The sequence below is a fragment of the Bradyrhizobium sp. Leo78 genome, assembly GCF_059512425.1.
Genome location: NZ_JCAMOT010000009.1, coordinates 1 through 110,968, shown reverse-complemented (window position 1 = coordinate 110,968; position 110,968 = coordinate 1). Strand labels below are relative to the sequence as shown.

The 110,968-nt window shown below is 63.5% G+C and carries 107 protein-coding genes and 3 pseudogenes (1 of these 110 cut by a window edge); 74 read left to right on the top strand and 36 right to left on the bottom strand.

Features of this window, described 5'->3' with window-relative positions; all coding sequences use genetic code 11:
* Positions 1-1,271, bottom strand: the 5' portion of a protein-coding gene (locus AC5ZG1_RS14275; protein ID WP_496133229.1) for an IlvD/Edd family dehydratase. Its footprint begins 538 nt before the window's first position; only the first 1,271 of its 1,809 coding nucleotides appear in the window; the start codon lies at positions 1,269-1,271; its stop codon lies off the left edge, out of view.
* Positions 1,272-1,493: 222 nt separating this feature from the next.
* Between AC5ZG1_RS14275 and AC5ZG1_RS14270 the strand changes: the two genes are divergently transcribed.
* The 15 genes from AC5ZG1_RS14270 (at position 1,494) to AC5ZG1_RS14200 (ending at position 16,531) form a co-directional block, all read left to right on the top strand.
* Complete coding sequence (locus AC5ZG1_RS14270) at positions 1,494-2,555, top strand: ABC transporter ATP-binding protein (RefSeq protein WP_028164602.1); 1,062 nt, start codon at positions 1,494-1,496, stop codon at positions 2,553-2,555.
* A gap of 157 nt (positions 2,556-2,712) precedes the next feature.
* Positions 2,713-4,035 (top strand): ABC transporter substrate-binding protein, encoded by a 1,323-nt coding sequence (locus tag AC5ZG1_RS14265; RefSeq protein ID WP_028164603.1) that lies wholly within the window; start codon positions 2,713-2,715, stop codon positions 4,033-4,035.
* A gap of 114 nt (positions 4,036-4,149) precedes the next feature.
* Positions 4,150-5,109 carry a carbohydrate ABC transporter permease gene (locus AC5ZG1_RS14260; RefSeq protein WP_496133228.1) on the top strand — a complete coding sequence of 320 codons (960 nt, stop codon included), beginning with the start codon at positions 4,150-4,152 and terminating at the stop codon, positions 5,107-5,109.
* Entirely contained in the window at positions 5,102-6,010 is a 909-nt protein-coding gene (locus AC5ZG1_RS14255; protein ID WP_496133227.1) for a carbohydrate ABC transporter permease, read from the top strand. The genes AC5ZG1_RS14260 and AC5ZG1_RS14255 overlap by 8 nt, the downstream gene beginning before the upstream one ends.
* A 44-nt stretch (positions 6,011-6,054) precedes the next feature.
* Complete coding sequence (denD, locus tag AC5ZG1_RS14250; protein WP_028164606.1) at positions 6,055-7,041, top strand: D-erythronate dehydrogenase; 987 nt, start codon at positions 6,055-6,057, stop codon at positions 7,039-7,041.
* Positions 7,042-7,062: 21 nt separating this feature from the next.
* A complete protein-coding gene (locus AC5ZG1_RS14245) occupies positions 7,063-8,031 on the top strand; it encodes a sugar kinase (protein WP_496133226.1) in 969 nt (322 codons plus the stop codon).
* Positions 8,028-8,675 carry a bifunctional 4-hydroxy-2-oxoglutarate aldolase/2-dehydro-3-deoxy-phosphogluconate aldolase gene (gene eda, locus AC5ZG1_RS14240; protein WP_496133225.1) on the top strand — a complete coding sequence of 216 codons (648 nt, stop codon included), beginning with the start codon at positions 8,028-8,030 and terminating at the stop codon, positions 8,673-8,675. The genes AC5ZG1_RS14245 and eda overlap by 4 nt, the downstream gene beginning before the upstream one ends.
* Before the next feature lie 54 nt (positions 8,676-8,729).
* Entirely contained in the window at positions 8,730-9,896 is a 1,167-nt protein-coding gene (locus tag AC5ZG1_RS14235) for an acetyl-CoA acetyltransferase (RefSeq protein ID WP_496133224.1), read from the top strand.
* A 154-nt stretch (positions 9,897-10,050) separates the two neighbouring features.
* Positions 10,051-10,251, top strand: coding sequence for a hypothetical protein (locus tag AC5ZG1_RS14230; protein WP_027579670.1), 201 nt, complete (start codon positions 10,051-10,053; stop codon positions 10,249-10,251).
* A gap of 130 nt (positions 10,252-10,381) precedes the next feature.
* Complete coding sequence (locus tag AC5ZG1_RS14225; protein ID WP_456641786.1) at positions 10,382-11,581, top strand: CaiB/BaiF CoA transferase family protein; 1,200 nt, start codon at positions 10,382-10,384, stop codon at positions 11,579-11,581.
* Between the two features lie 11 nt (positions 11,582-11,592).
* The gene (locus AC5ZG1_RS14220) at positions 11,593-12,759 is read left to right on the top strand and encodes an acyl-CoA dehydrogenase family protein (RefSeq protein ID WP_130231085.1); all 1,167 of its coding nucleotides are present in this window, start codon (positions 11,593-11,595) and stop codon (positions 12,757-12,759) included.
* A 139-nt stretch (positions 12,760-12,898) separates the two neighbouring features.
* Positions 12,899-14,035 (top strand): thiolase family protein, encoded by a 1,137-nt coding sequence (locus tag AC5ZG1_RS14215; RefSeq protein WP_496133223.1) that lies wholly within the window; start codon positions 12,899-12,901, stop codon positions 14,033-14,035.
* Complete coding sequence (locus AC5ZG1_RS14210) at positions 14,032-14,391, top strand: Zn-ribbon domain-containing OB-fold protein (RefSeq protein ID WP_496133222.1); 360 nt, start codon at positions 14,032-14,034, stop codon at positions 14,389-14,391. Before AC5ZG1_RS14215 ends, AC5ZG1_RS14210 begins: the two co-directional genes overlap by 4 nt.
* A gap of 375 nt (positions 14,392-14,766) precedes the next feature.
* Positions 14,767-15,294, top strand: coding sequence for a carboxymuconolactone decarboxylase family protein (locus AC5ZG1_RS14205; RefSeq protein WP_464346163.1), 528 nt, complete (start codon positions 14,767-14,769; stop codon positions 15,292-15,294).
* Positions 15,295-15,427: 133 nt separating this feature from the next.
* On the top strand, positions 15,428-16,531 hold the full coding sequence (locus AC5ZG1_RS14200) for an ISAs1 family transposase (RefSeq protein ID WP_130224974.1): 1,104 nt from the start codon (positions 15,428-15,430) through the stop codon (positions 16,529-16,531).
* Between the two features lie 174 nt (positions 16,532-16,705).
* On the opposite strand, the gene glsA is transcribed toward AC5ZG1_RS14200, so the two are convergent.
* The 4 genes from glsA to AC5ZG1_RS14180 form a co-directional block, all read right to left on the bottom strand.
* A complete protein-coding gene (gene glsA / locus AC5ZG1_RS14195; protein ID WP_496133221.1) occupies positions 16,706-18,559 on the bottom strand; it encodes a glutaminase A in 1,854 nt (617 codons plus the stop codon).
* Between the two features lie 22 nt (positions 18,560-18,581).
* Positions 18,582-20,657: a TRAP transporter permease gene (locus AC5ZG1_RS14190; RefSeq protein ID WP_496133220.1), complete on the bottom strand. Its 2,076-nt coding sequence runs from the start codon at positions 20,655-20,657 to the stop codon at positions 18,582-18,584.
* Positions 20,658-20,704: 47 nt separating this feature from the next.
* Positions 20,705-21,850 (bottom strand): TAXI family TRAP transporter solute-binding subunit, encoded by a 1,146-nt coding sequence (locus AC5ZG1_RS14185; RefSeq protein ID WP_496133219.1) that lies wholly within the window; start codon positions 21,848-21,850, stop codon positions 20,705-20,707.
* Between the two features lie 156 nt (positions 21,851-22,006).
* Positions 22,007-22,228, bottom strand: a complete 222-nt coding sequence (locus tag AC5ZG1_RS14180; protein WP_028164618.1) for an acyl-CoA carboxylase biotin carboxyl carrier protein subunit — start codon at positions 22,226-22,228, stop codon at positions 22,007-22,009.
* Between the two features lie 133 nt (positions 22,229-22,361).
* Between AC5ZG1_RS14180 and AC5ZG1_RS14175 the strand changes: the two genes are divergently transcribed.
* Complete coding sequence (locus AC5ZG1_RS14175; protein WP_496133218.1) at positions 22,362-23,336, top strand: IclR family transcriptional regulator; 975 nt, start codon at positions 22,362-22,364, stop codon at positions 23,334-23,336.
* Positions 23,266-24,825: an acyl-CoA carboxylase subunit beta gene (locus AC5ZG1_RS14170; RefSeq protein ID WP_496133217.1), complete on the top strand. Its 1,560-nt coding sequence runs from the start codon at positions 23,266-23,268 to the stop codon at positions 24,823-24,825. Before AC5ZG1_RS14175 ends, AC5ZG1_RS14170 begins: the two co-directional genes overlap by 71 nt.
* A 152-nt stretch (positions 24,826-24,977) precedes the next feature.
* On the opposite strand, the gene AC5ZG1_RS14165 is transcribed toward AC5ZG1_RS14170, so the two are convergent.
* Positions 24,978-26,150: a patatin-like phospholipase family protein gene (locus AC5ZG1_RS14165; protein ID WP_496133216.1), complete on the bottom strand. Its 1,173-nt coding sequence runs from the start codon at positions 26,148-26,150 to the stop codon at positions 24,978-24,980.
* 163 nt (positions 26,151-26,313) lie between these two features.
* Between AC5ZG1_RS14165 and AC5ZG1_RS14160 the strand changes: the two genes are divergently transcribed.
* The 3 genes from AC5ZG1_RS14160 (at position 26,314) to AC5ZG1_RS14150 (ending at position 29,605) form a co-directional block, all read left to right on the top strand.
* Positions 26,314-27,093: an acetoacetate decarboxylase gene (locus AC5ZG1_RS14160; protein ID WP_496133215.1), complete on the top strand. Its 780-nt coding sequence runs from the start codon at positions 26,314-26,316 to the stop codon at positions 27,091-27,093.
* Positions 27,094-27,225: 132 nt separating this feature from the next.
* Positions 27,226-28,245 carry a transporter gene (locus AC5ZG1_RS14155; protein ID WP_496133214.1) on the top strand — a complete coding sequence of 340 codons (1,020 nt, stop codon included), beginning with the start codon at positions 27,226-27,228 and terminating at the stop codon, positions 28,243-28,245.
* Positions 28,246-28,264: 19 nt separating this feature from the next.
* The gene (locus AC5ZG1_RS14150; RefSeq protein WP_496133213.1) at positions 28,265-29,605 is read left to right on the top strand and encodes a carbohydrate porin; all 1,341 of its coding nucleotides are present in this window, start codon (positions 28,265-28,267) and stop codon (positions 29,603-29,605) included.
* 132 nt (positions 29,606-29,737) lie between these two features.
* On the opposite strand, the gene AC5ZG1_RS14145 is transcribed toward AC5ZG1_RS14150, so the two are convergent.
* The 3 genes from AC5ZG1_RS14145 to AC5ZG1_RS14135 form a co-directional block, all read right to left on the bottom strand.
* A complete protein-coding gene (locus AC5ZG1_RS14145) occupies positions 29,738-31,030 on the bottom strand; it encodes an MFS transporter (protein ID WP_456641775.1) in 1,293 nt (430 codons plus the stop codon).
* Between the two features lie 113 nt (positions 31,031-31,143).
* On the bottom strand, positions 31,144-32,340 hold the full coding sequence (locus tag AC5ZG1_RS14140) for an acetyl-CoA C-acyltransferase (RefSeq protein WP_496133212.1): 1,197 nt from the start codon (positions 32,338-32,340) through the stop codon (positions 31,144-31,146).
* A 209-nt stretch (positions 32,341-32,549) separates the two neighbouring features.
* Positions 32,550-33,320: an enoyl-CoA hydratase gene (locus AC5ZG1_RS14135; protein WP_456641774.1), complete on the bottom strand. Its 771-nt coding sequence runs from the start codon at positions 33,318-33,320 to the stop codon at positions 32,550-32,552.
* Between the two features lie 144 nt (positions 33,321-33,464).
* Here AC5ZG1_RS14135 and AC5ZG1_RS14130 point away from each other — a divergent pair, with 144 nt between their 5' ends.
* Positions 33,465-34,001, top strand: a complete 537-nt coding sequence (locus AC5ZG1_RS14130) for a PaaI family thioesterase (protein WP_028164628.1) — start codon at positions 33,465-33,467, stop codon at positions 33,999-34,001.
* A gap of 60 nt (positions 34,002-34,061) precedes the next feature.
* Positions 34,062-34,676: a TetR/AcrR family transcriptional regulator gene (locus tag AC5ZG1_RS14125; RefSeq protein ID WP_496133211.1), complete on the top strand. Its 615-nt coding sequence runs from the start codon at positions 34,062-34,064 to the stop codon at positions 34,674-34,676.
* Positions 34,677-34,791: 115 nt separating this feature from the next.
* Here AC5ZG1_RS14125 and AC5ZG1_RS14120 read toward each other — a convergent pair whose 3' ends face one another.
* Positions 34,792-35,754, bottom strand: a complete 963-nt coding sequence (locus tag AC5ZG1_RS14120; RefSeq protein ID WP_051396802.1) for a LysR family transcriptional regulator — start codon at positions 35,752-35,754, stop codon at positions 34,792-34,794.
* Between the two features lie 175 nt (positions 35,755-35,929).
* On the opposite strand from AC5ZG1_RS14120, the gene AC5ZG1_RS14115 reads away from it, so the two are divergent.
* The 8 genes and pseudogenes from AC5ZG1_RS14115 to AC5ZG1_RS14080 all read left to right on the top strand — a co-directional run bounded on the left by AC5ZG1_RS14115 (position 35,930) and on the right by AC5ZG1_RS14080 (position 45,362).
* Positions 35,930-37,426, top strand: coding sequence for a CoA-acylating methylmalonate-semialdehyde dehydrogenase (locus AC5ZG1_RS14115; RefSeq protein WP_028164629.1), 1,497 nt, complete (start codon positions 35,930-35,932; stop codon positions 37,424-37,426).
* A gap of 119 nt (positions 37,427-37,545) precedes the next feature.
* Positions 37,546-38,691: an isobutyryl-CoA dehydrogenase gene (locus tag AC5ZG1_RS14110; RefSeq protein ID WP_496133210.1), complete on the top strand. Its 1,146-nt coding sequence runs from the start codon at positions 37,546-37,548 to the stop codon at positions 38,689-38,691.
* Positions 38,688-39,764, top strand: a complete 1,077-nt coding sequence (locus AC5ZG1_RS14105) for an enoyl-CoA hydratase/isomerase family protein (RefSeq protein ID WP_496133209.1) — start codon at positions 38,688-38,690, stop codon at positions 39,762-39,764. Before AC5ZG1_RS14110 ends, AC5ZG1_RS14105 begins: the two co-directional genes overlap by 4 nt.
* Before the next feature lie 10 nt (positions 39,765-39,774).
* Positions 39,775-40,677: pseudogene (gene mmsB / locus AC5ZG1_RS14100) on the top strand (3-hydroxyisobutyrate dehydrogenase); the annotation flags it as partial.
* A gap of 51 nt (positions 40,678-40,728) precedes the next feature.
* Positions 40,729-42,462, top strand: coding sequence for an AMP-binding protein (locus AC5ZG1_RS14095; protein WP_496133208.1), 1,734 nt, complete (start codon positions 40,729-40,731; stop codon positions 42,460-42,462).
* Between the two features lie 4 nt (positions 42,463-42,466).
* The gene (locus tag AC5ZG1_RS14090; protein WP_496133207.1) at positions 42,467-42,943 is read left to right on the top strand and encodes a MaoC family dehydratase; all 477 of its coding nucleotides are present in this window, start codon (positions 42,467-42,469) and stop codon (positions 42,941-42,943) included.
* 119 nt (positions 42,944-43,062) lie between these two features.
* A complete protein-coding gene (locus tag AC5ZG1_RS14085) occupies positions 43,063-43,980 on the top strand; it encodes an SDR family NAD(P)-dependent oxidoreductase (RefSeq protein ID WP_496133206.1) in 918 nt (305 codons plus the stop codon).
* Positions 43,981-44,132: 152 nt separating this feature from the next.
* The gene (locus AC5ZG1_RS14080; protein ID WP_496133205.1) at positions 44,133-45,362 is read left to right on the top strand and encodes a BaiN/RdsA family NAD(P)/FAD-dependent oxidoreductase; all 1,230 of its coding nucleotides are present in this window, start codon (positions 44,133-44,135) and stop codon (positions 45,360-45,362) included.
* A 552-nt stretch (positions 45,363-45,914) separates the two neighbouring features.
* On the opposite strand, the gene AC5ZG1_RS14075 is transcribed toward AC5ZG1_RS14080, so the two are convergent.
* The 4 genes from AC5ZG1_RS14075 to AC5ZG1_RS14060 all read right to left on the bottom strand — a co-directional run bounded on the left by AC5ZG1_RS14075 (position 45,915) and on the right by AC5ZG1_RS14060 (position 50,020).
* Positions 45,915-46,310: a hypothetical protein gene (locus tag AC5ZG1_RS14075; RefSeq protein WP_456641764.1), complete on the bottom strand. Its 396-nt coding sequence runs from the start codon at positions 46,308-46,310 to the stop codon at positions 45,915-45,917.
* A gap of 303 nt (positions 46,311-46,613) precedes the next feature.
* Positions 46,614-47,693, bottom strand: a complete 1,080-nt coding sequence (locus tag AC5ZG1_RS14070; protein WP_496133204.1) for a D-TA family PLP-dependent enzyme — start codon at positions 47,691-47,693, stop codon at positions 46,614-46,616.
* Positions 47,694-47,696: 3 nt separating this feature from the next.
* The gene (locus AC5ZG1_RS14065; protein ID WP_130226282.1) at positions 47,697-49,508 is read right to left on the bottom strand and encodes an ABC-F family ATP-binding cassette domain-containing protein; all 1,812 of its coding nucleotides are present in this window, start codon (positions 49,506-49,508) and stop codon (positions 47,697-47,699) included.
* On the bottom strand, positions 49,508-50,020 hold the full coding sequence (locus AC5ZG1_RS14060; protein ID WP_456641761.1) for a YaiI/YqxD family protein: 513 nt from the start codon (positions 50,018-50,020) through the stop codon (positions 49,508-49,510). Before AC5ZG1_RS14060 ends, AC5ZG1_RS14065 begins: the two co-directional genes overlap by 1 nt.
* 116 nt (positions 50,021-50,136) lie before the next feature.
* Between AC5ZG1_RS14060 and AC5ZG1_RS14055 the strand changes: the two genes are divergently transcribed.
* Positions 50,137-50,934 carry a hypothetical protein gene (locus tag AC5ZG1_RS14055; protein ID WP_496133203.1) on the top strand — a complete coding sequence of 266 codons (798 nt, stop codon included), beginning with the start codon at positions 50,137-50,139 and terminating at the stop codon, positions 50,932-50,934.
* Positions 50,935-51,082: 148 nt separating this feature from the next.
* On the opposite strand, the gene AC5ZG1_RS14050 is transcribed toward AC5ZG1_RS14055, so the two are convergent.
* Positions 51,083-53,458, bottom strand: a complete 2,376-nt coding sequence (locus tag AC5ZG1_RS14050; RefSeq protein ID WP_496133202.1) for a xanthine dehydrogenase family protein molybdopterin-binding subunit — start codon at positions 53,456-53,458, stop codon at positions 51,083-51,085.
* A 196-nt stretch (positions 53,459-53,654) separates the two neighbouring features.
* Between AC5ZG1_RS14050 and AC5ZG1_RS14045 the strand changes: the two genes are divergently transcribed.
* Positions 53,655-54,710 carry a Ppx/GppA phosphatase family protein gene (locus AC5ZG1_RS14045; RefSeq protein ID WP_130226279.1) on the top strand — a complete coding sequence of 352 codons (1,056 nt, stop codon included), beginning with the start codon at positions 53,655-53,657 and terminating at the stop codon, positions 54,708-54,710.
* A 75-nt stretch (positions 54,711-54,785) separates the two neighbouring features.
* On the top strand, positions 54,786-55,484 hold the full coding sequence (locus tag AC5ZG1_RS14040) for an RlmE family RNA methyltransferase (protein ID WP_496133201.1): 699 nt from the start codon (positions 54,786-54,788) through the stop codon (positions 55,482-55,484).
* A gap of 9 nt (positions 55,485-55,493) precedes the next feature.
* Here AC5ZG1_RS14040 and AC5ZG1_RS14035 read toward each other — a convergent pair whose 3' ends face one another.
* The gene (locus AC5ZG1_RS14035) at positions 55,494-56,261 is read right to left on the bottom strand and encodes a COG4705 family protein (protein WP_496133200.1); all 768 of its coding nucleotides are present in this window, start codon (positions 56,259-56,261) and stop codon (positions 55,494-55,496) included.
* A 464-nt stretch (positions 56,262-56,725) separates the two neighbouring features.
* Here AC5ZG1_RS14035 and AC5ZG1_RS14030 point away from each other — a divergent pair, with 464 nt between their 5' ends.
* Together AC5ZG1_RS14030 and AC5ZG1_RS14025 are read left to right on the top strand one after the other, a co-directional pair.
* Positions 56,726-57,391, top strand: coding sequence for a response regulator transcription factor (locus tag AC5ZG1_RS14030; protein WP_496133328.1), 666 nt, complete (start codon positions 56,726-56,728; stop codon positions 57,389-57,391).
* Positions 57,385-58,674, top strand: a complete 1,290-nt coding sequence (locus AC5ZG1_RS14025; RefSeq protein WP_496133199.1) for a sensor histidine kinase — start codon at positions 57,385-57,387, stop codon at positions 58,672-58,674. Before AC5ZG1_RS14030 ends, AC5ZG1_RS14025 begins: the two co-directional genes overlap by 7 nt.
* A gap of 9 nt (positions 58,675-58,683) precedes the next feature.
* On the opposite strand, the gene feoB is transcribed toward AC5ZG1_RS14025, so the two are convergent.
* The 3 genes from feoB to AC5ZG1_RS14010 all read right to left on the bottom strand — a co-directional run bounded on the left by feoB (position 58,684) and on the right by AC5ZG1_RS14010 (position 62,419).
* Positions 58,684-60,555, bottom strand: a complete 1,872-nt coding sequence (gene feoB, locus AC5ZG1_RS14020; protein WP_456641753.1) for a ferrous iron transporter B — start codon at positions 60,553-60,555, stop codon at positions 58,684-58,686.
* 19 nt (positions 60,556-60,574) lie between these two features.
* Positions 60,575-60,850 (bottom strand): FeoA family protein, encoded by a 276-nt coding sequence (locus AC5ZG1_RS14015; RefSeq protein WP_456641752.1) that lies wholly within the window; start codon positions 60,848-60,850, stop codon positions 60,575-60,577.
* Positions 60,851-60,943: 93 nt separating this feature from the next.
* A complete protein-coding gene (locus AC5ZG1_RS14010; protein WP_456641751.1) occupies positions 60,944-62,419 on the bottom strand; it encodes an MFS transporter in 1,476 nt (491 codons plus the stop codon).
* 344 nt (positions 62,420-62,763) lie between these two features.
* On the opposite strand from AC5ZG1_RS14010, the gene guaB reads away from it, so the two are divergent.
* The 3 genes from guaB to AC5ZG1_RS13995 all read left to right on the top strand — a co-directional run bounded on the left by guaB (position 62,764) and on the right by AC5ZG1_RS13995 (position 65,913).
* Positions 62,764-64,260, top strand: coding sequence for an IMP dehydrogenase (gene guaB, locus AC5ZG1_RS14005; RefSeq protein WP_130226271.1), 1,497 nt, complete (start codon positions 62,764-62,766; stop codon positions 64,258-64,260).
* 123 nt (positions 64,261-64,383) lie between these two features.
* Complete coding sequence (curA, locus tag AC5ZG1_RS14000) at positions 64,384-65,406, top strand: NADPH-dependent curcumin/dihydrocurcumin reductase (RefSeq protein ID WP_130226270.1); 1,023 nt, start codon at positions 64,384-64,386, stop codon at positions 65,404-65,406.
* Positions 65,407-65,652: 246 nt separating this feature from the next.
* Positions 65,653-65,913, top strand: coding sequence for a hypothetical protein (locus AC5ZG1_RS13995; RefSeq protein WP_456641750.1), 261 nt, complete (start codon positions 65,653-65,655; stop codon positions 65,911-65,913).
* A gap of 193 nt (positions 65,914-66,106) precedes the next feature.
* Here AC5ZG1_RS13995 and AC5ZG1_RS13990 read toward each other — a convergent pair whose 3' ends face one another.
* Both AC5ZG1_RS13990 and AC5ZG1_RS13985 read right to left on the bottom strand, forming a co-directional pair.
* Complete coding sequence (locus AC5ZG1_RS13990) at positions 66,107-66,349, bottom strand: hypothetical protein (protein WP_028164650.1); 243 nt, start codon at positions 66,347-66,349, stop codon at positions 66,107-66,109.
* Between the two features lie 43 nt (positions 66,350-66,392).
* The gene (locus AC5ZG1_RS13985; protein WP_496133198.1) at positions 66,393-67,232 is read right to left on the bottom strand and encodes a metallophosphoesterase family protein; all 840 of its coding nucleotides are present in this window, start codon (positions 67,230-67,232) and stop codon (positions 66,393-66,395) included.
* Between the two features lie 124 nt (positions 67,233-67,356).
* Between AC5ZG1_RS13985 and AC5ZG1_RS13980 the strand changes: the two genes are divergently transcribed.
* The 4 genes from AC5ZG1_RS13980 to AC5ZG1_RS13965 all read left to right on the top strand — a co-directional run bounded on the left by AC5ZG1_RS13980 (position 67,357) and on the right by AC5ZG1_RS13965 (position 72,066).
* Complete coding sequence (locus AC5ZG1_RS13980) at positions 67,357-67,740, top strand: MAPEG family protein (RefSeq protein WP_130226267.1); 384 nt, start codon at positions 67,357-67,359, stop codon at positions 67,738-67,740.
* 9 nt (positions 67,741-67,749) lie between these two features.
* On the top strand, positions 67,750-69,051 hold the full coding sequence (locus AC5ZG1_RS13975) for an RsmB/NOP family class I SAM-dependent RNA methyltransferase (RefSeq protein ID WP_496133197.1): 1,302 nt from the start codon (positions 67,750-67,752) through the stop codon (positions 69,049-69,051).
* Between the two features lie 148 nt (positions 69,052-69,199).
* A complete protein-coding gene (guaA, locus tag AC5ZG1_RS13970; RefSeq protein ID WP_496133327.1) occupies positions 69,200-70,798 on the top strand; it encodes a glutamine-hydrolyzing GMP synthase in 1,599 nt (532 codons plus the stop codon).
* Entirely contained in the window at positions 70,795-72,066 is a 1,272-nt protein-coding gene (locus tag AC5ZG1_RS13965; protein ID WP_496133326.1) for an Hsp70 family protein, read from the top strand. Before guaA ends, AC5ZG1_RS13965 begins: the two co-directional genes overlap by 4 nt.
* A gap of 186 nt (positions 72,067-72,252) precedes the next feature.
* Here AC5ZG1_RS13965 and AC5ZG1_RS13960 read toward each other — a convergent pair.
* The 3 genes and pseudogenes from AC5ZG1_RS13960 to AC5ZG1_RS13950 all read right to left on the bottom strand — a co-directional run.
* Positions 72,253-72,396 (bottom strand): annotated as a pseudogene (locus AC5ZG1_RS13960) (helix-turn-helix transcriptional regulator); the annotation flags it as partial.
* Between the two features lie 125 nt (positions 72,397-72,521).
* Positions 72,522-73,427, bottom strand: a complete 906-nt coding sequence (locus tag AC5ZG1_RS13955; protein WP_496133196.1) for an alpha/beta fold hydrolase — start codon at positions 73,425-73,427, stop codon at positions 72,522-72,524.
* Positions 73,424-73,846: a helix-turn-helix domain-containing protein gene (locus AC5ZG1_RS13950; protein ID WP_496133195.1), complete on the bottom strand. Its 423-nt coding sequence runs from the start codon at positions 73,844-73,846 to the stop codon at positions 73,424-73,426. The genes AC5ZG1_RS13955 and AC5ZG1_RS13950 overlap by 4 nt, the downstream gene beginning before the upstream one ends.
* A gap of 65 nt (positions 73,847-73,911) precedes the next feature.
* On the opposite strand from AC5ZG1_RS13950, the gene AC5ZG1_RS13945 reads away from it, so the two are divergent.
* Positions 73,912-74,283, top strand: a complete 372-nt coding sequence (locus AC5ZG1_RS13945) for a GatB/YqeY domain-containing protein (protein ID WP_496133194.1) — start codon at positions 73,912-73,914, stop codon at positions 74,281-74,283.
* A 472-nt stretch (positions 74,284-74,755) separates the two neighbouring features.
* Here the strand turns inward: AC5ZG1_RS13945 and AC5ZG1_RS13940 are convergent, their stop codons facing one another.
* Positions 74,756-75,355, bottom strand: coding sequence for an NADPH-dependent F420 reductase (locus AC5ZG1_RS13940; protein ID WP_028165973.1), 600 nt, complete (start codon positions 75,353-75,355; stop codon positions 74,756-74,758).
* Between the two features lie 16 nt (positions 75,356-75,371).
* Positions 75,372-76,106 carry an SDR family NAD(P)-dependent oxidoreductase gene (locus AC5ZG1_RS13935; RefSeq protein ID WP_496133193.1) on the bottom strand — a complete coding sequence of 245 codons (735 nt, stop codon included), beginning with the start codon at positions 76,104-76,106 and terminating at the stop codon, positions 75,372-75,374.
* Between the two features lie 288 nt (positions 76,107-76,394).
* On the opposite strand from AC5ZG1_RS13935, the gene AC5ZG1_RS13930 reads away from it, so the two are divergent.
* Both AC5ZG1_RS13930 and AC5ZG1_RS13925 read left to right on the top strand, forming a co-directional pair.
* The gene (locus AC5ZG1_RS13930; protein WP_496133192.1) at positions 76,395-77,291 is read left to right on the top strand and encodes a LysR family transcriptional regulator; all 897 of its coding nucleotides are present in this window, start codon (positions 76,395-76,397) and stop codon (positions 77,289-77,291) included.
* Positions 77,292-77,303: 12 nt separating this feature from the next.
* Positions 77,304-77,462: pseudogene (locus tag AC5ZG1_RS13925) on the top strand (HNH endonuclease); the annotation flags it as partial.
* Positions 77,463-77,549: 87 nt separating this feature from the next.
* Here the strand turns inward: AC5ZG1_RS13925 and AC5ZG1_RS13920 are convergent.
* Positions 77,550-78,323: an AraC family transcriptional regulator gene (locus tag AC5ZG1_RS13920; RefSeq protein ID WP_464348024.1), complete on the bottom strand. Its 774-nt coding sequence runs from the start codon at positions 78,321-78,323 to the stop codon at positions 77,550-77,552.
* Positions 78,324-78,417: 94 nt separating this feature from the next.
* Here AC5ZG1_RS13920 and AC5ZG1_RS13915 point away from each other — a divergent pair, with 94 nt between their 5' ends.
* The gene (locus AC5ZG1_RS13915) at positions 78,418-79,335 is read left to right on the top strand and encodes a DMT family transporter (RefSeq protein WP_496133191.1); all 918 of its coding nucleotides are present in this window, start codon (positions 78,418-78,420) and stop codon (positions 79,333-79,335) included.
* Between the two features lie 198 nt (positions 79,336-79,533).
* Here the strand turns inward: AC5ZG1_RS13915 and AC5ZG1_RS13910 are convergent, their stop codons facing one another.
* Positions 79,534-80,274, bottom strand: a complete 741-nt coding sequence (locus AC5ZG1_RS13910) for an SDR family NAD(P)-dependent oxidoreductase (RefSeq protein WP_496133190.1) — start codon at positions 80,272-80,274, stop codon at positions 79,534-79,536.
* Between the two features lie 88 nt (positions 80,275-80,362).
* Here AC5ZG1_RS13910 and AC5ZG1_RS13905 point away from each other — a divergent pair, with 88 nt between their 5' ends.
* Positions 80,363-81,022, top strand: a complete 660-nt coding sequence (locus AC5ZG1_RS13905) for a TetR/AcrR family transcriptional regulator (protein WP_165435113.1) — start codon at positions 80,363-80,365, stop codon at positions 81,020-81,022.
* A gap of 132 nt (positions 81,023-81,154) precedes the next feature.
* Here AC5ZG1_RS13905 and AC5ZG1_RS13900 read toward each other — a convergent pair whose 3' ends face one another.
* Positions 81,155-82,129: a LysR substrate-binding domain-containing protein gene (locus AC5ZG1_RS13900; protein WP_496133189.1), complete on the bottom strand. Its 975-nt coding sequence runs from the start codon at positions 82,127-82,129 to the stop codon at positions 81,155-81,157.
* An 87-nt stretch (positions 82,130-82,216) separates the two neighbouring features.
* Here AC5ZG1_RS13900 and AC5ZG1_RS13895 point away from each other — a divergent pair, with 87 nt between their 5' ends.
* The 4 genes from AC5ZG1_RS13895 to AC5ZG1_RS13880 all read left to right on the top strand — a co-directional run bounded on the left by AC5ZG1_RS13895 (position 82,217) and on the right by AC5ZG1_RS13880 (position 85,987).
* Positions 82,217-83,050, top strand: coding sequence for a class I SAM-dependent methyltransferase (locus tag AC5ZG1_RS13895; protein ID WP_130224785.1), 834 nt, complete (start codon positions 82,217-82,219; stop codon positions 83,048-83,050).
* Positions 83,051-83,058: 8 nt separating this feature from the next.
* A complete protein-coding gene (locus AC5ZG1_RS13890; protein WP_130224787.1) occupies positions 83,059-83,583 on the top strand; it encodes a DUF8737 domain-containing protein in 525 nt (174 codons plus the stop codon).
* The gene (locus tag AC5ZG1_RS13885) at positions 83,573-84,850 is read left to right on the top strand and encodes an MFS transporter (protein ID WP_496133188.1); all 1,278 of its coding nucleotides are present in this window, start codon (positions 83,573-83,575) and stop codon (positions 84,848-84,850) included. Before AC5ZG1_RS13890 ends, AC5ZG1_RS13885 begins: the two co-directional genes overlap by 11 nt.
* 768 nt (positions 84,851-85,618) lie before the next feature.
* Entirely contained in the window at positions 85,619-85,987 is a 369-nt protein-coding gene (locus AC5ZG1_RS13880) for a YciI family protein (protein ID WP_496133187.1), read from the top strand.
* Between the two features lie 67 nt (positions 85,988-86,054).
* Here the strand turns inward: AC5ZG1_RS13880 and AC5ZG1_RS13875 are convergent, their stop codons facing one another.
* A complete protein-coding gene (locus tag AC5ZG1_RS13875; RefSeq protein WP_496133186.1) occupies positions 86,055-86,831 on the bottom strand; it encodes a DUF3313 domain-containing protein in 777 nt (258 codons plus the stop codon).
* Between the two features lie 173 nt (positions 86,832-87,004).
* On the opposite strand from AC5ZG1_RS13875, the gene AC5ZG1_RS13870 reads away from it, so the two are divergent.
* From AC5ZG1_RS13870 to AC5ZG1_RS13835, 8 genes are all read left to right on the top strand, one after another.
* On the top strand, positions 87,005-87,580 hold the full coding sequence (locus AC5ZG1_RS13870) for a TetR/AcrR family transcriptional regulator (protein WP_035691054.1): 576 nt from the start codon (positions 87,005-87,007) through the stop codon (positions 87,578-87,580).
* A gap of 48 nt (positions 87,581-87,628) precedes the next feature.
* Positions 87,629-88,093: an RrF2 family transcriptional regulator gene (locus AC5ZG1_RS13865; RefSeq protein ID WP_208826825.1), complete on the top strand. Its 465-nt coding sequence runs from the start codon at positions 87,629-87,631 to the stop codon at positions 88,091-88,093.
* Positions 88,094-88,215: 122 nt separating this feature from the next.
* A complete protein-coding gene (locus AC5ZG1_RS13860) occupies positions 88,216-89,433 on the top strand; it encodes an MFS transporter (RefSeq protein WP_456641730.1) in 1,218 nt (405 codons plus the stop codon).
* A 23-nt stretch (positions 89,434-89,456) separates the two neighbouring features.
* On the top strand, positions 89,457-90,125 hold the full coding sequence (locus AC5ZG1_RS13855; RefSeq protein WP_456641729.1) for a methyltransferase: 669 nt from the start codon (positions 89,457-89,459) through the stop codon (positions 90,123-90,125).
* Between the two features lie 128 nt (positions 90,126-90,253).
* Positions 90,254-90,604 (top strand): Lin0512 family protein, encoded by a 351-nt coding sequence (locus tag AC5ZG1_RS13850; protein WP_130226787.1) that lies wholly within the window; start codon positions 90,254-90,256, stop codon positions 90,602-90,604.
* Positions 90,605-90,740: 136 nt separating this feature from the next.
* Positions 90,741-91,301, top strand: a complete 561-nt coding sequence (locus AC5ZG1_RS13845) for an MOSC domain-containing protein (RefSeq protein WP_456641727.1) — start codon at positions 90,741-90,743, stop codon at positions 91,299-91,301.
* Between the two features lie 19 nt (positions 91,302-91,320).
* Positions 91,321-92,100 carry a hypothetical protein gene (locus AC5ZG1_RS13840; protein WP_496133185.1) on the top strand — a complete coding sequence of 260 codons (780 nt, stop codon included), beginning with the start codon at positions 91,321-91,323 and terminating at the stop codon, positions 92,098-92,100.
* 256 nt (positions 92,101-92,356) lie between these two features.
* Positions 92,357-95,683 (top strand): DEAD/DEAH box helicase, encoded by a 3,327-nt coding sequence (locus AC5ZG1_RS13835; protein WP_496133184.1) that lies wholly within the window; start codon positions 92,357-92,359, stop codon positions 95,681-95,683.
* A gap of 59 nt (positions 95,684-95,742) precedes the next feature.
* Here AC5ZG1_RS13835 and AC5ZG1_RS13830 read toward each other — a convergent pair whose 3' ends face one another.
* Entirely contained in the window at positions 95,743-96,123 is a 381-nt protein-coding gene (locus AC5ZG1_RS13830) for a tautomerase family protein (protein WP_130226784.1), read from the bottom strand.
* Positions 96,124-96,269: 146 nt separating this feature from the next.
* Between AC5ZG1_RS13830 and AC5ZG1_RS13825 the strand changes: the two genes are divergently transcribed.
* The gene (locus AC5ZG1_RS13825) at positions 96,270-96,935 is read left to right on the top strand and encodes a DUF429 domain-containing protein (RefSeq protein WP_130226783.1); all 666 of its coding nucleotides are present in this window, start codon (positions 96,270-96,272) and stop codon (positions 96,933-96,935) included.
* A 13-nt stretch (positions 96,936-96,948) separates the two neighbouring features.
* Here AC5ZG1_RS13825 and AC5ZG1_RS13820 read toward each other — a convergent pair whose 3' ends face one another.
* From AC5ZG1_RS13820 to AC5ZG1_RS13810, 3 genes are read right to left on the bottom strand one after another with little or no spacing between them, the layout of a single operon-like run.
* Positions 96,949-97,119 (bottom strand): hypothetical protein, encoded by a 171-nt coding sequence (locus AC5ZG1_RS13820; protein ID WP_165421325.1) that lies wholly within the window; start codon positions 97,117-97,119, stop codon positions 96,949-96,951.
* A gap of 12 nt (positions 97,120-97,131) precedes the next feature.
* Positions 97,132-97,524, bottom strand: coding sequence for a hypothetical protein (locus AC5ZG1_RS13815; RefSeq protein WP_496133183.1), 393 nt, complete (start codon positions 97,522-97,524; stop codon positions 97,132-97,134).
* A 5-nt stretch (positions 97,525-97,529) separates the two neighbouring features.
* Complete coding sequence (locus tag AC5ZG1_RS13810) at positions 97,530-98,321, bottom strand: sterol desaturase family protein (RefSeq protein WP_496133182.1); 792 nt, start codon at positions 98,319-98,321, stop codon at positions 97,530-97,532.
* Between the two features lie 117 nt (positions 98,322-98,438).
* Between AC5ZG1_RS13810 and AC5ZG1_RS13805 the strand changes: the two genes are divergently transcribed.
* On the top strand, positions 98,439-98,762 hold the full coding sequence (locus tag AC5ZG1_RS13805; protein WP_496133181.1) for a DUF6166 domain-containing protein: 324 nt from the start codon (positions 98,439-98,441) through the stop codon (positions 98,760-98,762).
* Between the two features lie 26 nt (positions 98,763-98,788).
* Complete coding sequence (locus AC5ZG1_RS13800; protein WP_496133180.1) at positions 98,789-99,898, top strand: Zn-dependent alcohol dehydrogenase; 1,110 nt, start codon at positions 98,789-98,791, stop codon at positions 99,896-99,898.
* Here the strand turns inward: AC5ZG1_RS13800 and AC5ZG1_RS13795 are convergent, their stop codons facing one another.
* Positions 99,899-100,654, bottom strand: coding sequence for a GntR family transcriptional regulator (locus tag AC5ZG1_RS13795; protein ID WP_208826849.1), 756 nt, complete (start codon positions 100,652-100,654; stop codon positions 99,899-99,901). It abuts the gene before it with no gap.
* A gap of 559 nt (positions 100,655-101,213) precedes the next feature.
* Here AC5ZG1_RS13795 and AC5ZG1_RS13790 point away from each other — a divergent pair.
* The 5 genes from AC5ZG1_RS13790 to AC5ZG1_RS13770 all read left to right on the top strand — a co-directional run bounded on the left by AC5ZG1_RS13790 (position 101,214) and on the right by AC5ZG1_RS13770 (position 104,437).
* Positions 101,214-102,536 (top strand): dicarboxylate/amino acid:cation symporter, encoded by a 1,323-nt coding sequence (locus AC5ZG1_RS13790; protein ID WP_496133179.1) that lies wholly within the window; start codon positions 101,214-101,216, stop codon positions 102,534-102,536.
* Positions 102,537-102,685: 149 nt separating this feature from the next.
* Positions 102,686-103,009 (top strand): ArsR/SmtB family transcription factor, encoded by a 324-nt coding sequence (locus AC5ZG1_RS13785; protein ID WP_028166015.1) that lies wholly within the window; start codon positions 102,686-102,688, stop codon positions 103,007-103,009.
* Positions 103,006-103,437: an SRPBCC family protein gene (locus AC5ZG1_RS13780; RefSeq protein WP_496133178.1), complete on the top strand. Its 432-nt coding sequence runs from the start codon at positions 103,006-103,008 to the stop codon at positions 103,435-103,437. The genes AC5ZG1_RS13785 and AC5ZG1_RS13780 overlap by 4 nt, the downstream gene beginning before the upstream one ends.
* Before the next feature lie 18 nt (positions 103,438-103,455).
* On the top strand, positions 103,456-103,980 hold the full coding sequence (locus AC5ZG1_RS13775; protein ID WP_496133177.1) for a DUF1801 domain-containing protein: 525 nt from the start codon (positions 103,456-103,458) through the stop codon (positions 103,978-103,980).
* A 49-nt stretch (positions 103,981-104,029) separates the two neighbouring features.
* Complete coding sequence (locus AC5ZG1_RS13770) at positions 104,030-104,437, top strand: DUF1801 domain-containing protein (RefSeq protein WP_130226775.1); 408 nt, start codon at positions 104,030-104,032, stop codon at positions 104,435-104,437.
* Positions 104,438-104,455: 18 nt separating this feature from the next.
* Here the strand turns inward: AC5ZG1_RS13770 and AC5ZG1_RS13765 are convergent, their stop codons facing one another.
* On the bottom strand, positions 104,456-105,997 hold the full coding sequence (locus AC5ZG1_RS13765; protein ID WP_496133176.1) for a winged helix-turn-helix domain-containing protein: 1,542 nt from the start codon (positions 105,995-105,997) through the stop codon (positions 104,456-104,458).
* 157 nt (positions 105,998-106,154) lie between these two features.
* On the opposite strand from AC5ZG1_RS13765, the gene AC5ZG1_RS13760 reads away from it, so the two are divergent.
* From AC5ZG1_RS13760 to AC5ZG1_RS13730, 7 genes are all read left to right on the top strand, one after another.
* The gene (locus AC5ZG1_RS13760; protein ID WP_496133175.1) at positions 106,155-107,201 is read left to right on the top strand and encodes an alpha/beta fold hydrolase; all 1,047 of its coding nucleotides are present in this window, start codon (positions 106,155-106,157) and stop codon (positions 107,199-107,201) included.
* A gap of 26 nt (positions 107,202-107,227) precedes the next feature.
* Positions 107,228-107,731 (top strand): cytochrome P460 family protein, encoded by a 504-nt coding sequence (locus tag AC5ZG1_RS13755; RefSeq protein WP_496133174.1) that lies wholly within the window; start codon positions 107,228-107,230, stop codon positions 107,729-107,731.
* A 170-nt stretch (positions 107,732-107,901) separates the two neighbouring features.
* Positions 107,902-108,273, top strand: a complete 372-nt coding sequence (locus AC5ZG1_RS13750) for an ArsC family reductase (RefSeq protein ID WP_474418838.1) — start codon at positions 107,902-107,904, stop codon at positions 108,271-108,273.
* Between the two features lie 79 nt (positions 108,274-108,352).
* Positions 108,353-109,042 (top strand): RNA polymerase sigma factor, encoded by a 690-nt coding sequence (locus tag AC5ZG1_RS13745; RefSeq protein WP_496133173.1) that lies wholly within the window; start codon positions 108,353-108,355, stop codon positions 109,040-109,042.
* Between the two features lie 93 nt (positions 109,043-109,135).
* A complete protein-coding gene (locus tag AC5ZG1_RS13740; protein WP_496133172.1) occupies positions 109,136-109,654 on the top strand; it encodes a DUF4142 domain-containing protein in 519 nt (172 codons plus the stop codon).
* 19 nt (positions 109,655-109,673) lie between these two features.
* On the top strand, positions 109,674-110,006 hold the full coding sequence (locus tag AC5ZG1_RS13735) for a cupredoxin domain-containing protein (RefSeq protein WP_496133171.1): 333 nt from the start codon (positions 109,674-109,676) through the stop codon (positions 110,004-110,006).
* Between the two features lie 214 nt (positions 110,007-110,220).
* The coding region (locus AC5ZG1_RS13730; RefSeq protein WP_496133170.1) for a DUF427 domain-containing protein at positions 110,221-110,968 on the top strand (748 nt) is incomplete at its 3' end.

The window sequence follows — 110,968 nt, the reverse complement described above, 5'->3', positions numbered from 1 at the left end:
TCGAAGGCGTTCGGGTCCTTCGGGTTGACCAGATAGCGGTCGCGGAACTCCTTGGAGATCACGCTGGTCTTCATGATCGCGGAATCGAAGAGATTGCCGCGCAGTACCAGGAAGCCTGCGTCCTTCACCAGCGGCTTGTCGTAGGTCCAGATCACGTCCGCATCGGGCCGGGCTGCATCCTTGCAGTTCTCGCCCATGGTGCGGCCGTTGACCGTCACTGCATCTTCATGGATGCGTTTGTGCGTCATCAATTCGCGCACCACTGAGGGCACGCCGCCGGCGCGGTGATATTCCTCGCCGAGATAGAAGCCGGCCGGCTGCATGTTGACCAGCAGCGGCACGTCGTGGCCATATTTCTGCCAGTCGTCGATCGACAATTCGACGCCGACATGGCGGGCGAGTGCGTTGATGTGGATCGGCGCGTTGGTCGAACCGCCGATCGCCGAATTCACCACGATGCAGTTCTCGAACGCCTTGCGGGTGAGGATGTCGGAAGGCTTCAGGTCCTCCCAGACCATCTCGACGATGCGCTTGCCGGTCTCATAGGCGATCTGGCCGCGCTCGCGATAGGGCGCGGGGATCGCCGCGCATCCTGGCAGCGACATGCCGAGCGCTTCGGCCAGCGAGTTCATGGTCGAGGCGGTGCCCATCGTGTTGCAATGGCCGACCGACGGCGCCGAGGAGGCGACGACGTTCATGAACTCCTCATAATCGATCTCGCCGGCGGCGAGTTGCTCGCGCGCCTTCCAGACCACGGTGCCGGAACCTGAGCGCACGCCATTGTGCCAGCCATTCAGCATCGGCCCGCCCGACAGCACGATCGCCGGCAGGTTCACGGTCGCCGCCGCCATCAGGCAGGCGGGCGTGGTCTTGTCGCAGCCGGTGGTCAGCACCACGCCATCGAGCGGATAGCCGAAGAGAACTTCGACAAGGCCGAGATAGGCGAGATTGCGATCGAGCGCGGCGGTGGGCCGCTTCCCCGTCTCCTGAATTGGATGGGTCGGAAACTCCATCGCGATGCCGCCGGCTTCGCGGATGCCTTCGCGCACCCGATGCGCCAGTTCAAGATGATGGCGATTGCAGGGCGAGAGATCGTTGCCGGTCTGCGCAATGCCGATGATCGGTTTGCCGGACTGCAGTTCCTGCCGCGTCAGTCCATAATTGAGGTAGCGCTCGAGATAGAGCGCGGTCATGCCGGGATTGTGCGGGTTGTTGAACCATTCACTGGAGCGGAGCTTGCGTTTGATGACTGGCGTAACGGGCTTGTTCATTGTTTCTCCCCGAGCGCAAAAGGCATGCTGCACTGCACTCAGCCTTGTTTCATTGACGCGACTTTATGCACGTCGACCGACTGTTCGCAATTGATTGAGCGCCGCGATATTCAACTTTGATCCAACGACATGGCGAAAAAATTCTGCTAAGAGGCAACTCAACTTGAAGAGTGGGCAGGGGCCTTTGTGGTCCTAACCGCCGCTAGAATCGGAGGGAATTGAATGGCGTCGGTGCAGATTAGCGACGTGCGCAAGTCGTTCGGTGGGTTTGAAGTCCTGCACGGCGTGACTGTTCCGATCGAGGACGGTGCGTTCGTGGTGTTGGTCGGCCCCTCCGGCTGCGGCAAGTCGACATTGCTGCGCATGCTGGCGGGACTGGAGAACATCACCTCCGGGACGATCTCGATCGGCAATCGCGTCGTGAACAACGTGCAGCCGAAAGAGCGCGACATCGCGATGGTGTTCCAGAACTACGCGCTCTACCCGCATATGACCGTTGCCCAAAATATGGGCTTCTCGTTGAAATTGCGGAATGCGAACCAGCAGGACATCACCTCCCGGGTCAAGAAGGCCGCCGAAATCCTCGCATTGACGCCGCTCCTTGAGCGCTTCCCCCGTCAATTGTCGGGTGGTCAGCGCCAGCGCGTCGCAATGGGGCGCGCGATCGTCCGCGATCCCCAGGTGTTCCTGTTCGACGAGCCGCTGTCCAATCTCGACGCCAAGCTGCGCGTCGCCATGCGCACCGAGATCAAGGAACTGCACCAGCGGCTGAAGACCACGACGGTCTATGTCACCCACGACCAGATCGAGGCGATGACGATGGCCGACAAGATCGTCGTCATGCATGACGGCATCGTCGAGCAGATGGGATCGCCGCTCGAGCTCTATGACAAGCCCGACAACCAGTTCGTCGCCGGCTTCATCGGCTCGCCCGCAATGAACTTCCTCAACGGGCATCTGAAAGCCAACGGTCAGGTTTATGTCGAGACCGAGGAGGGCGCCCGGTTGCCGCTGGCGACCGCGCCGACCGCTTCCGACGGCAAGCCGGTGGTTTATGGCATCAGGCCCGAGCATCTCGACCTCGCCAGTGACGGCATCGAGGCCGAAGTCATCGTCGTCGAGCCCACCGGTTCGGAAACCCAGATCGTGGCGCGCATCGGCAAGCAGGACATCATTGCGGTGTTCCGCGAGCGACACGACGTCAAGCCCGGCGAAAGGATTCATTTGCGGCCGCGCGCGTCGTCCGCTCACCTGTTCGACAAGGACACCGGCCACCGTCTTTAGAGCATGATCCGGAAAAGTGGAGACCGGTTTTCCGAAGAAGATCATGCTCGAACAAAGAGCTAGAGCGGGATGACAATTCGAAGAAAAGTCATCGCGCTCTAGGCGGCCGGATTAACAAGCCCAAGCAAGACCATAAAATTAAGGGAGAAGACTTGAAATGAATAAGTTTACGACCGATCGCCGCTCGCTGCTCAAGGGCGGTGCGGGCCTTCTGGCAGCCGCCGCGACGATGTCGGGCGACGAACTGCTGGGCTATGCGAAGGCCTGGGCGCAGACTTCGCCGTGGAAGCCGGAGCCGGGGGCCAAGATCAACCTGTTGCGCTGGAAGCGGTTTGTTGAAGCCGAAGACGTCGCCTTCATGAAGATCGTCGACGCGTTCCAGAAGGCCAACAACGTCACCATCAACGTCTCCAACGAATCCTACGATGACATCCAGCCCAAGGCGTCGGTTGCCGCCAATACCGGGCAGGGCCTCGACATGGTCTGGGGTCTCTACTCGCTGCCGTTCCTGTTCCCGAGCAAATGCGTCGATGTTACCGACGTCGCCGACTATCTCGGCCAGAAATGCGGCGGCTGGACTGACTCCGGCAAGGCCTACGGCATGCTCAACGGCAAATGGATCGGCATTCCCGTTGCCGCCACCGGCGGCCTCGTCAACTACCGCGTCGCCGCGGCCGAGAAGGCCGGCCACAAGGAGTTCCCGAAGGATCTCGCCGGCTTTGCCGACCTCGTGAAGGGCATGAACAAGAACGGCACGCCGGCCGGCATGGCGCTGGGCCATGCTTCGGGCGACGCCAACGGCTGGCTGCACTGGGCGCTGTGGGCCCATGGCGGCAAGATGATCGACAAGAACAACAAGGTCGTCATCAACTCGCCCGAGACCGCCAAGTCGCTGGAGTACGTCAAGGGCCTCTATGAGAACTTCGTGCCGGGCACGGCCTCATGGAACGACAGCTCCAACAACAAGGCGTTCCTCGCCGGCCAGCTTCACCTCACCACGAACGGCATCTCGATCTATGTGACGGCGAAGAAGGAGAATCCGCAGATCGCGGAGGACATGAACCATGCGCATCTGCCGCCCGGCATCGACGGCAAGACGCGCGAGCTTCATCTCGGGTTCCCGATCCTGATCTTCACTTTCTCGAAGTATCCGCAGACCTGCAAGGCGTTCACCGCCTTCATGCTGGAGCCGGACCAGTTCAACCCCTGGATCGAAGCGGCGCAGGGTTATCTGTCCCACTTCCTCCTCGGCTACGACAAGAACCCGGTCTGGACCGCAGATCCGAAGACGACGCCTTACCGCAGCGTGGCGCAGAGCGCGTCGACGCCGGCCGGCGAGGCGCAGATGAGCGAGAACGCGGCGGCTGCGATCGCCGACTTCGTGCTCGTCGACATGTACGCGAACTACTGCACCGGACGCGAGGATACGAAGACCGCGATGGCTTCGGCCGAACGCGCGGCCAAGCGCATCTTCCGCTAAGCGAACGGCCGGCGCGGAGTGCCGCGCCGGCTTTGGATATGAAGGTGATCGGGGCGACGCTCGGCCGTGGGGGCACGGGCCGGGCGTTGCCTTCGATTTGGAGTTGGAGACGGAATGAGCACTGTCCAGACATCGATGCCGGTACAGGCTGCCGCTGCCGGCGAGCAGTCACTTTGGTCAAGACTGCGCGCCAGCCGTAACTGGGCGGCGCTGTGGTTCATGCTGCCGGCCGCGGCCTTCCTGATCCTGTTCCTGGCCTATCCGCTCGGGCTCGGCATCTGGATGAGCTTCACGGACGAACGCATCGGCCGTGCCGGCGTCTTCATCGGCCTGGAGAACTATCTATGGCTGTGGGACGACGCGATCTTCTGGCTGTCGGTCTTCAACACGATCCTCTACACGCTGATCGCCAGCGTCATCAAATTCGCGATCGGCCTCTACCTCGCGCTGCTCTTGAACCGGCACATGCCGTTCAAGGCCATGATCCGCTCGATCGTGCTGATTCCCTTTATCGTGCCGACGGTGTTGTCGGCGATCGCGTTCTGGTGGATCTATGACGCCCAGTTCTCGATCATCTCCTGGTCGCTGATCAAGCTCGGCCTGATCGACCACAACATCAACTTCCTCGGTGACAGCACCTGGGCCCGCGCCAGCGTCATCTTCGCCAATGTCTGGCGCGGCGTTCCGTTCGTGGCGATCACGCTATTGGCCGGCCTGCAGACGGTCTCGCCCTCGCTCTACGAGGCGGCGACGCTCGATGGCGCCACCAACTGGCAGCGCTTCCGCTACATCACCTATCCGCTGCTGACGCCGATCATCGCCGTGGTGATGACGTTCTCGGTGCTGTTCACCTTCACCGACTTCCAGCTCATCTGGGCTCTGACCCGCGGCGGGCCGGTCAATGCGACGCATCTGATGGCGACGCTGAGCTATCAGCGCGGCATCATCTCCGGACGGCTGGGCGAGGGTGCCGCGATTGCGACCGCGATGATCCCGTTCCTGCTCGCCGCGATCGCGATCTCCTGGTTCGGCATGCAGCGCCGCAAGTGGCAGCAAGGATCGAACAATGACTGATTCAACCCTGCAAACCAAAGCGCCGACGGCGACTGCGAGCGACGATTCCGAGGGCATGAGCTATCTGGAGTCGCTGCCGCGGCGCCTGATCACGCTCTATCTGCCGCTGTTCATCATCCTCGTGGTGCTGTTGTTCCCGTTCTACTGGATGGTGCTGACGTCGATCAAACCGGACGAGCAGCTGATCGACATGGAGAAGTTCAACCCGTTCTGGGTTGTCCATCCGACCTTCAAGCACATCAGCAAGCTGCTGTTCGAAACGCAGTATCCGAGGTGGCTCTGGAACACGATGTATGTGGCTGTCGGCGCCACATTCCTGTCGATCGCGGCCAGCGTGCTCGCGGCCTATGCGATCACGCGGCTGCGGTTCAAGGGCGCCGACACCGTCGGCATCCTGATCTTCTTCGCCTATCTGGTGCCGCCGTCGATCCTGTTCATCCCGCTGGCCTCGGTGATCCAGGCCTACGGCCTGTTCGACTCGCCGCTGTCGCTGATCCTGGTCTATCCGACCTTGCTCATTCCGTTCTCGACCTGGCTCCTGATGGGGTACTTCAAGACCATCCCCTATGAGCTCGAGGAATGCGCGCTGATCGACGGCGCCTCGCGCTGGCAGATCCTGGTCAAGATCATCGTGCCCCTGGCGATCCCAGGTCTGATCTCGGCCTTCATCTTCTCGTTCACGCTGTGCTGGAACGAGTTCATCTATGCGTTGACCTTCCTGCAATCGACGCCGAACAAGACGGTGCCGGTCGCGATCGTCAACGAGTTCGTCGACGGCGACATCTACAAGTGGGGATCGCTGATGGCTGGCGCGCTGGTCGGCTCACTGCCGCTCGTGATCCTTTACGCCTTCTTCGTCGAGCATTATGTGTCGGCCATGACGGGAGCCGTGAAGGAATAGCGCAGGCGCCCATCTAGCCCTGAAGAACACGAAGGAGTTGGGTCTTGCACGTTCTGATTCTCGGCGCCGCCGGTATGGTCGGCCGCAAATTGACCGACCGTCTGCTGCGCGACGGCCGCCTCGGCAAGCAGGACATCACCAGGATGACCCTGCAGGACGTCGTCGAGCCTGCAAAGCCGGCCAATGCCTCGATCCCGGTCACGGTTGTGGCGTCCGACTTCGCCGATGCCGGCGCCGCGGCGCCATTGATCGCCGAGCGGCCCGACGTGATCTTCCATCTCGCCGCGATCGTGTCCGGCGAGGCCGAGGCCGACTTCGACAAGGGCTATCGCATCAATCTCGACGGCACGCGCTACCTGATCGACGCCATCCGCGCGGTCGGCGGCGGCTACAAGCCGCGGCTGGTGTTCACGTCCTCGATCGCCGTGTTCGGCGCGCCGTTCCCGGAAAAGATCGGCGATGAATTCTTCCACACGCCGCTGACGAGCTACGGCACACAGAAATCGATCTGCGAGCTTCTGATCAACGACTATACCCGCAAGGGCCTCTTCGACGGCATCAGCATCCGCCTGCCGACGATCTGCGTCCGGCCGGGCCGGCCGAACAAGGCGGCGTCGGGCTTCTTCTCCAACATCATGCGCGAGCCGCTCGCCGGCGAGGAGGCGATCCTGCCGGTGTCCGAGGACGTGCGGCACTGGCATGCTTCACCGCGGTCGGCGGTCGGCTTCCTCGTGCATGCCGGGACCATGGACCTCAATGCCATCGGCCCGCGCCGCAACCTCAGCATGCCCGGGCTCTCCGCCACTGTCGGCGAGCAGATCGCAGCACTCGAGCGCGTCGCCGGCAAGAACGTCACGGCGCGGATCAAGCGGGTGCCGGATCCGACCATCATCGGCATCGTCTCCGGCTGGCCACGCGACTTCGTCACCGACCGCGCGCTGAAGCTCGGCTTCACCACGGCCGAGAAGACCTTCGACGACATCATCCGGATTCACATCGAGGACGAGCTCGGCGGCAAGTTTGCAGCCTAGCTTTCCCTTCGGAGTGCGGTCATGACGCGGGTAGCCTCTATCGGCGAATGCATGATCGAGTTGAGGCAGGCGCAAGGCGGACCCCAAAGCGGGACGACAGGCGGCCTCTACTCCCGGGGTTACGGCGGTGACACCCTCAACACCGCCGTCTATCTCGCGCGCCTCGGCGTCGACGTAGACTACGTCACCGCGCTCGGCGACGATGCGTTGAGCGAGGAGATGATCGCTGCCTGGAAGGCCGAGGGCGTCGGCACCAAGCGCGTCGCCCGGCTCGCTGGTAAATTGCCCGGCCTCTATCTGATCCAGACGGATGAGAAGGGCGAACGGAAATTCTTCCATTGGCGCGAGAACTCGGCCGCGCGCAAGCTGATGCATTTGCCGGAGACCGAGGATCTCCTCAATTCACTCGCGACCTACGACCTCGTCTATCTCTCCGCCATCACGCTCTCGATCTATGACGATTACGGGCGAGGGCGGTTGATGACGGCCTTGAAGCGTGCGCGCCTGCTTGGCACGCGCTTCGTCTTCGATACCAATTTCCGTGCCCGCGGCTGGCCTGACCTGAGCGAGGCGCGCAGCGCCTACAGCGCCGCGTTCGAGGCGGCCGACATCGTGCTCGCCTCGACCGAGGACCTGTTGTCGCTCTACCCCGGCGAGAGCCATGAGGCGCTGCTCGCGGGCATTCCGAGCCCGGAAGTGGTGCTGAAGTTGCCGGAGCCGGCCTGCGTGCTGCGCTTTGCCGGCGGATCGCGGGAAGTGAGGGCGGAGCCGGTGATCCAGCCGGTTATCGACACCACCGCCGCGGGCGATAGTTTCGCGGCCGCCTACCTTGCGGCCCGGCTTTCCGGCGCCGAGCCGCCGGAGGCCGCGCGGGCGGGCCACCGTCTGGCCGGCGTCGTGGTGTGCTATCCCGGCGCGATCATTCCGCGCTATGCCATGCCGCCGAAGAAAGTGCCGCGGCCGCCGAGTTCGCGCAGGGTTTCGCAATGACATCAGCCAAACAGGAAACGCTGGTCACGCTGTTCAGCCAGGCCAAGGTCATCCCCGTCCTCACGATCGAGCGGCGCGAGGATGCGGTGCCTCTGGCGCGCGCCCTGGTCGCCGGCGGGGTGTATGCCTTGGAGGTCACTTTGCGGACACCGGTCGCGATCGAGGCGGCAAAGGCGATCATGGCCGAGGTGCCGGACGCGATCGTCGGCATCGGCACGATCCTGAGCCCTGATGATCTGGCCCGAGCCGAGTCGCTCGGCGCCAAATTTGGGATCAGCCCAGGTGCGACGCCTGAGCTCCTGAAGGCGGCGGCGGCAAGCAGCCTGCCATTCGCGCCGGGGATCGCGACCGCATCCGAATTGATGCAGGCGCTGGCGCACGGCTTCGATCTCGCAAAATTCTTCCCTGCGGAATCGTCAGGCGGTATCAAGGCACTTCGGGGGCTGGCCGGGCCGTTCCCGAATGCGCGGTTCTGCCCGACCGGCGGCGTCGGGGAGGCCAATGCCGCCGCCTGGCTGGCGGAGCCCAATGTGGTCGCGGTCGGTGGGTCCTGGCTCTGCCCGCCCGCGGAGGTCAGGTCCAACAATTGGGCCGGCATAACCGCCATGTGCGACCGCACCCTGAAATCGCTGAAAGCCGGGTGAAGTCCGGTTACGGATCAGCTACAAGCGAACAGGAACATTTTTGGGAGAACGGCCATGACAGCCAGCATCGTGGGGTGGGCGCATACGCCCTTCGGCAAATTCGACGCGGAGACCGTTGAAAGCCTGGTAACACGCGTCGCCAACGAGGCGCTGACCGATGCCGGCATTTCGGCCGGCGACGTCGACGAGATCGTGCTGGGACATTTCAACGCAGGCTTCTCGCCGCAGGATTTCACGGCCTCGTTGGTGCTGCAAGCCGATCCGCAGTTCCGTTTCAAGCCGGCCACGCGCGTCGAGAACGCCTGCGCGACCGGTTCTGCCGCTGTGCACCAGGGAATCCGCGCCATCCAGACCGGCGCTAAATTCGTGCTGGTGGTCGGCGTCGAGCAGATGACGCGGACGCCGGGGCCGGAGATCGGCCGCAACCTGTTGAAGGCGTCCTATTTGCCGGAAGATGGCGACACCGTTGGCGGTTTTGCCGGCGTGTTCGGCAAGATCGCGCAGGCCTATTTCCAGAAATATGGCGACCAGTCCGATGCGCTGGCGCTGATCGCCGCCAAGAACCACAAGAACGGCGTCGCCAACCCTTACGCGCAGATGCGCAAGGATTTCGGCTTCGAGTTCTGCCGCGCCGAGAGCGACAAGAACCCGTTCGTCGCCGGCCCCTTGAAGCGCACCGACTGCTCGCTGGTGTCGGATGGCGCCGCCGCGCTGGTGCTGACGGATGCGGAGACCGCCAAGACCATGGGCAAGGCGGTGAACTTCCGCGCCACCGCCCATGCGCAGGACTTCCTGCCGATGTCCAAGCGCGACATCCTGCAGTTCGAGGGCTGCACGGTGGCCTGGCAGCGCGCGCTGGAGCAGGCCGGCGCCAGGCTGTCCGATCTCTCCTTTGTCGAGACCCATGACTGCTTCACCGTCGCCGAGTTGATCGAGTATGAAGCGATGGGCCTGACGCCGCGCGGGCAGGGCGCCCGTGCGATCAAGGAGGGCTGGACGCTGAAGGACGGCATGCTGCCGATCAATCCGTCCGGCGGGCTCAAGGCCAAGGGCCATCCGATCGGCGCCACCGGCGTCTCCATGCATGTGATGAGCGCGATGCAGCTCACGGGACAGGCGCCCGAGGGTATGCAGTTGAAGAATCCCGAGCTCGCCGGCATCTTCAACATGGGCGGCGCCGCGGTTGCGAATTACGTTTCGCTGCTGGAGCCGGCGAAGTAGGCTGTAGGCGAAGCGGGCTGCGTAGGGTGGGCAAAGCGAAGCGCGCCCACATCAAGCACTCCGCTCGTGACGGTGGGCACGCTTCGCTTTGCCCACCTACAATGCGACGAATTTGCCGCGGTATGCCGCGGCGCAGACTTTCGGAGCGTGTATCATGGGTAACGAAAGCTCGTTGTCGCTGGACGAACTCAACGACCGTATCGCGATTCTTGAAGACAACATCAGGCAACTTATCGAGCAGGCCGCCGCGGCATCCGGCGAGCAGAACGAGGCGCGCATTGCGGACCGCATCAGCCAGCAGAATGACGAGCTCGAGCGGCTGATGAAGGAGCGCGACGCGCGATCGACAAGATAATCCGCTACCCATCGCGCATACGCCCATACGCGCTGCGCGCCTTGATCTTGCGGACGCCCTGCCGTTACTAGGTCCCCGGAAGCGATAACGCGGCCGTGATTGGCTGCCTTTCTGAGAGGATGACGAGGCTATGGGACCGCTGGATGGCATCAAGGTCGTGGACATGACGACCGTGTTGATGGGGCCGTATGCGACCCAGACGCTCGGCGACTACGGTGCCGATGTCATCAAGGTGGAATCGCCCGACGGCGACGTTACGCGCCAGATCGGCCCGACGCGCCATACCGGCATGGGCCCGGTGTACCTCAACACCAACCGCAGCAAACGCTCGATCTGCCTCGACTTGAAGAAGCCGGCCGGCCGCGAGGCCGTGTTGCGCCTGATCGCCAAGGCTGACGTGCTCGTCTACAATGTGCGCCCGCAGGCGATGGCGCGATTGCAGCTCGGCTACGACGTCGTCTCCAAGATCAATCCGCGGCTGATCTATGCAGGTGTGTTCGGTTTCGGCCAGGACGGACCGTATGCCGCCAAGCCCGCCTATGACGACCTGATCCAGGGCGCGACCGCGCTGCCGGCGCTGATGGCGCAGACCTCGGACGGCGTGCCGCGCTACGTACCGAACGCGCTGGTCGATCGCATCGTGGGATTGACCGCGGTCGGCGCGATCTGCGCAAGCCTCGTGCATCGCGACAAGACCGGGCAGGGGCAGCGCGTCGACATCCCGATGTTCGAGACCATGGCCGGCTTCGTCATGGGCGATCATATGGGCGGCCTCACCTACGATCCGCCGCTCGACCGCGGCGGCTACAAGCGGCACCTGTCGCCGGACCGGCGTCCCTACAAGACGAGCGACGGCTATATTTGCGTGATCGTCTACAACGACAAGCAGTGGGACAATTTCTTCACCGCGATCGGGCGCGACGATCTGCGCGGGGATTCGCGATTTGCGACCTTCGCCGGCCGCGCCGCCAATATCGATTGCGTCTACGCCGAGCTTGCGCGCATCCTCAAGACCAAGACCACCGCGGAGTGGAACGAGATTCTCGAGAAGGCCGACGTGCCGGTCATGCCGATGCACGATCTCGAGACCCTGTTGCAGGACCCGCACATCGTTGCAACCGATGTGTTTCCGGTCATCGAGCATCCGACCGAAGGCCGTATCCGCAGCATGAAGGTCTCGGCGCGCTGGTCGGAGACGACAGCCGAGCCGAAGCGGCTGGCGCCGCGGCTCGGCGAGCACAGCGTGGAGGTCCTGCGGGAGGCTGGTTTCTCCGCAAGTGAGATCGCCGCCATGCTCCGGGACGGCGTCACCAAGACACTCGACAACTAGGACAGAGACAGATGGATTTTGCGCTCTCGGCCAATCAGGAATCCATCCGCGATGCTGTGGCAAAAATCTGTGCGCGCTTTGACGACGCCTATTGGCTGAAGAAGGACAAGGAGGGCGGCTACCCCGCCGACTTCCACCGTGCACTGGCCGAGGCGGGCTGGCTCGGCATCTGCATCCCCGAGGAATATGGCGGCTCCGGGCTCGGCATCACGGATGCTGCGATCATGATGCGCACGATCTCGGAGTCCGGCGCCGGCATGTCGGGCGCGTCAGCCGTGCACATGAACGTGTTCGGGCTCAATCCGGTGGTCGTGTTCGGCACCAAGGAGCAATGCCAGCGCATGCTGCCGCCGATCATCGATGGCCGCGACAAGTCCTGCTTTGCGGTGACCGAGCCGAACACCGGGCTCAACACCACCCAGCTCAAGACCCGCGCGGTGCGCAAGGGCGACAAATACATCGTCAACGGCCAGAAGGTCTGGATCTCGACCGCGCAGGTCGCCAACAAGATCCTGCTGCTGGCGCGCACGACGCCCCTGGAAGAAGTGCGGACGCCGACGCAGGGCCTGAGCCTGTTCTATACCGATTTCGACAAGAAGCGCGTCACCGTGCACGAGATTGAGAAGATGGGCCGCAAGCCCGTCGATTCCAATGAATTGTTCTTCGAGAATTTCGAGATTCCGATCGAGGATCGCCTCGGCGAGGAGGGCCGCGGCTTCGAATATATTCTGCACGGCATGAATCCGGAGCGCATCCTGATCGCGGCCGAAGCGGTCGGGCTGGGCAAGGTCGCGCTGTCGCGCGCGCAGGCCTATGCCAAGAGCCGCATCGTGTTCAACCGCCCGATCGGCATGAACCAGGCGATCCAGCATCCGCTCGCCAAATGCTGGATGGAGCTGGAGGCCGCGTGGCTGATGGTGCTGTCGGCCGGATGGCACTACGACCAGGGCCTGCCTTGCGGGCCCGCCGCCAATTCGGCGAAGTTCCTCGCCGCCGAAGCCGGCTTCCGTGCCTGCGAGCAGGCAGTGATGACCCATGGCGGCTTTGGCTATGCCAAGGAGTATCATGTCGAGCGTTACCTGCGGGAATCCCTGATCCCGCGCATCGCCCCGATCAGCCCGCAGCTCATCCTGAGTTTCATCGCCGAGAAGGTGCTCGGGCTGCCGAAGTCGTATTGAGGATGGCCGCGGTGATTCACCCTGTCATTCCGGGGCGACGCGAAGCGGCGAGCCCGGAATCCATCGGGCCGCATGCGAGGAGGCGCAATGGATTCCGGGCTCGCGTCTTCGACGCGCCCCGGAATGACGGAGGGCGACCATGAGCTTCATCACCGGCGTCGGGCTCACCTCGTTCGGCAAGCACGAAGGCTCATCCTCGCTCGATCTCATGAGCAAGGCGGCTGAGCTTGCAATTTCGGACGCCGGCGTGAGGCGATCGGAGATCGATGGCATCCTCTGCGGCTATTCCACGGTATCGCCCCACATCATGCTCGCGACCGTGTTCGCCGAGCATTTCGGCATCCGCCCGTCCTACGCCCATGCCGTGCAGGTCGGCGGTGCCACCGGGCTCGCGATGACCATGCTGGCGCATCATCTCGTCGATGCCGGCGTGGCGAAGCATGTGCTTGTGGTCGGCGGCGAGAACAGGCTGACCGGCCAGAGCCGCGACGCTTCGATCCAGGCGCTCGCCCAAGTCGGTCATCCCGATTACGAAGTGCCGCTGGGTCCGACCATCCCCGCCTATTACGGCCTCGTTGCTTCGCGCTACATGCACGAATACGGCGTCACCGAGGAAGACCTTGCTGAATTCGCGGTGCTGATGCGCAAGCACGCGCTGAGCCATCCCGGCGCGCAATTCCACGACCCGATCACGGTCGCTGACGTGATGGCGTCAAAGCCGGTGGCGAAGCCGCTGAAGTTGCTCGATTGCTGCCCGGTTTCCGACGGTGGCGCAGCGTTCGTGGTCAGCCGCGAGCGGACCAGCGACATCGGCGTGCGCATCCGCGGCTGTGCGCAGGCGCATACACATCAGCATGTCACCGCCGCGCCGGCTTTGAGTGAACTCGGCGCCGAGATCGCGATCGCCAAGGCCAAGGCGGTCTCCAGCGTTGCGATCTCCGATGTGCGCTATGCCGCGGTCTACGACAGCTTCACCATCACGCTTGCGATGCTGCTCGAAGATCTCGGCCTGGCCAAGCGCGGCGAGGCAGCCGCGCGCGTGCGTGCGGGTTACTTCAATCAGGACGGCGAGATGCCGCTCAACACCCATGGCGGTCTCCTGAGCTACGGCCATTGCGGCGTCGGCGGCGCGATGGCGCATCTGGTCGAGACGCATCTGCAGATGACCGGGCGAGCCGGCAACCATCAGGTCCGCGACGCCTCGATCGCGCTATTGCATGGCGATGGCGGCGTGCTGTCCTCGCATGTCAGCATGTTCCTGGAGCGGGTGCGATGAGCGGCAAGCTTGCAGACTGGACCAGCGGCGCGGAAGCGATCGTCTACCAATCCTGCACCGCTTGCGGCGCTGCGCAATATTTCCGCCGCAGCTTTTGCGCCGCCTGCGGCACGCCCGATCCGCAGGAAAAGCGCGCCAGCGGGACAGGGACGGTCTACGCGACCTCGCTGGTCTGCCGCGCCGCGGCGCCCGAGACGCGCGCGCATGTTCCCTACAACATCGTGCTGGTCGACACCGCCGAAGGTTTCCGCATGATGGCCCACGGCGAGAATGATCTTGCGATCGGCGACAAGGTGACCGCGCGGTTTGCGCAGTTCGCGGGCCGCGTGGTGCCGTATTTTGAAAAGGTTAGATGATCGCGGTCACCGCCAATAGAGCACAATGCTGGCGATGACGACCATTGCCGTCACCGCCAGCATTTGCGCGAGCGCCTCCGAGGCCGCCCTCCTGGTGGCTTCCTTCATGCCTGTCTCCCTAGACTTGGGCGTGACTCATCGTGGCGCGGAATCCGCGCAAGCGACGGCCTTTTAGATTGGTACTCTCGGAACACCCCGCGTCGGACATTCGCTCCGATTGAGTCCCCACTCGGCGAATATCGACGGTAGCAGGGTCGGTCAGCATTGCGGCGGCATTTTGACTCGGCTGTGTTGCTCCTGCGTCAAGCGGCGGATAGTGTTTTGAAACTTAACGGAACCGAAGCAAACCGAGAAAAAAGAACGAGACGGAAAAGAATGGCCCGCATCGAATACAGCGATCCCGCCAAGGCCAGCGATCGCACCCGTGAAATCCTCGACAAGAATCGCAACGCCAACATCTTCCGCATGATGGCGCATTCGCCCAGTTATTTTGAGCAATATTGCCGGCTCGGTGGCGCGATCCGACACAGAGGCGAGCTTGATCCTGTTGTCCGCGAGCTTGCGATCACCCGCACCGGCATCCTGTGCGAAGCTCCTTACGAAATCGTCGCGCATAAACGGATCGGCAAGAATGTCGGCGTCACCGACGAACAGAACGAAGCGTTGGAGAATTGGCAGTCCGCCACCTGCTTCAACGACGTGCAGCGCGCCGCGCTCGCTTTCACCGATGAGATCGTCAAGCTCAACAAGCCGACGGATGCCACCTTCAACGCGATCGCCTCGAAACTGACGCCAGCCGCGCTCGTCGAATTGCAGCTCTCGGTCGGCTTCTACATCATGACCTCGAAATTCCTCGAGACCTTCGAGATCGACCTGCAGCCGGTCACGGAAGTGGTGGGTTGATCGAGCTGCCGCCGCGCTCTTCTTCGCCTCGCCCCGCGCGCGGCAGGGGAATCGCATATGGATTTGCGGCCTCTATTGCGTTGTTTTGCAGGATGGATTCTGAGAGCGGCTCCCACAAGGCGGAGGGAGTCGTATGGGGAAGTTCAAGAAGGCTTTTCGGCGGTTGTCGGACCCACGTGCAGCGAATGCACGACACGACCTTCTGGAGGTACTGGTTATCGCCTTGGCGGCGGTCCTGTGCGGAGCAGAGACCTGCTCGGACATGGCGGAGTTCGGACAGGCCAAGGCAGACCTGCTTCGGCTGTTTCTGCGCCTGGAACATGGGATTCCCAGCCACGACACTTTCAGTCGCGTGTTCCGTTTGCTCGAGCCGGAAGCCTTCGAGGCAGCGTTCCGGCGCTTCATGGCGGCGTTTGCCAAGGCCAACCGGCTCAATCTCAGCGGGGTGGTCGCGATCGACGGCAAAGCGCTGCGAGGCGCCTTCGAGCGCGGTTCGCGCTACGAGCCTCTGCATCTGGTCAACGTCTTTGCGGTGGAAGCGCGCATGTCGCTGGCCCAGCAGAAGGCTCCCGGCCGCAACGAGACCAAGGGGGCGTTGGAGGTATTGGCGCTGCTGTCGCTCGAAGGCTGCGTCGTCACGGCCGATGCGCTGCATTGCCATCGTGCAATGGCCAAGACGGTGCTCGATCGCGGTGGCGACTACGTGCTGGCGATCAAGGCCAACCGTGGACCTCTGTTCAAGACTGTGGTCGCGCAGTTTGCCCGGTCCGGCGAGCGCAGGGCCGTCAAGACGGTCGAACCGTCCACCCACGACCGGCGCGAAGCGCGCCGGGCAACCATCATGCGCAATACCAGCCTGGCTGCCGTCCATGGCTTCCCGGGCGTCGTTGCGATCGGCCGCGTCACCTCGCGCAGGCAATTGCAGGGCAATCGCGCCGAGCCGCCGGTCGTGCGCTATTACGTGCTCTCCAAGTCCATGTCCGCCAGGCGGCTGCTGCAGGTCACGCGCAGTCATTGGACCATCGAGAACCAATTGCACTGGGTGCTTGACGTCCACTTCGACGAGGACGGCAACCGGGCCAGAATGGATAATGCTCCCGAGAACCTCGCCATCCTGCGCAGGCTCGCGCTCAACATCCTTCGGTCTTGTCCTGGTCCCACCTCCATACGTCGAAAAATCAAGCGCGCCGGCTGGGACGACAGCTTCCTCCTCACCTTGCTCGGCCATATGCGATAGCCCTGCCGCGCGCGGGGAGAGGCCGGATCGCATCGAAGATGCGATCCGGGTGAGGGGCTGCTTCCACGAATACAGCTATCACCATCTTCGCGGAAGCGGCCCCTCACCCTAACCCTCTCCCCGCGAAGAGCGGGAGAGGGAACTGGGAAGGCCCGCGCGCGGGGAGAAGGGACTCTACGTCGCCGTCAGCAGATCGACCTTCGCGTTTGCGACGATCAGCCGGTCGGCGAGCAGTTGCGCGAGGTTGCGCATGATCCGCTCGCCGGCGCGCGGATGCTGCTTGCGGAACCGTTCGAAGTCGCGCAGCGGGATTTCCCAGGCGGTCGCGGCCTGGTCCGCCAGCACGTCGGCGGAACGGATGGGCTCGATCAGCGCCATCTCGCTGAACGCCATGCCGGCGGTGAGCGTCGCCAGGCGGACGCCGTCGGGCAGGGTGACGTGCACGACACCGCTGCGCAGGAAGAACAGCGAGCCAGCGGGATCGCCGGCGGAGATGATCTTCTCGCCGGAGCGGTAGGTGTGGGTCGAAGCGAGCGACGCGAGGTCGGTCAGCTCTTCCGCGCTCAATCCGGCCAGCAGCGGCTGCTCGGACAATTCCGTGGTCTCGAAGAAATCGATCGAGCCGCCATAGCGGTAGACGATCTGGTCCTCCGCCCATTCGATTGCGGTATCGAGCAGGTAGAAGTCCCTGATGTTGCCGAGCTTGGCCGTCCACTCGCGCAGCGTCTTCCATTCCGTCGATGAGCGTTTGATTCCGGACAGGATCACGGTGACGCCGAGCGCGGCCAGTTCCTCGAAGGCCTCCGCCACCAGCCGCGCGCCGGCACGGGTGGTGGAGGTGACGCGGTGCAGGTCGAACACGACGAATTGCGGCCGCCGCTCCGAGGCCATCCGCCGCGACACGTAATCGACAGCGGAGAGCGACAGCGTGCCGACCAATTCTATGATCCGCACCTCCTCGTGATGCGCCGCGAGGATGTCGCGCTCATGCGGGCGGCGGACGCGGCGCGACGGGCTCTTGCCGATATTGTAATCGGCGATGATGCTGGTGCGCGCATCGTCGCTGCGGTTGAGCATATGCAGGTCGTAATGCGAGGACAGCGCTTCGCACACCTTGATGCCGCGCACGCTGTTGCCGTGCTTGTCGAGCTTGGGCGAATAGCTGCCGAGCCCGAGTCGGGCGGGCAGCGCGGCCAGAATGCCGCCGCCGACGCCGCTCTTGGCGGGGATGCCGACGCGATAGATCCATTCGCCGGCGAAATCGTACATGCCCGACGAGGTCATCACCGAGAGCGTGCGCGAGATCGCATACGGCGTCATCACCTGCTTGCCGGTCACCGGATTGATGCCGCGATTGGCAAGCGTTGCCGCCATGATCGCGATATCGCGCGCGGTCACCAGCACCGCGCATTGCCGGAAATAGACATCCAGCACGGAGGCGACGTTGTCCTTGATCACCGCATTGGTGCGCAGGAGATAGCCGATCGCCCGATTGCGGTCCCCGGTCGTGCTTTCGGAAAGATAGACGGCCTCGTCGAGCGCGAGCTCGCGCCCGGCGAAGCGGCCGAGCGCCTGCCGGATATAGTCGAAGGCGGCATCGCCCTTGGCCTCATGGATCAGCCCGGTGCAGGCGATGGCGCCGGCATTGACCATCGGGTTGAAGGGATGGTTCTCCGCATTCAGCCGGATCGAGTTGAAAGGATCGCCCGACGGCTCGACGCCGATCGCGCTTTCCACCCGCGCCGCCCCCAGCGTGTCCAGCGCCAGCGCGAACACGAAGGGTTTGGACATCGACTGGATGGTGAAGGGCACCTTGCTGTCGCCGACCTCGTAGACGTGACCGTCGAGGGTGGCGAGGCTGATGCCGAAATGGGCAGGGTCGGCCTTGCCGAGCTCGGGGATGTAATCGGCGACGGCGCCACCGGTCTCGGCGGCGAACTCGTCGCGGCATGACTGCAGGAACCGCAGCAGAGGCGGTCTTGAGCGGGTCCAGGCGGTGGCGCTGGAAGGAGGCGGCTCGGGTTTCATCGCCTCCTGTTGTGCAACGCAATCAGGGGGCGCGCAACTGGTTCGGTATGAGCGCCTGCCGCCGGACCAGCAGCAGCGCGATCAGGACCGTCGGCACCAGGATGCTAAGCCCGAGCAGCGTCACCTGCATCTGCGACAACGGGTTGATGCCGCCGCCGGGTGTCGCTACCACGAAGCCGCCGATCACGAGCAGCACCCGCAGCGGCCACTCCAGCGCGCCCGCGCGGCTGAGGTCGCCGACAAAGGCCTGATAGCCCTGGATGCCGCCGCAGATGAACAGCGTGCCGAAACCGGCAAGCGCCATCAGGCCGAGGCCGGCGAGATAGGGGGAAGGTCCCTGCAGCACCAGCGCCGGGTTCAGCACGAAGAAGAACGGGATGAAATAGATGATGCTGCCGACCCACATCGATTCCCACCCGGTTTTCATCGCCGGCGATCCGGCGATGCCGGCTGCGGCGAACGAAGCGATCGCGACCGGTGGGGTGATCGACGACAGCATGCCCCAGTAGAAGATGAACATGTGCACCGCCATCCGGTTCAGTCCGAGCTTCTCCAGCGCCGGCGCCACCAGGATGGCGAGGAAGATGTAACAGGCCGTGGTGGTCAGCCCGAGCCCCAGGATCAGGCTGGTGAGGGCGCACATCGCCAGCAGCAGGAAGGCGTTGTCGCCGGCAAGCGTCAGCAGGTCGTTGGCGAGGCTGGAGACCACGCCGGTCATCGAGAATGCGCCGATCAGCAGCCCGCAGCCGGCGAGAATGCCAACCAGCTCGACAAAGGTGCGGCCATTGACCTCGAGGAATTTTGCGATCGTGGCCCAGGTCCAGCGCGTGTCCTTGGAGAAGAATTGGTTCAACACCAGCAGCAGCGCAGTGGCGTAGAACGGGGCGTGGCTCTCGCGCTTGAAGTAGAGCAGCATCACGATCAGCAGCGCGATGACGAACACGTAGTACCAGCCCGACTTGAGGGTATCGATCACCCGCGGCAGCTCGGCCCGCGGAATGCCCCTCAGGCCATGACGCGCCGCATAGGAGTCCACCTGCACGAACAGGCCGATATAATAGAGCGCGGCGGGAATGATCGCGGCGACCGCGACCTCGGCGTAGCTGATGTTCAGGAACTGCGCGATCACGAAGGCGGTGGCGCCCATCACCGGCGGCGCCAGCACCGCGCCGGTCGAGGCGCAGGCCTCGATGGCGCCGGCATAGGAGGCGCGGAAGCCGCTGCGCTTCATCACCGGGATGGTCATGGTGCCGGCAGTGAGCACGTTGGAGATGATCGAGCCGGACATCATGCCGAGCAGTCCGCTCGCGAAGATGCAGACCTTCGCCGCCCCGCCGCGGAACGTGCCGCACAGCGCAAAGGCGATGTTGATGAAGAATTTTCCGGCACCCGTCATCATCAGTGCGGTGCCGAACACGAGGAAGCCGATTACGGTATCGGCAAAGGCCTGGATCGGAATCCCAAGCAGGCTCTCGCCCGAGAGCACATGATAGGCGGTGGCCTGGTCGAAGGTGAGTTCGGAGCCGCGAAACGGCCCGAGCCATTTGGCCTCGGCAAACAGCGGATAGACTGTGAAGGGGAACACGCTGAGCAAGAGGCTCCAGCCGCCGGTGCGGCGCAGGGCCTCCATCAGCATCGCCCACATCACGACGCCTGCAATCAGGACGTTCCGCGGTGCGCCGTCGGATTCCCAGCCGTACTGCGCGGCCTTGCGGATGTTGAGCATCAGCCAGATCGCCGCAGCAAACGTCAGCACGAACAGGAGAAGGTCGTACCAGGGAATCCGGTCGAGCGGCGCGGTCCCCGTTCCCGGAAAGATCAGGAACGTGAACGGCAGCATCAGCGCGATCAGCAGATAGAAATATTCGGTGTTGAGCTGGGTGTAGCCGATCAGGAAGCGCAGCGAAAATTGCTGGTTGATACAGAGCAGGATGGTGGCCGCGGTCGCGACCACCAGCGCCCAGCGCCAGCCGCCGCGCAGGCTGCGCACGCGCGTGACCTCGGCTTCCTGCATGTTGCCGGCGCCGGCATGGGGATCTTCGAACTCGATCCTCTTCGGCGGCGCGGCCACGGCGCTATCGAGCGGAGAAGCTGACATCAGGAGATCCCCACAATGGCGTTAGCTTGCAATGGAAGCTGGTGGCTTTATTCAAAGCCGTTCGACATGTTGGTCTTGGCAAGCGCTGCCGCGCGCGCTTTCATCCAGCCTTCCAGGAACGCCTTCTCGTCCGCGGGCGGATTGGACTTGCCATATTCCGTCCAGGCGGCGGTGAGCACGTCCTGGCGCTTGAACAGCGCGTTGTTGTGGGCCTCCTGCTGGTCGGTCCATTGGCCCGCTTCCTTCAGCGCCTTCACGGCGCCGGGATGCACGGGCACGACCCAGTTCTTGGTCTGCCTGTCGGCGGCAAGCCCGCTCGCGCCCGGAGCGGAATCCTTGTAGGCGTCGTAGTTGACGATCATCGCCTTGGTGATGGCGTAGACCTGGTCCGCCGGCACTGACGCATAGGCGACGAAGATCGGGTAGGGATAGGTGCCGAGTTCGATCGGCTTGTCCGGCGAGATGCCGGCGCCGCAGGTCGCGCGATGCGGGAAGAAGAACGAGCCGACCTTCTGCACCCGTTCCCATCCGGCTTTGTCATTGGTGGGAAGCGGTGGCCAGATCAGCCCGCGCGGAGAGGTCTCGGCTTCCTTCGCGGGTCCTGTGATGGTGGTGCCGAAGGCAGCGTCGGTGTCGTTGTTGATCAGGCCCTTCCACATCGCGCCGTAGCTTGCGAATTCGACGGCCTTGACGTCGCTCTGTTTGAGACCGCCGAAGGCGAGGATGGCGAGCGAGTTCTGGTTCAGCGCGGGCGAGCCGACCACGAAGCCGACGCGCTTGCCCTTGAGGTCCTTGATATCCTTGACACCGATATCGGCGGCGACGCCGAGCGAGCCGGCATTGCAGTCGACCGTGGACAACAGGAGTTGCAGTGGCTGCGGTCCCCATTCCTTGGCGCCGAACTCGAATACGCCTTCCTGCGCGAAATAGGTGCCGGAACCCATCGCCGACATCAGCGCGCGCTTGGCGCGGAGCGGCGCCAGCCGCGCCACGTCGTTGCCCGCAGGCAGCACGCGGAGGTCGGTGCCGTATTTGTCCTTCATCATCTTGCCGACACCGACCGCGATATTGAATCCCGCGGTGCCCGTGTCGTAGGCGGTCACCCCCATCGTCGGCGGCAGCTTGATATCTTCGGCGAGCGAAGGCCCTGATGCGAGTAGGGTGACGCCGAGCGCGAGCAGACGACGGATCATGATTCCTCCCTGATGTTTCGCTACGCGAAACTTGTTGTTTGCGAGGATCATTGCATCGCATCGCGATGATGGCAACGGCGCACCGTTGGCGCGCACTACCACCATCGTTGCATCACCGGACAGATTGTCGCGGATCGAGCCTTGAATGTGTGCGCGTCAGGTCTCGACGATGGCGACCGCCTGTCCTTCGGCGATCACGTCGTCGACGCTGACGAGGATCGACTTGACCGTGCCCGACGCGGTCGACGTCACCGGAATCTCCATCTTCATCGCCTCAACCAGCGCGACCTCGTCGCCATCTGCGATGCTGGCACCGGCCTCAACGGGTATTGCGCATACACGGCCGGCCACTTCGGTGATGATCTTGATATCTGGCATTCCACGCTCCCCATCCGTTTCGCGAAACGCATAGCGCTCTGCGAACGGCTTTTGTTGTGGCCGCACATTGCCTGAGGTAGCTTGTTCTGCAAGTGGAATTTTATTCCGTGTGGCGGAATGGAGCCTATAACAAATGGGAAGACGCTCAGAGCGGCTTAGCCGGCAAGGAATGCTCGCCAGCGATCTCGCAGGCGAGGGCGACGTGATCCAGGTCGTGTCGCGCGCGTTTGATGTCCTCAGATGTTTCGAAGGACACGAAGCGCGGCTCGGTAATCTTGAAATATCGAATCGTTGCGGCCTGCCGCGATCGACGGTGTCGCGGCTCACGCACACGCTGACGCGGATGGGCCAGCTCGTCTATCTGCCGCGGGACCAGAAATATCGGATAGGTCCTAGCGCGGTGGCGATGAGCACCGCGATGATGAAGGGCCTGCAGCTCCGCAACCTGATCCGTCAGCGTCTGCAGGACGTCGCCGAGCAATTGCCCGGCACCGTCGGCTTCGTCATCCCCGATCGGTTCCAGCTCGTCTATCTCGAATACGCGCGCTCGGCGAACGCTCTCGGCCTGCACGAGGTCACCGGCAGCCGGATCTCGATGGCGACCACCGCTGCGGGCCACGCCTATACGGCCGCGCTCGAGCCCGAGGTCGGCGATGCCCTGATCGCGGAGATGGAGCGCGAGATTCCCGAAGGCGCGAAGCTGCTCAAGCCGCGCATCGAGGGCAATCGTCGCCTCTTGCGCGAGCACGGCTATGTCGTCGCCTGCGGCCTCTGGAGCCCGCACATCAACGGCGTCGCGGTGCCGCTATGGTCGCCGCAATACCAGACCTATGTCGTGACCACGATCGGCCTGTTGTCGGCGATGTATGACGAGAAGCGGCTGCACAAGGAGGTCGGGCCGCAAATGGTGCAGCTCGGCGCCGCGCTCGCCAGCCTGCTCGAAGGCGCCGACGCCAGCATCTTCAATAACCGGCTCGAGCGAAAACCTGTTCCGGCAGCCGTGAACCATAACAAGATCGTAAAAGCGGAGGAAAGGAATGAACTGGAAGCCGGAACTCGACGAACTCGCCCGGCGCGAAGCGTTCGCGCGGGAGATGGGAGGCGTTGAGAAGGTCAAACGACAGCGCGATCAAGGCCGGCTCACCGTTCGCGAGCGCATCGACAAGATCGTCGATCAGAAATCCTTTCACGAGATCGGCGCCATATCCGGCATCGCCGAATATGACGAGAACAACGAGCTCAAGCAGCTGACGCCCGCGAACTGCGTGTTCGGCCGCGCCAAGGTGGACGGCCGTCCGGTGGTCGTGGTCGGCGACGATTTCACCGTGCGCGGCGGCTCGGCCGATGCGTCGATCTCCGCAAAGCCGCTGATGGCGGAGGAGATGGCGCACGATTTCAGGTTGCCGATCATCCGCATGATCGAAGGCTCCGGCGGCGGCGGCTCGGTCAAGACGATCGAGACGCGCGGCGCGGCCAACCTGCCCGGCGGCGTCGGCGGCACGCGCTGGTACTGGTACACGACCGCGAACCTCGCGCGCGTGCCGGTCGTCGGTCTCGGGCTCGGCTCGGTCGCAGGCCTTGGCGCGGCGCGACTTGCGGCCACGCATTATTCGGTGATGACGAAGAACTCCGCGATGTTCGTTGCGGGCCCGCCGGTGGTGAAGCGGCTCGGGCAGGACCTGACCAAGCAGGAACTCGGCGGCGCCGACATCCAGACCCGCGCCGGTGCGATCGATCAGGCAGTCGAGACCGAGGAGGAGGCGTTCGAGTGCGCGCGGCGCTTCCTCTCGTATCTGCCGCAATCGGTGTTCGAGCTGCCGCCGACCATTCCCTGCACCGACGATCCTGAACGATCAGAGGAATCGCTGACGAAGGCGGTGCCGCGCAATCGCCGGCAGGTCTACAAGATGCGCCCGATCATCGACGCTGTCGTCGACAAGGGCTCGTTCTTCGAGGTGAGCGCCAATTTCGGCAAGCCGATCATTGTCGGCCTGGCGCGGCTCGAGGGCAGGGCGGTGCTGCTGCTGGCGAGCGATCCCTTCCACTATGGCGGCTCGTGGACCGCGGAAGCCTGCCAGAAGGTGGTCCGCTGGGTCGATTTCGCCGAGACCTTCCATCTGCCGGTGGTCTACCTGATGGACTGCCCCGGCTTCATGATCGGGCTGGAGGCAGAGAAGAGCGCGACCATCCGCCATGGCGTGCGCGCGATGGCGGCGGTCAACCAGAGCACCGTTCCCTGGTGCACGATCATCGTGCGCAACGCCTTCGGCGTCGCCGGCGTTGTGCACCAGCCGGCGAACCGCTTCTCGATGCGCTACGCCTGGCCGTCGGCCTATTGGGGCTCGCTGCCGCTGGAGGGCGGCATCGAGGCCGCCTACCGTGCCGACATCGAGGCCGCGCCCGATCCGGCGGCAAAGCTGAAGGAGATCGAGGACCGTCTGAACAAGCTGCGCTCGCCATTCCGCTCGGCCGAAAAGTTCTGGGTGGAGGAGGTGATCGACCCCCGCAGGACGCGCTCGCTGCTGTGCGAATTCGCGCGTTTGGCTGAGCCGATCCGGACCGCGGGGCCGCCGAGCAGCATGTCGACAAGGCCGTAGTTGCTGCCTGACCCTCATGGTGAGGAGCGCGTAGCGCGTCTCGAACCATGAGGCCCCGATCTCACCCGCGGCCCATCCTTCGAGACGCCTGATGCGCAGGCTCCTCAGGATGAGGGGGGGGAATGCGTGGCGCCTGCGTCCTTTCGGCAGTCCTACGCCTCGCTCTCGCGGTGCACGTCGTGGACCACGATGCCCATGCCGGCGTCGGGCATCTTGATCCAGTCGCGCCGCATCAGCGTACGCTTGGTGTCCTCATGCCCGCTCATCCAGTGCTCGCGCATCGAGGTGCCCGAGAATTCGTGATCCTTGGCGTGGCCTTCATAGGCCTTCTGCTGATAGATCAGTTGCAGGATCGCGATGCTCGGCAGGGCGCTGTTGGAATCGCGGAGCTGGCGCTCTTCCTCCGATAGCTGCTCGTTCGGAATCTTCGACAGCGCCTTATAGAGGCGGGCGCGGAGATTGTGGGTCTTGCGATACATATCGGTGTTGTAGCGCGTGCGCGAGGAATACATGATGTCCTTGTGGCGGGCCATTACGTCGTGGATGTCGCGGGGCAGCACGCCGCGGGCCGAGAACAGGTCGACCTGGAATACCAGTGAATTGAGGCTGTCGACCTGATCGAGCAGATGCTGCAGCGGCGTGTTGGAGACGATGCCGCCATCCCAGAAATGGTCGGTGCCCACCTTTACCATCGGCAGCGCCGGGGGCAACGCGCCGCTCGCCATGATGTGCTCGGGAATGATCTCGTCATGCGCGTTATCGAAATAGATGAAATTGCCCGACAGCACGTTCACCGCGCCGACGGCAAAGCGCATCCTCTTGGAGTTGATGCGCTCGAAATCGACCAGCTCGAGCAGCGACTCGCGTAGCTGCGCCGTATCGTAATAGCTCGTGGCGGTCCTGGCGCCGGCTGGGCTGAACCATGGACTGGTGGTGTGGGGCGCGAAGAAGCCGGGCTGGCCCAGCACCGTCGTCATGAACGAGGAGGTGAAGTTGCGGGCCTTGCGGAAGATGTCGCCGTCCGGCGTGTAGTGCCAGATCTTGCGGCTGGTGATGCGGTCCCAGAATGTGTGCAGTCGCTCAAGCCGCCGCTCCGGCGGATTGCCGGCGATGATTGCCGAGTTGATCGCGCCGATCGAGACGCCGCAGATCCAGTCCGGCTCGATACCTGCTTCGTGCAGCGCCTGATAGACGCCGGCCTGGTAGGCGCCGAGCGCACCACCGCCTTGCAGCACCAGCGCGACACGGTCGCAGCGCTCCGGCCGCCAGCCGCGATGGGAGGTTGCAGTTTCTTGTTCGTCGAAATGTGGGCTACGCGCATCCATGTCCTTGCACTCCCTGCGCGCCAACGATTCCGTGTGCCCGTGACGCGCTGATGACAGCCGCCAAGGGGACATTCGGGTCACGCGGCTGAAGGAAATCCCTCATATCAATGTCAATGTCCGTCGCTAGCGTTCGGGCCATTAATTGCAAAACAGGGGATTTGCGATGCGCAGGGAAGAACTATTGCGGCTTCCGTCAATGCCTGCCGCGGGCCCGAGCTATCCCGCAGGACCCTACCGCTTCGTCAATCGCGAATTCCTGGTCATCACCTACGAGACCGATCCCGCGCTGATCCGTGCCGGGCTGCCTGAGCCGCTCGAGCCGATTGATCAGCCGATCGTGCACTACGAATGGATCAAGATGCCTGATAGTTCCGGCTTCGGCAGCTATACCGAGTCCGGTCTGGTGATCCCGGCGCGCTTGCACGGCGAAGAGGTCAATTTTGTTTCGCAGATGTACCTCGACGATGATCCGCCGATTGCGGCGGGCCGGGAGATCTGGGGCTTTCCGAAGAAATACGCCCATCCCAAGCTCGAGATCGTCAAGGACACGCTGACCGGCACGCTCGAATACGCCGGCCAGCTCGTCGCCATGGGCACCATGGGCTACAAGCATGAGAGCATGGCGGGCAATGGCGACATCACCCGCGCGACGCTGTCGAAGACGCAAGTTAATCTGAAGATGATCCCGGGGGTCGATGGCCGTCTCGAAGTCTGCCAGCTCGTCGCGATCAACCTGACCGACATCAACGTCAAGGGCTCATGGATCGGTCCCGGCCGGCTGCATCTGGTACCGCACGTCAATGCGCCGGTTGCGGATTTTCCGGTGCGGCGCGTGGTCGGCGCGCATCATTTCCTCGCCGATCTGACGCTGCCCTTCGGCCGCGTCGTGCACGATTACGACAAGGAAGCCGAGCTGGCCGCAACGGGTCTCGCGGCGGAGTAGACTGCGACATCAAACTGTAACAGAAGCGTAATTCAATCGTCGCGTGCCGGCGTGTGGGGAAGGTGCCCCGCACTGATATGTGCTGGCTTGCGCAGGGGTTGACGATGTCTCGCGTTGAGCTTCGGGCTGGTCATGTCGGCTGAACCAGCGAAAATTGTCAGCGTGCCGGCGGACGCCACTCCGGTGATCCCCGGCCTGGTGTGGGCGTTCCGTCTGCATGGCGACGGCACCGCTGAATCCTTGCCCATCGAAGCGCCGATCGAGTTCAGCCATGATGGCAGGCTCTGGCTGCATTTCAATCTGGCGGATGGTCGCAGCCGGCAATGGCTTGGCGGCCTGCAGTTTCCGATGCTGGCGCGCGATCTCTTGCTGTCGCATGACAATTTCCAGCAGCTCCACATCATCGACAACTGCGTCTATGGCGTGTTCTCCGATCTCGTGCGCGAGATCGACTCCCCAACGGAGGAAACCGGCTTCCTTCGCTTCGCGATGACCGAGCGTCTCCTGATCAGCGGCCGCCATCAGGCGCTGTGCGCGGTGGATGCCACGCGCCGCGTGCTCGAAGGCGGCCATCGTGTCGCGACGGTCGCGGCGCTGCTTGAGAAGATCATCGACGAGGTCGCCGACACCATGGACCGGATGGCCGACAAGATCGCCACCGAGATCGACGGCATCGAGGAACGGGTGCTGTCCGGCGAGACCAAGTCGGAGATGCGGGCCGGGCTCGGCCGGTTGCGGCGAACCTGTCTGCGGCTGCATCGTCAGCTTGCCGGCTTGCGTGTCCTGTTCCACCGGCTCGAGCAGAAGAGCCCCGAAAATCTCAGCCCGGCGCTAAGGCTGCATGCCGCAAAGCTCGCACAGCGGCTCGACGGTCTCGACCACGATATCACCGAGCTGCGCGAACGCAGCCGGCTGCTGGAGGAAGAGCTTCGCTTCAAGCTGGAGGAGGAGAGCAACCGGCATCTGCACGCGCTCTCTGTCGTGACCATGATGCTGCTGCCGCCGACGCTGGTTACCGGCATCTTCGGCATGAACACCAAGGGACTGCCGCTCACCGACGTCGACAGCGGCTTCCTGTGGGCCGCGGTGCTGTTGATCGCCGCCTCAGGCCTTGCCTATCTGATCATGCGTCGCCTGGGCATCGTCAAATAACGGGCTGCGGTATCATTGCATGTACCGAGTGCTCATCCGCGCGGTCACGGCATTCGCGGCGATCACTGCCCTTGCCCTCGCAGCCGCCCGCGCGGCAGATCAGCCCGACGGCGGCGACAAGGACCTGCGCGACAGGCTGGCCGATGCCGGCTACCAGTTCAGCCTGACCTATATCGGCGAGGGGCTCGCCAACGTCTCCGGCGGCACGCGTACCGGCGCGATCTATACCGGGCGTCTCGATCTCGGCACCACCATCGACCTTGAAAAGGTGATGGGCTGGACCGGCGCCACCTTCCACGCCAACGTGTTCCAGATCCATGGCGATGGCCTGTCGCGCAGCTATATCGGCAATCTGATGCTGGTCTCCGGCGTCGAGGCCTTGCCCTCGACGCGGCTCTATGAGCTCTGGATCGAGCAGCAACTGCTTGGCGGCAAGCTCGCCGTCCGCGTCGGCCAACAGGCCTCCGATGTCGAATTCATCGATAGCCAGTACGACGATATTTTCATCAACTCCGCGCTGGGCTGGCCCGGCATCACAGGCATCAACCTGCCGGCCGGCGGGCCGTCGCCGCCGCTTGCCGTGCCTGGTATTCGCATCAAGGCGGCGCTCTCGGACCGGATCACGGCCTATCTCGCACTGTTCGACGGCAGCGCGGCGTCGCCGGACGCGGACGACGCGCAGATCGCCAATGCCAACGGCCTTCTGTTCCGCGTCAACGATCCGTCGTGGTGGATCGGACAGCTCAAATACAAGTTCGAGATCGGCGAGAGCCGGCTGCCGGCGACGATCACCGGCGGTGGCTGGTATCACATGATGTCGTTTCCCGATCAGCGCTTTTCGGGTGACGGCCTGTCGCTCGCCGATCCGAATAGCTCGGGCAATCCGGCGTGGTGGCGCCGAAACCAGGGATTGTTCATGGTCTACGAGCAGCAATTGGCGCGCGCCGCATCGGGTTCGGACAAGGGCGTCGCATTCTTCATGCGGGCCTCGGTGAGCCCGTCCGATCGCAACCTGGTCAACGCCTATGTCGACGGAGGCTTCCTGTTCACCGGCTTCAGCGACGCCCATCCGAACGACAGGTTCGGCGTCGCTGCAACCTATGCCAGAATCTCCGACCGCGCCCGCGCTCTCGATCGCGACATCCAGTTCTTCACCGGAACGCCATACCCGATCCGCGACTACGAGGCGATCTTCGAGGTCACCTATCAGCATGAGGTCAGGCCCGGCTTCTATCTGCAGCCGGTGCTTCAATATATTGCGCATCCGGGCGGCGGCGCGGTCGATCCCTACGATCCCACGCAGACGCATCGCATCAAGGATGGTGTAATGGTCGGTGTACGTACGACCATCGCGTATTAGCTGCGTGATGAGTGACGACGTTACTCTGGAGGCGCGCCGCGACTTGTAGGGTGGGCAAAGCGGAGCGTGCCCACCACCCGCGTTCGGTGCAAGGAAAAGTGGGCACGCTGCGCTTTGCCCACCCCACGGGATCTAAGCGGCTGCCGCGACCGCTTTCAGCGCCGGCCGCCTGATCGCCAGCGCGATCGATGCAGCGACGAGGCAGAGCGCGCCGGCAATGAAGAAGGCGGGCAGGTAGCTTGCGTAGACCGTCCGCGACAGGCCGGCGCCAAAGGCGGCGGCACCGGCGCCGAGCTGATGTCCGGCAAAGATCCAGCCGAATACGAGATTGGCGCGCTCAACACCGAAGTTCTGCGCGGTCAGGCGCACGGTGGGCGGCACGGTAGCGATCCAGTCGAGCCCGTAGAACATCGCAAACAGCGACAGGCCGTAGAATGAGAAATCGGTGAACGGCAGGAAGATAAGCGACAGCCCGCGCAGGCCGTAATACCAGAACAGAAGCCAGCGGTTGTCATAGCGGTCCGACAGCCAGCCCGAGACGATGGTGCCGAAGAAATCGAAAATGCCCATCGCGGCGAGCAGGCTCGCAGCCTGCACCTGCGGAATGCCGAAATCGAGACACATCGGGATCAAGTGCACCTGGACCAGGCCATTGGTGGAGGCGCCGCAGATGAAGAAGGTCGCGAACAGGATCCAGAATACCGGCGACTTCGACGCGTCGCGCAGCGTGCCGAGCGCGACCGCCATGATCGGCGTGTTGCTCGGCGGCGGCGCGGGGAGTGGCTCCTTGCCGGTGTCGCCGAACGGGCGGAGGCCGACGTCGCTCGGCCGGTCGCGCATGACGAGCAGCACCAGGAAGGCGGACAGGCCGAGCACGACGCAGACCAGCGACAGCGCGATCCGCCAGCCGAAGCGCTCAGTGAGGGTTGCGATCAAGGGCAGAAAGACGAGTTGGCCGGTTGCGACACTCGCGGTCATGATGCCGATGACGAGGCCGCGCTGCGCGACGAACCAGCGCGCAGCGATCGTCGCGCCCAGCACCAGCGCCGTCATGCCGGTGCCGATTCCGATCACGACTCCCCACAGCAGCACCAACTGCCAGACCTGTGTCATCGCGAGCGAGGCAAGCAGGCCGGAAACCACGATGAGTTGGGCCACCAGGGTCACATTGCGCAAGCCGTAGCGATTCATCAGCGCCGCGGCAAAGGGCGCCATCAGACCGAACAGGATGAAACGGATCGAGAGCGCGGAGGAGATCTCCGCTGTGCTCCATCCGAACTCCTGCTGCAGCGGCACGATGAAGACGCCGGGCGCGCCGACGGTGCCGGCGGCAATTAGCGCGGCGAGGAAGGTGACGCCGACCATCACCCAGCCGTAATGGACATTGCGGCGGCCAAGGGCGGCCGCCAGCCAGTTCGAGATCATGCAGCCTCGGAAAATTCTAACTGGAAGGTTAGCTCGTCAGGCAGATACTGCCGCGAGGGAGGCATGACGTAAATGCCATACTTCCCTCGTTTCAGGACATTAGGGGGCGAAGGCTAATGCGCGACCCGCTCGACCGCGATCGCGGTAGCTTCGCCGCCGCCGATGCAGAGCGCGGCGACACCGCGCTTCAGGTTCTGCGCTTCCAGTGCATGCAGCAGCGTCACGATCAGCCGCGCGCCGGTGGCGCCGATCGGATGACCCAGCGCGCAGGCGCCGCCATTGATGTTGAGTTTTTCGCGGGGGATTGCGAGGTCGCGCTGCGCGGCCATTGCTACCACCGCGAACGCCTCGTTGATCTCGAACAGATCAACGTCGCCGACGCTCCAGCCGACTTTGTCGAGCAGTTTGCGGATCGCCGGGATCGGCGCCGTGGTGAACCATTGCGGCTCCTGGCTGTGGGTGGCATGGCCCTTGATCTCGGCCAGTACCGGCAGGCCGTCGCGATCGGCCAGCGAGCGCTTGGCGAGGATCAGCGCCGCGGCTCCGTCGGCATTGGCGGAGGAGGCGGCCGGCGTGATGGTGCCGTTGGCGCGGAATGCCGGCTTCAATCCGGGGATCTTGGCGGGATCCACTTTGAGCGGATGCTCGTCATTGGCGATCACGCGCGGGCCTGCCTTCTCCGTGATCGTGATCGACGCGATCTCGGCCTTGAACGCGCCGCCCTCGACCGCGTTGCGCGCCCGCGTGAGCGTCTCCATCGCGTAAGTGTCCTGGTCCTTGCGTGTGAACTGATAGGCCTCCGCGGTCGCCTCGCCGAAATCGCCCATCGAGCGTCCGGTCTCGTAGGCGTCCTCAAGTCCGTCCATCATCATGTGGTCGATGATGCGGTCATGGCCGGCGCGATAGCCGCCGCGCGCCTTGGCAAGCAGATACGGCGCGTTGCTCATGCTCTCCATGCCGCCGGACACCACGATCTCGGCCGAGCCGGCCTTGATGATGTCGTGCCCGAGCATGGTCGCCTTCATGCCGGAGCCGCAGACCTTGTTGACCGTGGTCGCCCCGGTTGCGTCGGGCAGTTTGGCGCCGCGCGCGGCCTGGCGGGCCGGCGCCTGGCCCTGGCCGGCCGGCAGCACATTGCCCATGAACACTTCATCGACGCGTTCAGGCGCGAGCTTTGCCCGCTCCAGCGCCGCACCGATCACATGGGAACCGAGCTTGTGCGCGCTGAACGGCGACAATTCGCCCATGAAACGGCCGAGCGGCGTACGGGCGGCGGAAAGGATAACGACGGGATCGGAGGCATTGGCCATGGCGGGCTCCCTGGAGGATTCTTTGGTCACATGATGGTAATCATATGATGCGCCGCAAAAATTGCAACGCCCGCCGGCATGAGAAATTGTCGTGCTTCATCCCCACCGCTGTCATCATCCGCGAAGGCGGATGATCCAGTAACCACAGAACGTCGTTTGGCGGGTACTGGATGCCCCGCCTTCACGGGGCATGACGGCGCGCTTTGCGGCTACCGCTTTCGCCCCAGAAACCCCTGCATCAGCCGCTGCGGCTCGCCGGTGAGGAACGATTTCCCGAACACGCCGACGCTCAGATTGACCGACTCCGTCAGCGGCAGTTCTTCCCATTGCCGCAGCAAATTCTTCTGGATGCGCAGCGCTTCGGGGCCGCATTCGAGCAGCGCCGCCACGGTGCGTTCGACCTCGGCGTCAAGCTCGCCTTGTTTCGCGACCTTGTCGACGAGGCCCCAGGCGAGCGCGGTGGGTGCGTCGATGTTCTCGGCGGTCATCACCAGCCAGCGCGCGCGGCTCCAGCCGATCAGGCGCGGCAGCAGCGCCGCATGGATCACCGAGGGGATGCCGACGCGCACCTCGGGCATGCCGAATTTGGCGTCATGCGCCGCGATCCGGAAATCGCAGGCTGCGGCCACTTCCAGCCCGCCGCCGAGACACCAGCCCGGCATTCGCGCGATGACCGGCGCCGGGAATCGGCGGACGGCCTCGCAGAGGTCGCGCAGTCGCGTAATGAAGATTTCCGCCGACTTCTGCTCGAGCTTGGCCATCTCCTTGATATCGGCCCCGCCGATCATGCTCTTCTCGCTCTGGCCGGCCAGGATCACCGCGCGAATATCGCGGTCATCGGCAAGCTTCTCGAACCCTTCGCGGACGCCATCGGTGACGGCCGAGCTCAGGATGTTCAGCGAGCCGGCGTTGCAGACGGTGAGGCGGACCACGCCGCGGGAATCGCGGTCGACGCCGCAATGGGGGTTGAGCATTTCCATGGCATCATCTCGGGCAGGGGAACATCCGGCCACTTCCCGGACAATGGCGGCGCTTGTCAAGCCGTCGCGCAACCGGTGTTGCGACGCAGCAGCGCGTGCAATAGAATGATGATTATCATCTAACGTCACTTGAAAGGAGTTGCCATGACCTTCGCCGATACTGTCGATCTGCTCTCGCCAACATCCCGCCGCGAGCGGGTGGTGCATTGGCAGGCGCCTGGGCCGATCGCGAAGGTCGCTGCCGCGATGACGGGGATGGAAGCGATGTGCGGGATCCGCGACGGCATCCTGCCGCCGCCGCCGTTCGCCAAACTGATCGGTTTCCGGATGGCTGTCGTCGAGCCCAGCCGGATCGTGATGGAACTCGATCCCGAGGAGAGCCTCGAGAACACCATCGGGCTCCTGCACGGCGCGACCGCCGCGGCATTGCTCGATACTGCCATGGGTTGCGCGATCTCGACCATGCTCCCCGCCGGCCAGACCTCCGTCACGCTCGACCTGAAGCTCACTTATCTGCGACCGCTGTCGGTGCGTTCAGGCACGATCCGGGCAGAGGGCAAGGTGATCAAGCTCGGCCGCCAAAACAGCTACACCGAAGGTTTCGTCCGCGACGGCGCCGGCAATCTTGCAGTGCACTCTACCGCGACCTTCGCCATGATCGGTGGCGCGAATTTGAAATAGCTGCAGCTTTCTTTACATCTTGATGCTATTATATGACCGGAAACATCCAATGAGACCCCCATGCGTTATTCGAAAGAGCACAAGGCGGAGACCCACGAGCGGATCGTGAAGCAGGCCTCGGTCAGACTGCGCGAACGCGGCGCCCATGGCATCGGCGTCGCCGATCTGATGAAGGAAGTCGGCCTGACTCATGGCGGCTTCTACGCCCATTTCGATTCCCGCGAGGCGCTGGTGATCGAGGCGTTCGGCTACGCCATGGACCGCGGCAACGAGCGTTGGCGCAAGATCGTTGAGGAGACGCCGCCGGAGAAGCGGCTGGCAACCATCGTCGATTCCTATCTGACGACGACGCACCGCGACGATCCCGGCCGCGGCTGCGCGGTTCCTTCGCTCGGCGCCGAGATCGCCCGCGAAAGCCCGAAGACCCGCAAGGCCTTCGCCGCCAAGCTGGAACGCATGATCGACATGATAGCCGACCAGATTCCGGACGTATCGCCGAAGGCCGCACGCAAGCAGGCGATGGCAACGCTTGCGACCATGATGGGAACCGTCGTGATGGCCCGCATCGCCGGCAATGGCGAGTTCTCCGACGAGATCCTCGCTTCGGGCCGCGAAGCCGTATTGTCTCGTGCCGCCAAGCCGGCGGCCAAGAAGCCGCGCGCCAAGGCGCATTGAAGCTTCCGCTGCGCCAACCTGGGTCGTCCCGGGCTTGACCCGGGACCCATAACCACAGGACTTGATGAGGCGCGAGGCTATAACGGCTTGCTCGCACCACAACACGTCCCTTTGGTTATGGGTCCCGGCTTTCGCCGGGACGACACCGTGTTGTCATGGCGGGCGCCTCGCTTCCGTTAAACAACGCCCGCTCATCCTCGACCGTCTCGTAGATGTAATCCGCCACCGCGCGGATGCGGGCGAGGTCCTTGCTGTCGGCATGCATCAGAAGCCAGAAGGTGCGTGATATCCGCACTTCCTCCGGCAGCACCGGTGACAATTCCGGATGCGCCGTCGCCATGAAATGCGGCAGCACGGCGATGCCGTAGCCGGCGATGGTCGCGTTGAGCTGCGCGATCAGATTGGCGCTGCGGAATTTGGCGGAAATCTTCGGCGAGACCTGCGGCAGGTAGTCGAGCTCGGGCGTGAACAAGAGTTCCTCGATGTAGCCGACGAAGCGATGCTGTTGCAGGTCAGCGCGCGAAGCGATGTCCGGCGCGCGCTCGAGATAGGCGGGCGCAGCGTAGAGGCCGAGGCTGTAGTCGAGCAGCTTGCGCCCGACGATGCGGCCTTCCTTCGGCATCGTCAGGCTGATCGCGATGTCAGCCTCGCGCTTCGACAGGCTGAACAATCGCGCCGTCGCCACCAGTTGCAGATCGACATCGGGATATCGATCGGTGAACTTCACCAGGCGCGAGGCTAGGAAGTGGCTGCCAAAACCGTCGGGCGCGCCGATCCGCACCGTCCCTGTCAAATGCGCGCGCGAGCCGCCGACCGCCTCCTGGTTGGCGACGATGGTCGATTCCATCGCCTCCGCGCTGTCGGCGACGCGCTGGCCGGCTTCGGTCAGGAGGTAGCCGGTCTTGCGGCGGTCGAACAACTTCGCCGAAAGGTGATGCTCCAGCCGGTCGACACGGCGGATCACCGTGGCATGATCCACGCCGAGTTGTTTTGCCGCAGCCGACACCGATCCGCCGCGCACGATGGCGAGCACGAAGCGAAAATCATCCCAGTCGATCGCGCCGCCTTGATCCAGCATTTCCGCACATCTATGGTGCAATTTATCGGACTTGAATCCCATAAAATGCGGGTCAATAGGGTTTGTAAAGCGATCTAGAGCGTTTTCGAGCGAAGTGGATACCGGTTCGCGTGAAGAAAACGTGTCGAAACTAAAGGTGCGGATCAGGCGTTCGGCCGGGACCAGGGAGGTTTTCATGCGTTCAATCGGACATTTCATCGGTGGCAAGGAGGTCAAGGGCACCTCGGGCCGGACGGCCGACGTCTTCGAGCCGATGACCGGCGATGTGCAGGCCAAGGTGGCGCTGGCCTCGAAGGCTGAGCTGCGCGCCGCGGTCGAGAATGCCAAGGCCGCGCAGCCCGAATGGGCGGCGACCAACCCGCAGCGGCGCGCCCGCGTGATGATGAAGTTCCTGGAACTGGTGCAGCGCGACTATGACAAGCTCGCCGAGCTCTTGGCGCGCGAGCACGGCAAGACCGTTCCCGATGCCAAGGGCGACATCCAGCGCGGTCTGGAAGTGGTCGAGTTCGCCTGCGGCATCCCGCATCTGATGAAGGGCGAATACACCGAAGGCGCCGGCCCGGGCATCGACATCTATTCGCTGCGCCAGCCGCTCGGGGTCGTTGCCGGCATTACGCCGTTCAATTTCCCGGCGATGATCCCGATGTGGAAGTTCGCGCCCGCGATCGCCTGCGGCAACGCGTTCATCCTGAAACCTTCGGAGCGCGATCCCGGCGTGCCGATGCGGCTTGCGGAACTGATGATCGAAGCCGGCCTGCCGCCGGGCATCCTCAATGTCGTCAACGGCGACAAGGAAGCGGTCGACGCCATCCTCGACGATCCCGATATCAAGGCGATCGGCTTCGTCGGCTCCTCGCCAATCGCGCAATATATCTACGAGCGCGCGGCGGCGACCGGCAAGCGCTGCCAGTGCTTCGGCGGCGCCAAGAACCACGCCATCGTGATGCCCGACGCCGACATGGACCAGGCGGTCGACGCGCTGATCGGCGCCGGCTACGGCTCGGCCGGTGAGCGCTGCATGGCCGTCTCGGTCGCCGTCCCCGTCGGCAAGACCACCGCCGACCGTCTGATGGAAAAGCTGATCCCGCGCGTGGAATCCTTAAAGATCGGCACCTCGATCGATCCGTCCGCCGATTACGGTCCGCTGGTGACGCGCGAGGCGGTCGAGAAGGTCAAGGGCTATATCGATATCGGCATCAAGGAAGGCGCAACGCTCGCGGTCGACGGCCGCGGCTTCAAGATGCAGGGCTATGAGAACGGCTTCTATCTCGGCGGCTCGCTGTTCGACAACGTCACCAAGGACATGCGGATCTACAAGGAAGAGATCTTCGGCCCCGTGCTGTCGGTGGTGCGCGCGCATGACTACAACGAAGCGCTGGCGCTGCCGTCCGACCACGACTACGGCAACGGGGTCGCCATCTTCACCCGCGACGGCGATGCGGCGCGCGATTTCGCCGCCAAGGTGAATGTCGGCATGGTCGGCATCAACGTGCCGATCCCGGTGCCGATCGCCTATTACACCTTCGGCGGCTGGAAGAAGTCCGGCTTCGGCGACCTCAACCAGCATGGTCCGGATTCGATCCGCTTCTACACCAAGACCAAGACGGTCACCTCGCGCTGGCCGTCGGGCGTCAAGGAAGGCGCGGAGTTCTCGATCCCGACGATGAAGTGACGGTGTAGCCTGGCCCGTCATTGCGAGCGCAGCGAAGCAATCCATGGCGCAGCAAGCGGAGGCGTGGATTGCTTCGTCGCTTCGCTCCTCGCAATGACGACAAGAATGAGCAGCCCACTATGCAGTTCGCTCTGAACGAGGACCAGGTCGCCATTCGTGACATGGCGCGGGCGTTTGCGGCGGAGAAGATCGCGCCGCATGCGCTGCGCTGGGACGAGGAGAAGCATTTTCCGGTCGACGTGATGCGGGAGGCGGCAGCCCTTGGCATGGGCGGCATCTACATCAAGGACGATGTCGGTGGCTCCGCGATGACGCGGTTCGACGCGGCGCTGATCTTCGAGGCGCTCGCGACCGGCTGTCCGACGACGTCGGCCTTCATCTCCATCCACAACATGGCGTCGTGGATGATCGATGCCTTCGGCAACGATACCCAGCGCCAGAAATGGCTGCCAAAGCTCTGCACGATGGAGCTGCTGGCGAGCTATTGCCTGACCGAGCCGGGCTCCGGCTCGGATGCCGCGGCGCTGCGCACCCGCGCGGTGCGCGACGGCGACCATTACGTGCTGAACGGCCAGAAGCAGTTCATCTCGGGCGCCGGCGGCGGCGATCTCTATGTCGTGATGGTCCGCACCGGCGGCGACGGCCCCGGCGGCATCTCGACATTGGTCATCCCCGCCGACACGCCGGGCCTCTCGCTCGGCGCCAACGAACGCAAGATGGGCTGGAATGCGCAGCCGACGCGCGCGGTGATCTTCGAGAACGCGCGCGTGCCGGTCGAGAACCGTTTGGGCGAAGAAGGCATCGGCTTCAAGATCGCGATGGCCGGCCTCGACGGCGGCCGGCTCAACATCGCGGCCTGCTCGCTCGGCGGCGCCCAGAGCGCGCTCGACAAGGCGCTCGCCTACATGAAGGACCGCAAGGCGTTCGGAAAGCGGCTCGAGGAATTCCAGGCGCTGCAGTTCCGCGTCGCCGACATGGCGACCGAACTCGAGGCAGCGCGCACCTTCCTGTGGCGCGCCGCCGCGGCGCTCGACCGTAGGGATCCCGAGGCGACCAAGCTCTGCGCGATGGCGAAGCGCTTCGGCACCGATGTCGGCTTCGAAGTCGCCAACCAGGCGCTGCAACTGCACGGCGGCTATGGTTATCTCAGCGAATATGGCGTCGAGAAAATCGTGCGCGATTTGCGCGTGCACCAGATCCTGGAAGGAACCAACGAGATCATGCGGCTGATCGTGGCGCGGAAGATGATCGAGGGAGCGCGATGACGGCTGCCGTGCAAGATGAAGGCGACCTGATCGTTCGCCGTGAAGGGGCGGCGGGCGTGATCCGGCTCAACCGTCCCAAGGCGATCAACGCCATGACGCTGGAGATGTCTGAAGGCATCGACGCGGCGCTGGACCGGTTCGAGTCCGATCCTACTGTTGCCGTGGTGCTGCTGGAAGGCGCCGGCGACCGCGGCCTCTGCGCCGGCGGCGACATCCGCGGGCTCTACGAGAGCTCCAAGGCGGGAGGCGATCTCGGCAAGCGGTTCTGGCGCCAGGAATACGTCATGAACGCCCGGATCGCGAAATATCCGAAGCCGTACGTGGCGTTCATGGATGGATTGGTGATGGGCGGCGGCGTCGGCCTGTCCGGCCACGCTTCGCACCGTGTCGTCACCGAGCGCACCAAGCTGGCGATGCCCGAAGTCGGTCTCGGCTTTTTTCCTGATGTCGGCGGCACCTGGCTGTTGTCGCGTTCGCCCGGCGAACTCGGTAGCTATTTTGGCCTGACCGGACAGACCATGAACGGGCCCGATGCGATCTATGCGAAGTTTGCAGACGCCGAGGTGCCGTCGTCGAAATTGCCTGAATTGCGCGAGGCGCTGACGAAAGTCCGCGCCGGCGTGACGCACGCCGAGATCAGGAAGCTGATCGACGGCTTTGCGACCGGCGAGACCTCAGATCCTGCTGCGGCGATGCAGCCCAGGATCGATGCCTGGTTCGCGCATGATCGCATGGAAGACATCATCGCATCGCTGCAGCAAGACGGCTCGGAATTCGCACTGTCGACCTTGAAGGTGCTGAACGAGAAGTCGCCGCGCGGCATGGTGGTGACGTTGAAGCTGTTGCGGCTGGCGCGGACATCGTCCTCGCTCGAGGAATGCCTGGTGCGGGAATATCGCGCCGCGCTCGCGGTGTTCGCTAGCGACGATTTCCGCGAGGGCGTGCGCGCCGCCGTGATCGACAAGGACCGCAATCCGAAATGGTCGCCGGCGCGGGTCGAGGATGTGACACCGGAAATGCTGGCGCCATACTTCGCCGAGATCGGCGCCGACGAGCTGACATTTAAACAATAGACGACAGGACGGGGAGGACATCCAGATGGCAACGATTGCATTCATTGGCCTTGGCAACATGGGCGGTCCGATGGCTGCCAACCTGGTGAAGGCCGGCCACAAGGTGGTGGCCTTCGACCTGGTGGCCGCGTCGCGCAATCAGGCTCAGAGCGATGGCGCCGCGATTGCTGAAAGCAGCGTCGCCGCGGTGAAGGGCGCTGACATCGTCATCACCATGCTGCCGGCCGGCAAGCATGTGCTGTCGGTGTGGAACGAGATCCTGCCCGCGGTGACCAAGGGTGCGCTTATCATCGACAGCTCGACCATCGATGTCGAAAGCGCGCGAGAGGCGCATGCGCTTGCGGCCAAGCACGGCGTTTTGTCGGTGGATGCGCCGGTCTCCGGCGGCACCGGCGGCGCCAAGGGAGCGACGCTCACCTTCATGTGCGGCGGCGAGGACGGGGCGTTCGCGGCGGCCAAGCCCGTGCTGGAGAACATGGGCAAGAAGATCGTGCATTGCGGCGGCGCCGGTGCAGGGCAGGCGGCCAAGATCTGCAACAACATGATCCTCGGCATTTCCATGATCGGCGTCGGCGAAGCCTTCGTGCTCGCGGAGAAGCTCGGGCTCTCGCATCAGGCGCTGTTCGACGTCGCCTCGACTTCGTCGGGCCAGTGCTGGGCGATCACGAGCTATTGCCCGGTGCCGGGCCCGGTTCCGACCTCACCGGCCAACAACGGCTACAAGCCCGGCTTCGCCGCGAACCTGATGGTGAAGGATCTGACGCTGGCGCAGGACGCCGCCAACACCGCCGGCGCGGTGACGCCGCTCGGCAAGCATGCGCAGGAGATCTATCAGGCGTTCGATGCAGCCGGTCACGGCGGGGTCGACTTTTCCGGAATTATCCAGCACGTTAGAGCACTCGCCGGAAAATAATGGTCGCTGGTTTCCCTTAGCGGCCGGATAAGGCGCGGAGGGAATGACCTGATGACCACCTTTCAGGAAGCGCGCGCGTTTCTGCTTCAGCACCGCACGGATTACGAGACCGCGGCATTGGGTTTTCGCTGGCCCGATCCGGTGCCCTTCAACTGGGCGCTGGACTGGTTCGATGCCGAGCTCGCGCAAAACCCTGACAGCCGCGACCGCGCGGCGCTGTGGATCGTCGATGCCGGCAGCGACCGCGAGACGAAACTGTCGTTCGCCACGCTGTCGCGCCGCTCCAATCAGGTCGCGAATTTCCTGCGCGCGCAAGGCTTGAGGCGCGGCGATCATTTGCTGCTTCTGCTCGGCAATGTCGTGCCGCTCTGGGAGACCATGCTGGCCGCGATGAAGCTCGGCGTCGTCGTGATTCCTGCAACCACGCTGCTGACGGCAGACGAATTGCGCGACCGGCTCGACCGCGGCAAGGCGAGGGCGGTGGTCGCAACGCAGGATCAGGTTGCGAAGTTCTCCGGCCTCGGCAGCGATAAACTCGTGCGCATCGTGGTCGGAGCGACATCGCAGCACGACGGCTGGCTGCCGTTCGAGCAGGCCGCGGATGCATCGGAAACCTTCACGCCCGATGGGCCGACCAAGGCCGACGACCCGATGCTGCTCTATTTCACGTCGGGAACCACGGCGAAGCCGAAGCTGGTGCGGCACAGCCAGCGCAGCTATCCGGTCGGTCATCTCTCGACCATGTACTGGATAGGCCTGCAGCCGGGCGACGTGCATCTCAACATCTCCTCGCCCGGCTGGGCCAAGCACGCCTGGAGCTGCTTTTTCGCGCCTTGGAATGCTGGCGCCACCGTGTTCGTGGTCAACCAGCCGCGCTTTGACGCCAAGTCACTGCTGTCAACGATCGGCCGCTGCGGCGTCACCACGCTGTGCGCGCCGCCGACGGTGTGGCGCCTGTTCATCCAGGAGAAGCTGTCGACCTTCAAGGTGTCGCTCCGCGAGGTCTGCGGCGCCGGCGAACCGCTCAACCCGGAAGTGATCGATCAGGTGCAGGCGGCATGGGGCCTGACCATTCGCGACGGCTATGGCCAGACCGAGACCACTGCGCTGGCCGGCAACTCGCCGGGCCAGAAGGTCAAGATCGGCTCGATGGGCCGGCCGCTGCCCGGCTATCGCGTCGCGATTACCGATCTCGACGGCAATCCGACCCGGGAGGGCGAGGTCACGCTGGTACTCGGTGCCGACAGGCCCGCTGGTCTGATGCAGGGCTATCAGGGCGATGACGGCAAGCTCTCCGGAGCCGACGGCGCGATCTATCGCAGCGGCGACGTCGTGTTCAGCGATGAGGACGGGTATTTGACCTTCGTCGGCCGCACCGACGACGTGTTCAAATCATCCGATTACCGCATCAGCCCGTTCGAACTGGAAAGCGTCCTGCTCGAGCATGAGGCGGTCGCGGAAGCTGCTGTCGTGCCGAGCCCCGATCCGATCCGTCTCGCAATCCCGAAGGCCTATGTGCTGCTGGTCTCGGGCGTCGAGCGCACGCCGGAAACGGCGTTGTCGATCTTTGGGCATCTGCACACCCGCCTGGCGCCGTTCAAGCGCATCCGCAAGATCGAGCTTGTCACCGAGCTGCCCAAGACCATCTCCGGAAAGATCCGCCGGGTGCAGTTGCGTCGGCTCGAACATGAGGATAATCGCGAGGACAGTTTGCGCGGCGTTGAGTTCCGCGAGGAAGAATTCCCGGAGCTGCAGAAGGTCCGCGCGACTGGATCGGAGAATTAGAAAAATGAACGAAGTCTGGAAGAAGCCGCCCGTGTCGCTGAAGACGTATCAGGGCATGGTCGGCAAGGAGATCGGCGTGTCGGCCTGGCACCTGGTCGATCAGCAGCGCATCGATACCTATGCCGACGTGATCGAGGATCACCAGTTCATCCATGTCGACCCTGAGCGCGCGAAGGACACCCCGTTCGGCACCACGATCGCCCACGGTTTCCTGACGATGTCGCTGCTCAGTATCATGTCCTACCAAGTGATGCCCGTCATCGAGGGCACCACGATGGGCGTCAATTACGGTTTCGACAAGCTGCGCTTCATCTCGCCGGTGCGCTCCGGCAAGCGCGTCCGCGGACGCTTCGTGCTCGCCGAGGCCAAGCTGCGCAAGCCGACCGAGCTGGCGTCGCGCACGAACGTTACGGTCGAGATCGAAGGCGAGGAAAAGCCGGCGCTGGTCGCCGACTGGCTCGGCCTGATCTACTTCGCCTGAGCCGCTCCTTTCAGCGTCATGGCCGGGCTTGACCCGGCCATCCATCGCTGCTCAAAACGCTTTGATTTTTGATGGATGCCCGGGTCAAACCCGGGCATGACAAATCGGGAACACACTTCATGACAATCAGGTTTGACGGACGCGTCGCCATCGTCACCGGCGCGGGCAATGGTCTCGGACGGGCACACGCGCTGGGGCTCGCGAGCCGTGGTGCCAAGGTGGTGGTCAATGATTTCGGCGGCGCGCGCGACGGTACCGGCGCCTCGCTGTCGCCGGCTGAAGCTGTGGTCGAGGAGATACGGAAAGCGGGCGGCACCGCGATCGCCGACGGCGCCGACGTCTCGAACTTCGAGCAGGTCACGGCGATGGTCGAGCGCGCGACCAAGGAGTGGGGCAGCGTCGATCTGCTTTGCGCCAATGCCGGCATCCTGCGCGACAAGTCGTTCGGCAAGCTCGAAGTCGCCGATTTCCAGAAGGTGTTGGATGTCCATCTCGTCGGCAGCTTCTACTGCTGCAAGGCGGTGTGGGCCGGCATGCGCGACCGCAATTACGGCCGCATCGTGCTGACGACATCGTCCTCAGGCCTCTACGGCAATTTCGGTCAGGCCAATTACGGTGCGGCCAAGGCCGGCATGGTCGGGCTGATGAACGTGCTCGCCGAGGAAGGCCGCAAGAACAACATCCGCGTCAACACCATCTCGCCGACGGCCGCGACCCGCATGACCGAGGAATTGCTGCCGCCGCAGGCGCTAGCGCTGATGAAACCGGAAGCGATTACGCCGGCGGTGGAATATATGCTGAGCGAGGATGCGCCGACCCGCACCATCATGGGCGCCGGCGCCGGCTCGTTTGCGGTGATCAAGATCCTGGAGACCGAGGGCATCAACCTGCCGCCCTCCGAATGGACCCCCGACGCCATCGCCGCGCATTTCGCTGAGATCAGCGACATGTCGAAAGCCAGGGCGTTGCAGGGCGCGTTCGAGCAGACGCAGAAATATGTCGCCCAGGCGGCAGCAAGAGCAGGGGTCAAGCTGTAACGCGACGTCGCGTCGCCGCACTCAACCGTCATGGCCGGGCTTGACCCGGCCATCCACTTCGTGAGGGCTGCGCAAGTTGTTCGTGGATGCCCGGGTCAAGGCCGGGCATGACGGCCGTTTTGCGGTACGAGAATCCTGCCTAAACTCAAGCCATGCCTTCCACTCCACACCAAGTTGCCGTCATCGGCGCCGGCCCCGCCGGCCTGATGGCGGCTGAGGTGCTGGCGCAGGCCGGCGCGCTGGTCACGATCTACGACGCGATGCCGTCGGCTGGCCGCAAATTCCTGATGGCCGGCCGCGGCGGCCTCAATCTCACCCACAGCGAGCCGCTGCCAAGATTCCTCGCGCGCTATCGCGAGGCGATGCCGCATCTTGAGGCCGCCATCGAAGCGTTCCCACCGCAAGCGTTGCGCGACTGGAGTGAGGCGCTGGGCCAGCCGACCTTTGTCGGCTCCAGCGGCCGTGTCTTCCCGAAAGCGTTCAAGGCCTCGCCGCTGCTGCGCGCCTGGCTGCGCCGGCTCGACGGCGCGGGTGTGCGGCTGTTGCTGCGGCATCGCTGGAGCGGGTGGGACAATGACGGCCGCCTGCTGTTTCAAACGCCGGAAGGAACGCGCGCCGTTGAAGCCCGCGCCACCATCCTGGCGCTCGGCGGCGCGAGCTGGCCGCGACTCGGATCTGATGGCGCATGGGTGGATGTGCTCACGGCAAAAGGCATAAAGATCTCGCCGTTACGTCCAGCCAATTCCGGCTTCACCGTCGCCTGGTCGGATATCTTCCGCGACCGCTTCGAAGGCCAGCCCCTTAAGAGCGTTGCGCTGAGCATCGGCGGACAGACGGTGCGTGGCGAAGCCATCGTAACCCGCACCGGCATCGAGGGCGGCGCCATCTATGCGCTATCGGCAGATCTGCGCGAGGCGATCCTCCGCGACGGCGAGGCAACGCTCGCTATCGCACTACGGCCCGATCTCTCGGTCGATGAACTCGCCGCAAAGCTATCAACGCCGAAGGGCAAGCAATCGTTCTCGAACTTCCTGCGCAAGACCGCAAATCTGTCGCCCGTCGCCATCGGCCTGCTGCAGGAAGCGGCGAAAGCATCAGGTGAGTCTTTGCCCTTGCAGCCTCCCGCCGATCTCGCGCGCCTCATCAACGCCGTACCCTTGCGCCTCTCCGGCACAGCACCCATCGCCCGCGCCATCTCCACCGCCGGTGGCATCGCCTTCGACGAGCTCGACGACAACTTCATGCTCCGCCGCTTGCCCGGCATCTTCGTCGCCGGCGAGATGCTCGACTGGGAAGCGCCCACCGGCGGCTATCTCTTGCAGGCGTCGTTTGCGACGGGCGCCGCCGCGGGGAAGGGCGCGTTGAACTGGCTCGATGCGTAGGATGGCTAGAGCACAGCGAAACCCATCATCTTAGTCCCGATGAGGAGTTGATGGGTTTTGCTGCACTCAGCCGAAGGCGCTGTACGACGTCCAGATTTTTTGCACTGCGCGGCACGGTTTGCACTGCCATCAGTTCGACGGCTGTGCTCTCCTTGGCTGCGCGACCTCTCGCTGGCCACTCAGCCCCCAGCCCCGGTCGGCGGAGAGGAAGCGCGCCCCGGCGTTGATCCCCACGATCGCGCCGGGGCACGATCGCGTTGGTCGCCTTGTGAGTTGAGCTGGAGTGGCAGCCATGGTGCAGAACCTCGTAGCCGGACTGGTCGTGGTGGCTTTGGTTATCATGGGCGTGCTTGCGTACGCCCAGAAACATGAAGGGTGCTTGCACGGGCACTCGCTCCAAACCTTCAAGCCCTGTGGATCAGTCAGTGCTGAAATGTAGCGACGCCGCGGCTGACCTCGCACGATATGGCGCCCGCGCCGCAGTCGGCGGTGCGGTCGAGCACCATCACTTAGTCAGCTACCTTTTTTGCTAAGCCTGGGCCAGGCCTATGCCTAAATCCCATTCGGCGTACAGGCCATCAGCAACTTGGCAGACTCGAGAAGCTGATGTTGGCTTGAGCCTTTGATTATCCGGCTTAGGTTCGGCAGTACAAAGACGATTTCGTCATCGTCTTGCATAGTATAGTGATTATCGTGCTCTTCTTCGGTGATGATGACGGCACGCCTCAGTGCCATGCCGGTTTCTCGATTAATCAGTTCCGTAGCCTCATCTACGGCCTGTTTCGTCGGAATGTTGCTGTCGGGGTCCCGGTCCAATATGTGTCCACGGTTGTTCCACACCTCAACGATCACTCTCGGAAGGTCGGTGTCGGGGTAGGAAAGAGTTGGCTGTGTGATGTCTCTATCTTCCGTGCCCCGAGCTGTCTTCACTTTCCTGATGACGGCCACGGTCAATTCCTCCCTAATGAAAAGCATTTTGCAGTAGGGCGCTACCCAGTCGTAGTAATTTATGCCTGCAAGCTAGCGTTGTACATGCGCCAGATTAGCGCGTGAACTAGACAGCGCCTCTGCCATATAGGCGCTGCGCCAAACTCGACGGAGGAATGTTTCGATCTCTGCCAGCAAGTGACGCGCCCCAGCCGACCGTCTGATGAGGAGAGAGGGATGTCTCGAATGAGCGCTGCCAGCTCGGTCGCCAAGTCGAGCCAGCGGGTAGGCGTATTGTGAGAGATTCAGATCACCATGCTGTAGCTAGCGCAGCTTTCCGCGCGCGGCGACCGGCAGCGTGCCGATGATCTCGTCGCCGCGCACCATCACCACCTCGTCCATCATGTTGACGACGACGCAGACGTGATTGGGTACGATGCGGACGACGTCGCCGACATTGGGACGCGTGTTGCTGCGGGAGAGATCGAGGAAGCCGTGCTCCTCGGCGAACTTCGCGATCTTGGCCTCGGGATGTTCGAGGATCAGCCCGTGGCCTTCGAGTCCGCCGGTGTCGGTGGTCAGCGTCTTCGAGCCGGCATCGAGGATGCCGCGCTCGGGGGCGGCGCGGCTCACCACCGTCGAATAGATGTGCAGCGCGCAGTCGTCCCAGGTGGCGACGCCGGCGGCGACCTGCATGCGGTCGTTGTAGATATAGGTGCCGAAGCGATGTTCGGTCGCGCCCTTCAGCTTGCCGAGATTTTTCAGGTTCGGTGTGCCGCCGGTGGATACGATGGTCGCGTCAAGCCCGTGGGCGCGCACGCCGGCCAGCGCCTCGTCGAAGAATTTCTGCGCGTCCGCCCAGCCGGTCTCGGTCGGATACAGCATGAATCCGGCAAACTGTAGCCCCTTGCCGCCGGCGATCTCGCGCGCCAATGCGACGGCATCTGCCGGAGTCTCGACGCCGGCGCGCTTGCGCCCCGTATCGCATTCGACCACGACCGACAGCGTGCGGTCCGACGCAGCCGCAGCCTTCGGCAGGTCGGCGACGACAACCGAATTGTCCGCCGCTACGGTGACGTTTGCTTTCCCCTGCAGCGCGCCCAGCCGGGCCATCTTCTCGTCGCCCAGCAAATTGTAGCTGATCAGGATGTCGGAGATCCCGGCCTCTGCCATGATCTCGGCCTCGCCGAGCTTCTGGCAGGTGATGCCCTTGGCACCGGCCGCGATCTGCATCTGCGCCAGCATCGGGTTCTTGTGGGTCTTGATATGCGGACGATGCGCCACGCCGGCCGCATCGCACGCCGCCTGGATTCGCGCGATGTTGCGTTCGACGCGGTCCATGTCGATGACGGCGCAAGGCGTGCCATAGTCGCGGGCGATTTTTGCGGCGAGGGGATTGGTCATGGATTATGCCTGTTCAATTTCTTCGCGCAGCACTTCGAGTTCGAGCCAGCGGTCTTCGGCGGCGGAAAGCTCCTGCTGCGCCTTGGCGATCGCGGCGGAGGCGTCGTCGAATGTCTTGCGATCCTTCGCGTAGAGGTTGGGATCGTCAAGCAGCTTCTGCTGCTTTGCGATTTCCGCGTGCAATTTCTCGATCGTCTTCGGCAATGTCTCCAGCGCGTGCTTCTCGTTGAAGCTCAGCCGCCGCTTTGGCGTAGCCGTCGGCGCCGCGGCCTTCGTTCCCTTTTTCTCCTCGACAACCGTCGTCTTCACTGCCTCGCGCTTCAGATCCGCGCCGCGCTGCGCCAGCATGTCGGTGTAGCCGCCCGCATATTCGATCCAGCGGCCATCGCCCTCGGGCACGATCACTGACGTCACCACGCGATCGAGGAAGTCGCGATCATGGCTGATCAGGATCACCGTGCCCTCGTAATCGCCGAGCATCTCCTCGAGCACGTCGAGGGTTTCGAGATCGAGATCGTTGGTCGGCTCGTCCAGCACCAGGAGGTTCGAGGGTTTTGCAAGTGCGCGAGCCAGCATCAGCCGGCCGCGCTCGCCGCCGGAGAGCACTTCCAGTGGTGTGCGGATCTGCTCCTGCGAGAACAGGAAGTCCTTCATGTAGCTGACGACATGCTTCGGCTTGCCGCCGACCATCACATGGTCGCCGCGACCGCCGGTCAGGGCTTCCGACAGCGTCGATTTCGGATCGAGGCTTTCGCGGTGCTGGTCGAGCGTTGCCATTTCAAGGTTCACGCCGAGCCGCACGCTACCGGCATCGGGTGCCTCCGCGCCGGTCAGCAGGTTGACCAGCGTGGTCTTGCCGGCGCCGTTCGGGCCGACGATGCCGACGCGGTCGCCGCGCTGGATGCGGATCGAGAAATCCTCCACGATGTTGCGCTCGCCGAATGCCTTGCCGATGCTCTTCGCCTCGATCACCAGCCGTCCGGATTTGTCTGCCTCGGCAGCAGCGAGATTGGCGCTGCCCGCGGTGCCGCGATAGTTCCGCCGCTGCGCGCGCAGCGTATGCAGATTGGCAAGCCGCTTGACGTTGCGCTTGCGTCGTCCGGAGACGCCGTAGCGCAGCCAGTGCTCCTCGTTGACGATCTTGCGGTCGAGCTTGTGCTGATCGCGCTCTTCCTCGGCCAGCACCTCGTCGCGCCAGGCCTCGAATGCGCCGAAGCCGCGGTCGATCTGCCTGATCTGGCCGCGGTCGAGCCAGGCGGTCGCGCGCGACAAATTGGTGAGAAAGCGGCGGTCGTGGCTGATCAGCACCAGCGCCGAGCGCCGGTTCTGCAATTCGCCTTCCAGCCATTCGATGGTCGGCAGATCGAGATGGTTGGTCGGCTCGTCCAGCAGCAGGATGTCGGGCGAGGGCGCTAGTGCCCGCGCGAGCGCCGCGCGACGCGCCTCGCCGCCGGAGAGATGGGCGGGATCTTCGTCGCCGTGCAGTCCGAGCTGCTCGAGCAGATAGCGCGCCTGATAATGGTCATCGCCGGGTCCAAGACCGGCTTCCACATAGGCGAGCGTGGTGGCGTGATCGCCGAAATCCGGCTCCTGCGGCAGATAGCGGATGGTCGCGCCGGGCTGCACGAAACGGCTGCCGGCGTCAGGCTCGACCAAACCGGCCGCGATCTTGAGCAGCGTCGATTTGCCGGAGCCGTTGCGCCCGATCAGGCACACGCGCTCTTCGGCCGAGACCGAGAGCTCGACGCCCGTGAGTAGCGGCGTGCCGCCGAACGTCAGCCTGATGTCCTTGAGCTGGATCAGGGGCGGCGCCATCAGTTTTGTCCCGTTACGGTTTGTTCGGCGCGGCGGCGCTGGATGCGGCGGATCGCGGTGTCGAGTGCCGAGAGGAACGCCGAGCGGTCGCGCGGCGAGAACGATCGTGGCCCGCCGGTGATCTCGCCCGACGAGCGCAGGTCGGTCATCAGATTGCGCATCGCCAGGGTCATGCCGATCGACTGCTCCGTGAACGGTTTGCCGTTCGGCGCAATCACGTCTGCGCCGGCCTTCACACAGCGGCTCGCCAGCGGAATATCCGCGGTGATGACGATGTCGCCATGTCCGGCGCGCTCGGCGATCCAGTCATCCGCGGCGTCCATGCCGGAACCGGCGGCGACGCGTTCGATCAGCGGGTCCTGCGGCACGCGGATGAAATTGCCAGCGACCACGCTGACGGCAAGTCCGTGCCGGAGCGCGACGCGATAGACCTCGTCCTTCACCGGACAGGCGTCGGCATCGACATAGATGCGGGTGGGGTTTTTAGTCGGCATCACTGTTTGGCGGTTCATTCGTGGGCCGCATGTAACCCATCGGGCGGAAAATTGCGAGGCCGCCCACAGGCTTGCCACGGACGGTTGATGGCGTACGATCCGGTCAGAAAAACAACCGAAATAAGGGGAACCCCATGAGCCATCCGCAAACCTACCGCGTCTCGGCCTATAACACCTCGAAAGAGTCCGAGAACAAGATCCATGACGATGCGGTGGCGCGGCGGTACGGCTTCTCGGGCGGGCTGGTCCCCGGCGTCGACGTGATGGCCTATATGATGCATCTACCGGTTGCGACATGGGGCCGCGATTTCCTCGGGCGCGGCTTGATCGACGCGCGTTTCCTCAAGCCGGTCTATGATGGCGAACAGGCCGAGGTGAGGGGCGAGGCGCGCGATGGCGCGCTGGCGATCGAGGTGTTCAGCCGCGGCGAGCTTTGCGCCACCGGCAGCGCGTCGCTGCCGACTGCGGCACCTGCAGTCTCGATCAGGGATTACACGGAGGTCGCCGCTGTCGCCGAGCGCAAGCCGGTGAATGCCTCGTCCTACGAAGTCGGCAAATGGCTCGGCACCCGGCCGTACACCTGGGCGGGCGACGCTGCGACAGGATATCTCGCCGATATCAGGGAAACCGACACGATCTACACGCGCGAAAAGCTCGGCCATCCCGGCATGCTGCAGAAGGTGATGAACAAGCTCCTGGTTGACAACGCCATCCTCGGCCCCTGGATTCACGTCGGCAGCCGGATGCAGCTCCTCTCGGCCGCGAAGACCGGCGATGAGCTGACGGCCCGCGCGAAGATCACTGCGAACTATGACAAGAAGGGCCACCGCTTCGTCGAGCTCGACGCGATCGTGGTCGCCAACGGCACCACGCCGCTGGCGCATTGCTGGCACATCGCGATCTATCAACCACGAGAGCAGGCCGCGGCGTGATTCGACGCGTCATTGCCGGGCTTGACCCGGCAATCCATCACGCTTGAAAGACTCTGCTCTGGAGATGGATGCGCGGGTCAAGCCCGCGCATGACGAGTGTTGGTGGTTGTAGGCTTCTGCCGCCATTGCCGCCTGCCCCGCTGAAGCGTCAGGCCGCCTGCGCCTTCTTCGCATCCTCGATCGCGCGCCACACCTTTTCCGGCGTCAGCGGCATGTTGATGTGCTTGATGCCGTATTCCGACAGCGCATCCACCACCGCATTCACCACCGTCGCAAGGCTGCCGGCACATCCCGCCTCGCCGCAGCCTTTGGTGCCGAGCGGATTGCTCTTCGCCGGCGAGGGATGATCGCCGACCGCCATGGGCGGAATGTCCTCGGCGCGCGGCAGCGCGTAGTCCATGAACGAGCCGGTGATCGGCTGGCCGGAGGCATCGTAATTGACCTCTTCCATCAGCGCCTGGCCGATGCCTTGCGCGACGCCGCCGTGCAACTGTCCCGCCACGATCATCGGATTGACGATGGTGCCGAAGTCGTTGACGCCGGTGTAGCGCACGATCCTGATCACGCCGGTGTCCGGGTCGATCTCGACCTCCGCGACGTGGCAGCCGTTGGGGAAGGTGGACGGCGTCTCCTTGGTGGCGTGGTCGACGTCGAGCGTATCAGGCCCGCCCTCGGCAATCTGGCCCTCACGCATCCGCTGCGCGAGCTCCATGATGCCGATCGAGCGGTCGGTGCCGGCGATGGTGAAGCGGCCGCCGGTAAATTCGATGTCGGCTTCGGATGCTTCCATCACATGTCCGGCCGCTTTCTTGCCCTTCTCGACGACGAGTGCGGACGCCTCGACGATGGCCTGGCCGGTCGCGGTGATCGAGCGCGAGCCGCCGGTGCCGTTGCCGAACCGCACCAGATCGCTGTCGCCCTGTTCCAGCTTGATCTTATCGAAGGGCACGCCGAGCTGGTCCGACAGCACCTGCGCGAATGGCGTGGCATGGCCCTGGCCGTAGTCTAGCGTGCCGGTGGTGAGCGTCACCGAGCCATCCGGATCGAAGGTGATCTTGCCGAGCTCGCCGCTCGGCGGCGCGGTGACCTCAAGGTAGGAGCCGACCGCGATGCCGCGCAATTTGCCGTTCTTCTTGCTCTCCCGCTTGCGCTTGCCGAAATTCTCGTAGTCCGAAATCTCCAGCGCCTTCTCGAACACGCCCTGGAAATCGCCGCTGTCATAGGTGACGCCTGATGCGGCCGGGAAGGGCAGTTGTGACGGCTTGATGAAATTGCGCTTCCGCAAGGTCAGCCGGTTGATGCCCATCTCGTCGGCGGCCTTATCGATCAGCCGCTCCATGTAGTAATTGGCCTCGGGCCGGCCGGCGCCGCGATAGGCGCCCATCAGCGTGGTGTTGGTCAAGACCGTCTTGATGTCGACGCCGAGCAGCGGCGTGCGGTAGACGCTTGCGAGATTCTTGCCGGTGTTGAGCGACAGCGGCCCCGGGGCGACGCCAGTGATGTAGGCGCCGAGATTGCCGTAGCCGGACAGCCGCACCGCCAGGAACTTGCCGTCGGCGTCGAGCGCGAGTTCGGCATGGATGAGCTGGGCGCGGCCCTGGCTGTCCGACAGGAAGCTGGTCGAGCGCTCGTCGGTCCATTTCACGGGGCGCCCGAGCTCCTTCGCTGCGTGGGCGATGCAGGTATATTCGGGATAGTTGAGGTTCTTCATGCCGAAGGAGCCGCCGACATTGGCGGTGAGAATCCGCACCTTCTCCGGCGGCACGTTGAGGATTTTTGCCAAGGTCGTCTTGTTGCCGGAGACGCCCTGGGTCGGCACCTGCAGCGTATAGCGCTCGGTTGTCTTGTCGTAGGCCGCAAGCGCCACGCGCGGCTCCATCGAGACGACAGCGACGCGGGTATTGACGATGTCGAGCTTGGTCACATGCGCCGCGCTGGCGAAAGCGGCATTGATCTTGTCGGTGTCGCCATAGTGGTAGTCGAGCGCGACATTGTTCGGGATGTGGTCGTAGAGCTGCGGCGCGCCGGGCTGGGCGGCCTCGGCGGCATCGGTCACCGCCGGCAGCGATTCGATGTCGACCTCGACGGCTTCGGCCGCATCGCGCGCCTGCGCGGCCGTTTCAGCCACCACGAAGGCGACGGGATCGCCGACGAAGCGGACCTTGTCGGTCGGCAGCGGCAGGCGGTTGGTCTGCAGCAGCGGCGAGCCATCCCGGCTCTTCAGCGGCATGCCGCAGGTGAACGGGTTGTAGTTGGCGGCCGCGAGGTCGGCTCCGGTCCACACCCCAAGCACGCCCGGCATCGCCCTGGCGGCGGCGGTGTCGATCCCCTTGATGACGCCGTGGGCGTGGGAGGAGCGCACCATCCAGCAATAGGCTTGGCCGGGCAGGGAGAAATCGTCGGTGTATTTGCCGTTGCCGCGCACCAGCGTGTCGTCCTCCTTGCGGCGGACCGGTTGCCCGACACCGTATTTTTGCAGTGCGATAGCGTTTTCGAGGGCCGCGGAAGATGTGTGATCTTGCATGGTAAATAACCTGAAATGCCGCGATTTGGAGCAATTTCGCGGTGTTTCGACCAGATAACGTAGCGTGATGTAAGCGACAACGCCCGATTAGGCATGTCGCGTGTGATGATTTGTTGCGTAGGCCTTTGGCGCTGCTAAAGTTTCCGTGAACGGAAATTCTTCGGCGGGCCGGGTGCCGCGCGGAAAGACAGTGTTGATGAAGGATGACACGCGGCCTTGCGTCGGCCTTTCGGCCCGCGAGAGCCCGTCAGGGTTGGCTACGGCGGCCGTCGAAAGCGGCGTTTACGCGGCGCTTGACCTTGGCACCAACAATTGCAGGCTCCTGATCGCCTGTCCCACCGGGGACGGGTTCCGCGTGGTCGACTCTTTTTCCCGCATCATTCGGCTCGGCGAGGGCATTTCGGCGACCGGTTCCATCAGCGACGCCGCAATCGAGCGCGCAATCGCCGCGCTCTCGATCTGCAGCGACAAGATCCGGTACCGCAAGGCGAGGCGCCTGCGGCTGATCGCAACCGAGGCCTGCCGTGCCGCCGCCAATGCCGACAGTTTCCGCGCCCGCGTCGCCGCCGAGACCGGTATCAAGCTCGAGGTGATCGACCGCGAGACCGAGGCGACGCTGGCCGTGATCGGCTGCTCGCCGCTGCTCGACCGAAGGGGCCGCGGCGCGGTTCTGTTCGACATCGGCGGCGGCTCGACCGAACTGGTGCGGATCGAGCGCGATCCGGCAAGGCCGGATGCTGCGCCCTGGATCAAGGCCTGGATGTCGATCCCGTTCGGTGTGGTCAGCCTTGCCGAGCAATTCGGCGGTCGCAATGTCACAAAAGAGTTGTATGCGCGGATGGTCGCCGAGGTCGCGCAATATGTCGCCCCGTTCGCGACCGAGCACGGCTCCGATTTGCGCGACATGCATCTGCTGGGCACGTCGGGCACGGTGACGACCCTTGCCGGCGTATTCCTCAATCTGCCGCGCTACGATCGCCGACGCATCGATGGCATCTGGATGAGCGACGCCGACGTGACTGCGACGATTCAAAATCTGCTTGGCATGAGCTATGAGGAGCGCATCAATAATAGCTGCATCAGCATCGAGCGCGCCGACCTCGTGCTTGCGGGCTGCGCGATCCTCGATGCCATCAGGAACGCATTCCCGCTGCCGCGGCTGCGCGTCGCCGACCGCGGCCTGCGCGAGGGCATGCTGGTCGAGATGATGCGCGAGGACGGCGCGCTGAAGTCGTGCCTGCACGTGCCGTAACGAGCGTGATCCGGAAAAGTGGGAACCGGTTTTCCGACAAGATCATGCTCCAACAAAGAGAATCCAGAGACACTTATGGCGAAAGATTCGACCGGCCGGCTGCACGTCACGGTGAAGAGCGGCGGCAAGCGGAAATTGTCCTCAAAACTCTGGCTGGAACGCCAGCTCAACGATCCCTATGTCGCGAAAGCCAAGGCGCAGGGCTACCGTTCGCGCGCGGCCTTCAAGCTGACCGAGATCGACGACAAATATCGCCTGCTCAAGCCGGGCATGACCGTGGTCGACCTCGGCGCTGCGCCCGGCGGCTGGAGCCAGGTCGCGGCCAAGCGCGTCGGCTCGGCCGATGGCAAGGGCAAGGTGATCGCAATCGACCTCCTGGAAATGGGAGAGATCCCCGGCGTCACCTTCGCGCAGCTCGATTTCCTCGACAACGACGCGCCGGAAAAACTGATCGCGATGATGGGCGGCCGCGCCGATGTCGTGATGTCCGACATGGCCGCCAACACCACCGGTCACCGCAAGACAGATCAACTCCGGATCGTCGGCCTGGTCGAGACCGCCGCAGCCTTCGCCTGCGACGTGCTCAGCCCCGGCGGCGCGTTCCTCGCAAAGGTGTTTCAGAGCGGCGCCGATGCCGAACTACTCGCGCAGTTGAAGCGCGACTTCTCGACCATCCGCCACGTAAAGCCCGCCGCCAGCCGGCAGGATTCGTCGGAGCGTTACGTGCTGGCGACGGGATTTCGCGGTGTCACAAAGACCGAAGGACGTTCATGACGGATCGGGTCAGGCTCGCTGGCCCGCTCGTTGCGGCAGGAGCAAGACCAGCGCCGCGATGGCGGCTGCGAGGGCACCTGAAGCCGCATATCGGCTGAGAGCCAAGCCGCCGTGATCGAGCGGCTTGTCCAGGAAATCGCCCACGGTCGCTCCAAGAGGCCGGGTCAGCACGAAGGCGATCCAGAAGAGCATCGTCCTGGACATATTGGTCCAAAGATATGCGGCCGCGACGACGGCAATGCCTGTTGCGAAGACCAGGGCGCCGCCGCGATAGCCAAGCCCGGTTGTATCAGCCATCCAGTCTCCGAGCGCCGTCCCGAGCGTTTGCGAAAACAGGATCGTGACCCAATAGAAGGCTTCCGCCGCCTTGTTGTCGATCGATGCAATCGAGACCGACCCCATCGTTCGATGCCAGACCGCCAGCGATGCGACGAGCAGTGCCGCAAGCAGCGAGGACCCGCCGAGATAGCCGATCCCGAGTGACCGGTCCACGAAGTCCGCCAGCGTCGTGCCGACGGCTGTCGTTGCGATGATGACCGTCCAATAGAGGAACGGATGGAACCGCTTCGCGCCGATCTGGGCGGCGACCACCACGGCAAAGACGATGGCGAAAATCGCCGTCCCAACCAGGTAGCCGAGACCCATCGACATCGTCACGGCATCGCCGCCGGTTTCGCCCAGCGTCGTAGCCAGGATCTTGACGATCCAAAAGCCCAACGAAACGGCCGGCACCTTGCCGGTATCGTCGACACGGCCGTTCTTGTTGATGAATTCCATCGGCTCTTCACTCCGGCCCAAGCCCAAGGCTCCGAGCTTCGAGGCGGCGGCTTCGGCGCGCGCCGACCGTCGTTGACATGATCTTGATCACCCAGAAGACTAGTGTGACTTCGGGGACCTTGTTCAGCATCGGCGCGCCAGTGCGTCGGACACTTTGCGGAACTCCAATCGGGATATCCGGCGGTCTTGCCGAACTTCGAATGGAGCGTACCTGTCCAGACTTAGCTCCGACTTAGGAGCCGGATCGTACCGAGGATGAACGGGAGTGGAGCTAAGTATCGGCTCAGTCGGAGCTGTCATGCTCCAGGGCGCGAGCCAGACCGAGACAGGAGAATCAGAGGGAAGATGATGTCCCGTTCATGGATCGTAGCCTGCCCGCTGACCACCCGCGTTGCGGTGCCCGAGACCCCCGGCGCAGCCGCGAACGATGCGGGTCCGCCGGCTGCATAGCGGGGCCGGCCGTCATGCGAGTACTGCTGGTCGAAGACGATAAAATGATTGGTGCGGCCGTCCTGGAGGCGCTGAAAGATGCCGCCTACGCGGTCGACTGGGTCAGGAACGGCGATCTCGCCATCGAGGCGATCCACAGCGAGACCTACGATATGGCGTTGCTTGATCTTGGCCTGCCCCTCATCGACGGTCTTGAGGTTCTAAAACGAGTCCGAGCAGAGCGTGTGCGCCTTCCAGTCATCGTGCTGACGGCGCGCGACGCCTTGAGCGATCGCGTGGCTGGTCTCGATCTCGGTGCCGACGATTACCTGGTCAAGCCATTCGAGATCGGCGAATTGCTGGCGCGCATGCGCGCTGTCCTGCGGCGCGAAGGCAGCGGTACGCCGCCGGTCCTCACCAACGGCCGCCTTTGCCTTGATCCGGCGACGCGCGAGGCGACCTTCTGCGGCGAGAAGGCGGTGCTGAGCGCACGCGAATTCGCTCTGGTTCAGGCGCTGCTGATGCGGCCCGGTGCGATCCTGTCCCGCGGCGAGCTGGAGCGGCAGATCTACGGCTGGACCGAGGAGGTCGAAAGCAACGCCGTCGAATTCCTGATCCACGCGGTGCGCAAGAAGCTAGGTGCCATTGCGATCAGGAACGTTCGCGGCGTTGGGTGGATGGTGGATCGTCCCACATGCTGAAATCGTTGCGCGCACGTCTGTTCGTCGGCCTCACGGCGATCATCGTGCTGACGGGAGCGATCGGAGGCACCTTCGCGTATCTGTGGGCCTACAGCGAAACGATCGAAATGCAGGACTCGGTCCTGATCCAGGTCGGTACGTTCGCACTGAACGCTTCGGTCAGGGAAAGCCAACCTGTCAACGGCGTCGACGCGGAGGCAGAGGTTGCAGTCATCGAACTGGGAACGGTCCCGCGCGGCTCGGCTGACGACCGTAAGCTCTGGACGCTGCCGGATGGATTGCACAACGGCACCTATAAAGGACAGCCCATCCGGGTGTTGCTGCGCACACGGGCCGATGGCAGCCGATTCGCGGTGACGCAGCGCACGGAGATCCGCACCGAGATTGCAGGCAATATGGCGTTGCGGACGTTGCTGCCGATCGCCGCGCTGGTTCCATGTCTTCTGCTGGTGACAGCAGCGGTGATCGCAAGTTCGTTCCAACCGATGGTCAGGCTGGCTCATGATCTCGACGCGAGAAGGGGCGACGACATCCATGAATTGAAGGCGACGGGAATGCCGAGCGAGTTGCATCCGTTTCTCGTGTCGATTAACGGGTTGCTGGATCGCATGCGCGGCATGATGGAGCAGCAGCGGCGGTTTATCGCAGACGCGGCCCACGAACTCCGGACGCCGATTACGGCGCTGAGCCTTCAGGCTGAAAATCTGGATCCGCGTGAAATGTCGCCGCAGGCGCGCGACCGTCTCGATGCGTTGAAGAGCGGCATGCGGCGAACCAAGCATCTGCTCGAGCAACTCTTGGCACTTGCGCGCCAGGATGCCGTGCAAGTCGCGGTTTGGGAGACCGTCGCTCTCGACGAGGTCGCGAAGGAAGTCGTCGCCGATATTTTGCCGGAAGCCGCTGCGCGAGACATAGATCTGGGCTTTCGGATCGCCGAGGCTGTTGCGGTCAGCGGCGATGCGTTGTCGCTTGCCTCGGCTGTGCGCAATCTCGTCGAAAACGCGGTCAAGTTCACGCCTGATGGCGGAAGCATCGACCTTGGAGTCTATCGTGAGGGCGAGATGGCGGTCCTGCAGATCGAGGACACCGGGCCGGGAATTCCACCGGGCGATCTCGATCGAATCTTCGAGCCGTTCTTTCGAGGTGAGCGGCCGACAGGACTCTCGATCGTGAAACGGATCATCGATCGTTACGGTGGCTCGATCGCGTTCGAGAACGTCAACGGAGCCGGTCGATCGGGCCTTCGCGCGACCATCAAGATGCCGTGCAGGAGCAACGTATAGGTTCGGGGGTCAACCCGCCCCCAGCGCGACCGCGATATTGTAGGTCGCCAGACTCGCCAGATACGCCAGCGCCAGCATGTAGAAGAACGTCACTGCCATCCATCGCCAGCCGCCGGTCTCGCGGCGGATCACCGCCAGCGTCGAGGCGCATTGGGGGGCGAAGATGTACCAGACCAGCAGCGACAAAGCGGTGGCGAGGCTCCATTTGGTGGCGAGCACATGGCCGATCTGGTCGGCGGCTTCCTTGCCGCCCTCGATGGCGTAGACGGTGCCAAGCGCTGCCACCGCGACCTCGCGGGCGGCCATTCCGGGGATCAGCGCCACCGCGATCTGCCAGTTGAATCCGAGCGGCGCCAGCAGTGGCTCGATCGCCTTGCCGATGATCGCGGCGAGGCTGTAGTCGATGGCGGGATCTTGGGCGCCGGCCGGCGCGGTCGGGAATGAGGCCAGGAACCAGATCAGCACCATCATCGAGAAGATCGTCGTGCCGGCCCGCTGCAGGAACATCTTCGCCCGCGTGTAGACGCCGATGGCGATGCTCTTCAGCCGCGGTAGTTTGTAGTCGGGCAATTCGAGCATGAAGGGCGCAGGGGCGTAATCGCGCAGCATGAAGAATTTGACCAGGAACGAGACGCCGAGCGCGCTGGTGATTCCAGCCGCATAGAGGCCGAACAGGACGAGGCCGCGCAGGTTGAACCAGCCCCAGACATCGCGGTCCGGAATGAACGCCGAGATGATCAGCGTGTACACGGGAATGCGTGCCGAGCAGGTCATCAGTGGCGCGATCAGGATGGTGGTCAGGCGGTCGCGCCGGTTGTCGATCACGCGCGTCGCCATGATGCCGGGGATCGCGCAGGCAAAGCTCGAGAGAAGCGGAATGAAGGCGCGGCCGTGCAGGCCGGCGCCGCCCATGATGCGGTCCATCAGGAACGCCGCGCGCGCCATGTAGCCGAAATCTTCCAGCAGCAGGATGAACAGGAAGATGATGATGATCTGCGGCAGGAACACGATGACGCTGCCGACGCCGGAAATGACGCCGTTCTGAAGGAAGCTCTGCAGCAGCCCTTCCGGCAGCGTGTCATGCACGAACTGGCCGAGCGCGTCGAAGGCCGAGGATAACAGCTCCATCAGCGGCTGTGCCCACGCGAACACCGCCTGGAACATCAGGAACAGGATCAGCGCGAGGATGAAAAGTCCCGCGACCGGATGCAGCACCACCGCGTCGATCCGGGCGGTCCAGGTGTCGGGCTTGGCAGGTAGCGTGACGGCGGAGTTGATGATGCGGTCGGCCTCGCGCTGGGTAGCGCGCAACTGGGAGGCGGTGAGGGGCTGCCATCGATTCGGCCCGGCGGGTGTCTGCTCCTGCGCCGCAATCTCGTCGGTTCGACGCAACAGTTCCGCGATCCCGCCCTTGCGAACCGCGATCGAGGTCACGACGGGCACGCCGAGCGCCTCGGACAATTTAGGCACGTCCACGCTCACACCGCGGCGGGCCGCAATGTCGAACATGTTGAGCACCAGCATCATCGGCCGGCCGGTGTTCTTCAGCTCCAGCAGCAGGCGGATCGTCAGCCGCAAATTGGTCGCGTCCGCGACACAGAGGATGAGGTCGGGGACGGCCTCGCCAGGGGTGCGGCCCAGCACCATGTCGCGGGTGATTTCCTCATCCGGGCTGCGCCCGCGCAGCGAATAGGTGCCGGGCAGGTCCACCAGCGAAACCTGCCGTCCGGCGGGGGTGACGAAAAACCCTTCCTTGCGCTCGACGGTCACGCCCGGATAGTTCGCGACCTTCTGCCGGCTGCCCGTCAGCGCGTTGAAAAGCGAGGTCTTGCCGCTGTTGGGCGTACCAACCAGCGCAAGATGCAGGAGTGGGGCTTCCATCGCGTTTCCGCTCGCTCCATCAGGCGACGATGATCGCCATGGCCTCGCGCCGGCGCAGGGCGATCGTGACGTTTTCGACCCTGACCGCGATCGGGTCGCGTCCAACGATTCCCTCGTGCAGCACCTCGACCCGGGCGCCCTCGACGAATCCGAGCTCGATCAACCGGCTCTCAAGCTCGTGGCCGGCGAGCGCGGAGGCCGCGTCAGCTACGGCCAGATGCTGGATCACGCCCGAATATCCCCGCTTGGCCAAACCCAAGGGCTGAGATGTTCGGATATTGGTTTGTTCGCTCATCGCACGTGTTTTCCAGTCAGGCGCGAATGGGTCAAGCGCTGCGATCAACACGAAGCTGGGATTTAGAACGATTACAAGTTGGTGGCGCTAGCGTTATCCCAATCGCTGATCCCGCGCGTCCTGCGTTCCTTCGGTTGCGGCCTTCACGGCGGCGGTGGCCGCGCCCTTGCGGCTGGAGATCTCGACCGCTTTGCGGCCCGAGATCTCGTGGCCGGCATCGTCTGGCATCTGCCAGAAGAACCAGGCTGACGCCGCGGAGATGACCGCGACAACCAGGAAAGCTGGTGCGAACATGGTCGCGTTCAAGTCGCTCGCACCATCCAGCCACATCGTCGTCTCGACGGAGAACGCGCCGACCGCGACGCCGGCGGAGATCGCGAGTTGCTGGTTGACGCTGACCAGCGTGGTCGCCCGGCTCATCTGCGCCGGCTCGACCTCGGCATAGGCGACCGTGTTGATGGCGGTGAACTGCAGCGAGCGGAAGAAGCCGCCGACCACCAGGATGATCATGATCAGGAGCAGCGGGGTCGCCGCCGTGAACAGCGCGCAGGCGGCAAGGAAGAGCGAACTTATTACCGCATTGACCGTCATCAGGTTGCGGAAGCCGAAGCTGCGGATGATGCGTGCGGCAAGCGTCTTCATGCCCATGGCGCCGACGGCGGACGCGAAGGTGACGAGGCCCGACTGGAATGGCGACAGCCCGAAGCCGACCTGCATCAGCAAAGGCAGCAGGAACGGCAGGGCGCCGACGCCGAGGCGGAACATGAAGCCGCCGATGATGCTGGCGCGCAGTGTCGACAGGTTCAGCAGCGAGAAATCCAGCACGGGCGATCCGGTCCGTCGCGCGTGGATAACGTAAAGCGTCATCGAGATCGAACCCACCGCGATCAGCGAGGCGACGACCGTCCATGGCAAAAGGTTGAGGCCGGCGACCGAAAGCCCGAAGGCGATGCCGGCAAGGCCGATGCCGGCGAGCACGAGGCCATAGAGATCGAACGGCTCCGGATTCTCGCTCTTGATCGGATCGATGTATTTCAGCGCCATGAAGATGCCGAGGAAGCCGATCGGAATGTTGATCAGGAAGATCCAGTGCCAGGAGAAATAGGTGGTGATGAAGCCGCCGAGCGGTGGCCCGATCACGGGACCGATCAATGCCGGCACCGTCACCCACGCCATGGCGTTGACCAGCGCGCTCTTGTCGACCGAGCGCAATAGCACCAGCCGCCCGACCGGCGTCATCATCGCCCCGCCGAGGCCCTGCAGGATGCGCGCGAACACGAAATCGGTGACCGAGGACGATAGCGCGCAGCCGATCGATCCCAGCATGAACACGCCGACCGCTCCTGCAAAAACCATCCGCGCGCCGAACCTGTCGGCGGTCCACCCGCTCGCCGGAATGAAGACCGCAAGCGAGAGCAGATAGGAGGTGATCGCGAGCTTCAGCGTCAGCGGACTGGTGCCGATATCGGCCGCAATCGCCGGCAGTGACGTCGCGATGACCGTCGAATCCATGTTTTCCATGAATAGGGCCGTGGCGACGATCAGCGGGATCAGGCGTTGCTTGTCCATGGAGCCGGAGGCTTGAGAAGCGGGCGGGCGGGGACGGGCTGTATCACCCCGCTACCGGACTGGCTATTGCGGAACCCGCATGACCACTTAGATCGTATGCGACGCTCGATTTTGGCGTTTGCCGACGCGATTCCGCCCGAAAGGGGCGATGTCAGATCGGGACAGGCGCCGAAAAAGCCTGTGCATGGCTGGCAAACGCTTTGATTCGTCATGTCGCCATGCTATCGACCAGCGTCAACCCCACCGATGGGCTCCGATTCGACGGCGATGCAGCAGGCAGCGCCGGGAGGCGGCGCTCATCCTTTTACGTTATCGCGGCGGATCGCCGCCGAAAGGAGTTGGCAATGGCGACGGTACAGGCATTCCCCGCGATCCGCGAGGCCTTCACGTTTGACGACGTGCTGCTGAAGCCCGGCCTATCGGACGTGCTTCCCTCCGAAGTCGACATCCGCTCCTACGTCACCCGCGCGATTCCGCTCAACATCCCCATCATCGCCTCCGCGATGGACACCGTCACCGAGGCGCGCATGGCGATCGCGATGGCGCAGTCCGGCGGCATCGGCGTGATCCACCGCAATTTCGATCCCGAGGGCCAGGCCGCGCAGGTGCGGCAGGTGAAGAAGTTCGAATCCGGCATGGTGGTCAACCCGCTGACCATCGGCCCCGACGCGACGCTCGCGGATGCGCTGACGCTGATGAAGGACCACGGGATCTCCGGCATTCCAGTAGTCACCGGCGCGGCCAAGAATGTCCCGGGCAAGCTGGTCGGCATTCTCACCAACCGCGACGTGCGCTTTGCGACCGATCCCAGGCAGAAGGTCTCGGAATTGATGACGCGCGAAAACCTCGTGACCGTGCGCGAGGGCGTCAGCCAGGACGAGGCCAAGCGGATGCTGCACAAGCATCGCATCGAGAAGCTCTTGGTCGTCGACGATCAATATCGCTGCGTCGGCCTGATCACCGTGAAGGACATCGAAAAGGCGGTCGCGCATCCGCTGGCCGCAAAGGACGCACAGGGCCGCCTGCGCGTTGCCGCGGCGACCACGGTCGGCGAGGGCGGTTTCGAGCGCACCGAGCGCCTGATCGACGCCGGCGTCGACCTCATTGTCGTCGACACCGCGCACGGCCATTCCTCACGCGTGCTGGATGCCGTCAACCGGATCAAGCGGCTCTCCAACGCGGTGCAGGTGATCGCCGGCAATATCGCAACCAAAGACGGCGCGCAGGCGCTGATCGATGCCGGCGCTGACTCGATCAAGGTCGGCATCGGCCCGGGCTCGATCTGCACCACCCGCATCGTCGCCGGCGTCGGCGTGCCGCAGCTCACCGCGATCATGGATGCGGTCGAAGCGGCGAAGAAGGCCAATGTGCCCGTGATCGCCGACGGCGGCATCAAATATTCCGGCGATCTCGCCAAGGCGCTTGCTGCCGGCGCCGATATCGCGATGGTCGGCTCGCTGCTAGCCGGCACTGACGAGACTCCAGGCGAAGTCTTCCTGTGGCAGGGCCGCTCCTACAAGGCCTATCGCGGCATGGGCTCGGTCGGCGCGATGGCGCGCGGCTCGGCCGACCGCTACTTCCAGCAGGACATCAAGGATACGCTCAAGCTCGTGCCTGAAGGCATCGAAGGGCAGGTGCCCTACAAGGGCCCGGTCGCCAATGTGATGCACCAGCTCGCGGGCGGCCTGCGCGCCGCGATGGGCTATGTCGGCGCGAAGAACATCGCCGAATTCCACGACAAGGCGGAGTTCGTCCGGATCACCGGCGCGGGACTTCGCGAGAGCCACGTGCACGACGTCACCATCACCCGCGAATCCCCGAACTATCCGGGCGGGGCGTAAGCTCTCTCCTCCTGCAGCGCCGTCATTGCGAGGAGCGATAGCGACGAAGCAATCCATTCCTGCGCTTGCGGACCTGTGGATTGCTTCGCTACGCTCGCAATGACAAACACAGGAGGAAACACCATGTCCCAGGGTCAGCGCATCGTTCTCGCCTCGCGGCCCGTTGGCGAGCCCAAACCATCCGACTTCCGCCTTGAGGAATATGCCGTGCCGGAGCCGGGCGCGGGCCAGGTCCTGCTCCGCACGATCTGGCTGTCGCTCGATCCCTATATGCGCGGGCGCATGAGCGATGGCCCGTCCTATGCGCAGCCGGTGCCGGTCGGCGGCGTGATGGAAGCCGGCACTGTGAGCGAGGTGGTCGCGTCCAACAATCCAGCCTTTGCCAAGGGCGACATCGTGCTGTCTCGCGCCGGCTGGCAGACGCATGCGCTCTCCGATGGCAAGGGCCTGTCCAAGATCGATCCGAAGCTTGCGCCGATCTCGACAGCGGTCGGCGTGCTCGGCATGCCCGGGATGACGGCCTACACAGGTCTCCTCGATATCGGCAAGCCGCAAGCCGGCGAGACCGTGGTCGTGGCTGCAGCATCCGGCGCGGTCGGTTCGGCGGTGGGCCAGATCGCAAGGATCAAGGGCGCCCGCGCGATCGGCATCGCTGGCGGCAAGGACAAATGCGACTTCGTGAAGAACGAGCTCGGCTTCGACGATTGCCTCGACCATCGCGATCCCGACCTCGCTGCCAAGTTGAAGGAAGCCTGCCCGAAGGGCATCGACGTCTATTTCGAGAATGTCGGCGGCGCCGTATTCGACGCGGTGTTCCCGCTGCTCAACCCGTTCGCACGCGTGCCGGTCTGCGGCCTGATCGCGCACTACAACGATACCGAAAGCAAGCCGCCGAAATGGGCGGGTGCGATGATGCGTGCGATCCTGACCAAGCGCCTGACGTTCCGCGGTTTCATCGTCAGCGATTTCGCCGCGCGTCAGGGCGATTTCCTGCGCGATATGTCGGGGTGGGTGCGCGAAGGCAAGGTCAAGTACAAGGAGTTCGTCACCGAGGGTCTCGAGAGCGCACCCGAGGCGTTCATGGGCCTCTTGAAGGGCGCCAATTTCGGCAAGCAGCTGGTGCGCGTCGGGCCCGACAAGGCGTGAGCCATCACAGCTCAGCGAGCCCTGCGATCCATGGGTCGCAGTCCGCCGACCTCGCGCATCGGTGAATGGAAATCAGGAACGCACTGCTGCTTGCGGCTGTTGGTGGCCGAGCATGATCCGAAAAAGCCGGGAACATTCGCGCGCGATGACGCGAAGCGTTCCCGCGCGGGGATCATGCGCAACCAGCAAGCCAAGATGCCGGGAAGCCGAACACCATAGGTTCCTCGCATCGGAATGGAGCAGCTAATGAGAAGACTGGCAGTCCTATCAGCAGTACTGATTGCGACGGCGACGTTGGCAAACCCCGTGGCCGCCCGCGAGCACTACGTGCAGCGACCCGCCGTGATCGATCCCGACTTGGCCGCCCCGGCCGCCCCGTATTACCGCAGCGGGCCGGCCTACTATCCGGGGCCGCGCGTCGGTGCATTCGCCACCGCACCCTGGGATAATTCCCCGCCGCCGGCGTACTACGGCTCGCCTTACGCGGCGCCGGGTTACGGCTACTGACCTCTGAGAAATCTGGAAGCAACTCCAGTCCGCCGCGCCAACGCGGCGGACTTTTTCATGCCGGCGCAGAAGTGTCGCAAGCCTCGGCAGGGGGCCCGGCGTACCCCAAAGGTCACAGCGTTAACCAAATGATTCCGGCTAGCGGTACCTTTGCTTGACTGTGCATGCAACACATTGAATCATCACATTATTTTCAGGTGTAGTCATGTTTGAAATCGGCATTTTCTGTGTCATTTTGCTGGCGGCCGGCTATGCGATGGCCATGTGGGTCATCGGCCGCCGCGCTGATGTTTTGCACGGCAAATTCGTCGAGGCTGAGCCCGAGTCCGAACCGTTCGGAATAGGTCCGCTGCTGCCGCCGCCCGCGCCGCGCTCCAGCGCGGACTCGCTGCAGGCCCTGCTGACAGTGATCCAGCAGGATCTGAACGACAGTCATCCAGCAGGATCAGAGGGATACGGCGCAGACTTAACGCGTCGGCCTAATCCGCCGCCATCTCTGCGAGCAGCGCGTCGAGGCTGATATCGACCTGGCCTTCCGCCCTGACGTGGCGAACCTCGAAACTGTCAGGCCGGAAGCGGTATTCGACGATCCCGGTTTCCTTGATTCCGATCACGTCCTGCATGTGGTCCGGAATCATGAAGCCGACCGACGGCGCCCAGATGTGGCGGACACGTCCAAAGGTGAAATCGCGCCGCTGATGCACATGGCCGCTGCCGACCAGGCGCCAGTCGACCGCACTGAGCATCTCGAACAGGCGGGCGCGTGCCGGCTGCGGGATGTAGCGGATCGCGGTTTCCGCCAGCTCGGCGTCATCAGGCAGATTCAGGAACAGCGGCTTGTGCAGGAACAGCGCTACCGGCTTGCCGTTCACGTTGCCAAGCTGTGAAGCGAGCCAGTCGAATTGTTCGGCTTCGCTATCGAGCCCCGTATTCATGATCAGCGAATTCAGCCCGATGAAGCGCCAGCCTGCGGCCTCGAAGCACCAGCGATCTTCGCCGACGGTGGCGCGGAACGCATCGCAATTCTCCTCCGTCGCCGGCTCTGTCGGCGGCGTGCCGACCGCGGTCGGGTTGTCGCCGATGTCGTGATTGCCGGGCAGATAGCGGCAATCGACCGGCAGCGCCGCATGCAGTGACTTCGCGAATTCGAGATCGCTGCGGCTGTTCGGCCCATCGAAGGCGACATCGCCGCTGTTGAGCACGAGGTCTGGCCGCGTCGCGTCGATATGCTCGGCGACCGCCTCGAAGTTGGCGATCAGCGTCGGCCGGCTGCGGGCGAGGTGGGTGTCGGAAATCTGGGTCAGACGAAATTCGGACATGCAACCTTCCTTTTGCAACGATGTTAGATCGGGCCGAAGTCGGAATGATGACGGTGTCACGTTGTCAGTAGCGCAAGCGTTCGCCATCAGCTATCGCTTGCGTTTTAAACGGGGTATGAATCCCATGTCGGTTCAAATGGTTCTGCTGCCGGTCTTCGTGCTGGTCGGCCTTACCTTCGCGCTTCTGTTCGGCATGATGCGAACGCGGCGCGGCGCGCCGGCCAGTAGCGAGCCAAACCGGGCAACGCAGCTTGCCGATTGCTACCGCGACCAGTTCGAATTGCCGGTCCTGTTCTATCTCCTGATCGCACTTGCGCTGCCGCTGCGCCGTGCCGATCTTGTCATCGTGCTGCTGGCCTGGGTGTTCGTGGTGACGCGCTTTGCCCATGCCGGCATCTTCGTCACATCAAGCGATTCCGCACCCCGCTCGACGGCCTGGCTCGCAAGCGCGCTGGTGCTGTTTGCGATGTGGCTCTATTTCGCCCTGAAACTCCTGCTCCTGATCTGAAAGTTCTCGATGACCCCCGCCGCGCGTCTCTCCGCCGCCATCGAATTGATCGACACCATCGACACGCAGCGCGTGCCGGCGGCGAAAGCCTTGAAGGAGTGGGGCACTGCGCACCGCTACGCCGGCTCCGGCGACCGCGCCGCGATCTCTGGCCTGATCTGGGACGTGCTGCGCCGGCAGTCCTCCAGCGCTTATCTCATGGATGACGACGGCGCCCGCGCGCGCGTGCTCGGCATGCTCAAGCTCGAGCGCGGCATGGACGTCGATGCGATTGCCGCACTCTGCGACGGTGGCCGCTTCGCGCCAGCGCCGCTCACGGATAGCGAGCGCTCATCGCTCGCCTCGCGTTCGCTTGCCGGCGCGCCGGCGCACATCGCCGGCGATTATCCGGAATGGCTCGATCCATACCTGGCAAAAGTGTTCGGCGATGACCGCGTGGCGGAAGCCACCGCGATGGCGAGCCGCGCCCCGCTTGATCTGCGCGTCAACACGCTCAAGACCAGCCGCGACAAGATGCTGCCGCGGCTGAAGCATCTCGGCGCCAAGGCAACGCCATGGTCGCCGCTTGGCCTGCGCATCGAGCTCGGCGCCGATGCCCGCAATGTCGGCATCCATGCCGAGGAGGATTTCGTCAAGGGCGGCATCGAGGTGCAGGACGAAGGCTCGCAGTTAGCGGCGCTGTTCTCTGCAGCAAAGCCCGGCGAGCAGGTGATCGATCTCTGCGCCGGCGCCGGCGGCAAGACCTTGGCGCTGGCGGCGATGATGCAGGGCAAGGGCCGGCTGATCGCGACCGACCGCGACAAGCGCCAGCTCGCGCCGATCCACGAGCGCCTGTCGCGCGCCGGCGTCCACAATTGCGAGGTCCGCACGCCCCGCGGCGACAGCGATCCGCTGTCAGACATCAAGGCCTCCGCCGATCTCGTCGTGATCGACGCGCCCTGCACGGGCACCGGCACCTGGCGCCGCAATCCGGACGCCAAATGGCGGATGCGCCCGGGCGCGCTGGAGGTGCGGCTGAAGGACCAGGCCGAGGTGCTCGCGCGCGCGGCGCCACTGGTGAAGGCGGGCGGGCGGATCGCCTACATCACCTGCTCGGTGCTGCCGGCCGAGAACGGCGAGCAGGTCCAAGCCTTCCTCGCCCGCCATGGCGAGTTCTCGATCGTCCCGCCCGAACAGACCGCCTCCGTCCTCTGGGACAAGGCCGAAGCCTTCGCCGCCGCGGCCCTGCCGTCCCCCGAGGGCTGGCTGATGACCCCCCGCCGCACCGGAACCGACGGCTTCTTCGTCTCGGTTTTGGTCCGGAAGGGCTGACCGCGGACGCTCGTCATGCCCGGGCTTGTCCCGGGCATCCACGTCTTCCCGTCCACGCGTGCAAAAGGGCGTGGATGGCCGGGACAGGCCCGGCCATGACGGCACGCGGAGGGTTGCGGCGCCGCCCCCCGTCGCGTATCTGCTGTCCATGACAGCCGCCAAGCCCGACCGCTCGCCGTCGACGCCATCAGTGGCCTCGGCGCATGACAAGATTCTGATTGTCGATTTCGGCAGTCAGGTGACGCAATTGATCGCCCGCCGCGTCCGCGAGGAGGGCGTCTATTCCGAGATCGTGCCGTTCCAGAAGGCCGAGGCCGCCTTCAACGAGATGAAGCCCAAGGCGGTGATCCTCTCCGGCGGCCCGGAATCGGTGCATGAGGAGGGCTCGCCGCGCGCGCCACAGGCGATCTTCGACTCCGGCGTCCCCGTGCTCGGCATCTGCTACGGCCAGATGACCATGGCCGCCCAGCTCGGCGGCGAGGTCGAGGGCGGGCATCATCGCGAATTCGGCCGCGCCGATCTGGAAGTGAAGACCGCGAGCAAATTGTTCGACGACACCTGGTCGATGGGCGAGCGCCACCAGGTCTGGATGAGCCATGGCGACCGCATCGCCAAAATGCCGCCGGGCTTTACCGTCGCCGGCATCTCGGCCAACGCGCCGTTCGCCGTGATCCAGGACGAGAAGCGGAAATATTACGGCCTGATGTTCCACCCCGAGGTGGTGCACACGCCCGACGGCGCAAGGCTCCTGCGCAACTTCGTCCGCAAGGTCGCAGGCCTCACCGGCGACTGGACCATGCGCGCCTTCCGCGACGAGGCGATTGAGAAGATCCGCGCCCAGGTTGGCAAGGGCAGGGTGATCTGCGGCCTCTCCGGCGGCGTCGATTCCGCGGTCGCGGCTGTGTTGATCCATGAAGCGATCGGCGACCAGCTCACCTGCGTCTTCGTCGACCATGGCCTATTGCGCCTCAACGAGGCCGAGACCGTCGTCGACCTGTTCCGCCATCACTACAACATCCCGCTGGTTCACGTTGATGCGTCGAAGCAATTCCTCGGCGAGCTCCAAGGGGTCACCGACCCCGAACAGAAGCGCAAGACCATCGGCCGCCTCTTCATCGACGTGTTCGAGGCGGAGGCGAAGAAGATCGGCGGCGCCGAATTCCTCGCGCAGGGCACGCTCTATCCTGATGTGATCGAAAGCGTCTCCTTCACCGGCGGCCCGTCGGTGACGATCAAGTCGCACCACAATGTCGGCGGCCTGCCCGAACGCATGAACATGAAGCTGGTCGAGCCGCTGCGCGAACTGTTCAAGGACGAAGTCCGCGTGCTCGGCCGCGAGCTTGGCCTGCCCGAAGCCTTCGTCGGCCGCCACCCATTCCCGGGCCCCGGCCTCGCCATCCGCTGCCCCGGCGATATCACGAAGGAAAAGCTCGACATCCTCCGCCAGGCCGACGCCGTCTACATCGACCAGATCCGCAAAGCCGGCCTCTACGATGCGATCTGGCAGGCCTTCGCGGTGCTGCTGCCGGTGAAGACGGTCGGCGTGATGGGCGACGGCCGCACCTACGAATACGTCGTGGGCCTGCGTGCGGTGACGTCGACCGACGGCATGACGGCGGACTTCTACCAGTTCGACATGAGCTTCCTCGGGGCGACGGCGACGCGCATCATCAACGAGGTGAAGGGCGTCAACCGCGTGGTGTATGACGTGACCAGCAAGCCGCCGGGAACGATTGAGTGGGAATAAGTCACGCCCGCTCGGGAGCGGTTTGCGGTCTGGACTTTGGGACGTCGAACACTACGCTTGGCACAATCATCGGGGATGACCCGGTGTTGGCCACGCTTGAGGGCGATCACGTCACGATTCCAAGCGCAATCTTCTACAAAGCCGGCGCCGGCACCCATATCGGCCGTCGTGCCATCGAAGCTTATGTCGAGGGTGACGCCGGGCGACTGATGCGCAGCCTCAAATCGGTGCTCGGCACGGCGCTGATCGACGAGACCACCCGCGTCGGCCGCGAGCGCGTCAGCTTCCGCGATGTCATCGCTTACTATATCGGTGCGGTGAAGCGGCGCGCGGAAGAGGTCGTCGGACATCCGTTGCGTCACGTCGTACATGGCCGCCCGGTCCACTTCGTCGATGACAATCCGGCTGGCGATGCCAAGGCGGAAGCGACTTTGCGCGATATCGCCAAGCAAGTCGGATTTGATGACATCTCATTTCAGTTCGAGCCGATCGCAGCGGCGCTTGACTACGAACGTCAAATCGGGACCGAGGAAATCGCGCTGATCGCCGATATCGGCGGCGGAACGTCGGACTTTTCAATTGTTCGGTTGTCGCCGGAGCGGCATCGCCATGCTGAGCGCAAGGACGATATCCTGGCCAACGATGGCGTCCGCATCGGCGGCACCGATTTCGATCGGTATCTCAGCCTCGGTGTCGTGATGCCGTTGCTCGGCTATCGCTCGGCCATGAAGCGGGAGGATCTGGAAGTCCCGTCGAGCTATTTCCACGACCTCGCGACGTGGTCGAGCATCAACCGCATGTATGACTCGAAAGTCGTCAGCGAAATACGTCAGGTGCGTTATGAGGCGAAGCAGCCGGAATTGCTCGATCGTCTGGTGCGGGTGCTCGACGAGCAGCGCGGACACACGCTTGCGATGGATGTCGAAGGCGTCAAGATAGGGCTCTCGGAGACGCCGAAATCCAACATCGCGCTGGAGTGGATTGAGAAGGGCCTCGAAGCCGAGGTGCGACGCAAGGATCTGGTCGGTTACACCCAGCGTCTTGCCGACCGCATCGAGGCGCGGATAGACATTTGCCTGAAGCAGGCCGGCCTTGCTGGAGCCGACATCGACGCGGTGTTTCTGACCGGAGGGTCGGTTCAACTGGCCCATGTCCGCAAGGCAATCACGGCGAAACTGCCAGCGGCGCGGGCGATTGATGGAGATACGTTCGGGGCTGTCGGCAAGGGACTGACCATCGAGGCCGCACGGCGTTACGGGACGTCTTGACCTAAGGGGGCGCTCACGCCGGCGGCGAGCCAAGCCTGCCCGAAGGCTTCGTCGGCCGCCAGCCATTCCCAGGCCCGGCCTCGCCGTCCGCGGGGCGCGCACGCTTCTTGACAGGCGCCTGATGTGTCCGACTGAGCGTTGCAATCACCGCCGCAGGCGAAGCCGCAGCGGCGGCATGCTCGCGGTGCGGGGCGACAGGGCAAAGCGCCTCGGGAATTCGCCCCGCTGCTCCATCTCGTAGATCGTGCTGTCGGCGAGCGGAACCATCTCACGTAGCTGTTGACGACGGATAGTCCGCCGCAGTGGAACGTCAGATGATGTTGTTGCCATTCCATGCCTCCTATCGGTTTGCGGTCTTGAGATACAAAGCGATAGGTGCGACGCCACCGAGGATGCGCAGGGCGCCGAATCGAAGAGCATCCCGATCACCGACGGCAGGTCGCGTCGGCTCGCCGTCATTCATCAGAAGCGGGGCATGACTTGGAATCGTGAGGATCGTGCCCTTGTAGGCTGCGGACGAGGAAATCGAACACTCGTTGCGATTGGTCTGGCAAGAAGTGATAACCCTCTTCAATGAAATAGACTTCGGCGTTGGGAACATGCCGCTCGAGCCGAAGGCGTGTGTCATAAGAATCGATAAGCGCGTCACGCCCGCCCACGATGGCGAGGAGCGGCATTGCGAGCGCCTCCAGTGCTGCATTGCTAAGCTGCGGAATCTTGACAGCGCGTGGTTTGATAGCCCGGCTGATACTCTCCATGAGAGGGGAGATCGCCTCAAGATCGATCGGTAGATGCTTCGGTGCTGGTCCGAACACCTTTTCAACAATCTTCCGCTTTCCCCAGGCTCCGAGCAGCAAATAGGGTGCGACAGCGAGGAGAAAGTTCTTCTGCCGTCCGATGCCTGCGGGGCAGATCAGCGCCAGCGCGGAAGCTCGTGACGGCCGCCGCATGGCATAGTCGAGCGCCAGCCAGCCGCCGAGTGATGTGCCCACCAGCGCTGCACGGGCAAGTCCAAGCCCGGTGAAGACATCGTCGAGCCAGATCGCGTAGGTGTCGCCGATGAGCGGCGGCCTCACCCGAGCGCTCAGTCCCGCCTCGCCGATCATATCGACCGCATAAAGCCGGAAGCGACTTGACCAGAGTGCGATGTCGGGCCGCCATGCGGCGCTGTTCGCCTGGGCGCCGTGGAGCAGGAACACGGGAGGTGCCGTCTCGGGACCGCAGGCGAGCACGAACGTCGCGCCTTGCGAAGTCGACAGTTCAATCTCCTGTTTTGGCACAGGCCAGTGGTCGAGCACGACGCGGTATTCCCGTATGACCTCCACCGCACCGGCTTCGCTGCGAAAGACAGGATCTCTCATCGCGAAAGTCCCAGTTGCAGCTCGATAAGCTCGAGCAGCCTTGCTGCATCGGACGGAGCAGCGATGAGCACGATCTTCAGATCGCCGCCGGTCGGATCAAAGGCCGTGTTGAAATGTAGCGGTCTGGTTTCGGCGTCGCCACCCAGCGCCGCGGCGCCGAGAAAGGTCGCCATGCGCTCGGCCGCTTCGGTAGTTAGGGCCGGAATCTCAACAATGACCGTCGCACGGACATCGCGAGGAGGCCGGGCCCGCCCACTCGCCATACCGGCGAAAGCGTCAAGCTTGGCGCGGTCGATACGATAGGCCTTGCCAATCCGCGTGGCTTGGAGGCGACCTTCGCGGATGTACCGGAGGACGGTTTTGGGATGGACTTTCAGCTCTTCGGCGGCCTGTTCGACCGTCAAAAGCATGTTTGACATGAAATAGACTCCACAATGTTCCCATAAAGTCTTATAGAAGGGAGCAATTGGGAGCAATAGGTTATATGAACGACGTTGTGACTGAGAACGCGGGCGAGGTGATGAAAGCCCAGCTTCGCCGCGACCTACGCGCCGCTATGAAGCGGGGCGACAAAGGCGAGACTGCTGTGCTTCGGGAGCTAGTTGCGGCGCTCGACAACGCCGAAGCTGCGCCGCTTCGTAAGGAGCGTCCATCCGTCGATCGTCATTCCTTCAGCGACGGATCGGCTGAAGGTGTGCGTCGGGCGCTCACGCAGGAAGACGTGCACGCCGTGTTGCTGGGCGAGATGAAAGCGCGGTTGGAGTCCGCTGCCGAGTTCGCGCGATTGGGCGCAGAAGCGCGTTCCATCGCGCTCAACGCCGAGATCAGAATTCTGCGCCGCTATGTCCAACAATAGCGTCGCTACTTCTGGGGAGGGCGATTGGCGCAGTGCTGGCCATCGAGGCCGCACGGCGTTACGGGACGTCTTAACCTCAAGGCTTTCACGCCGGCCGCTAGCTAGGCCTGCCCAAAGCCATCGTCGGCCGCACCCATTCGCAGGTCCGGGCCTCGCCATCCGCTGTCCCGGCGACATCACACGCGAAAGCACATCAGGCCTCGATGAACATTGTCTTCCGCCCTCATGGCTTTGTTGAGTGTAGGGCGGATCAGTTTTCCGTCGCAGCTCGTAGGGTCGATTAGCCGAAGGTGTAATTCATCGCCCTTGGTCAAGCGGCGCTGCCGGAGTGGCGGGTTACGCTTTCGTTAACCCGCCCCAGGGTTGCTCAATGTCCAAGCGGGATGTCCCGGCGAGCTTCTAGATGTTATTCACTAGTCCGCCAAAGCCCGGCCGACGGGGTAGGATTCGAACAGCTTCCATACGCCTTCGATTACTGCTCCTTCTTGAATAAATCCTGGAAGATGAGCTGGCCCCAAACGCGGCCGCGTGCGTGCACCAGCGCGCCACCCTCGTTGAGCTTTCCCAGCTTGACGGGTGCGAAGCCGAGTTGTTTGGCCAAAGCCATCACGGGAGCGATCGCGTCCTCGTCGTCACCAGACAGAAAGACGACCCTGTGCCCGCCCTCGACGATCGGATCGGCAGCCAGCGTGGCCGCAATCAGGTGATTGAAGCCTTTCACGAGCTTGGCGTCGGTGAATGCCTTCGCGACGAAGGCGGAGGACGGGAGACCGTCCAGTTCCTCGGGAGGAAGCAACGCGTTCATCGCGTCGATGATCGTCTTGCCTTTCCAGCTCGGCAGGGCCTTCGCAACCTCGCGATGCTCCCCGAACGGGACCGCCAAGATGATTGTGTCGGCCTCGAGTGCTTCCCGCAGCGACTTGGCGACGACCGTGGGGCCAATCGCGCGAGCCTGCGGCGCCAACGCCTCGGGCGGCCGGCGGCTCGCGACGGTCACGTCGAGGTTCTTGCGGGCGAATGCATGGGCGAGGGCCTGGCCTATCTTGCCGAACCCTATAATTGCGTAGCTCATAACGCTTCTCCAGTTTTCAGATGGCCGAGAAGCCGCCGTCGACAGACAACTCCAGCCCATTCACGAAGCTGGAATCGTCAGACGCAAGAAACAGCGCGGCCGCCGCAATTTCCTCAGGACGACCCATCTTTCCTCGCGGGATCAGGGATTCGAACATGCGTTTCGCCTCCTCGGTGAGAACTTGGTCCTGCATCGGTGTGGCGATCGGCCCAGGGTGCAGCACGTTCACCCGTATATTCCTGCCCTTCAGTTCGTTGAGCCATCCGCGTGCGAATGCGTGCAGCGCCGCCTTGCTCGCCGCATACACGCTGTAACCAGGAAAACCTTTGATCGAAGCAACGGACCCGGTCATGAAGATCGATCCGCCATCGTTGAACAGCGGCAACGCCTTTTGCACCGTAAACAGCGTGCCGCGCACATTCAGGCCGAAAGTCGAGTCGAAATGCTCCTCGGTAATCTCGCCCAGTGGGACGGCTTCGCCCGTGCCAGCGCTCGCGTACAGGACGTCAATCTTGCCCTTTTCCCGTTTGACTGTGTCGAACAGGCGGTCGAGGTCGTCGAGATTGGCCGCGTCGCCGCGCACGCTGGTCACGTTCCGGCCAATCAGCCTGACGGCCTCGTTGAGCGCCTCCTGCCTCCGGCCCGTGATGAAAACATAGGCGCCTTCTTCAACGAACCGCTTGGCGCTCGCCAGCGCCATGCCGCTCGATCCACCCGTGATGACTGCAACCTTACCCTCAAGCTTTCCCATGACTTTCCTTCAGACTCCGTCTTTGGCTGATCGGGGAGGTTCCCCGAGAACTCCGAAATGGGTCTGCCGGTGTCAGGTGTTGAGTGCGGAAGCGCGCACATCGGTGGTGCGAAATCGCTCCGACTGGACGACTGACGCCAGCCGCGATCGGTGCGCGCCGTTCGGAATTGGCCGTGCTCGTCGGCATAGGCAGTAATCCCCCGACCGTGCTACGCCACGTTCGAGAGGATGTTCGATGGTGTTGGGCACGGACTTTCGAAGGCAAATCCCGCGGTGCAGGATTGCACCATGATCGACTGGGACGACGTTCGCTACTTTCTGGCCGTCGCGCGCGAAGGCTCGGTGCGGGCCGCCGCCGAGCGCCTCGGGGTGAACCACTCGACCGTGCTGCGACGCATCGCCCAGCTCGAGGAACACCTCGGGGCGCACATGTTCGAGAAGCTGCCTTCGGGCTATCGCCTGACGGCTGCTGGCGAGGAAGTCGTCGAGCTCGCGCACCAGATGGAAGCGTCGTCGCACTTGCTGGAGACGCGCGTCTTCGGACGCGACCAGAGCGCGAGGGGGCTTCTGCGGGTGACGCTGCCGCCGTTCCTCGCGGCACACCTGCTCATGCCGGACTTCGCCGATTTCGCGCGCATGCATCCGGACATCGAGATGGAAATCCTGTCGTCCGGCGAGCCGGCCAATCTGACCAACCGAGAGGCCGATGTCGCGATCCGCATCGTCTCCGACCGCAAGACCCTGCCGCTCAATCTTCACGGTCTGATGGGACCGGAGCTGTTCGGCGGCGTCTACATGTCTCGCGATCGACTAGCCGCGTGGCGTGCGGGCGCGTCTGATCCCATCCGGTGGATCGTCATAAACAATCATGGACTCCCGGACTGGGCCCGCGAGGGAGAGGTTCGTACCACGGGGGTTCCGTTCAGGACCCCAGACGCCGAGGCGCAGATCGTTGCAGCACAGCAAGGGGTCGGGATGACGAAACTGCCGTGCTTCGTCGGAGATGCCGAGCCCCTATTGGTGAGGGTGCCGGGCACTGACCTGCACATGTACGGAACGCTCTGGCTTCTCACCCAGGGGGAGACACGTAAGACGAAGCGCGTGCGGCTCTTCACTGAGTTCGTGTCCCGCAGGCTCGCCGCGTACGCCCCGCTTCTCGCGGGGCTGTCCGTATCGCGTGGCTGACGCGCGGCCACGGATATTCTGGAAATATTGATTTCGCGCCACACAAACGATCTCGACGGAGTGCGATCCATAATCAACAAGACCGGCCTTGCGCTTGCGCCGCGCCGGATATCGGATCGCCCACATCCGCATTTTCTGAAGTGGCACCGCGAGCATTGCTTTAAGCAATAGCAAGCGTAGGGCGGATTAGCTTTCCGTCGCGGCTCGAAGAGCTGCGGCGGAAAGCGTAATCCGCCGTTCCTCGCGGACGCGCGTCGTTCAGCAATAGAACTCGGATGGCGGTTTTCCAAAATGCCGCCGGAACATCGCGGTGAATGCGCTCTGGCTGGCATAGCCGCAATCGAATGCGACATCGATGACCCGCTCGCCATTTGCCAGCTTGCGGAGGGCAAAAAGAAGCCGCGCCTGTTCGCGCCATTGCGCAAATGTCATGCCGGTTTCTTTGACGAACAATCGATGTACGGTCTTGGCCGTCACGTTCAATCGCGCTGCCCACTGTTCCGCGGTCGAGATGTCGGATGGTTGATCGATCATTGCTTCGCAGATGAACTTGATGCGGGCATCGCCCGGCAGAGGCAGATGCAGTGGCAACACGTCCGACACCGTGACCTCGTCGGCGAGCAGGCGCATCAGGCGTTCGTCCCGGCCGCCGTCCTGGTAGTCTGGCGGAATGCAAACCGCCGCAACGATGAGTTCGCGCAACAACGGTGACACGTCGATCACGCAGCTCTTCGTCGGCATATGTCGGATTGCCGTCGCATCGATGAAGACAGTGCGGATTTTGACGGCGCCCGACATCTTCACGTCATGCTCCAGCCCTGCGGGTAGCCAAAGCGCCCGGTTCGGCGGAACGACCCACGTTCCTTCCGCCGAGCGCACGATCATCACACCTTCGATCGCATAAAGCAGTTGCCCCTTGGGATGCGAATGCCATCCCGTCGAGGCGCCATCCGGATAGTTGACGTCCATCGCAGCCATGGCGCGGCGGGTGTCGTGAAAATCCAGATGTTTGCGCGTTGGATCGCTCTGCATGTCCCATTCTCTACAGCCACGTTCACTCTAGAGCGATACGGACAGTGGTGAAAGGTCGTAAGCGCGGGCTTCAACAATGAGCGCGTCATCGGCCATGAAGAACAAGTTCGCCTTTCTGTATCCCTTCTCCGCCATCGTCCTCTGGTCCGGAAACGTGATCGTTTCCAGGATGTCTGCCCACACGATCGGCCCGGAGGCGATCACATTCTATCGTCTGTTGCTTGCCGTGCTTTTGATGAGCACGTTCGTTGCAGGGGGAGCGTGGCGAGATCGCGCGGTGATCTGGCCTCATCTTGGTCAATTCGCCATTCTTGGCTTTCTGGCCATGTGCCTGTTCCAAAGCCTGTCCTACCTGGCGGCGGAAAGCACCACGGCAACCAACATGGCCGTGTTCACCGCGCTTACGCCGCTGCTCACCGTGGCATTGAGTGCGCTTCTGCTGAAGGACGCGCCGACCATCGGGATGGTCGGCGGCGGAATCCTGTCGCTTCTCGGGCTCGTCTATCTCGTCAGTGCGGGCGATCCGGCATCGCTCGCGCGCAACGGCGTCCACCTCGGCGACCCCCTTATGTTTCTGGCGGCGCTGGTCTATGCGCTCTACGGCGTGCTGTTGAAGCGTTGGAGCCTTCCGGTCGCCGGGTGGCAATCGACGTACATGCAGGCGCTTTGCGCCTTGGCGATTATGTTTCCAGCCTTCCTGGCGACGCCCGCGCCGATGCGATCGCTGAACGCCGACACGCTGCCGCTGATCGCGTATGCAGGTGGACTGGCTTCAGTCGTTCTTCCGTTCTTGTGGGTCCGCGGCGTTCACATCCTTGGGCCGAACCGCTGCGCGGTCTTCATGAATCTGCTGCCGGTCCTCACCGCGCTCGGAGCCATCGTTCTGCTTGGAGAGCCGGTGCACGTCTATCACGTGATCGGCGGCGGCGCTGCTCTCGCCGGTGTAGCCTGCGCTGAGATCTTCCGCCGTCCTTTACGTGGCGCGCCTGCTGCGATGCTGCGCGAGCAATGAGGAGGTGGGCGCAGCGGGTGCGACACAACAACCCGACGCCTAACAGGTGAAAAGTGGACACCGGTTTTCCCTCGCGACAAACGCGAAGCGTTTGCGCAGGACGATCATGCTCAAACAAAGAGCTAGAGCCTGATGACTTTTCTTCGAATCGTCATCCCGCTCTAGTCTGCGCCTTTGTTGCAATCAGTTTGCGGGCCTTCAGGCCAACATCCCACCATCAACGTTCACGATGGTCCCGGTGATCTGGCGGGCGGCGGGACTTGCGAGGAAGGCGACGGTGGCGGCGATATCCGCAGGCGCGCCATATCGGCCCAACGGGATGAGGTTGCGCTGGAAGTCCGAGAACTCACCGTCCGCGGGATTCATGTCGGTGTCGGTTGAGCCCGGCTGGACCAGATTAGCCGTGATGTCGCGTGGCCCAAGCTCGTGCGCCAGACCGCGGGTGAAGGACTGCAGCGCGGACTTGGTCATGAAATAGACCGTACCGGTCGCCCCGACGATGCGCTCCGCGCCGGCGGAACCGATGGTGATCACGCGGCCGCCTGCGCCAAGGTGGGGGAGGGCCGCTTGCGTGACGAGTACGGGACCGCGGACGTTGACTGCGAGAAGCGCGTCGATGTCGTCCACCTTGAAGTCGGCGATCGTATCGTAGAGCGCGATGGCGGCGTTGTTGACGAGAATGTCCAGCCCCCCCAACGCTCCGACGGCCTCATCGACGGACCGCCTGATGACCATCGGATCGGCGCTGTCGGCCTGGATGGCCACGGCACGGCGGCCATGCCGCTCGATCGACGTCACCACCGCTTGGGCACGCTCGGAAGCGTGCCGAAAGGTCAGCGCGACGTCCGCACCGTGTTCAGCGAGCGCGAGCGCGATGGCCGCCCCGATCCCCCGAGAGCCACCGGTCACAAGCGCCCGTTTTCCGGCCAAATTGATCATCGTTCGTCCTTTTATGTAGTGATCATTGCATAATTCATACTTCCTAGAATCGTTGCGCAGGGGCGTCAACATGTTTATGTAGTGATCGATGCAAAAAAAGGATCAGAGCTCATCGGAATGCGCGCGCCGTGGACGTGGTCGGCCGCGCGCGTTTGACCGCGAAGCCGCTCTGGCGCAGGCAATGAAGCTGTTCTGGATCAAGGGCTACGAGGCGACCTCGGTTGCAGACCTGACGGAGGCGATGGGCGTCGGTTCGACCAGTCTCTATGCAGCCTTCGGCTCGAAGGATGAGCTGTATGCCGAAGCGCTCCGGTTCTACTCCGCGACCTATGAGCACTTGGTCCTGGGGCGGTTTCGCAAGGCCGCCACGGCGCGCGACGCGGCGCTGGCGTACCTGCGCGACTCCGCGGCTGCAATGACGGGATCGGATTGCGACCTGCCCCACGGATGCATGGTCACGCTGGCGACGGTTGGAAGCGATGGCCACACCGAACTGGGCGACCTGATGCGCACGGCACGGGGCGGCGCGTTTGATGTGCTCATGGCCCGTTTGGAAAAGGGCGTCGCAGAAGGGGAGCTGCCAAAATCTCTCGATGTCGCCAAGCTCGCGAGGTTTCTGCAAACGGTGCAGAGCGGGATGGCGATCCGAGCCCGTGACGGCGCCGACAGGGCCGAACTCCAGGCTGTAGCCGAGATTGCCATGGCTGGGTGGGACGGTATCGTCTCCAGCGAGCGTCGGGCGGATTAGTTTTCCGCCTCAGCTCGAAGAGCTGAGGCGGAAAGCGTAATCAGCCACTCCTCGCACCAACTATGGTGGGTAATCCGGTTGATGCTTATAATCGCGGTCTATCTTGATCGCCTGCGCATTGTTGCCCTCAAGTCAAGTAGTGTTTGCGCCGCGAATCTTGCGAACCTTCCTGGCAATTGTACCGACGCGCGACGCATCAGCGCTCTCGTTCTTCACGTGCTCGATGAAGGCACGCAGTTTGGGCAGGACCTGACGTTTCCCTGGATAGTACAGAAAGACCCCCGGTGCGGTGACGGAGAAGGGCGTCAGTAGTGCTTGCAATTGGCCTTCAGCTATCGCCGCTTTGGCAAGCGGACCGGGCAGTTGCGCGAGTCCCAAACCTTGTATCGCCGCTCCAAGGAGTGTGGGGTAGTCGTGCGCAATCAGCGGCCCCGAGACGATCGCCTCCACCGTCCTGTTGCCGTCAACAAAGGGCCAGGGCGCAATCGACCCGTTTGTACGGCGCATGCGCAGGCAGGCGTGGTCTCGCAGATCGTCGATGCGCTCCGGCCGTTTTCGTCGCTGCAGATATTCGGGGCTGCCAACGACCACGAGCGGGAACGGCGGCGTCAGCCGTACCGCGACCATGTCGGCGGCGATGAACTGGCCCAGCCGGATGCCTGCATCAAATCCTTCGGCCGCAAGGTCGACCAGCTCCCCGCTTGCGACGATTTCCACTTCGACTTCGGGATAGGTCCGGCAGAAGGATGCGATCAGCCGCTCCAGCAAAATCGGCACCACCGCGCGCGGCACTGAGAGGCGCAATAGTCCGGCCGGGCGCTGCCCCAGCTCACGTGCGACCTCGCTTGCGGCAACGAGCTCCGCGAAGGCGGGCTTCGCGCGCGAAATGAATCGCTCGCCGGCTTCTGTCAGACCGACGCTGCGCGTGGTGCGGACGAAGAGCGCCGCACCGACTCGCGCCTCCAACGCTTGTACGGCTTGGCTGATCGCCGATGGAGTTACCCCGAGTTCCGCGGCCGCTTTACGGAAGTTGCGGTGCTGCGCAACGCTCAGGAACGCCTCCACGCCGTCGAGCGCGCCGTGCCTGACTGTGAAGTTCTGCTTCATGGCTCATCGACATTATCGCGGATAGTCGCGCGCCGGAAGCGGTCTTACTTATCCGGTGCGAACCTGATGCTTTAGGGGAGCCTTGCGATGACCGATATCCTGGACGGCGTGCGCGATCACTATCGCGCGACCGGCTTGACCGAGCGGCTGAAGACGGCGCTCACGGCCTTCGGGCCGGAGAAACAGCGGCTCATGCCGCAGCAGCTAGCCGCGCTTGACCAGTTTCACACCCGCGGACTCGCCGCGACCGCCGAGCTTGCCAAGTTGGCTGGAATGAGCGCCGACATGTCGGTTCTTGACGTCGGTTCGGGCGTCGGCGGGCCGGCGCGCTTTTTGGCTGCGACCTATGGCTGCCGGGTGACGGGCGTCGACCTCAGCGAGCCATTCGTGGATGCCGCGCGCTATCTGACCGAGCGAACGGGGCAGAGCGGTCAGGTGTCGTTTGAGGCCGCCAGCGCGCTGGACCTTCCGTTCGAGGACGGCCGTTTCGACGTCGTGTTGCTGCAGCATGTGGCAATGAACATTTCCGACCGGACGCGGCTCTATCGCGAGATCCGGCGCGTAGTGAAGTCGGACGGCAGGTTTGCAATCTACGATGTCGTGCTGAACGGCGGCGAGCCGCACTATCCCGTTCCTTGGGCACGAACGCCGGCCACAAGCTTTCTTCTGACCGCCGCCGCGACGCGCGAGGCGATCGAGCCGGCCGGTTTCCACACACTGGAATGGCACGATGACACCGAGGCCGCCAAAGCCTGGATCGCTGAGTTGCGTGCGTCGGGCCCGCCGCCTTCGCCAAATCTCGGCGTGGTGATGGGGCCGAACTTCGCGCAGCTTGCAGCCAACCTGGGACAAAGTCTCATGGAGGGCCGGGTCGGCATCCTGAGCGCAGTGTTCGAGGCTGCACCGGTCAACACCCGATAGGAGGCCAAATGTCTACGGCAACCGTTTTCCAGATACATCTTGTTATGGGTTATGTCCCGTGGCTGCTTTGCTTCGGCGCGTATGTGTGGCCGAGGCTGAAGGCAATGGACCAGGTCGAGGCGCAGCGGGCCATCGCTACGTTGCACAGCTTCCGCTTCTTCGGGCTCGTCTTCATCGTTCCTGGCGTCGTCGGCCCCAATCTGCCGGCTGGCTTCGCCAGCTTCGCTGCCTACGGTGACTTCGCAACCGGGGTGCTGGCAATCATGGCGCTTGTCACGGTCAACATACGTCCGCTCTTTTGGCTGTTCGTCGTCGCCTTCAATCTCGTCGGTGCGGCCGACATCATTGTCGACTACTACCACGGCATCGAGGTTGGCCTTGCCGCGCTGGCGGGGGAGTTGGGCGCCACTTACGCGATCCCGATCATCTACGTGCCTGCGCTGATGATCACGCACGTCGCCGCATTCTATTTGCTAGCACGTCCGCAGGCCCAGCCGGCTCGCACTCTCTCCGGCTGGTCCAATGCGCGCTAGCGAGCGCAACCGCGCCTGGATCGTGGTGGTGCTGCTCTTCATGTTCATGGTGATCAATTTTGCCGACAAAGCGGTGATCGGGATCGCCGCGGTACCAATCATGCAGGAGCTGCAACTCGGCCCGCGCCAGTTCGGGTTGGTCGGTTCCAGTTTCTTCTTGCTGTTCGCGGTCTCGTCGGTCGCGACCGGCTTTCTGGTCAACCGGGTGCAGACGCGCTGGGTGCTGCTGGCGATGGGCTTCATCTGGGCGCTGACCCAGTTTTCGATGATCGGCGCGGTCGGGTTCGAAACGCTGGTGGCCTGTCGCATCGCGCTCGGGATCGGCGAAGGTCCCGCGACACCGGTGGCGCTGCATTCCGCCTACAAATGGTTTCCCAACGAACTGCGTACACTTCCGACTGCCGTCATTGTGCAAGGCGGGGCGATCGGCGTCCTGGTGGCACTGCCGCTGCTTAACTGGATCATTGTTCGTTGGACCTGGCATTGGGCCTTCGGCTCACTCGGCCTGGTCGGCCTCGTTTGGTGCGCATTGTGGTTTGTCTTCGGCCGCGAAGGGGCGTTGGACACCGGGAGCGCAAAGGATGCAGCGCAATCGTCCCTGCGGGTCGGCTACGTGCAGTTGCTGCTGAGCCCAACGATCTTGGCGTGCTGGGCGGCGTCGTTCGGGGCCAACTGGGCCCTGTCGCTGGCGCTCTCGTGGCAAGGCGCGTACCTGGTGAAGGGTCTTGGCCTTGCGCAAAGCTCGATCGGATTCCTGGGAGCGCTGCCTGCCGGCGGCAGCGCGGTCGCGATGCTTGCGACCGGCTGGTACTCGCAACGCCTGCTGTCACGCGGCGTATCGAGCAGAGTGGCGCGCGGCATCCTCGGCGGGTTGGGCGTCATGCTTGGCGGCGCTGCGCTGGTGATGCTGCCGTACGTTCCGGGCATCCCCGTTAAAATTGCACTGACAACGCTCGCGGTGGCGCTGCCTTCGGCGATCTATGTCATCGGCAATGCCGTCGTCGGTGAAATCACTCCGGCGGCGCAGCGCGGCGCGCTGCTCGCGATAGGCGCCGCAGTCGCGAGCTCAGCCGGCCTGCTCGCACCCTATATCATGGGCAGTGTCATCGAGAGCGCCACGACACCGCTCGACGGGTTCAACACCGGTTTCTTCATGTGCGGGGTCATTATGCTGGTAGGTGGCGCCATCGCGATCGCGTTCGTAAATCCCGAGCGCGAGGCAAAATGGAGTTCGAGGCGGATCCAGCCGCTTACCGCGTCTACTTGAGAGGCGGACGATAGCGAGAGAAGAGCGGATTGGCTTTCCGGCGCAGCTCAAAGAGCGAAAGCAGAAAGCGTAATTCGCCATTCGCTTCACAACGACCGCCGGCATCCCGAAGGTCCGAAGGACGAGCTCGCAATGACGATGCGGCCGCGTTAGGTGCGACATAACAACCCGACGGGCAAATCAGCCAGAAGTCTGTCCAGACTATCAGCGAAAAATATTCCGCTTTCGCCGTCGGGCAAATCAGTGATTTAACTCCGCGCGTCTCACGGCGGATGAGGGGCGGCTCGCGATCGTCATGAACGTTGCGGTGGGATGCGGTGGACGCGGGTGTCGCGACTGACGAGCGTGACATCAGCGGACGGCGAAGTCGTGTGGTCCTGGCGCCCCGACGCTGGCGCTAAGTCTGTGGATCAAGTATCCGCAGAGCGACGGTGGCAAAAAAGCCCGGTCACCGGGGAGAGCACGAAGTAAGCCGTAAACCATCGCGCAGGGAAAGCCGGAATGCTTCGGTTGAACCTGTGGTCCTACCCCCGTGCTTTTTGTTGCACGGGACCCATGGGTGCAACCGGCACCCGGCTTTCCCTGCGCCCTCTGCTATCGAGGGTGGAAAGTGACACAAAGCTCGGACGCAACGCGCCGCGAGAATGCGAACTCGTATCCTCTCTCAACCGTCAAAAAAATCGCGAGACGATGTCGGCCTACGAAGATCCCGTTCGTCGTTCCGATGCCAAGCCGATGAGCCCGGCTCGAACAACAAGGAGACAGGCGATGCGTGTGATGGTGCTCGTGAAGGCTACCGAAGACAGCGAAAAGGGCTTTGTCCGCACGCCCGAGGCGACTGAGATGCTCGAGGCGATGGGCAGATTCAATGATGAGCTGCGTAAGGCCGGCATCATGCTCGCCGCCGACGGCCTCAAACCGTCCTCGCAGGGTAAGCGTATTGCGTTCGATGGTCCCAGCCGGACGGTCGTCGACGGGCCTTTCGCCGCAACCCGCGAGCTGGTAGCCGGCTTCTGGCTCTGGGAAGTCAAGGACATGGACGAGGCGGTCGCCTGGGTAAAGCGTTGCCCCAATCCCATGCCCGGACCGAGCGAGATCGAAATCCGGCCGCTATACGAGATGGCTGATTTGCAATGAGCGAGCGAAGGGCGGATTGCGCCGCAGTTCGAAGAGCGGAGGCGGAGAGTGACCGCAGGGACGACATCTACGGCCTTTCGGACTCGCGGGCGACTCGCGGAGTCTTGTCGGTCCACTCCGGCGGGGCGCCGATCTTGCCGGCGAGAAGTCCCGCCAGACCGGGCGCGCGGCCAAAATTGTCGCACGTCGCATATTTCGGTTCGCCGCCCAGCCACGACTGCACGCGCTGACCGGAGGGCAGCGAGATATCCAGGGCCCCGGGCTCCTTGCCGGTGGCAAGCATCCGCGAGAACTCGTTGCCGAACTTGGTTGCCAAGCCATAGGCGTCGCCGACTTCGGAAACGCGAGGATTGTCCATGATCGAATTCGCACCGCGGGCCCATACCATCGCAGCGCGCTGCACGCCGCTCCGGTCGATGGCTTCGGCCTCGACGGCAAGGCCACCTAGACCAATGGGAAGACGCGGAACGCTGAACGGCAAGGCTGCGCCGGTGCCCAAGGTCACCGCGGTCGACACGCCGGCCGCGGCCTTGTCGGTCGGCAACACGTCGGTGACGACAGTTCGAACGGTCAGGTCGGCATGTTCACGTGGCGAGACGATTTGAAACTTGTCGCTCAACGCGACACAAACCTCGCGATCAAGTGCGTTTGCAACCAGCGCGCGATCCTGCGCCGTCTTCACCTGCGCCAACGCACTATGGGCAAACGTCGTCGGAACGATGCGTACGGTTTTCACCGACGCCAATGAGTTGGCGTCGACGTAATTTCTCGACTTCGAGAGCATGCCCTTCTGCTCTCCCAGATTGTTGTAGGTTCCCAGCGTGCCCGCCGTTTTCTGAGGCATGGAAGCGCATCCGGCAACCGTCAGAGCGAATGGCAGAGATATCGTTCGAAGCCACGAATGGGGAGTTCTTGTCACAGCGTGGCTCCGGGCATAAGATGCATTGATGCATCTAGTCGGAACCGTGATGCGGAGTCAAGATGCATTAATGTATCTTATTTGGAGTGAGCATAGTTATGGGCGAGCGGCGGCGCGGCGCGGAGTTGGAAGAGGCAATCCTGGAGGCCGCGTGGCTCGAACTGGCCGAGCGCGGTTATGCCGGGCTGACGATGGAGGCGGTCGCGGAAAGGGCAGGGACGAGCCGTCCCGTGCTTGCGCGCCGATGGGACGGGAAGGCGCCGCTTGCCGTCGCGGCCATTCGGCAGCAAATGGCGAAGCACCCGCTGGAGGTGCCGGATCGGGGCGATGTCCGGACGGAGCTGCTGGAGTTTCTGAAGCGTGCGGCTGATCGCGCCGCCGGAACGGCGGCGGCCTTCACCTTGTTTTCCAGCAATTATTTCTCGGAGAACTGGTCGACACCGAAGGATCTGCACGCCGCTCTCATCGAAGGTGGAGCACGACCTTTCTCGGCGATTCTGGAACGCGCCGTGAAGCGCGGCGAGATCGATGCGGCAAAGCTGACGCCTCCGGTGGCTTCTCTGCTCGGCGACCTGTTTCGGTACCACGTCATTATGAACTTTGCGGCGCCGCCGCCGGCCTTGCGAAAAGCCTGGGTCGACACCGTGTTCCTGCCGCTGGTCAAGCCGAGGTAGGCGAGGCGGTGGTTGACCAATGACTCATCACGAACTATTTGAAGTTACATGAGACGAGATAGCCGACTATCTGGGGTGCTTCACGTGCTGCTGCACATGGCCGAGCACGGCGGGCCGGTGACATCTGAGGTGCTGGCGAAAGCGATGTGCACCAACCCGGTGGTGATCCGGCGGATCATGGCCGGCCTGCGCGACTGCGGCTACGTCCGATCCGAAAAGGGCCATGGCGGCGGATGGGTGCTCGCGCGCGATCTCGAAGAGGTGACGTTGCGCGATGTCTATGATGCGCTGGGCTGCCCGTCATTGCTTGCGATAGGCAATCGAACCGACGCGCCGGATTGCCTGGTCGAACAGGCCGTCAATGCAGCGCTCGACAAGGCATTTCACGATGCGGAGGCGCTCCTGCTCGCGCGTCTCGGCGAAGTTACCCTGGCGGTGCTGAGCGCCGACTTTCACGCACGGCTGACTGCCCGCAAAGGCTCGCGCCGAACGGAGATCGATCATGTCCACTGAAGACGGCGCCAGGTTCTTTCTGAGCGCCTTCTGCGACCTCGCAAAAAAGTGAGCCCCTGCATGTCGTCTTTGGCGCCTCGCGTTCGTCTTGGAGCCAGGGATAGCTGCAGTGGAGACACGGAATGAAGGATGCTCACTATCGCTGGGTGATTGTCGGAGCCGGCGGGCTTCTGGGCTGCGTTGCCATCGGCGGGATGTTCTCGCTGCCGGTTTTTCTCCTGCCGATTACGCGGGACACCGGCTGGTCGGTCACCGGCGTGTCCAGCGCCATGACCATCGGCTTTCTCGCGATGGCGTTCACCAGCATGATCTGGGGGACCTTGTCCGACCGGCTCGGGCCGCTGCCGGTGGTGCTGACCGGCTCGATCGTTCTTGCGGCAAGCCTTGGGCTGGCCAGCCTTGCCTCATCGCTGGTTGCGTTTCAATTCATCTTCGGCCTGATGGTGGGCGGCGCGGCCGCCGCGATCTTCGCGCCGATGATGGCCTGCGTCACCGGCTGGTTCGATACCCATCGCAGCCTTGCCGTGTCGCTGGTTTCGGCAGGCATGGGGATGGCGCCCATGACCATGTCGCCGCTCGCGGCCTGGCTCGTCTCGATCCACGACTGGAGAACCTCGCTTCAGATCCTTGCCGTCACTGTCGCCTGCATCATGATTCCCGTATCGCTGTTGGTGCGCCGCCCGCCGGCGCTCGAACGCGAACACGCCCCTGCCGGCGAAGGCGAGCCGCAACCGGCGATGTCGCTGGCGCAAGCGCTGCGCTCGCCGCAGTTCATCGTGCTGCTCGCGACCAATTTCTTCTGTTGCGCCACCCATTCGGGGCCAATCATCCATACCGTGAGCTATGCGATAAGCTGCGGGATACCGATGATCGCCGCCGTCACGATCTATAGCGTCGAGGGGCTGGCGGGGATGGGCGGCCGTATCGCGTTCGGCCTGCTCGGCGACCGCTTTGGCGCCAAGCGCGTTCTGGTTTCGGGACTGTTCGCGCAGGCCTTTGGCGCACTCGCCTATGCCTTCGTGCGGGAGCTCTCCGCGTTCTACGCCGTTGCGGCGGTGTTCGGCTTCATCTATGCCGGCACCATGCCGCTCTATGCCGTGCTTGCGCGGGAGAATTTTCCGTTGCGGATGATGGGCACCGTGATCGGCGGAACCGCCATGGCAGGCAGCCTGGGCATGGCGACAGGGCCGGTGGCGGGAGGTCTGATCTACGACACCTTCGCCAGTTACGCTTGGCTCTACATCGGCTCCTGGGCGGTTGGACTTGGCGCGTTCCTGATCGCGCTGACGTTCAGGCCGTTTGCCAAGGTCAAGGCCGAGGCGGCGCCAGTGCCGGCGTGAGGGATGACGCGACGGAGCATGTCATGGTGAAAGTCACTCTTCAGATCGTGGTCTGGACCGCGATCATGGGCGCTATGATCCTGTGGCCGGCCGGCACCCTGGCTTATCCCGGAGGCAGGGCGTTCCTCGCCATATTCGCGATCGGCGGCCTTGCGATTACCCTGTGGCTCGCCAAGCGCAATCCGCGGCTGTTGCGCGAGCGCATGAGTTCACCGGTGCAGCGCGACCAAAAGCCGTGGGACCGGATCTGGCTGACGCTCTTCATCGTGCTGTTCTGCGCCTGGATGATCTTCATGTCATGGGATGCCGCGCGCACCGGTTTTAGCGCGGTGCCGGTCTGGCTGCAGGTGGTTGGCGGTGTCCTCACCGTGCTCTATCTGCTCGGCGTGTGGTGGACGTTTCGGGAAAATACCTTTGCCGCGCCCGTGGTGAAGATCCAGGAGGATCAGCGGGTGATCGATACCGGACCGTACGCCATCGTCCGCCACCCGATGTATGCGAGTGCTTTGCTCCTTATCGTCGGCCTGCCGCTGTTGCTCGGTTCCTGGATCGGTCTTGCGATGTCGGTGGTGTTTATCCTCGGCATCGCCTGGCGGACCCTGCATGAGGAAAGCGCGCTGAGGGCGGAGCTGAAAGGCTACGAGGAGTATGCTTCGCACGTGCGCTATCGGTTCATCCCGTCGGTCTGGTAGCGGCAGGCGAGCGGGGCGGACCGTAGCATTGCCAGCGGGAGGTGGATTGCTATGCTCGCGCGGGCTGATCGAGCGGGGGGCGTCCTTTGGGGCGCCTCCTTCCACCCAATGACAAGACAGGAAATCCAATGGCACGCGTTCGCTGTATCACCGAGATGGGCATGGGCGTCGATGTTCACGGCAAGGATGCGACCAAGGCGGCGCGGCGCGCGGTCTCGGACGCGATCCGTCACTCGAGCCTCGGCTTCTTCCGCATGCTCGGCAAGACTGCCAACGACATGTTCGTCGATGTTACCATCGCCGTGCCGAACCCCGATGCGGTCGACACCGCTGTGGTCGCGAAGGAATTGCCTTACGGCACGGTGACCGTCACCGCGGTCAAGGGCGGGCTTGAGATTCCGGCCGAGCAGGGCAGCGATGCCATCATCATCGCCAACGCCGCTGTCATCGTCAGTCTCGACGACGGCAAACCGGCTTAGGCACCTCATGCCTGATAGTTAGGCTTGCCAATCTGTTTTCGCTGTGAAAAACAACAAGCAGACGGTCTGCTCGTCGAGCTTGCCGCGTAGGCGTTAACGTCAACCAACGCATGTCAGCACAACGGGAGTTTGTGCTATGCCTGGTTTGACCGAAATTCAGACGCCTTTCGTGCTCGGTGTTTTCCTCAGCGGCACGCACAGCTTCACCAAACATCGGCAAGACGTCGTTACGCTGCGCAAAGGGCTCGGCATCGAAGGCGACGCGCATTGTGGGCCGCTGGTCAAGCATCGCTTCGATGCGGCGCGTGATCCGAGGCGACCGAACTTGCGGCAGGTTCATCTCATCAAGGCGGAGCTCATCGAGGATCTGACCAGCAAGGGCTTTGTCGTTCAGCCCGGCGACCTCGGCGAGAACATCTCTACGTGCGGGATCGACCTGATGGCGTTGCCCGTGGGCACGCGGCTGCACATCGGGCGCGATGCGGTCGTCGAGATCACCGGCTTGCGCAGTTGTTGCGTGCAGATCGATACGTTTCAGCCGGGGATGCTGCGCGAGATCATCGCGCGCGTCGACGGCAAACTCGTTCGCAAGGGCGGCGTGATGGGCATTGTCGTTGAAGGCGGCGAGGTGCGGCCGGACGATGCCATTGTCGTGCGGTTGCCGGATGGACCATTCGTGCCGCTCGAAGTGGTGTGACTGTAGCCATGTCCCGTCCGTGGCGGACGATCTTCAGCCGGACAGCGCCGCGTCATCTGACACGAAGTCCTCGGGCGATCCGGCCGACATTGTCGATCTCTCCGGTCGCGCGAAGCAGGTTTTGGCCCAGTCAAAAATAGAGCAGGTCGCGGCCGACACGCTGTCGGCCCTGGTCCAATCGCTGAGAGCGGCGGGCAAGCCGCAGCCGCTGCATTCTTCGTCCGACAAGGCACAACCGTCCTCTTCAGGCGGTAAGCCAGTCAGCTTCGAAGAACTCGCAGGGATTTCGCTGACCAGCACCACCGAAGTGACGGTGACTGCCGGCAACCGCAATGCGGCCTCGACTGACGCGAATGGCGACGCGCCGCCGTCCGGCACGATCCTCCAGAAGCGCAGCTTCTCGGAGACGTTCTCCTTCAATGGCTTCCACGTCCCCGCCACGGGCAACGCGCTGACCAACAACAGCGACGTCCAGATTTACGGCCCCGATGGCTCCAGCGCATCGTCGACGCTGTTCGGCGGTTCCGCCGGAGTTGGCAGCGGCGGCACGGGAAAACAATACACGATGGTATCGAGCGCGAAGGTCGGCAACCGCCAGATATTCACCTTCGCCATGAACAGCGCCGCCGTGTCGGCAACCGCGGCGCAGAATGCGAGCGGAAGCGCGGTGCAGGCCACGGCGGCCGTGAAATCCAGTATCGTGACATTCGTCGTCGACTTCAACACCGGCAAGATCTCGGCGATGGAAGCGGATGCCTCCGCCGCTGCGACCTGGAGCGCAGTTCAGAGAACGGCGTGAGAAACGCACGGCTACCCACGACAGGGGGCGAGAGGCGGGAACCGACCGCGATGGTACTCCCTTTCCAAGCAAGTCTCGACTCACCAAAATTTCTGTTGAAAAGAACCGGACCTTCGCAATGAACCGGCGCGGTGGGGCTCGGCCGCGCCAGGCAAATTTGCACCACGACTTCGGCGCATTACTATGACCAAGCTGTTCGGGCGGGCGTGATTGCGAAAAGTCACGGATCCCGCTCGTTATTGCCGGATCATAGCAAATGTCTGTAGTCGAGGATTTTGGTCAGGTGCTCCCGGATGTCGTGAAGACAAAGGACATCTACAGCTTCTTCAGCCGTTCTGCATTTGAGAAGGGCTACGCCTATCAGGCCCAAGGGCGCGTCACGGGATTGGAAATCAGCGACGACCTCACGCGCATTCGCAGCAAGGTACGTGGAGGTGAGCCCAGCCCTTATCGTGTCGACATCGAGCTCGAATTCGACCATGGGCGTCTAATCGACCTCGACGGCACGTGCAGTTGTCCGATCGGAGCCAATTGCAAGCATGTCGTGGCGACGATGCTCCAGGCGCTGAGCGGTGTATTGCCGTCCGAGCAGAAAACGGACATCGGCAAGACGCCCGTCCGCTCCGTGTCGATTCTGCCTTACGATGTCACCGCATGGCTCGACAGTATCGGCGCCGCCGTGCGCGGCGACGATTATCCCGTCGATGTGACGCATCGGTTGCTCTACTGCCTGCAGCCCGCTCAAGCGGGCACGCAAATGCCGTTGCTGGGAGTGTCGCTACTCTCGGTCCAGATGCGCAAGGACGGGACGTTCGGGAGCAGTCCCACGCGTCCGAACATTTCCAGTTTCTCGGCCGAACGTGCACCGAAGTATTTTCGCGATACCGACATCGACATTCTGATGCGGCTCACGAGAGAGCGAGGGGCGTACTATCACCCACCTCGGTTGCAATCCCTCGCGCTCCTGCAGCAAATCATCGCGACCGGACGTGCGTTCTGGCGCGATCACAAGGGGCGGCCGCTACAGTGGGGCGAGGCGCGCGAGGGGCGCATCGATTGGCAGCAGGCCAGCAAGCAAGGAGTTTCCCCGCAACTGACCGTGCCGGGAGCGACGGCCCTCAACGCCGAGCCGCCGGTTTATATGGATGAGGCCGCAGGCGTGATCGGCCCGGTCCAACTGGGCCTGCCGCCTCGACTTTCCTATCAGCTCTTGTCGGCGCCCGTCATCCCGCGCGCGCAAGTTGCGGAAGTGGCGCGCCGCCTCGGCGAGAGATTGCCGCAGCTTCATCGTGGCCTGTTGCCGGGAACGCCGGCAGCGGCGGTGAAGATCGACGACGATCCGATTCCGATCCTGCGGCTTAAGCGGGGACGCGAGGGCCCAAGTGCCCACTTTTTCCACGACAGGCCCGAACGGACCGCGGTTGCCCATCTCAGTTTCCGCTACGGCCCGATCGAGATCGAGCCTAGGGAAAGGGAAAATCCGCTCGAAGCATTTCAGGCCGGCGAGGTCTACACGATCACACGGCGGCGGTCGAAGGAGAAAGGCACGCACAAGCGGCTGTCAGAGTTCGATTTCCGCGAAGCGAAATTGATCCACCCGTTTCTCGATGCCGGTCATGTCGACGATCTGACGTTCGGGGAGCCTCACGCCTGGCTCGATTTTCTCGAGTTCGGCGTTTCCGAATTGCGCGCGGAAGGCTTCGATGTGCTGGTCGATGATGATTTTCCGTATCGGCTGGTGCAGTCGCAGGGCGTCTTCGATGCCGAATTGGAATCCAGCGGTATCGACTGGTTCGAGTTGGCGCTCGGCGTCGAAATCGACGGCGAGCGACGCGATCTGGCGCCGGTCCTGGCCGCCCTGGTTGCGACACCGAATTTCACGCCCGATCGGATCAAGCAGCTCGCCGAGGCAGGGGACCACTTCTATCTTCCGCTTGCCGACGGCCGCCACCTGTCGCTCGCGGCAGATCGCTTCCTGCCGCTCGTGCTTGCGCTTCATAGCCTCAGTTTGAGCGGCCTTTTCGGTGACACATCCGGAAAGATCAGGCTCTCGCGCGCGGATGTCGTGCCGCTGCTGGCGCTTGAAAATGGCGAATTTGCTTTCCGCGGCGCCGACAGTCTTCGGCGCCTCGCCAATCTGCTTCGGGATCGCGAATTGTCGAATCCGCCGTTGCCCGCAAATTTTCGCGCTGAACTGCGGACGTACCAGGCGCAGGGGTTGGGCTGGCTCGACTTGCTGCGCGAGAGCGGTCTTGGCGGTGTGCTGGCCGACGACATGGGGCTCGGCAAGACCGTCCAGATACTGGCGCTGTTGTCGCTGGAGAAGGCGCGCGGTCATCTCAGCGAGCCCGCCCTTGTCGTTGCGCCGACCAGCCTGATGACGAACTGGTTCAACGAAGCGCAGAAGTTCGCGTCGGATTTGAGGGTGCTCGTGCTTCACGGTTCGGATCGCAAGCAGAGCTTCGCCGCCATTGCGGACCATGATCTTGTCCTGACTACCTATCCGCTGATTGCGCGGGATCACGAAGTCCTGTTGTCTCGCGATTGGCACATGGCCGTGCTGGACGAGGCGCAGACGATCAAGAATCCCAATGCCGCGACCACCCGCTGGTTGCGCGGCGTCAAAGCGCGGCATCGCTTCTGCCTGACCGGGACGCCGGTGGAAAATCATCTAGGCGAGCTCTGGTCCATCATGAGCTTTGCCAATCCGGGATATCTTGGCGACAAGGCGGATTTCAGCCGGCGCTGGCGCATCCCGATCGAGAAGCGCACGGATTCGCGACGCGCAGCAGCGCTGGCGCAGCGCGTGAAACCATTTCTCTTGCGCCGGACCAAGGCGGAGGTGGTTAAGGAATTGCCGGCCAAGAGCGAGATCGTCGAGCGCATCGCATTGGAAGGCAGTCAGCGTGACCTCTACGATTCCATTCGCCTGTCGATGTCGGACAAGGTCCGTAAGGCGATCCAGGAGCGCGGCTTGGCCAAGAGCCACATCATCGTTCTCGAAGCGCTGCTCAGGCTGCGCCAGGCCTGCTGCGATCCGGCGCTGCTGAAGCTCGACGATCGCGCCAAGCGCCCATCGGCCAAGCTTGAGCGGCTGATGGAAATGGTTGTCGAACTCCTGAGCGAGGGCCGGAAGATCATCGTCTTCTCGCAGTTCACCTCGATGATCGACCTGATCAGGGGCAGGTTCGATGCGGAAGCTATCCGCTACAGCGTCCTGACCGGACAAACGACCAATCGCAAGCGCGCGATCGAAGCGTTCCAGGACCGCAACAGCGATGTCTTCCTCATCAGCCTGAAGGCCGGAGGCGTCGGGCTCAACCTGACGGCGGCCGATACGGTGGTCATCTTCGATCCCTGGTGGAATCCGGCGGTCGAGGAACAGGCGATCGATCGCGCTCATCGTATCGGCCAGGACAAGCCAGTTTTCATCTATCGGCTGGTGGCATCGGGTACGATCGAGGAGAAGATGGACGAGCTCAAGGCGCGGAAGCGCGCCTTGGCCGACAGCGTGTTCGATCGCGAGGGACGCATCGGCGCGGCACTCACCGAAGAGGACGTGCGTGCGCTGTTCGAGGAATAGCGAAACGGGGCGGGTGCAAGGCCGAACAGGAAAGACTGTCTGACGACGACGCGGTCGTGTCAGCTCGCGTATTGAGCGATGCCGTTGCCGAACGACCAGTTTTCCTTCTTGACCTCGACGAGGTTGATAAAGATGTCTTCACGGCGTAGCCCGAGCGCGGTGTGCAGGCCGTCGGCGATCGCCTTGTAGAGCGCCTGCTTCTGCGCGGTGGTACGGCCTTCGTTCCAGGTGATCTGGATGATCACGAGATCGTTGGTGCGGTGGATGCCGAGATAATCGGGATCGAACAGGAAGCCATCTGCGTCATGCTCGCTGAGGAGCTGGAACCGGTCCTTCTCCGGCACGCCGACACTGATGAGTGCGTCATATACGATGCGGCCAATTTCCTGCCGGAACGCCGCGTCCTTGCCCTTGCGAAGATCGATGCGAACGAGGGGCATGTCCGTCTCCTGTTATCCGATGCGACTTCGTCGCGTCCGCCGCGGCGATCGTCTGCAGATGCTCGCAATTACATTAGCTGCATATGCTGGTATTGAAGATCAAGAGTTGCATCGTAGAATGTAACCGCAACAAACAAGGAGCGGACGTGTCCTGCTATCTCGGTCTCGACGGCTTTCGCGGCGGCTGGGTGGTGGCCTGGATCGACGATCAGGGCAGTCACGGCTTCGACTATTCGCCGCGCCTGGATCGGCTTCTCGCGGCCGCGCACAAGCGCGCCATGATCGACATGCCGATTGGCCTGACGATGAGGGGGCACCGGACCTGCGATCTGCGTGCCCGCGAACTGGTCGGCGCTTCGGTGTTTCTCGGCGCGCGGCGCAATCTTTGGGAGTTTGCGGACCAGGCTTCGGCGAATCGGTACTACTGGCATCACGAGGGCCCGGGCATGGGCGTGTCCTGCCAGCTCTGGAACATCAGGGACAAGATCAGGGAGGTCGACGATTTCATCACGCCGAAGCGTCAGGCGACCATCGGCGAGGCACATCCGGAACTGATCTTCCGAAATCTCGGCAAGCAGATCCGTCTGGATGGCAAGAAGTCGGAGCGAGGCCGCGAGCAGCGCTTGAAACTGTTGGCCGAGCGGGGCTTCGTCAAGCTTTCAAGCTGGCTGGCGCAACGTCGCGGCACCGGGATCGGACGCGACGATCTGATCGATGCCTGTGCCTGCGCGGCGGCAGCCCGCGACAGCAACGCGCGGCTCGGCGGCGATGAGATCGACGTTCGCGGCCTGCGAATGGAGATCAACTACTGAGAAACCAAGCGCTTCACTTCCGCGTAACCTCCGGGAAGATCCACATCGCGATCACCATGAACGGAGCGAGCACCATGATCGCGATCTTCGGACCATGCTGCCCGATCGAGTCCTGGTAGAAATAGGCAGCGCAAGCGACGAGCAGCACGATGATCGATAGGGCTGTCTTGATCGGGAAGGGCATCGGCACACTCCTCTATGAGGCGGTAAACCCCTGCAGCGGGGAGAGCATCAGCGCGAGCGCGGCGATCTGGACCAGGCCAAGGACGGCGAGCCCGCTGCGGCTGTCGCGCCACGCACCCGGAATGACCTGAAACACCGCGGGAATGAACAGGAAGATCAGGCCGCCGAACACTACGACGGAGGTCCAGCGCAGCATCTCGTGTGCGAACAAGATCACACCCGCGAGCAGGATCACGAGTAACGCGAGATTGGCGAGCACGAGCACCCCGCCGGCGGCGCCCGCGAACGATTGCGGCCTGGCACTTGGCGGAAACATGCCGACCAGCGTGAAGAAGCTGAGGCAGCAGGCTGCGAAGGCTGCCGCGAACAGCACCAGCGCGAGGCCATTCGGCTCGATGCCGGCCATGGTGGTCACTCCGCCGGCACGGAGCTTACGGCCGGATCGATCCGCGGGGTACGCGCGGTCTTGCGCATGTTGCGCTTGACGAAGCGCGTCTCGTAGCCGTTGAAGAGATGACCGAGCAGGCCGCGATCGAGATCGGACGTGCCGAACAGCCAGTCCATGATCGGGAAGGTGAGGTTCATGTTACGCTCCATCATGATCGATTGGTCGTGATGGGCGGTGTGATGACGGCGGATGGTGTTCACCATCGGCACGTTGCGGACGAACCAGTTCTCCTCGACATGGCAGCAGAAATGCATGAACTCATAGATCAGGTACATCGACGTCGTCGTCGCGATCAGGAGCCATCCGACATTGGCCGAGATGAGATAGCCGGCGACAATCGCGAGCGGGATCGACATCAGGGTGAAGGTCGCGAGGGCGTAAGGCGGGAAGAAGGTCACGCGCCAATCATGATGGTCGGCGAAGCGCATCTCCTGATCGGTGAAGAACTGGTGATGCATCAAGGTGTGGCGGTTATAGATCGCGCGGAACGCCTTGATCTGCGAGGGGCGGTGCATCACGTAGCGGTGGATCCACCACTCGAAGAAATTCGCGCCCAGGAAAGTCACGGGGACGATCAGCAATTCCCATGCGCGCAGGTCGCGGACATTGGCGAGATAGATGTAGAGCGCGGTGAAGCCGATCGTGTAGATGATGAAGACGTGCAGCCAGCCATTGTACCAGCCGGCGACCCGCTCGCGGTAAGTTTCACGGTAGCGGCGCTGCCGAGCCGACATGGCGGTTGATGCGAGTTCCATGGCCGACCTCCCGACGTCGAACTTGGATGACATTTGAATTTGCGTGTGATATATCATTAATCTATCAATGCTGCAAGATGGCGAGTAACGCCTTGAGATGTCGGGGAGGAACCACGCATGAAAAGGTTTTGCGGAGACCGCACTATCGATGGAGTCGTGATCACGGTGGATGGCCGGCCGCTCGATCAGAGGCTCGATCTGCACCGCTACACCGCGAACGGTTTTGAATGGAGCTACGAGGGGGAGGAGCCGCGACAACTGGCGCTGGCGATCCTGGCCGAGCACTTGAACGATGACGCCACGGCAAAATCGCTGGTCGAGCCGTTCATGAAGGCGGTGGTTGCCAATTTCGGCAACGAGTGGGAAATGAGTTCCGCCGATATCGACGCGGCGCTGGCGGCGCTGCGGAAAGACAATGGTGCTTTTCGAGCCGCATCCTGAAACAGGGCGGGGCGGGAGATCTGGAAGTGGGGCTCAAATACAAGGCGGCGGTGCTGCACGCGCCGAAATCGCCGCTCGTCATCGAGACGGTCGAGGCGGGCGAACTCGCGGCCGACGACGTGCTCGTCCGCGTCAAGGCGGTGGGGCTTTGCCATACAGATCTCGAAGTGATCGAAGGCAGCCTGCGCAATCCGATGCCGATCCTGCTCGGTCATGAAGCATCCGGCGTCGTCGAGCAGGTCGGGCCGAATGCGCGCGGCGTCGCGGTCGGCGACCACGTCGTCCTCTCCTGGAATCCGCATTGCGGGCATTGCTTCTATTGCGATCGCGACCTGCCGATCCTCTGCGAATCCTACCTGGGACAGGCGCCGCTCGCGGTGCAATTCGACGGACGCAGTCGCGCCAGGCTGGGCGACGGGCGTGAGCTCAAACATTTGATGTATCTCGGCGCGCTCGCTGAATACTGCATCGTGCCGGCGCAACAGGCGATCGTGGTGCCGAAGGAGCTTGCCTTCGATCAAGCCTGCCTGATCGGTTGCGGCGTCATGACCGGCGTGGGCGCCGCGCTCAATGTCGCGTCCATCCACTACGGCGACAGCGTGATGGTGATCGGATGCGGCGCGGTCGGCCTTGCGGCCGTGCAAGGCGCGCGTATGGCCGGCGCCGACATCGTCATTGCCGTCGATCTCGACGACAACAAACTCGATCTGGCCAAGCAGCTCGGGGCAACGCACGCGATCAACGCCGCCAAAGAGGACGTGATCGATCTCTCGCGTCAATTGACCGATGGCCGCGGCGTCGACGTCGTTCTGGAGTCGGCCGGCAGTGCGCGTGCGTTTCGGATGACGAGTGAGGCGGTGCGGCCGGGCGGCGAGGTCATCTGGCTCGGCAAGATCGATGTCGCGCAGGACGTCGCGTTTCGATGGGGTTCCTTGATGCAGGAAAAGCGCATGCGGCGCTCGAGCTATGGCGGCGCGCGGCCGCTGCGCGACTTTCCGATGCTGGCGCAGGCCGCACTCGACGGCCGCCTCAAGCTGGATCAGTTGATCACCGCGCGCATCTCGCTCGAAGATGTCAACGCGGGTTTCGAGGCGCTGCGACGCGGCGCTGCGATCCGCAGCGTCGTGATGTTGTGATCACGTCTCGATGGTCTTGCGGGTGAAGCTTTCGATGTAGTCGAGCAGGCGATCGGACGCTTTCGCTGCGGCTTCCGGATCGCGTGCGGCGATCCGCTCGGCGACGTCGGCGTGCAGGCGCGCCGACAGCGGCAGGTCGCCGACTTCCCGGTAGTGCTGGTACCAGAAGCGTCGGGACAGGCCGTGCATCAGGCCCATGGCGCGGGAGGCGAACTCGTTTCTCGCGGCCTGGCTGACCAGCTCGTTGAAGGCGCGATCGAGCCGCATGAAGGTCATGTCGTCGGCCTCATCCGAGGCGCGACGCATGTCCCCGGCAATGGTCGTAAACTGAGCGATTTCCTCCGGCGTTGCGCGCTCGGCAGCGCCGCGCGCCATCAGCCGCTCGAGCTCGCGGCGTACCTCCAGCAGACGCATCTGAGTCCTGAGGTTGATCTGCGACACCAGGATGCCCCGTCGCGGCAGGATGACGACGAGGCCGTCGCGGGCCAGCCGCTGCAGCGCCTCCCGGATCGGGGTGCGGCCGATGCCCAGTTTCGCCGCCAGCGACTGTTCCGACAGGATAGTCTCGGGCGGCAAGGCAAGGGTAACGATCAGTTCCTCGAGTTGCCGATAGGCGCGGTCGGTCAACGTCGCCTGATCGCGCTCGTCGCGTTCGAGGTCGACGCTACGCGGCACGTCGCGCGAGTCTGGCTCGCTCTTCCTGGACCTGGCAGTCTTGCTGGTGCGGGCTCGTGGGGTTCGCCTGTCCGCGGCCATCTGCCGTGATTCTCCCTTTGCTCGTCACGACGATATTTCACGCGTGACGAAGAGGGTCAATCGGGCGTCGGTGTGGCCATCGTGGCCGCGATGCGTTCGATCAATGCGAGATGCTTTCGAGCGTTCGACCGTTGGCTTTCTGGCCCAGCGGGAGCACGACAGGGGCGATCGCGGACGTCTATGAGGTCGATGTCGCGACGTCCGCGCGTGGAGGGCGGATTGCTTCGCGGCGCTCTCAATGACGACGGAGAAGGCGCGCGCTCACATCTATCCCTCAGCCTGAGGAGGCCGCTCCGCGGCCCGTCCCGAAGGCCGAGGCCACCGGCGGGGCCTCATCCTTCGAGACGCACGAAGGCGCGCTCCTTAAGGATGAGGGTCTGGCAGCAGTGCCGTCGAGGCCTTTCGGGTTTTCTTGAAAGATTGTGCTCGCGCAACGTGCTAGGCTAGCGACGTTAGGGTCGACTATTCCGCAAAGCAGCATGAACAGGAACGTGCATTGTTCGCGGCGCTACCTCATCCATGATGGCGTCATCCTGATCCCTCCATCCGCGGAGCCTCCATGACAGCAGAAGCGATCCGCCCCGCCGCCCATCACCATCCCTGGTACAAGGTCCTCTACATCCAGGTCCTGATCGCGATCGCGCTTGGCATCCTGCTCGGCCATTTCTATCCCGGTCTCGGCAAGGAGATGAAGCCGCTCGGTGACGGCTTCATCTCGCTGATCAAGATGATGATTGCGCCGGTGATCTTCTGCACCGTCGTGCACGGCATCTCCTCGATGGGCGACCTCAAGCGCGTCGGTCGCGTCGGCCTGAAGGCTCTGATCTATTTCGAGACCGTCTCGACCGTGGCGCTGGCGGTCGGCCTCATCGTCGGCAGGACCCTGCAGCCCGGGAGCGGCTTCAACATCGATCCGTCCTCAATCGATGCCAAATCGGTCGCGACCTACGTGACCAAGGCGAAAGAGGAGGGGATCGTTGCCCATCTGATGGCGATCATTCCCGACAGCTTCTTCGGCGCGCTGGCGCGCGGCGACCTCCTGCAGGTGCTGTTGATCTCGATTCTATCAGGCTTTGCCATCGCCTTCATGGGCAAGGCCGGCGAGCCGATCGCGTATGCGATCGACCAGGCCGCCAAAGTGTTCTTCGGTGTGATCCGCATCATCGTGCGTGTCGCGCCGCTCGGCGCGTTCGGTGCGATGGCGTTCACCGTCGGCGCCTACGGGCTGGGCTCGCTCTGGAATCTGGTGGCGCTGATCGGCACCTTCTATTTGACCAGCGCGCTGTTCGTCCTGATCGTGCTCGGCTCGATCGCGCGGCTCTCGGGATTCTCGATCATCCGCTTCATCGGCTACATCAAGGACGAGCTGTTGATCGTGCTCGGCACCTCGTCGTCGGAGACGGTGTTGCCGCAGATGATCCAGAAGATGGAGCATCTCGGTGCCTCGCGCCCGGTGGTCGGCCTCGTCATCCCGACCGGCTACAGCTTCAATCTCGACGGCACCAACATCTACATGACGCTGGCGACGCTGTTCCTGGCACAGGCGACCAACACGCCTCTGACGATCTGGCAGGAACTCGGCATTCTGGGCATCGCCATGATCACCTCAAAGGGGGCGTCCGGCGTCACCGGGGCGGGCTTCATTACGCTGGCGGCAACCTTGTCCATCGTGCCTGACATCCCGATCCAGTCGCTCGCCATCCTCGTCGGCATCGACAAGTTCATGAGCGAGTGCCGCGCGCTCACCAATTTGATCGGCAACGGCGTCGCCTGCGTCGTCATCAGTCTCTCGGAGGGTGAGCTCGACAAGGCGAAGCTGCACGAGACCATGGCAAATCCCCTCGAACTCGGCGAGGCGCTCGAGCCGGGCGGGGGCTCGTAGCGACGCCATAATGCATAACCAGGCGGATATAGCAAAAAGCGTATAGCACGCTCGCTATGGCCAGCGGGCGCCGGTCCACGTGCCTGCTTGACTGACGCATATCTCGCCGGTTATAGATCGATCAATAGCCAACGGGTTATCGATCCCAAATGCCAAACGCTCACGATGAGCTCTTCAGGGCGCTCGCCGATCCGACCCGGCGGGCCATCTTTGAGCGATTGTGCCGCGAAGGAGAGCAGACGGTCGGGGCTCTGACGGCTCTGGCCGGGGTCTCGCAACCGGCCGTCTCGAAGCACCTTGTCGTTCTGAAGCATGCGGGACTCGTGCGCGACCGCCACGAAGGCCGCCAGACGCACTACAGCGCGCAGCTCGGTGCGTTAGCCCCGCTGATCGACTGGACCAGCCAAATGGCCGGCTTCTGGCAAAGCCGGTTCGACCACCTCGAAGATCTGCTCAAAAGGATGGACCAATGACCAACATTGCGACCGAAACGCGCTCCGTCATTGTCGAACGCGAGATACCTCATCCGCCGGAAAAGATCTGGCGCGCGCTCACGCAACCACACCTGATCGAGGAGTGGCTGATGAAGAACGACTTCAAGCCCGTCGTGGGCCACCGTTTCAATCTTCGCGGCGAGTGGGGCGGCGTGCTGGACTGCGAGGTCCTCGCGATCGAGCCGAACAAGGCGCTGTCCTACACCTGGAATTTTGCGCACGACGATGCAGCCTTTAACCTGAAGAGCGTGGTGACCTTCACGCTCACGCCAACGAGCACGGGCACTCATCTGCGTATGGAGCAGTCGGGCTTCCGTCCCGATCAGAAGCAGGCCTACGGCGGCGCCAACGCCGGGTGGCAGCAGTTCTTTGCGAATCTGGAGCAGGTGTTGGGGCGGACAGAGTGAGCTCTGCGGGTGAACACAATGGCCAACAGGACGTCCAGCAAGTCAACGAAAGTTGCGACAAAGGCGGCCAAGCCGGGCGCGGCGAAAGCGGCCAAACCGCGCAAGGCGGCGGCCCCGATGTTGCAGTCCGGCAAGGACGCAAAGCCTGTTCTCCTCACAGGAGGCAACCCACAGATCGCGAAGGCGGACGGCGACGCCCCGGTGCAGGCCTACATCGCCGCCATGCCGGGGTGGAAAAGCGATGTCGGACGCCGCCTCGATGCGTTGATCGTGCGCACCGTCCCCGGCGTGCGCAAGGCGGTCAAATGGAACTCTCCGTTTTATGGCGTCGAGGGCCAGGGCTGGTTCCTCGGCATCCATTGCTTCACGAAGTACGTCAAGGTGGCTTTCTTTCGCGGCAGGTCATTGCGTCCTGTTCCGCCTGGCGAGTCCAAGAGCAAGGACACGCGCTACCTCGACATTCATGAAGACGACGAACTCGACGAAGCGCAGTTCGCCGCCTGGGTGAAGCAAGCCAGCGAAATGCCCGGCGAATGGATGTGAGCGGCGGGTGCGAGGACGAACGATAGCGGACAAGAAGGCTACAGCCACCATGAAGAAAAGCGGCTCGAAGGAAGCAGACTCTCCTTCTCGGCTGATAGATGCGAGGATCGAGGAGCTGGGTGACTGGCGGGGCGAGACGCTTGCTCGAGTCCGCAATCTCATCAAGCAGGCCGACCCTGAAGTGGTCGAGGAGTGGAAGTGGAGAGGGGTTCCAGTGTGGGAGCACGGTGGGATCATCTGCACCGGCGAGACCTATAAGAGCGTCGTCAAGATGACCTTCGCCAAGGGCGCCTCATTGGAGGACCCTTCAGGCCTCTTCAACTCCAGCCTCGAAGGCAACACCAGGCGTGCGATCGACATCCATGAGGGCGACAAGATCAACGAAGCAGCGTTGAAGGCTCTCATTCGCGCGGCCGTGGAACTGAATCGCTCTCAGAAGAAACCAAAGAAGGCTTGAGGAGTCAGCGAAGACGCATCATTCCGGCACGCCGGCCGCCCGCAGCGCCTCGGCATAGGTTTGCGCCATGGGCTCGACCGGGAAGGGGATACGGGACAGGAATCCCGCGATCGAAAATTCCGGTTCGACCTTCAGCAATTCCCGAGCGACCTGCGCTGCGCGGTCGCGCTCGCCGGTCTTCACCAGCGCCACGGTGAGGACGCGCAGCGCCACCGCAAAGCGGCGGTTCTGCGCCAGCGCTTTTTCCGCCCAGGTAATCGCTTCAGGGAAATTCTCGTCCAAAACGGCGCAGATCGCGAGCGCTCCGGAAGCGAACCAGCCGCGCGGGTCGCGGGGATTGAGCCGCTGCGCCCGCTCGATCATGGCGCGGCCGGCGCCCTGATTGCCGCGCATCGCCTCGATCCAGCCGCCGAGCGTGAGCGCCATCGCGGAATTCGGGTTGATCGCAAGCGAGCGGCTGAACAATTCGCGCGCCGGCTCAATTTCGTCGGCCATGTTCCAGATCGCGAACGCGGCCATCCACAACACCTGCGCATCGTTCGGCGCCAGCTCGACCGCGCGCCAGGCCAGCGTGACGGCCTTGCTGCGATATTGCTCGTCCGGCCCGATCCAGCCCTGGAAATGGCGCAGCGCATGGCAATAGGCGGATGCCGCCATTGCCGGCGCGTAGGCGGAATCGATCGCGAGTGCCTGGTCGAGGCAATCGATCGCCGCCGCAATGCTGTCAGCGGTGAACTCATAACGCAGACTGTAGGCGCGCAGCAGCAGGTCGTAGGCGTCGAGCTGGCTTGGGGGAGAGGACCTGCGGCGCTCCGCTTCGGCGAGATGCAGCGTCGGCTCGATTGCGGCCACCACGCTTTCGGTGATGCGGTCCTGCAGGTCGAACACTTCGCTGGCGTCGCCGTCGAAGCGGTCGGCCCAGAGATGGACAGCCGAATTCGCATCGATGAGCTGGCCCGTGATCCGCAACCGATCGCCACCGCGGCGAACGCTGCCTTCCAGCACGTAGCCGACGCCGAGCTCGCGGCCGACCTGGCGGATATCGACCGCCTTGCCCTTGTAGGTGAAGGAGGAGTTTCTCGCGATCACGGATAGTCCGCTGCAGCGCGACAGCGCCGTGATGATGTCCTCGGCGACCCCGTCGGCAAAATACTCCTGTTCGGGATCGCCGCTCATATTGGTGAACGGGAGCACCGCGATCGACGGGCCTTCGAAGGCGGCAACCGGCAGGCTCGTGCTCTCGTCGGCGGCTTGCTCGCGGACCTCGCCGACGAAACGAATGCCCTTGCGGGGGAGCGTGCGGATCAGCCGCTGCTCATCGCCATTGTCGCCGATCGCCGCGCGTGCGGCGTTCAGCCGGCTACTCAGCGTTGCCTCCGAGACGATCCGTCCGTGCCAGACGGCGGCTAGCAGGTCGTCGCGGCTGACGACACGCTCGCGTGAACGGATCAGGAATTCCAACAGATCGAACACCTGCGGCTCGACGGCGACGAGCCCATCGTCCCGGCGCAGCTCGCGGCGGTCGGTATCCAGAACGAAGTCGTTGAAATGATAGAGCAATTTATAGGGCCTGCCGGCTGTGACGGGAGTCGCAACGAACCTAGCACAAGGCGCCCGCCGCAAAAATCAAAGCCATCTGAAGGATAAATCCAGATAGTCTCCAAGCGCTCACGGTCGGGAGGGGGCAAAAGGTCGCCAGTTCGAAACGGAGATCGCCATGTCCCAGGATATCAACCGGAGCCGCCGCCGCTTCTTCGGCGTTGCCGCCGGAACCTTCGCCGCCGCCCAGTTCGGCCTGATCGGATCCGCCTATGCGCAGGGCGCCAAGAAGGTGACGCTGCCCGCGGCGCGGCCGGGGGCGCATACGTCGTTCGGCCCGTTGAAGCAGATCGACGCCGGCCTCCTCAATGTCGGCTATGCCGAGGCAGGGCCTGCTGGTGGTCCCGTGGTGATCTTGCTGCACGGCTGGCCTTACGACATCTACAGCTATGTCGACGTCGCGCCGCTACTGGCATCCGCCGGCTATCGCGTGATCATCCCTTATCTGCGCGGCTATGGCCCCACGCGTTTCCTGTCCGATGCGACGTTGCGAAACGGCCAGCCGGCGGCGCTCGCGGTCGACATCGTCGCGCTGATGGATGCGCTCAAGATCGAGAAGGCGACGCTTGCCGGCTACGACTGGGGCGCGCGCACGGCCAACATCATCGCCGCGCTCTGGCCCGAGCGCTGCAAGGCGATGGTCTCCGTCAGCGGCTACCTGATCGGCAGCCAGGAGGCCGGCAAGATGCCGCTGCCGCCGAAGGCTGAACTGCAATGGTGGTACCAGTTCTATTTTGCCACCGAGCGCGGGCAGCAGGGCTACGACAAGTACCGGCACGACTTCGCCAGGCTCATCTGGCAGCTCGCTTCGCCGAAGTGGAATTTCGACGACGCCACCTTCGAGCGTAGCGCGGCCGCCTTCGACAATTCCGATCACGTCCGCATCGTCATCCATAACTACCGCTGGCGGCTCGACCTCGCCCAAGGCGAAGCGAAATACGACGATCTGGAGAAGAAGCTGGCGACATTCCCTGTTATCACGGTGCCGACCATCACCATGGAAGGCGATGCCAACGGCGCGCCGCATCCGGAGCCGAGCGCCTACGCCAAAAAATTCGCCGGCAAGTACGAGCACCGCCTCATCACCGGCGGCATCGGCCACAATCTGCCGCAGGAGGCCCCGCAGGCCTTCGCGCAGGCCGTCATCGATGTCGATAACGTCTGATCGAACAGCAACACGGTATCAAACTGATGCGACAGAATCTGAAATGGGCCCTGGCGGCCCTCATGGTGGCGTGCGCCACGACGGCAGTGCCCTTCGCCGCCAGCCTTGCCGACGATGGGGCGTCGCCGATCTTCGGCGTCAGGATTCCCGAAGGCTATCGCGACTGGAAGCTGATCGCGGTCGGACAGGAGGTCGGCCTCGATGAACTGCGGGGCGTCCTCGGCAATGCTGCCGCGGTCAAGGCCAGCAAGGGTGGCACGCTGCCGTTTCCGGACGGCACGACCTTCGTCAAGCTAGCCTGGAAGCATGTCCCGGTCGAAGGCCTCGACGGCGCCTTTATCACCGGCCCGCCCACGACCGTCCAGATCATGGTCAAGGACTCCGCCAAATACGCCTCCACCGGCGGCTGGGGCTTTGGCCGGTTCATCGACGGCAAGCCCGTCGACGAGGCCCAGCACAGGACCTGCTTCGCCTGCCACGAAGCCCATGCGAAGGATCACGATTTCGTCTTCACGCGATATGGACGCTAGAGCATGATCCGGAAAAGTGGAATCCGGTTTTCCCTCGTGACAAACGCGCAGCGTTTGCGCGGAGATCATGCTCCAAACAAAGACTCCCGGGAATTCACAGGAGGGGTGGGTACCTAATCTGGCGCAACAGCCATTGCGAAGCTACTTTCTCGCGGCAACGCATGCGAGGAATGGCTTTGAGCATCACCATCTACGGCATCAAGAACTGCGACACCATGAAGAAGGCGCGCGCCTGGCTCGACGGCCATGGCGTCGCCTATGATTTCCACGACTACAAGGCGGCCGGCATCGCCAAGGACAAGCTGAAGCAATGGAGCGACGAGGTCGGCTGGGAAACGCTGCTCAACCGGGCCGGCACCACATTCAAGAAATTGCCCGACGCCGACAAGGAAGGCCTGAACGAGCGCAAGGCCCTGGCGCTGATGGCGGCGCAGCCGTCGATGATCAAACGGCCGGTGCTGGACCTCGGCGGCAAGCTCCTAGTCGGCTTCAAGGAGGAGGTCTACGCCAAGGAAGTGAAGTCGCGCGGCCGCAAGGGGTAGGGCGGGGGCGATTTTCGGGAACCTCTGCGCCTCGGCCGCATCTAATTCTGGTATCCGCTGGAATGAAGGCGAGAACGCCATGCAATCGGCCACCACACCCAAGTCTGCGCCGGCTGCGGCCGGCGACGTCGAACTCGTCAAGCGCGCATTGGCCCGCGACGAGGCCGCCGTTCGCGCCATGCTTAAAGCCAACAATCGCAGGCTCTATCGGCTGGCGCGCGGCATCCTGCGCAACGACAGCGAGGCCGAGGACGTCGTCCAGGAAACCTATGTCCGGGCCTTCACGCATCTTGCCGCTTTCCGCGGCGAGTCCAGCCTGTCAACATGGCTGTCGCGGATCACGATGAACGAGGCGCTGGGACGGCTGCGCCGCGACCGGCCCGGGGTCGAAATTTCGTCACTGCCGCAAGGCGCGCTGGAAGCGCAGATCATCCAGTTCCCCCTGATGTCCACTGCAGACGATCCTGAAAAATCCATGGCTCAGCGCGAAATCCACAGAGTTGTCGAGGCCGCCATCGACGAACTGCCGGAGGCGTTTCGCCTCGTCTTCATCACGCGCGTGGTTGAGGGCATGAATGTCGAGGAGACCGCCGAGCTTCTTGACCTGAGGCCTGAGACGGTGAAGACGCGGCTGCACCGCGCCCGCGCCATGCTGCGCGACAATGTCGAGAAGAAGATTGGTCCTGTCATCATGGAGATGTTCCCGTTCGCCGGCCGCCGCTGCGACCGGCTGACCGAAGCCGTGCTGCAACGGCTCGACTACATCTGAAGAATTTGGGAACCTCGCCCGCCGATCGCCATCCAACTCCTGTGCAAACGAAATGCGCCGTCGGAAACCCGAGGCGCCACAGGAGGACCAGAGATGTTCGCTCAATTGGGAGCAGCGATCGCCGCGGTGATGTTGTTGAGCAGCCCAGCGCTTGCCGAAAGCAAGCTCACCGATCCACAGATCGCCCACATCGCGTACACCGCCGGCAATATCGACATCGCGGCGGCCAAGCAGGCGCTGACGAAGGCCAGCAACAAGGACGTCAAGGCGTTCGCGGAAGACATGGTGCGCGACCATGAGGCCGTGAACAAGCAAGCGCTCGACCTCGTCAAGAAGCTCAAGGTCACGCCCGAAGACAACGACACCAGCAAGGCATTGTCGAAGCAGGCGGCCGACAAGCTCGCCGAGCTCGGCAAGCTCCACGGCGCCGCCTTCGACAAGGCCTACATCGCCAACGAGGTCGCCTATCACAAGACCGTCGACAGCGCGCTGGAAACGAAGTTGATCCCATCGGCCAGCAACCCCGAGCTGAAGAGCTTGCTGCAGACCGGCCTGAAGATCTTTCAGGGCCACGAGCAGCACGCCGAGCATGTCGCCGCACAGCTGAAATAACATTGTAGGGGAGCTGCCCATGCAGCCCGGACGCCTCTGTCTGATCGCCGGCGTGCTTTCCCTTGCGGCGATGGTGGTCCCCGCGCATGCCGCGACGATCACGATCGTGATGGAGAATCTGGTGGTCTCGCCGGCCGAGGCCACGGCCAAGCTCGGCGATACCATCGAATGGGTGAACAAGGACGTGGTCGCGCACACCGCGACCGCGAAGAACGGCGATTTCGACGTGACGATACCGCCGAGGAAGACCGTGACTTACGTCCTGAAGAAGGCGGGCACGGTCGACTACTACTGCCGCTTCCATCCCAACATGAAGGCGATACTGAAGATTGCCAGTGAGCCGTCGCCTTGATCGGCAGGAGGCTCATGGAACCTTGCTGCAGGTCTCCATTCCAGGGTAGATATACTTCCGGACGTCAACCGGCCTCGATCATCAACCCTTGAGGGAGAGAGCAGTGGGACTGTCCTGGCAACAAGGTCCGCTCTCAACGGGAGCATTTGGCCGGTTCCTCGTGCCCGAACCGCTGCCGAAGCGATTGTTATACGTAGAGCGTTTGCGCCGGCGCATGCGCGTGCGCTTCGGGGAAATCTGGATCGCTGACAGCGAGCATGTCCTCTTGCTCTTCGAACCGGGCCGGTATCCGGTCGCCTATTTCCCGGAGAGCGATGTTTCGCCACACGTCCTGGAGCGCACCGAGCATACCACGGAGCATCCCGATCTCGGGCCCACGTCCTGGTACAGCGTTCGGGCGGACGAACAACACATCGCGCCGCGAGGAGCGTGGCAGCACACCGGTCTGCCCGCCCACGCGAGCGAACTGCAGGCGCGCGTCGCATTCGCCTGGCGGGCCATGGATGCATTCTACGAAGAAGACGAAAGAATCCTCGGCCATGCCGCTGACCCCTACCACCGCATCGACATTCGCCAGGCCTCGCGTAACCTCGTTGTCCGCCATGGTGAACGGATCATCGCCGACACCAAGCGGCCGCTGGTCCTCTACGAGTCCGGCTTCGCGCCGCGCTGGTACGTTCCACGCGCTGATATCGATGAGGCCGCTCTCGCTCCGGTGAAACTCCAGACCTTCTGCCCGTACAAAGGACTGTGCAGCTACTACAGCATCGGTGACGCACGCCAGGCGGCCTGGTTCTATCCTGATGCTTATCCCGAGGTGCGCCGCATCTCCAACCTGGTGTCGTTCGAACCTGATCTCGTCACGGTCCTTCTCGATGGCACCCTGCTCCATCTTGAGCCGGGTCAGACGGTGGTCCCGCATGGCCCCGATCGCAACCTCGACCTCGCCGAGGTGGTTCGCC

Bases quoted from the DNA above. Each gene is read 5' to 3' on its own strand.
- AC5ZG1_RS13930 (WP_496133192.1), top strand. From the start codon at position 76,395: ATGATCGACTGGGACGACGTTCGCTACTTTCTGGCCGTCGCGCGCGAA.
- AC5ZG1_RS13820 (WP_165421325.1), bottom strand. From the start codon at position 97,119: ATGCCCTTCCCGATCAAGACAGCCCTATCGATCATCGTGCTGCTCGTC.
- AC5ZG1_RS13740 (WP_496133172.1), top strand. From the start codon at position 109,136: ATGTTCGCTCAATTGGGAGCAGCGATCGCCGCGGTGATGTTGTTGAGC.
- AC5ZG1_RS13735 (WP_496133171.1), top strand. From the start codon at position 109,674: ATGCAGCCCGGACGCCTCTGTCTGATCGCCGGCGTGCTTTCCCTTGCG.
- AC5ZG1_RS14165 (WP_496133216.1), bottom strand. From the start codon at position 26,150: ATGGATGCGCGTAGCCCACATTTCGACGAACAAGAAACTGCAACCTCC.
- AC5ZG1_RS14070 (WP_496133204.1), bottom strand. From the start codon at position 47,693: ATGACCAATCCCCTCGCCGCAAAAATCGCCCGCGACTATGGCACGCCT.
- AC5ZG1_RS13890 (WP_130224787.1), top strand. From the start codon at position 83,059: ATGTCTACGGCAACCGTTTTCCAGATACATCTTGTTATGGGTTATGTC.
- AC5ZG1_RS13815 (WP_496133183.1), bottom strand. From the start codon at position 97,524: ATGGCCGGCATCGAGCCGAATGGCCTCGCGCTGGTGCTGTTCGCGGCA.
- AC5ZG1_RS13885 (WP_496133188.1), top strand. From the start codon at position 83,573: ATGCGCGCTAGCGAGCGCAACCGCGCCTGGATCGTGGTGGTGCTGCTC.
- AC5ZG1_RS13780 (WP_496133178.1), top strand. From the start codon at position 103,006: ATGACCAACATTGCGACCGAAACGCGCTCCGTCATTGTCGAACGCGAG.
- glsA (WP_496133221.1), bottom strand. From the start codon at position 18,559: ATGAAACCCGAGCCGCCTCCTTCCAGCGCCACCGCCTGGACCCGCTCA.
- AC5ZG1_RS13955 (WP_496133196.1), bottom strand. From the start codon at position 73,427: ATGAGAGATCCTGTCTTTCGCAGCGAAGCCGGTGCGGTGGAGGTCATA.
- AC5ZG1_RS13910 (WP_496133190.1), bottom strand. From the start codon at position 80,274: ATGATCAATTTGGCCGGAAAACGGGCGCTTGTGACCGGTGGCTCTCGG.
- guaB (WP_130226271.1), top strand. From the start codon at position 62,764: ATGGCGACGGTACAGGCATTCCCCGCGATCCGCGAGGCCTTCACGTTT.
- AC5ZG1_RS14110 (WP_496133210.1), top strand. From the start codon at position 37,546: ATGCAGTTCGCTCTGAACGAGGACCAGGTCGCCATTCGTGACATGGCG.
- AC5ZG1_RS14145 (WP_456641775.1), bottom strand. From the start codon at position 31,030: ATGATCTCGAACTGGCTGGCGGCCGCCCTTGGCCGCCGCAATGTCCAT.
- AC5ZG1_RS14050 (WP_496133202.1), bottom strand. From the start codon at position 53,458: ATGCAAGATCACACATCTTCCGCGGCCCTCGAAAACGCTATCGCACTG.
- AC5ZG1_RS13795 (WP_208826849.1), bottom strand. From the start codon at position 100,654: ATGGCCGCGGACAGGCGAACCCCACGAGCCCGCACCAGCAAGACTGCC.
- AC5ZG1_RS14255 (WP_496133227.1), top strand. From the start codon at position 5,102: ATGACTGATTCAACCCTGCAAACCAAAGCGCCGACGGCGACTGCGAGC.
- AC5ZG1_RS14115 (WP_028164629.1), top strand. From the start codon at position 35,930: ATGCGTTCAATCGGACATTTCATCGGTGGCAAGGAGGTCAAGGGCACC.
- AC5ZG1_RS14175 (WP_496133218.1), top strand. From the start codon at position 22,362: ATGGGAAGACGCTCAGAGCGGCTTAGCCGGCAAGGAATGCTCGCCAGC.
- AC5ZG1_RS14105 (WP_496133209.1), top strand. From the start codon at position 38,688: ATGACGGCTGCCGTGCAAGATGAAGGCGACCTGATCGTTCGCCGTGAA.
- AC5ZG1_RS14035 (WP_496133200.1), bottom strand. From the start codon at position 56,261: ATGGAATTCATCAACAAGAACGGCCGTGTCGACGATACCGGCAAGGTG.
- AC5ZG1_RS13835 (WP_496133184.1), top strand. From the start codon at position 92,357: ATGTCTGTAGTCGAGGATTTTGGTCAGGTGCTCCCGGATGTCGTGAAG.
- AC5ZG1_RS14055 (WP_496133203.1), top strand. From the start codon at position 50,137: ATGAGCCATCCGCAAACCTACCGCGTCTCGGCCTATAACACCTCGAAA.
- AC5ZG1_RS14085 (WP_496133206.1), top strand. From the start codon at position 43,063: ATGACAATCAGGTTTGACGGACGCGTCGCCATCGTCACCGGCGCGGGC.
- AC5ZG1_RS13770 (WP_130226775.1), top strand. From the start codon at position 104,030: ATGAAGAAAAGCGGCTCGAAGGAAGCAGACTCTCCTTCTCGGCTGATA.
- AC5ZG1_RS14270 (WP_028164602.1), top strand. From the start codon at position 1,494: ATGGCGTCGGTGCAGATTAGCGACGTGCGCAAGTCGTTCGGTGGGTTT.
- AC5ZG1_RS14045 (WP_130226279.1), top strand. From the start codon at position 53,655: ATGAAGGATGACACGCGGCCTTGCGTCGGCCTTTCGGCCCGCGAGAGC.
- AC5ZG1_RS14090 (WP_496133207.1), top strand. From the start codon at position 42,467: ATGAACGAAGTCTGGAAGAAGCCGCCCGTGTCGCTGAAGACGTATCAG.
- AC5ZG1_RS13875 (WP_496133186.1), bottom strand. From the start codon at position 86,831: ATGCCTCAGAAAACGGCGGGCACGCTGGGAACCTACAACAATCTGGGA.
- AC5ZG1_RS14015 (WP_456641752.1), bottom strand. From the start codon at position 60,850: ATGAGCGAACAAACCAATATCCGAACATCTCAGCCCTTGGGTTTGGCC.
- AC5ZG1_RS13945 (WP_496133194.1), top strand. From the start codon at position 73,912: ATGAACGACGTTGTGACTGAGAACGCGGGCGAGGTGATGAAAGCCCAG.
- AC5ZG1_RS13975 (WP_496133197.1), top strand. From the start codon at position 67,750: ATGACCCCCGCCGCGCGTCTCTCCGCCGCCATCGAATTGATCGACACC.
- AC5ZG1_RS14180 (WP_028164618.1), bottom strand. From the start codon at position 22,228: ATGCCAGATATCAAGATCATCACCGAAGTGGCCGGCCGTGTATGCGCA.
- AC5ZG1_RS14010 (WP_456641751.1), bottom strand. From the start codon at position 62,419: ATGGACAAGCAACGCCTGATCCCGCTGATCGTCGCCACGGCCCTATTC.
- curA (WP_130226270.1), top strand. From the start codon at position 64,384: ATGTCCCAGGGTCAGCGCATCGTTCTCGCCTCGCGGCCCGTTGGCGAG.
- AC5ZG1_RS14065 (WP_130226282.1), bottom strand. From the start codon at position 49,508: ATGGCGCCGCCCCTGATCCAGCTCAAGGACATCAGGCTGACGTTCGGC.
- AC5ZG1_RS13810 (WP_496133182.1), bottom strand. From the start codon at position 98,321: ATGGAACTCGCATCAACCGCCATGTCGGCTCGGCAGCGCCGCTACCGT.
- AC5ZG1_RS13980 (WP_130226267.1), top strand. From the start codon at position 67,357: ATGTCGGTTCAAATGGTTCTGCTGCCGGTCTTCGTGCTGGTCGGCCTT.
- AC5ZG1_RS14210 (WP_496133222.1), top strand. From the start codon at position 14,032: ATGAGCGGCAAGCTTGCAGACTGGACCAGCGGCGCGGAAGCGATCGTC.
- eda (WP_496133225.1), top strand. From the start codon at position 8,028: ATGACATCAGCCAAACAGGAAACGCTGGTCACGCTGTTCAGCCAGGCC.
- AC5ZG1_RS13990 (WP_028164650.1), bottom strand. From the start codon at position 66,349: ATGACTGTCGTTCAGATCCTGCTGGATCACTGTCAGCAGGGCCTGCAG.
- AC5ZG1_RS14060 (WP_456641761.1), bottom strand. From the start codon at position 50,020: ATGAACCGCCAAACAGTGATGCCGACTAAAAACCCCACCCGCATCTAT.
- AC5ZG1_RS14200 (WP_130224974.1), top strand. From the start codon at position 15,428: ATGGGGAAGTTCAAGAAGGCTTTTCGGCGGTTGTCGGACCCACGTGCA.
- AC5ZG1_RS14130 (WP_028164628.1), top strand. From the start codon at position 33,465: ATGACCTTCGCCGATACTGTCGATCTGCTCTCGCCAACATCCCGCCGC.
- AC5ZG1_RS13745 (WP_496133173.1), top strand. From the start codon at position 108,353: ATGCAATCGGCCACCACACCCAAGTCTGCGCCGGCTGCGGCCGGCGAC.
- AC5ZG1_RS14260 (WP_496133228.1), top strand. From the start codon at position 4,150: ATGAGCACTGTCCAGACATCGATGCCGGTACAGGCTGCCGCTGCCGGC.
- AC5ZG1_RS14125 (WP_496133211.1), top strand. From the start codon at position 34,062: ATGCGTTATTCGAAAGAGCACAAGGCGGAGACCCACGAGCGGATCGTG.
- AC5ZG1_RS14025 (WP_496133199.1), top strand. From the start codon at position 57,385: ATGCTGAAATCGTTGCGCGCACGTCTGTTCGTCGGCCTCACGGCGATC.
- AC5ZG1_RS13985 (WP_496133198.1), bottom strand. From the start codon at position 67,232: ATGTCCGAATTTCGTCTGACCCAGATTTCCGACACCCACCTCGCCCGC.
- guaA (WP_496133327.1), top strand. From the start codon at position 69,200: ATGACAGCCGCCAAGCCCGACCGCTCGCCGTCGACGCCATCAGTGGCC.
- AC5ZG1_RS14120 (WP_051396802.1), bottom strand. From the start codon at position 35,754: ATGCTGGATCAAGGCGGCGCGATCGACTGGGATGATTTTCGCTTCGTG.
- AC5ZG1_RS14140 (WP_496133212.1), bottom strand. From the start codon at position 32,340: ATGGCCAATGCCTCCGATCCCGTCGTTATCCTTTCCGCCGCCCGTACG.
- AC5ZG1_RS13790 (WP_496133179.1), top strand. From the start codon at position 101,214: ATGACAGCAGAAGCGATCCGCCCCGCCGCCCATCACCATCCCTGGTAC.
- AC5ZG1_RS13920 (WP_464348024.1), bottom strand. From the start codon at position 78,323: ATGCAGAGCGATCCAACGCGCAAACATCTGGATTTTCACGACACCCGC.
- AC5ZG1_RS13830 (WP_130226784.1), bottom strand. From the start codon at position 96,123: ATGCCCCTCGTTCGCATCGATCTTCGCAAGGGCAAGGACGCGGCGTTC.
- AC5ZG1_RS14030 (WP_496133328.1), top strand. From the start codon at position 56,726: ATGCGAGTACTGCTGGTCGAAGACGATAAAATGATTGGTGCGGCCGTC.
- AC5ZG1_RS13785 (WP_028166015.1), top strand. From the start codon at position 102,686: ATGCCAAACGCTCACGATGAGCTCTTCAGGGCGCTCGCCGATCCGACC.
- AC5ZG1_RS14170 (WP_496133217.1), top strand. From the start codon at position 23,266: ATGAACTGGAAGCCGGAACTCGACGAACTCGCCCGGCGCGAAGCGTTC.
- AC5ZG1_RS14095 (WP_496133208.1), top strand. From the start codon at position 40,729: ATGACCACCTTTCAGGAAGCGCGCGCGTTTCTGCTTCAGCACCGCACG.
- feoB (WP_456641753.1), bottom strand. From the start codon at position 60,555: ATGGAAGCCCCACTCCTGCATCTTGCGCTGGTTGGTACGCCCAACAGC.
- AC5ZG1_RS14185 (WP_496133219.1), bottom strand. From the start codon at position 21,850: ATGATCCGTCGTCTGCTCGCGCTCGGCGTCACCCTACTCGCATCAGGG.
- AC5ZG1_RS14040 (WP_496133201.1), top strand. From the start codon at position 54,786: ATGGCGAAAGATTCGACCGGCCGGCTGCACGTCACGGTGAAGAGCGGC.
- AC5ZG1_RS14265 (WP_028164603.1), top strand. From the start codon at position 2,713: ATGAATAAGTTTACGACCGATCGCCGCTCGCTGCTCAAGGGCGGTGCG.
- AC5ZG1_RS13950 (WP_496133195.1), bottom strand. From the start codon at position 73,846: ATGTCAAACATGCTTTTGACGGTCGAACAGGCCGCCGAAGAGCTGAAA.
- AC5ZG1_RS13870 (WP_035691054.1), top strand. From the start codon at position 87,005: ATGGGCGAGCGGCGGCGCGGCGCGGAGTTGGAAGAGGCAATCCTGGAG.
- AC5ZG1_RS14215 (WP_496133223.1), top strand. From the start codon at position 12,899: ATGAGCTTCATCACCGGCGTCGGGCTCACCTCGTTCGGCAAGCACGAA.
- AC5ZG1_RS13865 (WP_208826825.1), top strand. From the start codon at position 87,629: ATGAGACGAGATAGCCGACTATCTGGGGTGCTTCACGTGCTGCTGCAC.
- AC5ZG1_RS13935 (WP_496133193.1), bottom strand. From the start codon at position 76,106: ATGGGAAAGCTTGAGGGTAAGGTTGCAGTCATCACGGGTGGATCGAGC.
- AC5ZG1_RS14205 (WP_464346163.1), top strand. From the start codon at position 14,767: ATGGCCCGCATCGAATACAGCGATCCCGCCAAGGCCAGCGATCGCACC.
- AC5ZG1_RS13915 (WP_496133191.1), top strand. From the start codon at position 78,418: ATGAAGAACAAGTTCGCCTTTCTGTATCCCTTCTCCGCCATCGTCCTC.
- AC5ZG1_RS13850 (WP_130226787.1), top strand. From the start codon at position 90,254: ATGGCACGCGTTCGCTGTATCACCGAGATGGGCATGGGCGTCGATGTT.
- AC5ZG1_RS13760 (WP_496133175.1), top strand. From the start codon at position 106,155: ATGTCCCAGGATATCAACCGGAGCCGCCGCCGCTTCTTCGGCGTTGCC.
- AC5ZG1_RS14245 (WP_496133226.1), top strand. From the start codon at position 7,063: ATGACGCGGGTAGCCTCTATCGGCGAATGCATGATCGAGTTGAGGCAG.
- AC5ZG1_RS14150 (WP_496133213.1), top strand. From the start codon at position 28,265: ATGTACCGAGTGCTCATCCGCGCGGTCACGGCATTCGCGGCGATCACT.
- AC5ZG1_RS14080 (WP_496133205.1), top strand. From the start codon at position 44,133: ATGCCTTCCACTCCACACCAAGTTGCCGTCATCGGCGCCGGCCCCGCC.
- AC5ZG1_RS14160 (WP_496133215.1), top strand. From the start codon at position 26,314: ATGCGCAGGGAAGAACTATTGCGGCTTCCGTCAATGCCTGCCGCGGGC.
- AC5ZG1_RS14230 (WP_027579670.1), top strand. From the start codon at position 10,051: ATGGGTAACGAAAGCTCGTTGTCGCTGGACGAACTCAACGACCGTATC.
- AC5ZG1_RS13755 (WP_496133174.1), top strand. From the start codon at position 107,228: ATGCGACAGAATCTGAAATGGGCCCTGGCGGCCCTCATGGTGGCGTGC.
- AC5ZG1_RS14135 (WP_456641774.1), bottom strand. From the start codon at position 33,320: ATGGAAATGCTCAACCCCCATTGCGGCGTCGACCGCGATTCCCGCGGC.
- AC5ZG1_RS13805 (WP_496133181.1), top strand. From the start codon at position 98,439: ATGAAAAGGTTTTGCGGAGACCGCACTATCGATGGAGTCGTGATCACG.
- AC5ZG1_RS14235 (WP_496133224.1), top strand. From the start codon at position 8,730: ATGACAGCCAGCATCGTGGGGTGGGCGCATACGCCCTTCGGCAAATTC.
- AC5ZG1_RS13895 (WP_130224785.1), top strand. From the start codon at position 82,217: ATGACCGATATCCTGGACGGCGTGCGCGATCACTATCGCGCGACCGGC.
- AC5ZG1_RS13855 (WP_456641729.1), top strand. From the start codon at position 89,457: ATGGTGAAAGTCACTCTTCAGATCGTGGTCTGGACCGCGATCATGGGC.
- AC5ZG1_RS14155 (WP_496133214.1), top strand. From the start codon at position 27,226: ATGTCGGCTGAACCAGCGAAAATTGTCAGCGTGCCGGCGGACGCCACT.
- AC5ZG1_RS14225 (WP_456641786.1), top strand. From the start codon at position 10,382: ATGGGACCGCTGGATGGCATCAAGGTCGTGGACATGACGACCGTGTTG.
- AC5ZG1_RS13845 (WP_456641727.1), top strand. From the start codon at position 90,741: ATGCCTGGTTTGACCGAAATTCAGACGCCTTTCGTGCTCGGTGTTTTC.
- AC5ZG1_RS13900 (WP_496133189.1), bottom strand. From the start codon at position 82,129: ATGAAGCAGAACTTCACAGTCAGGCACGGCGCGCTCGACGGCGTGGAG.
- AC5ZG1_RS14190 (WP_496133220.1), bottom strand. From the start codon at position 20,657: ATGTCAGCTTCTCCGCTCGATAGCGCCGTGGCCGCGCCGCCGAAGAGG.
- AC5ZG1_RS14220 (WP_130231085.1), top strand. From the start codon at position 11,593: ATGGATTTTGCGCTCTCGGCCAATCAGGAATCCATCCGCGATGCTGTG.
- AC5ZG1_RS13860 (WP_456641730.1), top strand. From the start codon at position 88,216: ATGAAGGATGCTCACTATCGCTGGGTGATTGTCGGAGCCGGCGGGCTT.
- AC5ZG1_RS13880 (WP_496133187.1), top strand. From the start codon at position 85,619: ATGCGTGTGATGGTGCTCGTGAAGGCTACCGAAGACAGCGAAAAGGGC.
- AC5ZG1_RS13940 (WP_028165973.1), bottom strand. From the start codon at position 75,355: ATGAGCTACGCAATTATAGGGTTCGGCAAGATAGGCCAGGCCCTCGCC.
- AC5ZG1_RS13775 (WP_496133177.1), top strand. From the start codon at position 103,456: ATGGCCAACAGGACGTCCAGCAAGTCAACGAAAGTTGCGACAAAGGCG.
- AC5ZG1_RS13905 (WP_165435113.1), top strand. From the start codon at position 80,363: ATGCAAAAAAAGGATCAGAGCTCATCGGAATGCGCGCGCCGTGGACGT.
- AC5ZG1_RS13995 (WP_456641750.1), top strand. From the start codon at position 65,653: ATGAGAAGACTGGCAGTCCTATCAGCAGTACTGATTGCGACGGCGACG.
- AC5ZG1_RS13750 (WP_474418838.1), top strand. From the start codon at position 107,902: ATGGCTTTGAGCATCACCATCTACGGCATCAAGAACTGCGACACCATG.